This is a genomic window from Marinitoga lauensis (assembly GCF_004135675.1).
GTDB lineage: Bacteria > Thermotogota > Thermotogae > Petrotogales > Petrotogaceae > Marinitoga > Marinitoga lauensis.
The window spans coordinates 230685-325732 of the sequence record NZ_QHLX01000004.1; the positions used below are offsets into that span (position 1 = coordinate 230685).

Here is a 95048-nt window from a genome sequence, read left to right on the forward strand (position 1 = left end):
GAAAATTGCCAGAAAATGCAAAAAAAGGTGCAGAGTTAATGCTTGTATCGCTTGATGAAATGTTAGAAGATGCACGGCAAGAAAAGGAAAAAGACTGTCTTTTAAAAAGAATAGTTCCTGTAATAAATTGGGATTTATCTGTAATGCCATGTTGTAATTACATTTATAGAAATTTGGCAGATAACTATCTTGAGATATCCTTTGAAGAAATCCTTAAAGCAAGAGAAGAACATCCCTTATGTAAAACATGTCAAAAACATGCTTTACATAGATATTTCAACCCATTATATTATACAGAATTAGTAGAAAAAAAGATAAAAGAGCATATAAAAATAACAAAAGGTGAGAATAATGCATAAATGTCGAATTTGTGGAAGCAATACTATACCTTTATTAAAGATGCCAAATATGCCTTCTCGTTCTCAATTTTTCCCTACAGAAGAAACACTTAATCTGGATAAACCAACTACTTTAAATATAGTTCAATGTAGTGCATGCGGGCTCATTCAACTTAATAATGAGCCCGTTTCATACTATAAAGAGGTAATTAGAGCTACCTCCGTTTCAAAGGAAATGAGAAAATTTAGAATACATCAATTAAAAAAATTCATTGAAAAATACAGATTATCCAGAAAAAAGGGATAGAAATAGGCTGTGGAAACTGTGACTATTTGAATATATTAAATGAATTGGATATTGAAGCATATGGAATAGAATTTTCAGAAGAAAATATAAAAATATGCAAAGAAAAGAATTTAAAAGTTTTTAAAGGTTTTATAGAAAATGGAAATTATAAAATACCAGAAAATCCTTATGATATTTTTTTCATTTTTAACTATCTTGAACATATACCACAACCCACTACCTTTTTAAAAGGCATATGGAATAATCTCACAGAAAATGGAATGGGAATAGTGGAAGTCCCAAATTTTAATATGATTTTAAAAGAAAAGATGTTATCTGAATTCACTATCGATCATCTTTCATACTTTACAAAAGAAACATTAAAACTCACATTAAATTTAAGTGGGTTTGAGGTGCTTGAAATAAATGAAATCTGGAACGATTATATATTATCTGCCGTTGTAAAAAAAAGAAAGTTAATTGATATAGAAGATTTTAAAAACTTTGAAAACACTTTAAAAAAGAATATTTTTAATTTTATACAAAAAAATAACGATTTTGCAATCTGGGGTGCGGGACATCAATCCTTAGCTGTTATTGCCATGACTGATTTATATAAAAAATGTAAATTTATTATAGATTCTGCATCATTTAAACAAAACAAATATACTCCTGCTACACATATAAAAATAGTTTCACCTGAATATTTAAGGAAACATCCTGTTAAGTCGATATTAATTATTGCAGGGAGTTATTCGGATGAAATTGCTCAAATATTAAATAGAGATTTCCCAGAAATAAAAGTTTATATATTAAAACAAAATCAGGTGTATCACTGGCACAATTCGAAATAATTTCCTGATTATTAACCACTGGAGGTGCATTTATGGATAAAAAAATTGATTATAAGGTTCAGGAAACGGAAAGCTTAAAAAGAAATATTTTAAAAGAAACAAAACCATATGTATATGAAAAAATAATGAAATTCGAAGAGAAAGTAAAAAGAGGAGAAAGTATCGCCATAATACAATTTCAATATAATTACGCATGTAATTTTGATTGTGTTCATTGTGGTATTTCTCAGTTAAGAAAACCGGGAGCACGTAGTTTTACCCCAAAAGACGTTGAAGAACTTGCAAGGCAGGCAGATGAAATGGGACTCGCACATTTTGTAATTACCGGCGGTGAACCTCTTGTTTTTCCTGATTTAGATGATGTTATAAGAGCTATAGATCCGCAAAAATTTTACATCTCTCTTGACACAAATGGATGGTTTTTTGATGAAGAAAAAGCTTTCCATTTAAAAGAAATGGGCGTTGATAAAATTCAATTGAGTTTAGATAGTCTCGACGCAAAAGAGCATGACGAATTTAGAAGAAAAAAAGGGTCTCATGAAAGAGCTCTACGAGCTATAGATGCAGCAAAAAAAGCAGGGTTAAATATCATAGTTCAAACTGTCGTTACAAAACAAAGAGTTCATTCTGAAGAATTCGAAAACTTTTTAAAATTCTTAAATGCAAAGGATGTTGGCGTATTCGTCACCTATGCTAAACCTGTTGGAAATTGGGAAGGAAATTATGATGTATTAGTTACAAAAGAAGATATGGACTATGTAAGACAATTAGAAAAAAAATATAATGTATTTACACATTTAACTCCTGGTTATGGCCTTGATCTTGGGTGTATAGCTGTAAAAAGAATGATCTCCGTTACTCAATATGGTGATGTAATGCCATGCCCTTACATTCATACTTCTTTAGGAAATGTTTTTGAAGAACCGTTAAAGGATATTATAGAAAGAGGTTTAAACATAAAATGGTTTGGTAAATATGTTGATACCTGTCTTATTGCCGAAGATAAGCATTTTATTGAAGAATATGATTCAAAAAGAATTTATGGTAATAAACCTTTACCTGTACCATGGTTTAAAGTATTTGATGAAAATGATTATATAAAAAATGAGAAAGAATTAAAAGCAGAAAAAACAAAAAATGGTTATCTACGATGGAGGAAATAATTTATGAATAAACTCCCTTTATTAGAAGACCTTAAATTCATAATAAAAAAACTAAAAGATGATATATATAAATTAAAAAATGAAAATATATTTATTACTGGCGGTACTGGTTTTTTTGGCAAATGGTTTCTTGAAACATTATTATACGCTAATGAACAATTAAATCTTAATATACATATTGGTGTATTATCCAGAAATCCAGAAACCTTTAAAGAAAAATATCCATATTTCATCAATAAAAATATTACTTTTTATAAAGGAGATATAAGAGATTTCAGGTTTCCAAAAGAAAATTTTTCTTATATTATTCATGGCGCAAGTGCTTCTGCAGAAGGCTGGTTCCGTGGAGAAAGTCAAATATCCAGATTGAGCATAATAACTGACGGCACAAAAAGAATTCTGGATTTTGCTAAAGAACAAAAAGTTAAAAAATTTTTATACATGAGTTCCGGAAAGGTTTATGGAACTCATCCTCTTTTTTATGATAAAATCCCGAAGAATACTGCGGAAATTTATGTTTAAACGATCCCAACGCCGCACTTTCTATTGGAAAAAAAAGCGCGGAATTTTTAACCCTGCAATATTCCAAAGAATACCATTTTGATGTTGCTATAGCAAGAGGTTTTGCTTTTGTTGGACCTTATTTACAATTAAATCTTCATTATGCAATAGGTAATTTTATAAAAAATGCCATAAACAACGAACCTATTGTTATAAAAAGCGATGGTTCCCTATACGATCTTATCTATATGCTGGAGATGCTATTATATGGTTTTTAAAAATACTATTAAACTCAAAAAACATGAGTATATATAACGTTGGTTCAGAAAAACCTTATACAATAAAGGAAATTGCTGAGATTATTTCTCATTCAATTCCTACAAATGTCCCGGTAATAATAAAAGGACAGAAAAATGAGAATAAAATAGATAAATATATACCTTCCGTTGAGAAAATAAAATCAGAACTTAATGTGGATGAATATACTGATATATATACCGCAATAAAGAAAACTATTAGATTTTATAAGGAAAGAGGTTGATAAAATGAAAAAATTATCAGACTATGTATTTGATTTTATTGCAGACCTTGGTATAAAACATGTCTTTATGCTCCCAGGTGGAGGATGTATGCATCTTGTTGATTCCCTTGGTAGAAATAAGAGGTTAAAATATATAACAAACTTAAATGAACAGGCCGTATCTATAAGCGTTGAATCCTATGCAGAAGCTAATAATAATATTGCAGTAGGATTGGTTACAACTGGACCAGGTGGAACAAATGCAATTACTGGTGTAGCTGCAGGCTGGGTAGATTCCATTCCAATGTTAATAATATCCGGCCAGGTAAAAAGAGCTGATATGATCAAAGATTCTGGCGTAAGACAAAAAGGATTTCAAGAAATAGATATTATTTCCATTGTAAAACCTATTACAAAATATGCCGTTACCGTAATGAATCCAGAAGAAATTCGTTATCACCTTGAAAAAGCTGTTTATCTTGCAAAAAATAATCGTCCAGGACCTGTGTGGATAGATATACCTCTTGACGTTCAAGCAGCTATGATAGATGAAAAGAATCTAAAAGGATTCATTCCAGATAAAGAAAAAAAGATTGATAATAAACTTGAAGAAAAGGTTGATAAAGTTATTGATATGATAAAAAAATCTCAAAGACCAGTAATTTTAGCAGGTAATGGTATAAGACTTGGAAATGCTGAAATTTTATTTCAAAAAGCAATTAGAAAATTAAATATACCTGTATTATTGACATGGAAAGTTATTGATTTTTTAGATGAAAATGATCCTTTAAATTTCGGAAGACCTGGAGCTATTGCTTCAAGATATGCTAATTTTATTCAGCAAAAATCAGATCTATTTATTTCAATAGGGCAAGATTGGACACAGGCCAAACTGCATATAATCATAAAAATTTTGCTCCAAATGCTAAAAAATAATAGTTGATATTGATATAAATGAGATTAATAAATTGGATATGGATATAGAATTAAAAATACAGGCAAATGCTTATGATTTCTTAGAAATATTAAATAAAAAAATACAAAATATGCATTTTGAAAAAAAAGAAGAATGGCTTAACTTTTGTTCGTATTTAAAAAATAAATACCCTATTATATTAGAAGAATATTATAAAGAAAAGGATTATGTTAATCCATATGTTTTAATTGATGTTTTATCAAAAAAATTAACGGAAAATGATGCTATTATTCCAGGTAGTTCTGGTGTGTGTAGCGAAATAACTATGCAATCTTTCAAGATAAAAAAAGGGCAAAGAGTTTATAATAATGAAGGTTTTGGTTCCATGGGATTTGGATTACCTGCTTCCATAGCAGGAGCAATTGCTTTAAATAGAAGAACTGTATGTATAACAGGTGATGGTGGAATTCAAATGAATATCCAGGAACTGGAAACATTAAGAAGATTAAACTTAAACCTTAAATGTTTTGTACTTGATAATAATGGATATGGTTCTATTGTTAATACTCAAAATAATTATTTCAATGGCAATTATGTTGGTAGTAATGAAGAGAGCGGTTTAACATTACCTTCCATGGAAAAATTGGCAAACGCTTATGACCTAAAATTTTATGAATTAAAAACCAATGATGATTTAATTAAAAAAATTGACGAAATATTGGAATATAATGGACCTGTAATATGTAATGTAAAAATCCCTCAAACATTTACAACCATGCCAAGAACAAAATCAAAAGTAGAGAATGATAAAATTATTACCCTACCAATGGAAGATTTATGGCCATATTTAAATAGAGAAGAATTCAATAAAATAATGGAATTTTAAGGAGGAAAATATGTCTTATAAATATCTCTTTTTCGACATGGATGGAACACTTTTTGACACATCAGAAGGAATAATATATTCAATGAAAAAAGCCTATCAACTTAATCATCTAAAACCATTGGAAGAATCAGAAATTGTAAAATTAATAGGTCCCACACTTGATGAAATAATGAACATATTATTTAAAGACGATTCAGAAATAAAAACTAAAGTACGAAATGATTTTCGACAAATTTATGCCACCGAAGGTGTTTTTAAACTACAATTATTTCCAGATGTAATTAAAACACTGGAACAATTACTCAATAAAAATAAAGAAATGTATATTATAACCTCAAAACCACTTATTTTTGCAGAACAAATATTAGAAAAATTCAACATGTCAAAATTTTTCAAAGAAATTTCTGGTGTTCCACTTGAAGGAAAAATCCCACCCAAATCCGAAAGATTAAAGGATTTAATAAAAAAACACAATATCCCTATAAATGAAAGCATAATAATCGGAGATACTCAAAGCGATATAAATGCAGGAAAATATAATAACATCGATATTATATGCGTAGATTTTGGTTTTTGTAAAGATATAAATTATCTCAAAAAAAATTGTTCATATGTTATAAGCTCTTTCAGAGAGATTCTTAATATAGTAGGTGAATAAAATGAAAAAATTCTACAAAAACAAAAGAGTGTTAATAACAGGTCATACAGGTTTCAAAGGTTCGTGGTTAACATTATGGCTACTAAAAATGGGAGCTGAAGTAATAGGGTATGCTTTAGATCCCTACACAGAAAAAGATAACTTTGTTCTCTCAAAATTATCGGAGAAAATTATAGATATTAGAGGAGATATAAGAGATTATGATAATTTAAAAAGCGTATTCAATAAATATAAACCAGAAATAGTATTTCATCTGGCTGCACAACCACTGGTAAGATTATCATATGAAATTCCCAGAGAAACTCTTGAAACAAATATAATGGGAACAATAAATGTATTGGAAGCCTTTAGAAATGAAAGAGAGTCAAAAATATTAATTAATATAACCTCCGACAAATGCTATGAAAATCAGGAATGGATATGGGGATATAGAGAAAATGATCCAGTTGGAGGATATGATCCATACAGTGCAAGCAAAGGGGCAAGTGAAATCGTATCAAATGCATATTTAAAATCTTTTTTTAACCCAGAAAAACCCAACGAACAAAAAAAGCAATAGCAACTGTAAGGGCTGGAAACGTAATTGGTGGCGGAGATTGGGCTAAAGATAGAATAATACCTGATTGTATAAGAGCACTGGAAAAAGATATTCCAATAGAAATAAGAAGTCCTGATTCAGTAAGACCATGGCAACACGTATTAGAACCGTTAAGTGGGTATTTATTATTGGGTTCAAAAATACTGGAAAATCCAGAAAAATACAGTGGTCCATGGAACTTTGGACCTCATTTAAATTCAATAATAACTGTAAAAGAAATAGTAGAAAAAGTAATAAAAAATTATGGAAAAGGTAGTTGGAAAGATATATCAAACAAAAATCATCCACATGAAGCAAAATTATTAAATCTTGATATCAATAAAGCAAGATTTTATCTCAATTGGGAACCAACACTGAATATAGAAGAAACAATAAAATTAACTACCGATTGGTATAAAAATTATCAAAAGAAGATGTATATAATCTATGTATAAAACAAATAGAATATTATGAAAGTAAAATAAAGTGGCTGGAGGAATAAAAATGGAAGAGTTAAGAAAAGAAATAATAGAACTCACAAAAAATATGCAAAAAATAAAATAAAAAAAGAATTTATTCCCGGAAAAACAATGATACCCTTTGCAGGTAGAGTATTTGATGAAGAAGAATATATAAATCTGGTAGAAGCATCATTAGATGGATGGTTAACAACAGGAAGGTTTGCAGAAAAATTCGAATATGAGTTTGCTAAATTCTTCGGTATAAAAAGCGTTATTCTTGTAAATTCCGGATCATCTGCCAATCTTCTGGCATTAACCGCATTAACTTCAAAAAAATTAGGAGAAAGAAGAATAAAACCTGGAGATGAAGTAATAACAGTAGCTGCTGGCTTTCCAACAACAGTAAACCCTATAATACAAAATGGAGCAATACCAGTATTTATAGATGTAGATATACCAACATACAATATAAAGGCAGAAGAGATAGAAAAAGCAATAACAGAAAAAACAAAAGCAATAATGATAGCACACACATTAGGAAATCCATTTAATTTAGATATTGTAATGAATGTAGCAAAAAAATATAATCTCTGGGTAATAGAAGATGTATGTGATGCAGTTGGATCAACATATAATGGGAAACTTGTAGGAACATTTGGGATATAGCAACTGTAAGCTTTTATCCAGCACATCATATAACAATGGGTGAAGGAGGAGCGGTATTAACAAATAATTTAGAATTAGAAAGAATAATAAAATCATTTAGAGATTGGGGAAGAGATTGTTATTGCGAACCTGGAGTTAGTAATACATGTGGAATGCGTTTCAAACAACAATTTGGCACATTGCCATTTGGATATGATCATAAATATGTATATTCACACATAGGATACAATTTAAAATTAACGGATATGCAGGCTGCAGTTGGTGTAGCTCAATTAAAAAAATTACCGGAATTCATAGAAAAAAGAAAAAGGAATTTTAAACTATTAAAAGAAGGATTGAAACAATTTGAAGAATATCTAATATTACCCGAACCAACACCAAATAGTGACCCATCATGGTTTGGATTTCCAATAACAGTAAAAGATAACGACATATTTTCACGATGGGATATAGTAACATATCTTGAAAAAAATAAAATAATGACAAGGATGCTATTTGGCGGAAATCTTACAAGACAACCGGCATATGAAGATGTAAAATATAAAATTCATGGTAATTTAACAAATACAGATATAATAATGAATAATACATTCTTTATAGGGGTATATCCAGGAATAACCGATGAAATGATTGATTATATTATAGATACATTTAATAGTTTTTTTAACCAGTAATTCGCTTTGCGAATTACTGGTTTTTATGTTATAATTGAATGTACTAAAATAACGGGGTGAGATGGTGTTAAGTAAAGAATTAATTAACGAAATTATTGGAACCGTATTAAAATACGGGGGCGATTTTGCAGAAGTGTTTGTAGAAAAACGATATAGTAACTCATTTGAAATGAAAAATGGTAATTTAGAAAACGCTTCTTCTGGAAATACTTTTGGAATAGGTATAAGAGGTTTTTTAAACACTCAGGCAGTTTATGCGTATACAAATGATTTGAGCAGGGAAAGCTTATTAAACGTTGCAAAAAGAGTGGGAGAAGCTTTAGGTGAAATAAAAGCAAAAGATTTAACATTAAATCTTACTGAAAGAAAATTTGAAAATAAACATGTTGTTTTGTTATATCCAGAAGATATAACAAAAAAGAAAAAAGTTGATGTGATGAAAAGAGCATATGCAGCTGCAAAAAATTATTCAGATTTAATAAAACAGGTTGTTGTAAGATATTGGGAATATAATCAAAATGTATTAATTGCTAATTCTGAAGGTATTTTTGTTGAAGATAATAGAGTTAGAACTCGTTTAATGATTTCTGCTGTTGCAGAACACAATGGTGTTATGGAAACTGGATTCTATGGCCCTGGTGCCGGTATGGGCTTTGAGTTTTTTGATAGAATAGATGTTGAAGAAGCCGGAAAAGTAGCTGCAAGAACAGCTGCCAAAATGGTAAAAGCGGATCCTGCTCCTGCTGGAAAATTTCCGGTTGTTATTGCAAATGAATTTGGTGGAGTTATTTTCCATGAAGCTGTTGGTCATGCATTAGAAGCTACATCTGTAGCAAAAGGCGCTTCTGTTTTTGCAGGAAAATTGGGTCAAAAGGTTGCTGCAGAATGTGTATCGGCTGTTGATGATGGAACTATTCCAAATGCATGGGGTTCAACGAATGTAGACGATGAAGGGACTCCAACAAGAAGAAATCTTTTAATAGAAAAAGGTGTATTAAAAGGTTATATGATTGATAAATTAGGCGGAAGAAGAATGAATATGGAACCAACAGGTAGTGCAAGAAGACAAAATTATACATTTGCTCCAACATCAAGAATGACAAATACATTTATTTTACCTGGTGATAATTATCCAGAAGAAATAATTGCAAATACCGAATACGGTATATATGCTAAAAGAATGGGGGCGGTTCAGTAAATCCTTCAACAGGAGAGTTTAATTTCGCAATTAATGAGGGTTATTTAATAGAAAACGGAAAAATCACAAAACCTATTAGAGGCGCAACATTAATTGGAAAAGGTTATGAAATAATACAAAAAATAGATATGGTAGGAAACGATATAGCAAGAGGTCAGGGAATGTGTGGTTCAATTTCTGGTAGCATTCCTGCAGACGTAGGACAACCAACTATAAGGGTTTCTGAAATAATCGTTGGGGGCGAAACAAATGAAATATAATGAATTTAAAGATAAAATATTCAAATTAGCGAAAGAAAAAGGATTTGAAGCTCAAATTTTATATTCTAAAAATTATGAATTTTCATTAAGACTTGCTAATGGTCAAATGGATGAATATAAAGATGCAAATAGCAGTTCAATATCCTTAAAAGTATTAAAAGATGGAAAAGTTGGTTCTGCTTCAACCACTATTTTTGATAGTCCTGAGAAATTATTGGAAGAAGCTATAACAAACTATGAAATAATTGATTCCGAAGAGGAAAACCTCTTTTATGATGGTTCAGGAGAATATTTAGATATTAAGTCATATTATGGAGACTTCGAAAAATTAAGCGTAAAAGAAAAAATGGAAAAGCTGAATAAAATGTATGAAATTGCTTCATCTGATGAAAATATCATGATGGTTCCTATGACTGTTTTAGGTCATCAGGTAAGAGAAATATCTATGGCAAATACTCTTGGTTTGGATAAAACATATAAAGGTGATGGGGATATGCTTATCTTTCTGTTGTTGCTAAGGATAAATCACCACGTTCAGGATTCTGGTATGGCCTTACTACAAAACCAGAAAATTTAAATATTGAAGAGATTAGTACGAAAGCCGTAGAAGAAGCTAAAGCAAAGATAGGTGCAAAATCCGTAAAAAGCGGAAAATACAGAGTAATATTTAGAAAGGACGAATTTGCTTCATTGCTTTCTACAATGTTAATACCTATGATTTCTGCAGAAAATGCACAGAAAAACATGTCTCCTTTAAAAGGAAAAATAAGAGAAAAAATTGCAAGTGATATATTAAAAATAAAAGATGTGCCATTCTACGAAGGTTCATTATCAAATGCCGCTTTTGATAGTGAAGGAGTACCAACAAAAGAAAAAAATATTATAGGAAATGGCGAATTTAAAACATTTTTATATAATTTAAAAACAGCAAAAAAGGAAGGCAAAAAATCTACTGGCAATGCTTCAGGAGGAGGTATAGCTCCAATAAACTTATTGGTTGAACCAGGAGAGAAATCATTTGATGACTTATTAAAAGAATTGGATAATGGAATTATAATAACCTCTTTAGAAGGATTACATTCAGGTGCTAATCCGGTTTCTGGTGAATTTTCATTAGGAGCTCAGGGATTAAAGGTTGAAAATGGTAAAATTGTTGGTGGAGTAGAACAAATTACTGTTTCTGGTAATTTCCTTGATATTTTAAAGAAAGTAGAAGCTGTGGGAAATGATATGTGGATTTCCTTTGGTGGAACAATTTCACCTTCTGTCATCATCTCTGAAATAGATATCGCAGGTAATGAGTGATTTAAATAAAAGGATTGTAGTGGATAACCACTACAATCCTTTTATTGCATTTTTTATTCTATTACATGCTATTTCTATATTTTTCCTTGATGTTGCTATGTTCATTCTCATAAATCCTTCTCCACCTGGACCAAATGTACTTCCAGAATTCATCCCAACCTTAGCTTTCTTTTCTAATAATTCTTTTAATTCATTTTGAGATAATCCTAATTGTCTAAAATCAAGCCATACTAAAAAAGTCCCTTCAGACTTTGTAACTTTCACTTCTGGAATATTTTTCTCAAAGTATTCTTTTACATAATTATAATTGTCCTCGATATATTTCATAGTTTCTTTTAACCATTCTTTACCATATTTATATGCTGCGTTTGCTGCAATAATACCTGCTATATTGTGTAAATACAATCCAGAACGTTGTATCCAATTTTTAAAAATTCTTCTTAATTTATCGTTTTTTATAACCGTAAAAGCATAATGAAATCCAGCAATATTAAATGTTTTACTTGGAGCCATTAATGTAATGGTATTTTGTGCTATATCCTCTGAAATAGAAGCTATTGGTATGTGATTTACATTTTCAAATGTCAGGTCTGCATGTATTTCATCTGATATTATTAATACATCATGTTTCAAACATAATTCACCTATTCTTTCCAATTCTTCTTTGCTCCAAACCCTTCCAATTGGATTATGAGGACTACAAAGGATAAACATCTTTGATTCTTTCAATTTTTCTTCAAAATCGTCAAAGTCAATTTCATATCTATTATCTTTCAATACCAATTCGTTTATAACTAATTCTCTATTATTATTTTTAACGGAACTCATAAACGGAGGATAAACAGGGGTTTGGATTAATATTTTATCCCCGGATTCGTATACAATTGAATAGAAAAATTTAATGCCGGTATTACACCATGTGTAGATAATATCCAGTTTTTATCAACTTGCCAATTATGCTTGTATTCAAGCCAATTTATAATGTTCTCTTCTAATTCTGTTGGTTCATATGTATATCCATAAACACCATGATCTATTCTATTTTTTAAAACTTTTATAACTTCTTCAGGTGCTTCAAAATCCATATCTGCAACCCACATAGGTAATACATCTTTATCTAAAAATAAATTTTTATTCCACTCATACCAATCCCATTTAATAGAATATGTTCCTCTTCGATCTACATATTTCATCACTATCCCTCCCGAAAAATTATAGTCATAATATATAATATCACATTTTTACACAAATCATCCAATATGTTGCAAATTTGCACAAATAAAGGTTTTTGATAATTTACAACACAAAAAATAAGAGTATACTAAAATTACTTGAAGATTTTGGATGAAGGAGTGATAACATGGGCAGCTATCAATTAAAATATCATGCAAAAAAACCTGAAGGAATAGAAAACAAAAAAGCATATCTCGTTGGTTCAGGAATTGCAACATTAGCAGCAGCTTTTTTCTTAATAAGAGATGGCCATATGGATGGAAAAAATATCACCATATTTGAAAGGAAAAACGTAAATGGTGGAGCATTAGACGGTGCAGGAAACCTTGAAGATGGTTATATAATTCGTGGCGGTAGGGAAATGGAAGAACATTACGAATGTACATGGACTTATTTGGTGATATTCCAACATTAGAAGATCCAGAAAGAACTGTTTTAGATGATATGAAAGAAATCAATGATTGGGATCCCAATGTTTCAGCAAAAAGGGTAATTCAAAATAGAGGAGAAGAGGTTGATTCATCTACTTTAGGATTAAAAGATCATCACATAAAACAATTAACAAAACTATTTTTAGCAAAAGAAGAAGATTTAGGTGACTTAACTGTAGAACAATTCTTTACTCCAGATTATTTTGAAACAAATATGTGGTTATTATGGCGTTCTATGTTTGCTTTCCAAACATGGCATAGTGTTGTTGAAATGAAAAGATATATGGAAAGATTCATACATTTATTACCAGGAATGACAGAATTAAGAAATATATTATTCTCAAGATATAATCAATATGACTCATTTGTATTACCTTTAGTAAAATGGTTAGAGGATCATGGAGTAAAAATCGAAAATAATACATTAGTTACTGATTTAGATATTGAAATTTCTGGTAAAGAAAAAGTTGTAACTGGAATTCACTTAGTTCAAAATGGTGAAGAAAAACATATAAAAACTACGAGAAACGATTTGGTGTTTGTAATCAACGGTTCAATGACAGAAAATTCAACACTTGGAAGTATGGATAAAGCTCCAGAATTAAATAGAGAATTAGGACCTGTATGGAGTTTATGGAAGAACATTGCTGCAAAAGATCCATCATTTGGAAGACCTGAGGTATTTTATGAAAATATCGATAAAACAAAATGGGAGTCATTTACTGTAACCTTTAAAGATTCAAAAATAGCTGATATTATTAAAGACCTTACAAATAGAGATCCTTATTCTGGAAGAGTTGTAACTGGTGGAATAATTACAATAAAAGATTCAAATTGGGGAATGAGCTTTACATTAAGCAGACAGCCTCACTTTGCTAACCAACCAGATGATGTATTGGTATTATGGGCATATGGTTTATTTGCTGATAATGAAGGTGATTATATTAAAAAGAAAATGAGCGAATGTACTGGTGAAGAGTTATTAAGAGAATTATTATACCACATTGGTGTAGAAGGAGAATTAATGGAAGAAATTGTTGATAGTGCAATAGTTATTCCTGCAATGATGCCACATATTACAAGTCAATTTATGCCACGTGTTAAAGGAGACAGACCAGAAGTCGTTCCAGAAGGCAGTGTAAATCTGGCATTTCTTGGACAATTTGTTGAAATAGAAGGCGATTGTGTATTTACAGTAGAATATTCTGTTCGTTCTGCAATGATAGCGGTATATAAATTATTAAATCTTGATAAACAGGTTCCAGAAATTTATCCAAGTAAATACGATATTAGACATATTATCAATGCAACAAAAACATTATATGGAAATAAACCATTACCAGGAGAATTTTTTGTAAAAAAATTATTAAAGGATACCTCATTAGAAGGATTATTATAAATTCAAGGGCTCGCAAGAGCCCTTGAATTTATACGCAAATAAAATATTAAAAAAATAATCCTAAAATCCTTCACGAAGTGAAGTGTCTATGAGCCATTTTCAAACTTCTTTAATGATCTATATATATCGCCTTCTATTATTTTACTTAACTTTTGAGTTAAAGTTTCTGGATCTTCAATCATTTTATGTTTTATCCAATCTATTATTACACCGGTAAGTGCTATTTCATAAAATTTCACAACATCTTCTTTCGATCTTTCTGAAACATTTAAATCCTTAGAAATATCCTCTACAACATCATATATTAATTTCGCGACATAATCATAAAGATGGTCTTCAAGACGGTTCCTGTCTATAGAATTATATGCATTTAATACTACCCTTTTATTTTCCTTTAAATAATTTAAAATACTAACAAAGCCCTTTTGCCATGTATCATAGGTCTTGTTTTCACCAAGTATTTCTTTTACTTCTGTTATAAATGTCCATTCTAATAATTCATATATATCGTGAAAATAATAATATAATGTTCTTCTATTTACCCCACAATCATTAACCACATCATTCACCGTAATTTTCGATAAAGGTTTTTCTTTCATTAATTTTTTTAATGAATTTGCAAGTGCTCTTTTTGTTATTTCCGACATAATCCTACTCCTCGTTATTTATTATCACTTAAATTATATCACAACATTTTTATCATGTGATATATTAATTCATAGTTTAAAATTTGAAAATATATGGTAAATTTTTTTATTTGTATTGATTTTCACTTTTTTCTTTAATATAATATTATTTGGGATATATGAAAATCTAAATTATATTTCAAAAAAATTATCAGGAGGGATAGAATGGAATTCACTTTAACAAGCATTATTAATATTTTGAATTTAATCTTTTCAGTTGTTATTTTATTTGTAGTAATAAAATTATCCTATGTTGTAATGAAATACCCTTAAAAAATAAAAATGATAATTCTGGAAAAATACAAGATATTAATAAAAATGGTAAAAACTGAAAATACAATTTAATAAATATTGATTTAATGATCCATATTTCTGAGTAATAAATGCTTTTTTATAATTTTTAAAGGGAGAATTATGATGTTAATACTAAGTGATTTATTATTAGTAATATTTATTATCATGATTTTTATTTTAAAACAAAAATACAAAAAATTTTTTTACAGATATTATCCAATTTTATTATTAATATGGATAATACTTGGACTATATTTGAAATTTCATTTTCTTATATTATTAGGCCCTATTTTTATAACATGTTTCGAATACAAAAAAATTAATAATAATTATACAGGAATTTTACTAATCATTATAGGAATATTCTCTGGTTTTACTATATTTGAAATTGAGAAAAGTCTATCATTATACATAGTCTCTTTAATTTTAATAAGCTATTTTATTATTTCACTATATAAAAGTGTAATAGCTGTATCTCTTTTTTCTTTGAGCTTTATTTTTTTAAATTCCATTTTGAAATTTACCTCGATAGAAAATCAATATTTAGTATATGAAATATTCTTATTGTATTTATTAATAAGCTTATTCAGTTATATTTTTATGCTGATAACTCAAAGAATAAATCGAAAGAGTAAAGCATGAAATCATTAATAATTTTGTGTAAATAATAAAAACCTCTGCGATTTTGATATGATACCTCCAGAGTAGACAGTGTAATTAATTAAAAATACACTGAACTACGAGGAGGTATCATATCAGATTTTCGCAGAGGTTCTTATTAATCTTGCATTTCTTTTAATTTTTTAGCAATAAATGTTGCAACATGTGCTCCTTTTGTTCCTCTTCCAAATCCTGCATCCATTCCGTTTTCCTTTGCCATATCATCATTTAATTGAGTTCCGCCAACAATAATCATTAATTTATTCCTTACACCTTTTTCAATAGCCAATTGATGTAATTTCTTCATATTTTCCACATGAACATCATTATGTGTAACAATCATGGAAGCCAATATAGCCTGTGCTCCGTATTCTATAGCAGCATCTATCATTTTTTCTGGTGGAACACTGGTACCAAGGTATTCATATTTAATTCCATATTTTTCTATACCGCCGTGCTTAATATCTAATATTTCCCTTATACCAACATTATGTTCATCATTTCCTACTGTACCAGCTACTACCTTTACTTTATGTTTTGCAAAGAATTCAAATAATTCATCATCTGACATAACCTCTGGTTTTTGAGGTAATACCAATTCATCTTTCTTTATTGCAAATGGAACCTTAGCCTTTAATTCAACATATGTTGCTTCTGTTGGATGAAGAACTGTTTTTGAAATAACCTGTGCATCTTCAAGTCCCATTCTTTTACAAATTTCAAGTGCTGCAGCTTCTGCATATTCCTCTGATTCAGGAATTGTCATATCAAGTTGAATATAACCGTCATAGCTCCATTCAACCTCTGGTTTTATTAAATTATTTTCTCTATACTCTCTTATTTTATCCAATCTTTTATATACATTATCTTCATCATCTAATTCATCTATGTATTGAATTTTATCAGGGTTACATAATGTACATCCACCTATTAAATCACATGGTTTTTCTAAACCTTCTGGTAAATTATTATATCCAAAGTGATGACAAACCGGTGCCATATAATCCTTATCTCTTGGAACTACAGTTCCTGCTCCAATGCCGCCATCTTTCTTTCTTACTATACCATCGCCCATTCTTTCAGGATATTCTCCATTATCAACAAACATTCCATTTTCTACTGCCTCAAAGTATCCGCCCATTTCAACTATTTCTTCAAGCATTAATATAGCTCTCATTTTTAACTCTCTTACTTTTTCTCTTACATTATCCCAATTTACCTGAACCATTTCTTTTATTCCATCAAGTGCTATTAATGTATGTTTAGCAGTTTCTACCCCTCTAATAGAATTAATATGCCATGGAACATTTCTTCCTTCATCTGGAGTAATTGTTGATTGAATATCTGCTTTTGTTAATCTGGAAATTAATGTATCCAATACATGTATTCTTGTTGCGTCAAATAAGTCTGATTCAATATATCTTGTATTCATTTGAGCTCTGAATTTATAATCCTTAAATAATTCTCTTATTGTTAGAGCATATACAAAGTTTAATCTGAATTCTGGTGTTGGTGAAACTATTGGTGGAACTGTTGATAATGCTATATTTTCTTTTTTCATTCCTGCTTTAACTGAATACAATGAATTAATTGCATGTTGTACCAATAATTCCGGCATAACCTTCCATGCAAACTTTGCTGATGCATTTGCATTATGAGCACCATCTATTTGAAGCATGTCAACAGATGCCATGATTTTCTTTGCAACTGCAGCATCAACAAATGATCTAATCATGTTAATTCCTCTATATAATACATTATATTGAGGGTCCTGGTGAGCTCCGTTTACTCCTTCTTCTGCAAATAATACTGCAACTTCTGGACCTGCAACACCAGAAACATAGCTATGGAAATTAATAGGTCTTCCTACTTCTTCTTCTATTAAGTCTAAAGCCTTTCTTGAAGCTCTTAATTGTTTTCTTGTTATAGGAATTCCACCTATACCTTCTGGAGTTCCTTCAATTAAGCCATCCATATGACTTTGACCCAATGTTCTAATAACCATTATATGGTCCGCACCATGCCATGCAGCCATTCTCATTCTTCTAATATCTTCTTCAAATCTACCTGAAGCAATTTCTGATGTAATAACTTCCTGAGGTTGTGGATCTATATTTTTGAAATAATGTGCCGCTGGTAAAGCTACAAAATTCTTTAATGGTTTGCTTATTTCATAATATTCAAAATCACCAATTTTTGTCTTTGGAGGTAATTTTTCTCTCCATGTCCAGCCTTTTCTTTTTGGTCTGTATTTATCTAAATCCTTTAAAATTTCTTCTACATCTAATTTTTTATTAGGCTCAAGTTTCATTATTTATCGCCTCCATGAACAAAGATTCTTTCTACGTCATCCCAGTATTTACCCGCTATCAAGTCTCTTCCTGCCTGTATATAATCAATATTATGCTCTTTAGCTATTGTGTATACAATATTCCCTGCACCTTTTCCTAAGATATGTTTTTCAAAGAATTTATCAACTAAAGCTTTGGCTTCCATTGAATTAAAACCCATTCTTAAAAGTACAGATCTTTCTACAGAAGGTGATGTATGTGTTGAAGCTAAATCTATTAATGGATCTACAACTTTTTCCACTAAATCCCAGAAATATTTATCTAGTTCTTCATCTGTCATATTCATCAAATGTTTAGCTCTTTCTTCAAAATCTGATTTTCTTGGTTCCATTACAACATTACCTCCTTAATAAGTTTTTCAACTTCTTCTTTGGTTATTCTCAAATCTTCTGCTATAAATTCTTTTTCTTTTTCTGTGTATTCGGTTTTTCCATATCTTTTTTTAAGCTCTTTAATGTAAGACTTTCTTAATTTCTCTAATGGATATTTTATTACCCCAATTTTCGATGGATGATCTGGTAATACAATATTTTTTCCAGGAATATCTTCTTTAATTGGATCACCAAATTTAATTTCAATGCCGTTTTCTTTTGCAAATGTCAATTGTGCAGAAGGCAGCTTACCTGCTCCTGTATATTCAGTTTCATTTACAACTATTATCTGATCTTCATTCATTTCCATAGCTAAAGCAAATGCTGCAGCTAAAGATGTATTTCCAGCAGGTCCTCTTTGCATTCCTTCTATATTCGCAAGCATTTCTGTGATATAGAAAACTTCACCTTGAGTAACCAATACATATTCATCCATATATCTTAATGGCCTTGCAGCATTTCTTGGTACATCTGATCTATCAGGAAATGTAGCAAAAGGTATTCCAAAGCCGGTATGACCTGTTGTAAAAGATTTTTTATTAAAATCATTATCTGATGCCATATGTAATCCATGCAAATCCACACTGGCACCTATGATTTTGGTATCAGTTGCTCCTACCTTTTTAAGACCTCTTGCTGTTCCTGTTAAATTACCTCCACCTGCATGTGTAATTACCACAGCATCTGGATACTTTCCAAATTGCTTCATAGATTGTTCTGCAATTTCATATCCAAGAGTTTCAACTCCTGCAATTCCAAATGGAGTATATAATGATGCATTAAAGTATTCTGTTTCTTCGAGCAATACAAGAAAATAATAGAATAATTCTGGCCCACTGTTAATTGAACAACTTCTGCGCCATATGCTTCACATGCCTTGCCTTTTCAAGGATTTCTGGTTGTCCAATACCCTTACTATCATAACATTCCTGAACTATTATAGATTTTAATCCTCTTTTTGAAGCCTGTGATGCAACTGCTGCACCGTAATTGCCGCTGGTTGCAGCCATAACTCCCTTATATCCATTATTTTAGCTCTATATGCACTAACAGATGCTCTTCTATCTTTAAACGAACCTGATGGATTTGTTGCTTCGTCTTTCACAAAAATTCTTGCACCTTTTCCTTTTGGTGCAATTTTCTTAATTAGTTTATTTATATTTTTTAATTCTACAAGTGGTGTATTACCAACACCTGTTTCAAGCTGAATGTTTCTAATTTCATCGACACTATATCCAGCATCTTTCATCATTTCTTCATAATCAAAGGCTATACCTTCAACTTCATATTTTGTATAATCAACACCTACTGATTTTTTCATTATTTCATTTTTTCGTGCCATTACTGCATCATAACTCATATCTCTCATCTTTGATCACCTTCGATCATTTCTCTTAATTGTTTTCCTACCTGTAATAATTCTATTACTGGCTTTCCAAAATTATGTTTGTACTCTGGATAAATTTCTTCTAATTTACCTTCAACTTCTCTTCCAACAGGTGTTTCTATTTTTACACTATCTCCTATTTTAGCTTCATCATTTAATAAAAAACCCTTTATACGAATTTCCAGAGGGACACGTTTTGTGTCCTCTGGAAGATTATTTGCTCTTTGTTCCGGAGTTAATCCAACAAAGTATATTTGAACCCAGTCACCTTTTTTTGCGATCATATAATCATCTCCTATATTGTTAAATCACCTATTAATGCTCTTGGAACAGGTAAATCTGCCATTGATAATAATCCTGATTCTGCTTCAATAACTGAAGGAATCATATTAGTTGCTACAGCAATTGTACCTTTTCCTCCAGGAATTTCTGGTTTAATGGATAAATTAAGATTTGGATCTCCAATAATTTCAATGTAATCTCCTGTATCTACATTTTCTAGTTCTGGTCTAACCTGTTGTGGATGTTTTAATTCGATAACCAATTTTCCATTCATATATGCCCTTGCTATATGGTTACATCCTGCAACCATTCCAGGTTCAACTCTTACATACTTTGTTTCTCTTAAAACATTTGAAACTATTGGTTCCCTTGTTTGTTCAATTTTATCAATATTCCAACCTAAAGCATCTGCAATCATATATATTGATTGTTCAAACCCTATGTGTCCAACGATTTTTCCTGTTTTTAAACCTTCTTCAAACTCTTCTACTGTTGTTCCAACACCCTGTGTTTCCATAACTGTTGGACCAAATGGTGATAAATCATTGATTCTTGCTGCTTTAATTTGTTCTACGTTTAATGCAGCACCTGACAATGCTAAAATCAATGTATCTAATACAAATCCTGGATTAATACCTGTTCCTAAAACAGAAACACCATATCTTCTGGCAAGGTTATCCATTTCTTCGGCTTCATCTGGATGTGTATAAAATGGATATGCCATCTCTTCTGCAATTGTTATTACATTAATGTGTTTTTTTATAGCAATAACTATTTGCTCTTTTACAACTTCAACAAATGAATTTGTTGCTATTACAACTAAATCTGGATTGGTTTCATCTAACATTCTTTCTGGTGAATCATAAACCTTTAATCCAATTTCTCCTATTTCCAACAATTCTCCAACATCTTTTCCAACATATCTCGTATCATGAACTCCAACTAATTCCAATTCGTACTTTGATAAAATATTTCTTGCTATACCGCTACCCATTGCACCAAAACCCATAATGCTACTCTATACATAGTAACGCCTCCTTTAGGAAATATTAATATTATTTTTTTCTTACTTACGAAAATTTTAGAATTTTTTCACTTATGCTTTTTAAAAATGTAATTTTATACATTTTAATTTTATGAAATTTTTTTCATATAGTCAAATACGCATACTCAAACATACTAATACATGAACGAGTATACTCAATATGATTGGCCTTATATGATTATAATCCATAATTTTAACGATTTTTGGAAAAAAATAAAAGGTGATGCTTATGCATCACCTGATTCTTCTACTTTAATTAGCAAGATTGCTCCGATAATAAATAATATAGCAACACTTAATACTCCAAACCTGGAATTTCTTGTAATTTGCGAAAAAAAACCTACTAAGAAAGGGCCTATTATTGCTGCAAATTTTCCAAAAATATTATAAAATCCAAAAAATTCTGCTGATTTTTCTTTTGGAATTAGTTTACCATACAAAGATCTACTTAAAGCTTGAATTCCACCTTGAGATGTTGCAACAAGCATTGCAAGTATCCAGAAATCTACAGCCGTTTTAAGAAAATATCCATATATTGTAATAAATGTATAAACAGCTATACCAATAAACAACATACGCTTTACATTCCATTTTTGAGCTAACTTACCATATATTAACGCGAACGGAAAAGCTACAACCTGAGTTGCAAATAATGCCAGTAATAATTGAGTTGTTCCTATACCAACATCTTTACCATAAACTGTTGCCATTTTTATTATAGTTCCCACACCATCTATATAAAAGAAATACGCGAGCAAAAATAGAAAAATATTTTTGTAATTTTTTATTTCTTTAAATGTTTTTATAAGCCTTTCAAAACTATCTTTTATAGGCGTTTCGGATTTCTCAATATAATATTCTTGATGAACATTTTTAAGTAATGGGATTGTAAATATTGCCCACCATAACGCAGTTATAATAAAAGCTAAACGAGTTGATGTTAGAGTACTTGATAAACCTATAATTTGAGGTTTCATAATTATAGCCATACTTATAATAAATGGAATTGTACTGCCTATATATCCCCATGCAAAACCGCTGGCTGATATCCAATCCATTTTTTCATCTGTTGTAACATCAATAAGCATGGAATCATAAAAAATATTTGCACCAGCAAATCCAATTGCTGAAAAAATGTATATGATTAAACATTGAAGCCAATCTCCTTCACCAACTGTTGATAATAAGAAAGTTGAAATTATACCAACTAACCAAAAAAAGGTTAAAAATCTTTTTTTTACGTTTTTGTAATCAGCAATTGTTCCAAGAATAGGGGCTAATAGAGCAACAATTATTGTAGCTATTGTATTGCCATATCCCCAATATGCTGTGGAAAGATATCCTTCAATATTTTTTGCTGCAACTTCTTTAAAAAAGATTGGAAGAACTGCTGTTGTTACAATCAATGTATATGCTGAATTAGCCCAGTCATACATAACCCAACTTTTTTCTTTTTTTGTCATTTTACCCTCCTGAAATATAACAATTAAATATTCATATGTATAATAATTTTCTCGTTTTTAAATTCGAAATTTTTTAAAGCTATGTTTCTGGTAATGATATTTTCTGGAATATATATATAAATCTTATTCTTATCGATTTTCATATATTTTGGTATTTTTTTTGATCAATAAAGTTCAATGGTAAATTATGTTCAAACTCATATATTCCACATAACATTTCTGGAATTTTTGAAATCCTTATTATATATTTAAATAACAAAACTCGTATAACTATAGAATTATCTTTAAAGGATATTTTTGTAGACAGATTAAATATTTTTCTTATAAATTCTGATGATGAAAATTTTATTATTCTATTTAAAATATCTACAATAAAATCCCTATCTATACTTATTTCCAAAATATCTACTCCTCATATTTTAATGTTAAAAGAAATTCTTTATTTTTTACTTCAAAAGATTCTATATTTAATGCATTAAATAATGGGCTTATATTTTCGGGATACTTTATTTTTGAAAAATTAATACCAATTTCATTATCTTTTGATTCAAATCCATCTATAAATTTTGAAATAATAGAAAATATACCTTCCAGGATTTTTCTGACACCTTCATCACCAGATAAAATAAATTTTAAAGATCCATCTGCTAAAGATGATGGTTTTTCTTTTAATTCTATCAAAGAATCAAATAATGCATTTTTATTAAATATGTTCACTTCTATCTGAAAATGAATACCGTCTTCCCGCATTTCTACATTCAAATTTTTTAATCCTTTAATTGATGCATTTTCTTCAATTAGTTTGTCCACCAACCCATTTATAAAGCCTTCATCTAATTTAATACTCATTTCAGACATATTTTCACCTCACAGAGTTTCCAATTCTTCCATTAAAGAATTGTATTTCAATTGATCTTCCGAATAATAACCCGCCAGTATTTTTATAACGTTTTTAAATTTTTTTTCATATTTCATAGGATTTTCTAAGTATAATTCTTTATACACTTCATACGATTTTTCAAAATACTCCTTTGCTTTTTCATCATCCACTTTTTCACTATACAAACGTCCAAGATTAGATAAAATCATGGCTTTATCTTCTTTTGAAATTTTTAAGTTTCCCTGTATTTCATATGCTTCTTTTAAATATTTTTCTGCTTTTTCCAGATTTCCTGAATTCATTTCTAAACTCCCAAGATTATTTAAAGCGTAAAAAAGTTGTAAATCATATTTTCTATTTGCTTTTTCTTTTAATTTTTTTCTAATTTCTAAAGATGCTTCAAAATATTTTCTGGCAAGATCTTTTTTGCCAGTTTCTATATACATTGTTCCAAGATTATTTTGAATTACAGAAGCATTAAATTGCATATCAAGAGATTTACTATTTTCACAAATATTTAATGCTCGCAAATATGCTTTTTCTGCTTCACTAAATTTACCTATTTCTGCATTTAAATTACCCAAAATATAATAAATCGCATAATGATTTTCTTCAGAAATTTTTTCTTTTAATTTTTCTACTAAATTTATTAGCGAAATAAGAATACTTTCAGAAGAAGATACATATGATTTAATTTCTAGTATAGAATTTAATATTGAACTTGTATCTCCAAGGGCTATTGATATTAAATTTTTTAATAATACAACAATTCCTTCTTCTACCATTTTAATTTTTGAATCATAACGCTTTAATTCCTTTTTTAATGTTTTGTTTTGTTGCTTTAATTCTGTTATTTCTTTTTCATATTCTTCTAATTTCGTATTTAATCTTGACTCCAATGAATTCATTTTATTTTCCAAATTTAAATTTGATATTTCCAATTCTGGCATTATTATTTTTTCTTCTACTTTCTGATCAAGTTTTTCCAGATCTTCTACGTTCTCAATATCTATTTCTTCTGATACATAATCTTCTGAATTTTCTGAAAGTTCTTCTTCTATTTCTAACTCAGGGATTTCTTCGTTATTTTCTTTAGTTTCTGCCTCTTTATTATTCTCATTTTCTTCTTCTATGTCTAATTCTGGGATTTCTTCTTCTATTTCTAACTCAGGGATTTCTTCGTTATTTTCTTCAGTTTCTACCTCTTTATTATTCTCATTTTCTTTTTCTTCTTCTTCTTTTGCTTCTATGTCTAATTCTGGGATTTCTTCTGTTTCATCTTTACTTTCAACTTTCATGTATTCCACGGTTTCATCTAATTTTTGAGAATTCATTTCAGGAATTTCTTCTTCGATTATTGTTTCTTCATTTACCTTTTTTTCCAATTCTTCAGCTAATTTTTCAACATCTGCAACGTCTGGTTCTTCTGATTCAACCATTCCTAAATCGTCCAAATCCGTTATCTGTTCATTGAGCCCTTTTTCTTCAATACTTTCCGAACCAGCTTTTTCAGAAGCTTCAAGAGAATCCAAATCCATTAATTTATTAATCTCCTCTGCATCATTTAATAATTCCCCTAAATCTATTTCCTCTTGTTCACCCTGTTCTTTTTTTTCTTCTTCTGACATTTTTCTCCCCCAATCAATTAATTTCCCACTTTTTTAATTTTGAGAATAACGTCATTTTCGCTATACCTAATATATTAGCCGCTTGAGTTTTATTATTCTCTGTGAATTCCAGTGTTTTTAATATATATCTTTTTTCAATTTCTTCCAGAGTTAACCCAAGTGGTATTTTTATATATTCCAAACCTTCTGATTCTTTTATATTTTCAGGAATAATTGTTTTATCCAGAATATCTTTTGTTGCAATAGCCACCATTGAATAAATAACATTCTTTAATTCCCTCACATTTCCTGGCCAGCTATGTTTTAAAAGGAGTTCTAGAGCATCTGGATTTATTCCCTTTATATTTGTCCCAAATTCTTCATTAGCTTCATGAATAAAAAAATTAACAAGTTGTGGAATATCTTCTTTATGATTTCTTAAAGGTTCAACATTTATTTGAAAAACTGATAACCTAAAATAAAGGTCTTCTCTAAACTCTCCTTTTTCAACCATTTCTTTCAAATTCCTATTTGTAGCTGCAATTATTCTAACATTTATTTTTTTTGTTTTTGTTGCACCTATTCTCTCTACTTCTTTATTTTCTAATACTCTTAATAGTTTTACCTGCATATTTTTTGGCAACTCTCCTATTTCATCTAAAAATAAAGTGCCATTATTTGCCATTTCAAATTTTCCTGGTTTAGATTGTTCCGCTCCTGTAAAAGCACCTTTTTCATAACCAAATAATTCACTTTCAAATAATTCCGGTGGAATTGCCCCACAATTTACAGCAACAAATCTTTCTCTTCCGCTAATCTTATGAATAGACTGAGCTATAATATCTTTTCCGGTACCACTTTCTCCTGTTATTAAAACTGGTATATTTTTTTTTGCTATTAAATTTATTTTTTCTTTGATCTGTTCGATAAAACGTGATTTACCTATTATTTCAGGATATTCATTTAATTTTTCTCTTAACTTTCTTATTTCTTTTTTTAAATTAACTGTTTCAAGAACCCTGTTAACTTCATTAATCAATACTTTTAAGTCAACTGGCTTCTCAAGAAAATTGTAAACTCCTAATTTTGTAGCTTTTACTGCATCAGCGATATCGCCATGTGCTGTAATAATTATTATTTCACTGGTATAATTTTTTAATCTATCTATCAAATCCATTCCATTTACATCGGGTAATCTTAAATCCAAAATCACTACATCAGGGATTTCATCTTTTGCCAGATCCAATCCCTCTAATCCTCTCATTGCACAAATTGTATTATAATTAAATTTACTTAAAAAATCACACATTGTTTTGTTCAATACCTTATCATCTTCAATTACTAAAATCTTAGGCATTTTCCTCTCCTTTTGTTCTTTTTAAGTTTGAAAATATTCCTAAAATTAATCCAAGCACAAAACTCCATACAGCTGCAAGGGTAATTTGCCATTCTACAGGTAAAGAAAAAGTAACTGTATGTGCTGGAACCCAGAACCATAATAATGTAAACAACGCTCCTTTTAAACCTTCTGTTGGAACTTTTAATTTAGATATATTCTCCAGAAATCTATGAATAATAACTAACCATGGACCAAAAAAAGCATTGGTAAATAATGATTTGAAAAATGCCTGATATATTTTCCCGGAAGGTAAATAATGATGTTCAACTAATTCATTTACAAATCCATTAAAACCAGTAAATGCAAACTTTATAATGACCCCTAAAATTGCCCATACAAATGCTGAATAAATAATCTTAAATACAGATATTTTGCTTTTTGTTAGCAGTTTCGCTACTATTTCCCCTGCCGTTCCTAAAATAGCAAATTGAATCATTGCTGCAATTAATGGATTTTCCATGCTATAACCTCCTTTGTTTTTCTGTATTAATTATAACACTTTTTATTGTTCTATGGCAATTTATAAATTATTTTTATAATTTTATTGTCTATGATATAATAAAATTATATATTATATGCTGATAGGAGGGGGAAAATGGAAGAAACCATTGCTTCAACAATTTCAAATTTCATACAACAAAATCCAGAATCATTAAAAACATTATATTCATTTTCTGATTCATGGTATATTATTTTACCTATATCTATTATTTCTGTTTTATTTGCCAGAAAAGCTTCAAAAATTATTTTTTTCATTCTTGGTTTTTTAAGTAGTTATGTATTCATAATACCTTATTTGATTCAATTTGATTTTATAAAAGAACTCTTAAAGCAGGTAAAAAATTATCAAAATGTATCCTTTCTCATATTTTCTATTATAGTTGGAATATTAACTTATTCACTTTTTAAATCTTCCGCACAAATTGCTGGTTTCATATTAGGAGGAATCGTTGGTTTTGAAATTTCTGGCATTATATTAAAATTTTATCCTGAAATTTTTACTAAAATTGATTTTCTGAAAAATATTAATCAATCATATATTCCATGGATTTTTTCTATAATTATAGGTTTAATTATGTCTGTTATAATAACAAAGAGTTTTGATAATGTTGTAACCATTTTAACTATTTTAATTGCTTCAACAATATCTGCATTTTTCTCTGTTTTCGCTTTAGAAAATTCATTATCTCTAAAAATAGGGGAAAACACATTATTAAAACAAAACATTAATATTAGTAATGTTGAATTAACAACTATTGCTATTTTTTCTCTTATTTATATAATTCTTGGTTTTAAATTTAATTTTAAAAAATCTAATAAATAAGGAGTGTTATCAATGTATGTTATAGGAATTGCTGGTGGAACAGGTTCTGGAAAAACTACTGTAGCTTATAAAATACGAGAAATTCTTGGAACACAAAATTGCGAAATACTACCCATGGATAATTATTATAGAGATTTAAGTCATGAAACACTTGAAGAGAGAAAACAACATAATTACGATCATCCAGATATGATCGAAAATGAATTAATGTTTGAGCATCTTAAAGATTTATTGGCTGGAAAAAGTATAGATTTACCAGAATATGACTTTTCACAATTTACCAGAGTTGGTTCAACAAAATTCGAACCTAAACCTATTGTAATAGTTGAAGGTATATTCGCTTTATATTATGAGGAATTACGAAATCTATATGATTTAGCAATTTATGTAGACACTGAAAATGATATAAGATTTATTAGAAGGTTAGAAAGAGATATAAAAGAAAGAGGAAGAAATCTGGATTCAGTAATAAAACAATATACAAATACAGTAAAACCTATGCACGAAGCATATGTAGAACCAACTAAAAAATACGCAGATATCATTATACCAGAAGGCGGTTTTAATGAAAAAGCTATCCAGGTTGTTGTTAATTATATATTCAGAAAAATGCTGAAATAGCCTAAACTCTTCGCTTTTCGAAATTTTATTGTATTTTAATATCTAAACTCTTCGCTTCGCGTAAGTTTTGCTTCGCAAAAATTCTTCATATTGTGAAGTATTTTAATAATAAAATCTTTAAACCTTAAAACTTACGCTTCGCGTAAGCTTTGCTTCGCAAAAATTCTTCATATTGTGAAGTATTTTAATAATAAAATCTTTAAACCTTAAAACTTACGCTTCGCGTAAGCTTTGCTTCGCAAAAATTCTTCATATTGTGAAGTATTTTAATAATAAAATCTTTAAACCTTAAAACTTACGCTTCGCGTAAGCTTTGCTTCGCAAAAATTCTTCATATTGTGAAGTATTTTAATAATAAAATCTTTAAACCTTAAAACTTACGCTTCGCGTAAGTTTTGCTTCGCAAAAATTCTTCATATTGTGAAGTATTTTAATAATAAAATCTTTAAACCTTAAAACTTACGCTTCGCGTAAGTTTTGCTTCGCAAAAATTCTTTGCTTTGCGAAGAGATAAAAGAAGAAATAGCCTCTTAGAGGCTATTTCTTCTTTTTGGAAAGTGCTATACTCAATGCTGTAGTTAGTTTTAATATATTCTCATTAAGCCCTTCTATCCTATAACTTAGCGTTGTTGCTATTTCTTTCATTATTTTATAACCTATATCCGGTCTTTCTTCCGCAAGTTTTTCAAAATCTTCTTTTGAAATTTCATATAATTCACATTCGCTAAGAGCTTTAATAGTAGCAGAACGTGGCGAACCTGTTACTAAAGACATTTCACCAAAAAAACTAATCTTTTCCGCATCGAGTATTGCCATGGATTTTTCTCCTTCCTCCCAATGCTGAGAACCTATCTTAAGGGTTAATTGGTGAGTAATTTGAACCTTTCCACTCTTAAAAATATACATTGTATCCCCTTTTTCTCCTTCAACAATAATTGTTTCTCCTGCTTTATAATTTACAGGCTTTAAAATTTTCGAGATTTGTAATAACTGTTCATCATTTAAATTTTTAAATATAGATATATTTTTTAAAAATTCCTCCATAATTATCACCTACTTGATAATAAAAACATATGCATCATTTTCTGTAATAACATACTCATCTCCTGGATTTAAATTTAATTCGTAATTCTCTTTTTTTCCTTCTTCAAAAAAGTCTTCTTCGGCTTCTTCAAATTTTTGCCTTATGAAATTATCAATAGAATTATCCGAAGATAAAAAATCATTTATAGTGAATTCTTTTTTCATACTTACAAGCCCTATAGCAAGAGAATTTTCCTCTTTTTTTAAAAAGTCAAATAGCTCTTCAAAAGTTTTTCCTATATAATTTCTAGGTAGTGGTATTAATTTTACTCTCATATTTTCTAAGGAGGCTATCTCTCTTAATAACATATGATATGCTGGAGACAGTAAAGCAGCCGATAATAAAATAGAATTAAATTCATTTCCTAAAATAACATCATCTGCTCCTGCTCTCAAAATATATTTAGCCTTTTCTTCTTTAATAACTTCTGCAAATATTTTAGCATCATTGTTTAATGTTCTGATTAATAATATGCTGATTAATGTTCTTTCATCACATTCTTCAAGACTTCTGCCACCATATGTATCAGATAAAATTATTATATATTTTGCATGTGAAATATTCGCCCTTTTTAAAACATTTTCTTTTGTAAAATCACCATGAATGAATTTAATGTTTAATTCTGGAAATTTTGATTTGAAATTCTCATAATCCTCTTCTTCTGCTTGATTAACTAAAACTAAATTATAATCTTCAAGTTTTATAAACCGCCCCATTGCTTCCAGTGTTTTTTCAAGATGATTATTCCAGCCCAATATTACTAAATGATTTTTAAATTTCACTTTTCCTAACCCCTTTCGCTCTTTTATACGCCATTCAACCAAAAGAGATGCAATACTACCTGAAATAAGAGAAAATAATGTTACTCCTGAAATAATAATTATTATGCCTATAATTCGTCCTGCAAAAGTTTCCGGGACTATATCTCCATAACCAACTGTAGCTATTGTTACAATTAGCCACCAGAAAGCATCAAATAAACTTTGAATTTTCGGATTTTTTCCAAACTCTGCAATATATAACAATAACCCTATTAATATAATAAAAATCAATATAAATAATAAAAATCTATTTACAGGATCTCTAAAAATATTCTTAAGTTTTCTATTCATCACTTTCACCTTTTATTTTTTATTTGTTAATATTATTATAGCACACAATTAGTAATAGATTCTCTCAATAATACTAAAAAGTTCGGAATGAGAATTTTTGAGTAAATTATATTTGAAAATTAATATATCACGTGATATAATAATTAATAAGAAATTTAAAATGGAGGTAAGAGAATGAAACTTCAAGGAAAAATTGTTATTCTTTTTGTAACAATTCTTTTGATTGCATTAGCATCTTTTTTCACAATAAGTGTTTCAAATTCACAAACTTCGCTCAAAAACAGTTTTTTAGCGAAGCTAATTGTAGCAAGAAACCTAAAAATGGATTTTATAGATAATCTATTAAAGGAAGCAGATTCTGATTTAATGTATATTAAAAATTTTGAAAAAATAAAGGATGCATTCTTTACTTCTTCAAATTTATTAGAAGATTTTCAATCTTCTATGAGTATGGATACAATCCTTTCCACACTTAGAAGTATTTACATTGAAAACAACCCATATAAAGATAAATCAAAATTATATGATTACTATTATGATGAAAATTTCAAAAAAGATAATTTTGATGATAAAATCATGAGTACTTTCTATGATTATAGCGTATTACATTCTGAATTACAGGCTGATTTCAGGGATTTTATAAACATTAAGGGATACAAAGATATGTTGTTAATTTCTCCAAAGGGTATTGTGGTTTATTCTGTTAATAAATATAATGATTTTGCCACAAATTTAAATAATGAAAATACAGCTTTATCCAGGTTATATAAATTATTAAAAGAAAAAAATGATAATGATGTTCATTTTTCAAAGATAGAAAATTATTATGGAATTCCAGCCTTTTTTGCTGGTGTGAAAGTCGAAGATGAAGATTTCGGACTATATGGTTATTTAGTGTTCAGGATTTCATTAGAAAAAATGAATAAAATACTGCAGGATAAAAGTGGTATGGGAAAAACAGGTATTACGTATATTGTAGGTCCTGATAAACTAATGCGAAGTAATTTACAAGATGAAAATACAATACTTAAACAAAAGGTCGAAACAGATTATGTAGATAAAGCTTTAAACGGAAAATCTGGTTGGGAAATATCAACTAATTTCAGAGGTGAAAAAGTATTAGTTGCATATGCACCTTTTAAATATAAAGAATTAAATTGTGCACTTATATCTGAAATCTCAACAAAAGAAGCATTTCAATCATCGGAAAAAGTAAAAACAATATTGATGATAACCGCTTTTATTATATTAATTATATCTATAATAATCTCACTGCTGTTTGCAAAGAAAATATCAAAACCATTGATGGAATTAAGTAAGAAAGTAGATAAATTCGCAACAGGAGATTTTACAGTAAAGTTTGAATCAAAAGGGAAAGATGAAACAGCTATAATCGCGAACTCATTGAAAAACATGGCCAATAATCTAAGCGAAACAGTAAAATGGTTATTAGAAGCAGGTAAAAAAATAGAGAATTCATCAGAGATATTAACAACAGTATCAGAAAAGACAATGAGTGCAAATGATGATGTATTAGAAAAAGCAAGAGTAATAGAAGACAATGCAGAAAATGCAGCAGCAACGACAGAAGAATTAACCTCAGGTGTAAGTGAAGTATCAACAGCAGCACAAAATGTATCAGCAAATGCAGTGGAAATAGCGCAGGAAGTGAACGAGACAACACAGCTAACAGAAGAAGGAGAAAAATCAATAACAGAAATAACAAAAATAATAGATCAAGCAGTAGAAAAATCAAAAGAAACAGAAAAGACCGTAGAAGTATTGGCAGAAAAAGCCAAAAACATAGGAGAAATAGTAGAAACAATAACAAATATAACAGAACAAACAAATTTATTAGCATTAAATGCAGCAATAGAAGCAGCAAGAGCAGGAGAAGCAGGAAAAGGATTTGCAGTAGTAGCAGATGAAATAAGGAAGTTAGCAGAAGAAAGCAAAAAGGCAACAGAGCAAATAGCGCAAATATTAACAGAAATAAAAGAAGGGGCACAAAATGCAAACAAAGCAACAGAAGAGACAGTAAAAGTAATAAATGAAGTAGAAAACAATGCAGATAGTATAAAAGAAAAATTCCAGAAGATATTGGAAAGAGTAGAGAATATAAATCAAAGAATAGAAGGATTAACCGCCAGTGCGGAAGAACAAAGTGCATCAACAGAAGAGATGGCGGCAGCGAGTGATAAAACCGCACAAATGATTCTTGAAATATCCAATGAAATAACAGAAATAACAAAAGAAATAGAAGAAGAAAGTAAAGAAATTGGAAATGTGAATGAGAAAGCAGAAGAACTGGAAAAATTGGTGGATCAATTAAATGAAAAACTAAATCAATTTAAGATATAATGAAATCCCCTTCGGGGATTTCATTTTGACTTTTCTCTAACCACAAAATGGATAATTCTTTGCGTAGCAATGTATATGAATTTGACCATTTTATGTTATAATTATATTTAAAAGGGGTGATATAGATGAAAGTATGGGAAACTGAAATTTTTGGTAGAAAATTGATTATCGAACATGGAAAGATGGCAAAACAGGCACATGGTTCTGTTTTGTTAAAATATGGCAAATCAGCTATTTTAATAACAGCAACAGCTTCAAAGGAAGCAAAAGAAGGAATTGATTTTCTTCCGTTAACTGTTGAATTTCAAGAAAAATTTTATGCAGTTGGAAAAATACCTGGTGGCTTTTTAAAAAGAGAAGGAAGACCTAGCAGTGAAGCTATTTTATCCTCAAGACTTATCGATAGACCTATAAGGCCTTTATTCCCTAAAGATTTTCATAACGATATACAGGTTATTGTTACTGCATTTTCCATGGATAATGATGATAGTATCGAAACATGGGGAATTACTGGTGCTTCTTTTGCATTAAATTTATCACCTATTCCATTCGATGGAATGGTTGCAGGAGTAAGGCTGGGCTATGTTGATGGAGAATTTATTATATTCCCAACACAAGAAGAATTAAAAAAGAGCAAAATGGATATTGTTGTAGCTGGAACTAAAGAAGCTATTACTATGGTTGAAGGTGAATCTTTAGAGGTCTCAGAGGAAGAAATGGTCAAAGCCTTGCTATTTGCACACGATGCTATTAAACAGGTCATCGAATTTCAAGAAAAGGTTGTATCTGAGTTTGAAATAGAAAAGTGGGAAGTTACTCCGCCAGAAATCCCGAGGGTTTTGTCGAAGATTTTGAAAAATTAATCGATGATGAAGAATTAAAAAAGAGAATCCTGGTTAAAGGTAAAAAAGATAGAGATGATGCTATTGATTCATATAGAAAAGAATTGTTGGAAAAATTCCAGACTGAATACGTTGAAAAATGGATAACGAAACCTATGAAAAATATAAGAAATTTATTTTTGAATCCTTTGATAATAGAATTAAAAAATTGATGAGAAAAATGATTATTGAAGAAAATATCAGAGCTGACGGCAGAAAAATTGACGAAATAAGACCAATAACCTGTGAAATTGGCTTATTTGAAAAAACACATGGTTCTGCACTTTTTACAAGAGGAGAAACTCAAAGTTTGGGTGTAGTAACTCTTGGAGAACCTATGGATGTTCAAATTATTGATACAGTTTTTGAGGAAGGCGAAAGAAGATTTATGTTACACTATAACTTCCCACCATTCTCCACCGGTGAAGTTAAAGGATTGCGATTAAGCAGACGAGAAATTGGCCACGGTCATCTTGCTGAAAGGGCTTTAAAAAATCTAATCCCTTCCGAAGAAGAATTTCCATATATTATTAGAGTAGTTTCTGAAATTTTAGAATCAAATGGTTCATCTTCAATGGCCACAGTTTGTTCGGGCTCACTTGCTTTGATGGATGCTGGTGTTCCAATGCCAAAACATGTTGCTGGAGTGGCAATGGGTTTAATTTTTGAAGAAGATAAATTTGTTGTTCTAACTGATATATTAGGTATGGAAGATCATCTTGGAGACATGGACTTTAAAGTTACAGGCACAAGAGACGGAATTACTGCATTCCAGATGGATGTTAAGGTGGCTGGAGTAACAGAAGAAGTTCTAAGAGAAGCTTTAGAAAGAGCAAAAAAAGCAAGATTGCATATATTAAATTTAATGTATGATACAATTCCAGAACCAAGAAAAGAATTGTCACCATATGCTCCATTAATTAAAACAACTAAAATTCCTTTAGATAAAATTTCTGAAGTAATTGGACCCGGTGGCAGAATTATTAAAGGCATCCATAAAGATTATGATGTTGAAGTATCAATAGATGATGAAACAGGATTAACAAAAGTTAGTGGACATAATATCCATAATATTGATGAAGCTATAAATTATATACAAAACCTAATAAAAGAAGTTAAAAAGGGAGAAGTTTTTGATGGAAAGGTTTCAAGAATTGAAAATTACGGATTATTTGTCGAAATTCTCCCTGGAAAACTTGGTTTATTACATATGTCAAATTTAGGAAAAGATGCTAAAGATATATTAAAAAATATTAAAATCGGAGATATAATGAAAGTAGAAATAATTAGTATCGATGATAACGGAAGAATACAATTAAAAAAATTCGGTGAAAAAACAGCTCCACGAAGAAGCAATAGTAACAGGCATCACAGATCATCTGAAACTTCAAAAACGGAGGAAAAAAATGATTAAGAAAAGGTCGCTCTCTAACGGTCTGGATATCTTGCTTGTACCTCGAAATAACGTAAGAAGCGTATCCGTTATAGCTGCAGTTAGAGCGGGGTCATCTCATGAACCTGAGGATTTAATGGGAATATCACATTTAATAGAACATTCTGTTTTCAGAGGAACATATAACAGAAATATGGAAGAAATAAAAAGACCTATCGAAGAATTTGGTGGCTCATTAAATGCATTTACTGGAAAAAACTTAACGGCATATTATGCTAAAGTCCCATTAATCGCTGCAAAAATTGGCGTGGAAATTATAATGGATATAATATTTAATGCTAAATTTAATGAAGAGGATATAGAAAAAGAGAAAAAAATCGTTTTAGATGAAATTGCAATGTATGAAGATGAACCTGTAGAGAACACTTTTGAACAATTGCATAAAATAATGTTTTCCAATGAGTTTGCATTTCCTGTATTGGGAACCAAAGAAAGTGTTTCAAACTTAAATTCTTCAAAGCTAAAAAAATATTATTTAGAGAAATATACACCTGACAATATTGTTTTGACTCTTGTTGGTCCAGAAAAAACTTTAGAAAATCTTTTATTGGATATAGAAAAATTAATTCCTGAAAGAAAAGGAAAAAAATGCTCTTTTAAAAGTCCGATATTTAATAATAAAATCAGCAAAATAGAAAAGAGTAAAGAAGAGCTTTCTCAAATTTATGTTGCTTATTCTTTCAGGGCTCCTTCTAAATTGTCTGAAGATTTTTATAGTGTTGCTATTATGAAAACATTTTTAGGCAGTGGAATGAGTTCTCTTCTATTTACAAAAATTCGTGAAGAACAGGGTCTGGCTTATGAAATCACAGCTGATTATTCTGCATATAATAATAATGGTGTTTTTACAATATTTGCAGCAACTGTTCCAGAAAATTTTGAAAAATTAAATTCATCTATTTATGAAATTATAAGGAATATTAATAATAACAATGACTTAGAAAATTGGATAAACTATGGTAAAAAGAGGTTATCCGGAAGATATATGTTAGAAACTGAAAATGGCTTAAATTTTGGCTTTTTAGCCTTAGATTATTATCTTTCTTTTGATAAATTAATAGACATTGATGAAATAGTAAAAAAAATAAATTCGCAAGAAAATAAAAATATTATTAATGTTGCAAACAATATATTTGATAATGTACCTTATATATCCATTGTAAAACCTAAATAATAAAATACGGGGTTGGGATCTTGAAAACAAAAATAAAAAACTTACAACCTGGAATGATCGTAGGGGAAGATATTTACAATTTAAAAAATAATTTAAATTTAAAAAAAGGTCAAAAATTGGATAAAAATACAATTGACCTTATCCTTAAAAGTGATATTACTGAAATAGAAATTGTTGACTCAAGTCCTTCAATAGGATTTACTCAAAAAACATTTGAAGAATTGCCAAATATAGTAGATGAAATGGTTTATAACAAATGGATTAATTCAATAAGCGATTTATTCCACCATTTCACAAAAGAAGAAATATATGTTTCTTTAAACAACATTACAGAAGAAATATACAAATCACTAGATGTAAAAGAACATTTTATTTTAAATTTTATAAACTCATTTGGTAACGATAGTTTAACCTATCATTCTTTGAATACTGCTATTATTGTTTCAATTATTGCAAAAAAAATAGAAATACCATACATTATGTATAAGCAGACCGTAAAATTTTCTTTAATTCATGATATTGGCTATGCTATGTTAGATGACAGAGTTATTAACGACTTTGATAGTGAAGATAAAAATGCACTTATTCATAATATCGTTGCATATAAAAAATTACAAGATTTAAAGGCTACATTAAACCATGAAATATTAGAAAGTATCCTTTACCATCATGAGCGATATGATGGTAAAGGAAAATTTCATTTAAAAGGGGAAAAAATTCCTCCACTTGTTAGAATAACCCAGGTGGCAGATGCATATACGTCTTTAACAGAGCTTGGGTATACTCCATATCAGGCATTATCCTGGATATTAAAAAAGTGTGGCTTTATATTCGATCCGTATTACGTGGGACTTTTATATGAAATCACAGGATATTATCCTACCGGAACAAAGGTAAAATTAAGTGATGGTTCTATTGGTGTTGTATTAAAAAGAAATGAAATTGAATTTTTCCCTGAAGTCCTTGTAAATAATCAACCAATTAAAACTGGACCTGATTCAAACATATATATAAAAGAGGTGATCGAATGAAAATAATACCTCTAAATAAAGCAAAATATGGCATGATAATCGCTATGGATATTAGAGATACTACTGGTCGTGTTATCCTTAAAAAAGGTACTGAAATAAATGAATCTATCATATATTTATTAAAGAAAGCCGGAATATTTAACATTCCTGTAAATTCTGTTAAAGTCGTAAGCGATTTAAAAAAAGAAACGGAAAAACATGGCGTTATAAGTAAAGAAAATCTGGATTTAAACTATAATAAAGTAAAAGATTTGTTCAAAAATTTAGAAAAGGATGGCCATATTGATATAGATGCAGTAATAGATATTGCTTCATCAATAAAAGACGATCTGGAAAATAACTATTCTGATAAATTATTTGTACCATTAAAGAAATTAAAAGATTTTGATGAATACCTTTATTCCCATTCTTTAAATGTAATGATTATAAGTTCTTTACTAGCGATTGAAAATAAAATAATTGGTGATGAATTATTGAATATTTCTATTTCATCTCTTTTGCACGATATAGGCAAAACTAAAGTTCCTATAGAGATTATGAATGCACCAAGACCTTTAACAGGTGAAGAAATGAATATTATGAGAAACCATGTCTTATATGGAAAAGAACTAGCTTTAGAAAATAATATAAAGGAAAAAAATATTATTGGTGGTATATATGAACATCACGAAAGATATGATGGTAAAGGATATTTAGAAGGGAAAAAAGGGCCATACATAACCAAATTTGGAAGAATCATCGCTATTGCAGATGTTTATGATGCATTAACAAGTACAAGAAGCTATAAAGGGCCATGGACTCCTTATAAAACAATTTCTTTTATTTTAACAAATGTTGAAAAACAATTTGATGGAACATTTGCTCAAGGACTTATTAATGCTTTTGGGATTTACCCCAGTGGAACGAGAGTTCAACTTAGCAACGGACAATTTGGAACTGTGATTGCTTCAAATAGATCAAATAAAATACGCCCTTTGATAAAAATAGATCATGGAGACGTTGTGGATTTAAGTGAAGAAAAATCTTTAAGAATTACCAAAGTATTGGATTATATCTATATAGAATGAGGGGGAATTTTATGAAATTTTTTCCTTTAAATAAAATAAAATCTGGAATGATTGTTGCTATGGATATAAAAGATTTTAATGGCAATATACTTTTTAAAAAGGAACAATTCTAGATAATAATAAAATAAGTATAATTAAGGATAATGGTATTTTTAAAATCCCGTTAATGAAGGGGAAAAAAGAAAAATCCACAAGTGATGCTGCTCATGTACATAGTTTTATAAGCAAAGAACTCCTGGATATGAGTTTCAAAAAGGTTAAAGACATTTTTGAAGAATTGATGAATACTGGAAGAGTTAATATGACCAAAACAGAAGAAGTTGCATCAAATTTAACTAAAGAAATGCAAAAAATTTTTCTGATAAGTTATACGTACCTTTAAAAAAATTAAAAACATATGATGAATATTTATATTCACATTCATTAAATGTAATGATTCTTGGCTCTTTAATAGGTCTGGAAGAAGGACTTACAGGGATGAACTTACAGAATTAGCTCTAAGTGGTTTATTGCATGATATAGGTAAAGTTAAAATTCCTTTAGAAATCTTAAATGCTCCAAGAAAACTTTCCTCTGAGGAGTTTGAGTTAATTAAAAATCACGTATTATACGCAAAGGAACTTTTGGAAAATTCCGGTATAACAAATAAAAAAATTATTGACGGTGCATTAGAACATCATGAAAGATATGACGGCAGTGGATATATATTTAAGAAAAAAGGAAACGAAATCTCTTATTACGGAAGAGTTTTAGCACTTGCTGATGTATATGATGCTTTAACAAGTAAGCGAAGTTATAAAGATCCATGGACTCCTTATAAAACTTTATCGTATATATTAGCCCATGTAAATAAACATTTTGATCCAGTATTTACTCAAAATTTAGTAAATTCACTTGGACTTTTTCCACCAGGAATGAAAGTTATGCTTAACGATGGGTCAGAAGGAATTATCATAGCAACAAATAGAGCAAATAAAATGAAACCTATTATAAAAATAAATGATTATATTGTTGATTTACTTGAAGAAAAAAATTTAAGAATCACAAAAATAGTTGCCTATGAATATATTGAAGAACAAACTACTTAGAATACTCTTTTAACTCAATTTCTAAATATTTTTCTTTATCCCTAAACAATACCGTTTTATTATTTAACTCAATAATTATATTCTCATTAAATCTCGAAAATATAGATCTTAATTTTCGAGGGATATTTCTATTAAATATTTATGTTTAAATTTTAAACCTACTTTCCATGTAATTGTTGTATTTTTATCCTTTGCTAAAATATAAGAATCTTTTCCTAATATCAAATATATTCTTGTATTTGACGGCAAAGATGTATATATTTTATTCAATATTCTTTTTAATTCTTTTAAATTTATCTTTTGAAATTCCAGAACTTCTTTATTGAAATTTATTTTTATATCTACCGGATTTATAGAACTGCATATATTAATGTTAATTCCCTTTCCTTTAATTAATATAGCCTCCCCATTTAAATATAAATTTATCTCTTCATCTGCTATTAAAGAAAGAGATTTTATTATATGCCTGATAGTAACATATGGAATTCCTCGTGAAATATTTATCTTGGATTTTCCAAAATAAGTATATGTTCCCATATTATATCCGTGAAAATATCCCACAATTCATCTTTTCTATTGGAAAATATATTTATCAAATCACCTTCCATTGATGTAACACTGCAGAAATCAAGATTATTTATAAATTTTTTTAATTGTATTTTTGATAATAATGCAGGATTATTTATATTAAAAAAAGGTTTTTCTTCATTTTCACTTTCGATATTTAAAGACATATTTTCCAACTCAATTTTTAACCCTTCATCCAGAGCTAACATTCTAACAAATGGGCTTTCTTCTTCACGTAATCCTTTTAATAATCCTTTTAAATGTTGAATAGGTATTTTATAAACTTTTTTAAACGGAAAAAACTCCTTTGAAAAAAACATATCTGCTACTGCACATCCATCAGTCATGGATACCTTTAAAACTTTATCAAAATATAAATATATATACCTATGAATAGGTTCAACGTTGCCACAAAACTTATCTGCAAATTCCACAACTTTTTTTAATCTTTTAGTAGGTATCCAGCCTTCCATATTAACCCTCCGATTCAAATTCTTCTTTAGTTATAGGCGTTCCACCAATTAAATCAAAATTCAAAAGCCTGTATGCATTATCAAATTCTGCAATCAGCTGTATCCTATGTGAACATTTTGAACCTATATATTCTTTATTAATTATATAAGCTGCTTTGCCTTCATATGAATTTGAAAAATCATATCCTTTTCTCAAATAACTTCTAAACTTTTCACCACAATTATTGCATTTAAAATATATAATCAATGCATTTTGTTCATTATAAAATGGATTATTTATTATATCCTTTTCTTTTTTTCTCTTTTTAAACCAAAACATAAAATCACCCTTCCACAATATTATACCAAAAACACTTCGCTACGCGAAGGGTTTTTGGTTAAATCTATAATAAATAAAAACTTTTCATATGACCTTCCGCGAAGCGGAATGTCTCTTCGCTACGCGAAGAAGTTTTTGGTTTTTCATTTATAATAAAAATTTCTATTCCTAAAATACTTCACAAAGTGAAGTGTTTTCGCTTCGCGAAGGGGTTTTTGGTTAAATCTTATAATAAATAAAAATCTTTTCATTTGACCTTCCGCAAAGCGGAATGTCTCTTCGCTACGCGAAGAAGTTTTTGATTTTTCATTTATAATAAAAATTTCTATTCCTAAAACACTTCACGAATAAAAATTAACCCTTCTACAAAGTGGAAGGGTTAATTTTTCATAGGTGTTTATTACTCTTCTTTAGTTTTTATTTCACCTTTTCCAACTCTTATATTCAATTTTCCATCATCTAAATCAATGATTACTTTGCTTTTTGGTGGAATTTCACCAGCGATTATCTTATTAGCTAATTCCATTTCTATTTCTCTTTCTATAACTCTTTTTAATGGTCTTGCACCGAATATTCTATCATATCCTTTTTTAGCAATATATTCTTTTGCATCTTCTGTAATCATTAATTCCAAATCTTTTTCTTTTAATCTTTCTTCCAATCTTCTCATCATAATACCTACTATTTCTTTAACTTCTTCTATTGTTAATGGTTTGAATACTATAACCTCATCCAATCTATTTAAAATTCTGGTCTGAAATATTTCTTCAATTCTTCTCTAACAACCTTTTCTAAATCTCTTTCCTGACTTTTCTTTTCTTCATCGCTTATAAATCCTAATTTACCTCTATTTTCTAATTTATTTAATATATTTTCTGAACCTATATTACTTGTCATAATAATTATTGTATTTCTAAAATCTACCGTATTTCCTTTTCCATCTGTTAATCTTCCATCATCCAATACCTGCAATAATATATTGAATACATCTGGATGAGCTTTTTCTATTTCGTCAATAAGAATTACAGAATAAGGTTTTCTTCTTACTGCTTCTGTTAATTGCCCACCCTGTTCATAACCAACATATCCTGGAGGTGAACCAATTAATCTTGAAACCGCATGTTTTTCCATATATTCAGACATATCAATTCTTATTAATGCTTCTTCTGTATCAAATAATACTTCTGCTAAAGATTTTGCCAATTCTGTTTTACCAACACCTGTAGGTCCAAGAAGAGGAATGAACCAATTGGTCTTGTTGGGTCTTTTAAACCGGCTCTTGCTTTTCTTATATGCTGAGCAACCTTAACAATAGCTTCTTCCTGACCAACTACACGTTTATGTATTTCTTTTTCTAAATTAAGTAATTTTTCTCTTTCTTCTTCCAACATCTTCTTTGCTGGAATACCTGTCCATTTTTCTATAACTTCTGCAATTCTATCTTCATCAACTATTACTTCTTCATCTTCTTTACCTTTTTCCTCTTCATATTGCTTCTTCAATTCTTCAATTTGTTTTTCTAATTCAAATAAGTCTTTTTTCTTTAAAGCTGCCTCTTCGTATTCACCTTTTACAGTTAAATCATTTATTTCTTCTTCTAATTCCTTAGCCTCATATTCTAATTTCTTAATATTGGACAACTTTGAACTTTTTTCAAGTCTTGCTTTTGCTGAAGCCTCGTCTATTAAATCAATTGCCTTATCAGGTAAAAATCTATCGGTAATATATCTGTGAGATAATTTCACAGCTGCAACAACTGCACTATCATCTATTTTTACGTTATGATGTTTTTCAAATGTTTCTTTTAAACCCTTAAAATTGCAATCGCATCTTCCTCACTTGGCTCATCTACTTGAACTGGTTGGAACCTTCTGGCTAATGCTTTATCTTTTTCAATATATTGTCTGTATTCGTCAAGTGTTGTTGCACCAATAACCCTTAACTCTCCACGAGCTAAATCCGGTTTTAGCATATTAGCTGCATCCATGGAATTACCTTCTGCCTTACCTGCACCTATTATTGTATGTAATTCATCAATAAATAATATTATCTTATCTCCCTGTTTTTTCACTTCATCGATAACGTTCTTTAATCTCTCTTCAAATTCTCCTCTAAATTTAGCTCCTGCTAATAATCTTCCCATATCCAACTGAAGAATTTTTTTCTCAATTAATGCATCTGGTACTGCACCTTTTATAATCCTTTGTGCTAAACCTTCAACAATAGCCGTTTTACCAACACCTGGATCACCAACTAAAACAGGATTATTTTTTGTTTTTCTACTTAAAATTTCAATTGTTCTTTGAATTTCTAAATCCCTACCAATAACTGGCATTAATTTCTTTTCTTCTGCCATTTTTGTTAAATCAATAGTAAATTGGGCTAAAACATCTGCCACATTTTCCTCTGATCCTTCCTTGGTTACCTTTATATTTTTTAATTCTTCATATATTTCTTCTGTAGTTAACCCATACTTAGAAAACAATTTTGCAGAATATGACGTTCCTTCAAGCATTATAGCTAACAACAAATGTAATGTGGTAATTAATTTATGTTTTGTTTTTTTAGCTTCCGATTTTGCAATTTCAAAAATTCTTTCCAATGTCGGAGATATATAAATTCTATTATCTCTCACACCGCCAAATGAATATTGTACATTTTCCTCCAATTCACTTTCAATATTTTCACGAATTGCCTCAACATTAATCGTTTCAAATAATCGTTTTACATATTCATCATCACTATCTAAAATAGATAAGGTTATATGCTCTGGCGTTACCACATTAGTTCCATAACCATTAGCAAGTGTCCTTGCATTATCTATTATTTCCAGAGCCTTTTCTGTAAAGTTTTTTGGATTCATCATTTCCAACACCTCCTGATATATCTTAACTTTAATTTTAATTTTTATTTTTAGCATTTGTAATAAATAATTGCTAATTATAGTTTAAAAAAATATAATTGATTTTCACTTTGCAATTTTTTAGACTGTATTTTCATAAAAAAGTTCAAAAAATTTTTTAGTTTTTAGCACTCTTAATATTTATTTGCTAATACAACGTTATGATACTACCTTATTATTTCCGGTTGATTAACAAAATATGTCGATCTTAAAAATAATTTCAAATGGAATTTTTTCGATTTATAAATAAAAACATAAAAAAATAGGCAGGTTATAGCCTGCCTACTCAGACTGTCGACAAAACAAAATGAGAAAAATAATATGAGCGAATCCTGAGATTTCCGCGAAGCGGAAGATCTAAGGTTTAAAATTTATTATTAATATACTTTTCCTAAACCCTTCGCGAAGCGAAGAGTTTAAGAATTTTCACCGGATGAGCGAATATTATTTGATTATTTTATTTTGTACTTTGTCTACAAACTGAAAGCCCTATTATAGGGCTTTTAATTTATTGACAAAATATAATATTATTTAGATCTCAAAAATAAGATCATTTTTTGTACACATCTCATCGGTTTTAGGACCATAAGAAATATATGGAATTTCTACACCTGTTTTTTCCTCAATAAATGCCATATATTTCAAAAAGTTAATATGATTTGTATCAGGCCAACCTTTTAAAGTTTCATAAATTGGTTTAGCTACAAGAAAATCATAAGAAGATGCCGGAACCTCTCTTATTTCACCATTAATATCATATGCCACACATACTTTTATCTCATCAAAACCATTTAATACATCTGCTTTAGTAATAACAAACTTTGTTAATCCTGATCTTATCTTAGCATATCTTAAAGCAGGTAAATCAAGCCATCCCACTCTTCTTGGCCTTCCAGTTGTTGCTCCAAATTCATTTCCTTTTTCTTGAATGATTTTTCCACCATCTCCAAACTCTTCTGTTGGAAATGGACCTTCTCCAACTCTTGTTGTATAAGCCTTTATTACACCCAGAACCTCATCTAATTCAAAAGTAGAAAAACCAACAGAAGATACACCGTGCGCCATTGTTGCACCAGAAGTTACAAAAGGATATGTCCCAAAATCAAGGTCTAATAAAACCCTTGAGCGCCTTCAAATAAAACAGAAGTATTTCTAAAAACATCCGCCATATCTATTGCTGATGTAAAATTCACATTCATTTTTTCCAATTTTTTCTTTTGTTCCATTAAATAGTCAAATATTTCTTCCACTTTAAACTTAAATTTGTTTCCAAAAATATTCCTCTTTAAATATATAACCTCTTCTAATCTATTCTTTAACAATTTTTCATCAAATAAATGATATATCTTAAATCCTTCTCTTGAAACCTTATCAGTATAAGAAGGACCAATTCCTTTTTTAGTCGTTCCTATAGGGTTTTTTCTTAATTTTTCTAAAATTCCATCCTCCTCTTTATGATATGGTAAAACCATAAAAGCTTCTAAATCTATATAAACCTTGGAAGAAAAGCCTGGAAAATCTTTTTCTAAAATTTCCAATTCTTTTATTAACTGTTCAATATCTATTACCATCCCCGCACCAAGAAATGCCTTTGAATTACCTTCTGGAATCACAGAAGGTAATAAATGATTAACATATTTTTTTCCTTTATAGTAAATAGTATGTCCTGCATTCGCACCACCAGAAAATCTTACAATCCATTCATAATTTTTAGAAAAATAATTTACAACCTTACCTTTACCTTCGTCTCCCCATTGTGCTCCAACAATGGCAACCCTTTCCATATCTTCACCTCCAAAAAAGTAAAAAAGCCCCATTATAGGGCTTTTATTGTTATTATTAACTTTCGAAGAAAAAGATTATCTTTCATATTAATAACCTTCCTTATCTTTTTTACAGAGGTATTATATCATAATTCATATAAACATTCAAATTATATTTTATTTCTCATAAATAACAACATAAAATTCATCTTCTAATTTTTTGTCTTTTTTATCAAGAACAACATTAATATATTCATCTTTTATATTTTTATTATATTCCATAGTATTTGGATCATTATTAAGCAAATAATCTATCTTTTCTTTATCTAATTTCAACACTCTATTTTTTATATTTACATCAATATTCTTTTTTACAAAATCCTGATATTTTATATCATTCGTTCTACTATACACAAAATACTTTAATATAGATAAAAAAGTATCTTTTTCCACGAAACCAGGAAGTTGCGCCAGAGGTTCTCCTTTGCTATCGAAAAAGAAAAATGTAGGCGTTCCTCTTACTCCGAAAGCACCAAATAATTCTATATATGTTAACATCTTTCCTTTAAACATCGCCTTTTTATCTTTTTCTGCATAAATTTCTGCAAAAACAAATTCAGTTCTCAACCATTCCTGAACCTTATCATCGGTTAATACCTCACTTTTAAATTTTTTACAATAATAGCAGCTTTTAGACGAGAACATAACAATAACATTTTTATCTGTAATCTCTCCAAGTTTTAATGCGATATTGAAATCATCTACAACAAATCTTTCTAATTTTATAGCAGAATAGGTTATAATTGTAAGCATTAATATTAACAATACCATGAATTTTTTCATATTCTCACACTCCCTGCAATATATTAAATTGTCCTAATATGACTATTATACCAATAACTATCAATAAAACACTACCAGTTATCTTTAAATATTTTTCCCATTTTGGCGTTCCAAAAGAAATTTTTGAAATTAACTTACTTACAAAACCACTCAAAAATAAAAAGGAATAGATATTCCAAGAGAATATAAAAATAGCATAAAAGCACCTTTAAAAACATTTGATGTTGTGGAAGCAAATGTTAAAACAGCCGCCAAAACAGGACCAGAACATGGTATCCAGATAAAAGAAATTAAAACACCTATTAAAAAAGCACTGATAAATGACGTATTTTTATGTTTTAACATATTAATCTTCTGTCCTTTAAAAACAGATTTATCCATTAAATAAAAAATACCTAATAAAATAATAAAATACCTGCTATAATATTAAATATATATTGAAATTTTGATAAAAACGTTCCAACCAATCCCGCCAAAGCTCCTAAAATTGAGAAAAATAAGGAAAGTCCTATAAAAAATGCAATACCTCTTTTCAAAGTTAATGCGGTATTTTTTAAATCTGGCATTAAAATGCCAAAAAACAATGGAACAAGAGGTAACACACATGGACTAAAAAAGGAAAGAATTCCTCCAAAAAACGCACCAAAATAACCAATTGTTGGTTGAACAACAGTTCCAAGATTTTCCATATTCCCCTCCTTATTTCTATTTTTATAATTATAATTATAACAAATATTTTTATTATTAACAAAATAAAAAATATAGCCAGACTGTTGACAACGTATTAAAAAAATAATATGAGTGAAGGCTTGAATTTCCCCGAAAAAAATATGAGTGAAATTAGTCAATTTTGCATGGATGCAAAATTGAGCGAAACCGAACACGGATGTGAGTTTGAGCGGCTAATGGGAACGAATATTTTTTGAGGATATAGAAAATTCACCACCTGAACGAATATTATTTTTAAATACTTTATAGGTAAATAAGTTTGTCTACAATCTGGAATATAACTTTTTTATTTTATCTATAAATATTATCCATTTTTCAAAAATAAAATTTAGAGGTGAAATCATGATTCCAAATCTTTTTAATATATTAAAAACACTTGATGAATTAAAAAGTTCCATTTCTCCCGAAATATATAAAGAAGCAAAAACATTATATAAAAAGTTAGAGGACTTCTCAAATTATGGAAGCGCTCCAAATCTGACTTTTTCAGCTATAATTCCAGAAAATGGCAACAATTATAGACCAATATTCATGATTAATGTAGACTCATTAGAAACAAGGTATGTATGTACATGTCATTCTCTAAAGGAGCCGAGATTATGCAAACATACCCTTGCTTTAATCTTTGCAATTGAAGATTATTTAAAATCATTTGGTGATTTTAATGAAAATTATCATATAGAAAACAACTTTGAAGAATATCTTGGGATAATAGATTATGGCGAAAGCTATTATTTAATATATCCAGAACGTAGCTATACTATGATAAAAATAGGTTATAAAAAGGGAAATAAGATTTTATTAAGAAAAGACCTTGACTCATATGAAAAAATGTATCGATTTTTAAAAACAAAGGTTCCAGACGATGAAACACCCATAAAAAAATTAATAATACCCATTCAAACTTCAAGAAAACCAGGATATATATTAGCATTAAGTAACTTTGCAGATTTAAAAAGATAAAAAGCGAAAAAATCGTTCTATCAAATAAAAAAAATATTATATGGAATGATGATATTACACTAAAACTCTTTGTGACCGGTAATTTAGAAGAAAAAAGTGGAACCGTTGAATTATTACCCGATTTAGATAGAAAAAAAATCGTTCTTAGCACACATGATATGGCCTATTTTGAAGATAATACATTATCTCTCATTAAAGCAAAAACAAAAATAAGATTTCCATATTATGGAAAAATCAAAACAAATATAAAATTTAAGGATAAAGACTCCTTAAAAAGTTTATAAAAGACTATCTAATTAAATATGAAAGATATGGGTTTGAGATAGAAATAGGTGAAAAACTAAACATAAAAAAAGACATCTTTGTGCCAAAATTAAACCTTTATATAAACTTCTTTGACGATGTTTTTCATATAAAAGGAAAGTTCATGTACGGTTCAGAAATAAACTTTTACGATGATTATAAATACAGAAACATCGAAGAAGAAGAACGATTGATAAATTCATTAAAAAAATATGGTATTGAACTTGACGAAAAGGGTAAAACAACATTAGACATCGATACATTCTTTAATTTTATAGAAAACGATATCAAAAAGTTAGATAAAAATATAATTATCAAAATGAATAAAAACATAAAAAAGCAGGAAATAGAAAATATTCAAATGAAATTAAATCTAAAAAATAACTGGTTTGACGTTGAAGGAGAAATCATATTAAAAGACAATAAAAAAATTGATTTATCAAACATAAGAAATAGAAAAAATAATTTTATCGTTTTAAAAGATGACACGTTTATAAAAATTCCGCCTAAAATTATGGAAAAACTCGAAGATTTAAAAATAAAAAAGAATAAAATTGAAATAGAAAGTTATAACATTTATTCCATCTTAAATAATAAAGAAATTAAAATAGAAACATTAGATGAAAACACAAAACAATTTATAGAAAATCTTAAAAAATTTGAAACCATAAAAGAATATGAAGTTCCAGAATTAAAAATCCTATGAGGGATTATCAAATAAAAGGATATTATTTTCTCAGATACTTGCATGAATACAAATTTAACGGCATTTTAGCCGATGATATGGGATTGGGTAAAACCGTACAAACAATAGCATTAATATTATCTTTAAAAAAGAAAAGTAGAAAATTCCTGATTATAACCCTCGTTCTGTTGTGTATAATTGGGCCTATGAAATAGAAAAATTTTCATCAAACCTTAACTATTATATTTATCATAATAATCAAAAAGATATACCAGAAAATACAGATATTATATTAACAACATATGGAACAATAAGAAATTCTATTGATAACTTTAAAGATAAAAATTTTTATTACATTATACTCGATGAAGCACAATATATAAAAAACAATGAAACCAAACTATATAGATCAATAAAAAAGCTAAAGTCCTATTACAAACTCGCTTTAACAGGAACACCATTAGAAAACTCTTTAAACGATTTATACAATATCTTTGATTTTCTAATGCCAGGGTTCTTCGGAAAAAGAGAAGAATTTAATAGAAAGTATAATTATGCAAATAAAGAAAGTATAAAAAAACTAAACGAAAAGATTTATCCTTTTATATTAAGAAGAAAAAAAGAAGAAGTTTTAAAGGAATTGCCTCCAAAAACCGAAGAGTATATATTCAATGAAATGACACAACATCAAATGAAGATATATCAACAAATTCTACAGGAATACAAACAAAAAATTGCAATGTCACAGGGCACATTAAATTTCAGTGTATTAGAAGGATTACTTCGCTTAAGACAGGTAGTAAATCACCCCAAATTGCTTGGAATTAATATAGAATCGTCAAAATTCAACGAATTCAAAAAATTTATAACAGAAGTATTGGAAGAAAAGCATAAGATTGTGGTATTTTCACAATTTGTAAAAATGATTAAAATAATGGAAGAATGGTTAAAAACGGAAAATATACAATATCAAAAAATTACAGGCCAGACAAAAAAACGAGTGGAATTTATAAATGAATTTAATAACAATGAAAAAATAAAAATACTTCTTGTAAGTTTAAAAGCTGGTGGGACAGGGTTAAATATTACAGGAGCAGATTATGTTGTGCATTATGATCCCTGGTGGAACCCGCAGTAGAAAATCAGGCTACAGATAGAGTGTATAGAATTGGACAAACAAAACCAGTATTTGTATATAAATTCATAACCAAAAATTCCATTGAAGAAAAAATATTAAAATTAAAAGACGCAAAATTGGACTTATATAATTTAGCCATAACCGAAGAAAATCATTATTAAAAAAACTTTCTAAAGAAGATATTATGAAATTATTTGAATAAAGATGAAGCAATGAGATGCTTCATCTTTATTTATAGATCTATTTATTAATAATAGATTACCTTAATCTTTAACTTAACTCTTATGAAACTTGAAATAATTAAAAAATTATTGTATAATATAACGTTAAATGTATTAATAATAAAAATTAAACTGTTAGTTAAACGAACTCATATCAAAAAAAGGGGGCAAAGGATGAAAGTTGGAAAATCTCTGTATTTATTGATTCTCAGTGTAGTGTTATTATTAGCTTTGACTTCTTGTATCACAAAACAACCTGTTCCATTAACCGTATCTGTTACAAAAGCAGTTACAGGAATTAACGGTGTAGTTCCTGTGAAAACGCCAGTATCCATTCAATGGTCAGTAGGAGGAGTAGATAAATTTACTGCAAAAATCGTAGTAAGTAAAGATGGAAATGCTATTTTTGAAAAAAGCGGAGCAAATTTAACAGAGGCTACGGTACCAGAATATAAATTATTAGATCTTGGAGATTATTCTTATTATGTTGAGGTTACTGCAGGAGAGCAAACTGTAAAAACAAAGGACTTAACTTTTAAAGTAGTTCCAAGCGTAAAAGGAGTTAAAGTATTATCACAAGATAATACTTCTATATTAAAAGATACTTCTAAAGTGATAAATTGGGAAGTATTATCCTTTGTTGATGATAGAAATTATGAATTTAAAGTGATGTTAAAAAAACCTGGAGATACTGATTTTTCCTTGGCTGGAACAACTACTTCAAAATCTTTTGTCTTTGATAATTTATCCAAAATTGGGAATTATAATTTCAAAGTCGTTGCTGTTGAATTAGGGTATATTGAAGTTGAAAGTCCTGTATTTTCTTTCCAAGTAGCAAATGAATCATATACAGGTGAAAATCACTTCCCTGAAATAGGCAATCCAATGCCTGAAAATAATATGTCAAATGTATCGTGGGATTATTCAACATTTGATAATGGTGCTGTAGTTAAACTATCATGGTTAGCTACAGATGTTGATAACGATAATTTAGAATTTGATGTATATGTTGAAAATACTTTTGTTGCTTCAACTACATCTACAAATTTATCTATATCTGGATTCTCTCCAGAAAATGTTGTTAATTGGCATGTTGTCGCAAGAGATTCTAAAGGTTTTGAAACTACAAGCCCTGATTGGACATTTACGCTAAAATCTAATACTTCGCCTGTATTTGAAGGTGATGTTTCTTCAACAATAGTTAATGATACTGTTGTTAAATTCATGTGGAATGCTAATGATGGTGATAATGATGAATTAAAATACACAATTTACTCTGGAACTCCTTCTGCTTCTACTATGTTAGAAACGAGATATGCAAATTTCTTTAACACAGAAAACAAAAATGGAAACTTTATTGTTGTTGCAAAAGATCCATTTGGTGGATTAGCAGAAAAAGAATTCACATATAGCGCACCAACTTCAAATATTATAGAATCAGCTACCGTTGTAGTTTATGTAACAGATGCAAAATCTGGCCCTGCTGTAGCTGATGCGAAAGTTACAATTAACGGAGTAACTGCTACAACAGATGATAATGGAATGGCAATATTTACATTATCATCTGTTAATAATGAAACAACATTAACCATTGAAGCAACAAAAACAGGTCATGCTTTAACCAAGGTTGAAGGTTTGAATATAAAAGCAGGAGAAAACAAAAAAGTTTATCTTACTTTAAGAAAAGCTACATTAAACCCAGATCCTGATACACAGGAATATCCAGAAGTAGAATTCCATGTATACGATTATTATTCATATATCGGAGGAGTTTTAGATGAAATAAGTTTAAATTCCTCAGTTGTTACTAGGCCAATAGTTGTTACTGTCGCTGCAGCTCCAAAATCTAATGATCATATTAATATAATTTATACGTCACTTGGAAAAACTCCGGGTTCTGGTTTCATGACAGGAGATAGAGGCTATACATCAGGAGCTACTAAAGTTTCTTTTGCATTTAATACACTTGATTATAACGGATTAACCGATTTACACGTTACTGTATACGATTCAAATGATAACCAAATAGAAATAGTAAAATATTTGAATATTTTGAATAACAAAGATACTTTAATGGATTATAACCCAATTAAATTATCACTTTATAATGTAAAAGATTTGATTTCTTATACAAGAAGACAAGAAATTGGCTTTTATAGTCATAATGACAAAATAGAAAATAATAATTTAATTCCTTCAATTACAAAGAAGTTTGATGATATTAATTTAGAATCTGCCCCAGAAAATTCGAATTTATGGATCGATGTTAGATGGATGCCAATAGATTATTATGATAAAGCACATCTTTACTCATGGCCAAATGGTTATAATATTTATAGATCTTTTGATGGTTCAAACTGGGAAAAAGCAGGATATGTATCTCAAGATTACATCTCCTATTTACATGAAGCAAAAAAATTAACTGCTTATTTAGCTGTCTTTAGAGACTATTCTCCAGAATTAGAGCCTGGAAAATCTGTATATTATAAGATTACATCTGTATATGATAACGGAGAAACTTCTGGTATTGTTTTAGGACCTATTTCTCCACTTGGTATGTTTGATGTTGAATTAACATATCCATCAATGTTAGCAACAAACGTTGCAAGAGAACCTATTTTTGAATTTAAACCAACTAACTATGATGATTCTTTAAAAGATGCTTATTTTGAATATGCTTTATGGATATATGATTTAATTCAAAACGAACAACATCTTGTACCTATCTATTTTGATGAAGATGGTAAGGTTAATCAACAACTTTATGATGCATATGGACCTTATCCTTTATCTGTAAATTATGCTAATCAACAATGGATGTTAATTAACAGCAATGGAAATTTCTTATATAATGAACCACTTCAACCAAACAGAACATATTCATGGGCTGTTGATTTAGCATATGCTTATAAATTTACTGATACAACATTATCTTTATCAATTTCAATTGATCAAGGATATGGAGCTGATCCATTTGGTGGAGTCGATGCTGATGCATTTAATACATTTACAACCTCAACTGAATTATATGATTATTACTCAATACCTGAAGCCCAAGAAAAATATTATGATACATATTTATTTGGAACAAATATAAAAGGACATGTTGTTAGCGCATATAGTAACTATATTTATTTAGAAGACTCAGATACAGGAAAAGCTATTAAATTAAAATTCAACTCTTCTAGTGAAATATCCAATGTAAATATTGGAGATGTCTTAATTGTAAAAGGAGATATGTATGAAGATACATACGGAAAAAGTTTCGCTGTAAAAAATGTTAATATTTTATCTCAAGAAAGTGATAATGAATTATCTCCTATGAATTTAACACCTGATTTATTGGCAGAAGATATTTATGGATTAAACCCATATGCTGGTGCTTTAGTCAGCACAACTGGAACTGTTACCAATATAGACAAATACGGCTTAGACCTTGTCTATGATACAGATAGTGGAACTGCTTCAATTTATGTATATAAAGGTGGATCTAATAATATAACAAGCGACGCTACAATTGGAGATTATTTAAATGTAAAAGGTATTTTGAAATATTATTATAAATGGGAAATCAGTTTAAGAAGCAACGATGATTGGTCAAAACAATAATAAGGAGGGGAGAATATGAAAAATTTAAAATATATTTTAATTGCATTATTATCTGTTCTATTTCTTTTTGCAAGTTGTCAATCTTCTATATTGAACACAGATGAAAAAACAAAAACCTCATCTTCAAACGATGTAGTATTTGGAGAATTCAACAATGAAGAAATCTTTGAAGGTAGAATACTTGTAGGATACAAGGATAAAAACGCTATAGAAAAAATAAAAAATACTTTAAATGGTGAAGTTTATATAGAAATTCCAGAAATTAATGTTGTTGGTATAAAATTCAATGGAACAGTAAAAGATGCCTATTTGAAATTAAAAACTTTAAAATTAGATGGTATAAAATACGTTGAACCAAGTTTCAAAAGAGAGTTAATTGATCCAAAACCAGAAATCGTTGATGATTCTATTACTAAAGATATTGATGGAGTTAAAGAAGATAGTTTATGGGGTATGGTTAAAATTGGTGCAGAAGATGCATGGAAGGTTGCAACAGGAACAAATATTATAGTTGGAGTGGTTGATACACCTATAGACGCTCAACATCCAGATTTAGCTGGGCAATTTGTGACTGGTTTTGATCCGGTGACTGGAAATTTAATAATGCCAGATGAAGATTATGACGCAGTTCTTGGAGGTCCTGGTGATACAGGTGATGATCATGGAACACATGTTGCAGGAACAATTGCTGCTAAAAAAGATGGAAAAGGTGTTGTAGGATTAGCATATGGTGCAAAGATTATGTCCATACCTATATTCCAACCAGATTATGTTGGTGATGCATATGTAGCAAGAGGAATAATATGGGCTGTTGATCATGGTGCTCAGGTATTATCAAATAGCTGGGGTGGTGGAGGTTACTCTAAAACATTAAAAGCTGCTATTGATTATGCGTTATATTACAACGTTGTTTTTGTAGCAGCAGCTGGAAATTCACATACAGATCAACACTGGCATTATCCATCATCATATCCAGGAGTTATTGCAGTTGCAGCATCAAATGCCCGAGATGAAGTTACTGATTTTTCAAATCATAGTGATACTATATCTGTAGCGGCACCTGGTGCAAAGATATTATCCACAATTCCAAGACATTCAGCACCTATTTATGGTCTTTACAATGAACCTTATGATTATTGGGATGGAACATCCATGGCAACACCACATGTTTCAGCTTTAGCTGCATTATTAAAACAATTACATCCAGATGCAACACCATATCAAATCAAAAAATGATAGAAAATACTGCTGATGATATAGATGAAAGTGGTTGGGATCATGCTTCAGGATATGGAAGAATAGATGCTAAAAATGCTGTAGAAATCTATCCATCAACTGCAACATTACCTGCAACTGGTAATACTGTTATAATTCAATGTGTTGATACTACCATGTATCAAAGTTATCCAAATGTATACATATCTTTAGTGAAAAAAGATGGAAAAGGCAGTAATTATTATATAAAAACTCAAGATTATTATGGATTTGTTGCTGGCGTTCTTCCACATATTGAACCAGGAGATTATGAAATGTATATATATGGTCCAGATCCTATGGATTTTGATTCTCCAAACTTCAGAGAAGAAGAAACATTTACCATAGCAACAGATGTTTCATTAAATCCATCTCAAGATAACTATATGATACCAATAGTCTTTGATTCAACCTTTAAACTCGATTTAGATTTAGATGCAGCCATTACAGGAGGAGCTACATTGATTGCTGAAGATATAAATAATTTATCATTACCTTCTTATATGGCTACATCTACATATAATTATTCTATCGGAGAAGAAGCAACACATGTATCTTTCGACCTTTCAAATCTAAGCGGACAATTTAGATTAATGGTATATAGAGACGTGGTAAAAGACTCCTCTCCAATTACAATTAGTGGTACAGCAACCATCAATGGACATGATGTCCCTGTTGTTGGAGTAATACCAGAAGGACAATCTAAAGGTTTTGTTGAAGATGTTAGATTTATAGAATATGTTGACCCAGGATTAATTCCATGGACAATATTCTAATATAAAAATATCCCCCTGAAAAATTCAGGGGATATTTTTATATTTACATCATTATCAAAATCTTATTAAAATCACCATTCCTAGTAATGCAAAAGGATATGTTGCTCCATAACCAACTGCAACCTCTTCTGAATCATTTGCATCTATTGCTGCTCCTAATCCTGGAGTGCTTGTCATACCTCCACAAATTGCTCCTGATAATATTATCCAGTTTATTTTTAATATATATTTACCAAAAATAAAACCAAGTATAATTGCTATTATTGCTATAATAAATGAATAAAGCATAAGATACATTGTTGTTTGATTTAAATTGTTTAAGGTGTTATATCCTGATTTTAACCCCACAGATGATAGGAACATTAACAATCCTAATTCCTGCAAAACCTTTAATATTCTTTTATCCATTTTAAAATTTAAAAATCCAATCTTACCAATTGTCCCTAAAAAAAGAGAAGATAATAAAATTCCTCCTGTCATTCCTAATTTAAAAATAATAATACCAAAATTTAAATTAAAATTCCCTATCAATATTCCAAAAATAATTACAAGAGAATAGGCTAAAAAATCAAATCCTTCATTTTTATTTTCATCAAACTCCATTTCCTGCAATAACTTTTTCTTTTCTTCTGAAATATCTATTTTAAATATCCTCGGTAATAAGTACATAGAAAATATAACTGCTAATACACCAGGTATATAACCAAAAGAATACCCTGATATAATCTCTTTCTCAAAATCAGGTGCTGTTTCTAAAGCCGTTGCCAATCCGGGAGAACTCGTCAAAGCTCCAGAAAACAAACCAACAAACTCATACTTATTTCCTGTTTTCGATAATATATAGGTTATTAAAAAACCAGAGATAGTAATAAAAAATGCCATAATTAAAAATTTAAATCCATATTTTTTATAATATATTTCAAATCCTTTGATGCTATCAATCCAACAGAGGAAATAAATAATATCAAAGAAAATAAGAAAAATTGTTTAAAATCCGTATTCATTCGACTTATAACAGCTGATTCGTTTAAAATATGGCTGGTAGCGTACCAGCCAAGAAATAATCCACTAAATAAGGCTCCAGAATTCCCCAACCTAAAATTTCCTATTTTTATTTTACCTATCAATATTCCAAGAAAAATTGATAAAAACAATAATAAATACGAATTCATAATATCCTCCTTATTTTCATATTAGTTCTGGAATATTTTTTATTACTTTAACTCCTAATTCTTTTAATTTTTTCTCTTTGTATTCAATACTACCTTCATAACCCTCCAAAATAGCACCAGCATGTCCCATTCTTTTACCCTTTGGAGCTGTCCTTCCTGCAAAAAATACCTTTATATCACCTTTATATCCTTTTTCCAATGCACTTTCAACGCCTTTTATTTCATCATTACCACCAATTTCACCGATTATAACAACTTTTTTATTTTTTCTTTCATTATATAATCCATAGCTTCTGCAACAGAAGTACCTATAATTGGATCTCCACCAAGCCCTATACCTATTTTAATACCAGTAGAGTATTTAGATAAATAGTCAGAAATTTCATACATCAACGTTCCACTTCTTGAAATAATTGCAATATCCCAGGTTTAAAGGCTCTTTCTGGCATAATTCCTATTTTTGAAACACCTGGTAATATTACACCTGGACAATTTGGCCCTATTATCCTTACATCATTATCTTTGGCAATATGATATATATCAAGCATATCCTGTTGTGGTATGTGCTCTGTTATTATTATTATCTTTTTATTCCAGCATTAATTGCCTCAAAAACTGCTTCTTTAGCAAATTTAGCAGGAACAAATACAACTGATGTATCAACCTTATACTTCATTACAGCATCATACATATTATTTAATACTTCTACACCATGTAATTTTTTTATTACATTATTTTTGAAACACCACATAATATTCTTGCACCATAATTCAACATCTTTTCTGTATGTATTCTACCATATTTTCCAGTAATTCCTGAACACATATTCTTTCTTTTCCATTAATCATTTATTCTCACCATCCTTACCGCATCTGGTATCATTGAATACATATCTTCATAATAACCTATATTATTTTCTTTTAATATTTTTTTGCCAGGTCTTCATTTGTTCCTGTTAATCTAACATATAATTGTATTTCTGGATTTTCACTCTTAAATTCCACAAGGCCATGAGCTATTTCATCACATTTTGTTATACCACCAAATATATTCAATATTATTCTATTTATTCCATATTCTTTTAATAAATTTAATGCCTGTATAGTAATGTCTTTTTCGGCACCTCCCCAAGATCTAAAAAGTCCGCAGGTTCTCCACCGGCTAATTTTACTGCATCCATTGTTGCCATAACAATACCTGCACCACATCCTATTATTCCAATATCTCCATCTAATTTAACAAAGTGAAATGGATATTTCTCTTCTACAAAGTCCTGTGTCCACTCCTGTCTGAATATTGCATTATCATCAAGATGCATTACACTATCAAGTGCATATATTTCGCCATTTATCCTTCAACTAATGGATTTATTTCTAACAGAGTTAAATCTTTTTCTCTGAACAACTTTCTCAAATTCGGTATAATTTTTTTTATATTTTCCGGTAGTATATTTTCATAGTTTTCAAAATTAGTTTTTACTATACTATTTTTGTTTTCTTCTATGTTGACACCACCATTTTGCGAATACAATATAATAATATCTTTTTCTTCTCTATCGAGAATAAGTGAAATATAATGTTCTTTTTCAAAGGGGATCATTTCTTCCACAAGAACACCATACGGTTTTTCACCTTTTATTTCCTTAAATAATAACTCACGAATATTTACTATAAACTCTTTTCTGGTATTGGCAAATAACACACCACCTGCCTTCATACGACCTCCAACCAGCACCTGGGATTTTAATACTGCAGGAAGAAATTTAATTTCTATATCTTTTTCTTCCTTTATTAAATAAGATGTCGGTACTTTAACACCATACTCTTTTAAAAAACTTTTCCCTAAAAATTCATGCACTTTCATAAGGCCACCTCCTATAAAAATAAAAATTCTATCCCACTTGCCCTCGCAAACGGATTGCTCTGGAATTAAAGGCAGGTCTCCCGACTTCTGGATCATCCTACTTCCAGCGCCTTCCGGTTCCCAGTGGCATTTTGCTGGTTTCGTCCCAGTTACGGTGGCGGGCCGTGACGGATTTTCACCGTCTTCCCTTTTAAGATTTCTCACCTTTAATTCCGGAGGTATTAACTTTTTGATTTTACACTTTATTCTATCATATAGATAAGCATTTTATCAATCTTTATTTTTTATATATATTCACCTATTATATTCAATGGAATTTTAATTATCTCTTCTAATCTCTCAAAATCTTCTCTTTTTAATGTAATTAAAGCACATGTTGCTGGACCAGCACTTTTATTTAAATCTATCTCTATATTATCTTTCATTTTTAAAGATAATTTATTGGTTTTTTCTATTTCTTTTAATTCATAAAATATACCTTTTGAACCAACTGGAATTATTTCATGAATATATTTTGTTTTCTGATATTATTTAATATTTTTAAATTAATAATTTCGTTGCTTTCTAAAACTTCATTTCCTAATTTTGGTAAACCTGCTAAAACAACTATATCATTTTTTTGAGTTTTATAATTAATAAATTTCTCTTTTCTCCGATAACTGTAATTCCCATTCCTGTTTGAACAACTGGAAAATTTTCTTCTGTACTACCTGTAATGATTTTATTTTCATTTATTCCTAATTGTTCCAAAGCCTTTTTTATTCCTTTTATTATCTCTTTTCCCGTGTCATTCAATTCAACAGATAAGGTATCTATTACAGCAATTGGAAAAGCACCATATGAAATTATTTCTGCTAAGGCCACATGTGCTGTAAAATATCCAACTATATCTGGTGGAACCTTTATTATATCCATTTGTTTATTACCAATACCGCCAGATGAATCACATGCAATAGCTAATTCTTTATTGTCACAAACATTAATTATTGTCAAATCTCTTACTTTCTTTATTTTTATATTAGCACCTCCATTTCAATTATTCCACCAGGTCTTATATAACCTGTTTTTCCATTGTTGAATATATCATTTATCACACTTATAACTGCACCATGAGTTATTATTAAATATTTTTTATCTTTATCAATTGTATATATAAACTTTTTTATTCTTTCATAGAAAGCTTTATAACATTCTCCATCAGGAAAACAATAATTTTTATAATCCCCAATCCATTTTTTATATTCTTCAGGATATTCTTTTTTATCTCTTCTATATTTTTACCTTCAAATTTTCCAAAGTTTATTTCTCTTATCTTATCATTTGTTATAACCGTTTTATTCAATACTTTTGATATTTCAATAGCTGTATAATATGCTCTTTTTAATGGGCTTGAAATAATAATATCTATATTGATAGATTTTAATTGTTTTTTTAACTCTTTAATCTGTTCTCTCCCATGTTTTGTTATTGGATAATCGAGTTTTCCGCTAAAAATTTTTTTCTTATTTGCCTCTGTTTCAACATGACGTACTAATATTATTTTCATAATACCCTCTAAACATGTAAATAAACATCAAAAAAAATAATTGTGAAAATTCTATAATAAGTCCTATTGTATCTCCTGTCATACCATCTATCTTTTTCTTTATCTGCTGAGTAATAAATACTGTACCTAAATATGTTAGCAAAATGGGAAAAATAATAAATGGTTTATAAAACAATAATATAGGAGATATAATTAGAAACGAAATAAAAAACGTTTTTAAATTACAATTATCTATGAAGAGATTACCAAGGCCATTTTTTCGAGAATATTCACTTATAGCTGCTGCTAAAATCCCGGAACTTCTTCCAACTGCTGGCATTAATATCATATATATATAATCAGTATAATAACTAAATATAATATCAGAAAATAACACCATAATCAATCCTAAAACTCCAAATGTACCAATTCTACTATCTTTCATAATTTTTAATATTTCTTCTTTACTTCTATTGCTAAATAAACCATCAAAGGTATCTGCAACGCCATCAAGATGAAGTCCGCCTGTAATCCATATATAGAAAATCCAGCTCAATAAAACATATATTATTTTGTCAACAGGTAGGAATGAAAATAAATACATTAAAAAACCGATAAACAATCCCAAAGCAGGTAAATATATAAATCCTTTAATAAATTCATTTTCATCATATTCAATATTTACTTTAATGGGTATTCTTGTAAAAAAAGTTATTAATAATATCAATGATTTCATGATTTCATCCTTTCAATTTTAAAGGTATTCCAGAAATAGTAATATATACTTCATCAGAATTTCGTGCCAGATATTGATTGATTCTTCCTGCAATATCTCTAAAAATATTCCCTAATTTATATGCAGGCACTATTCCCATTCCTACCTCATTTGTAACTATTATTGTATTTTTATTATTTTTCTTAATCACTGATATAAACTTTCTAACTTCATTAAATATAGTATTTTCTATTTCATCAATTTTATTATAATTTTCATTTTCAATATCATATTCCAGAAGTAAATTTGAAACCATTAATGTCATACATTCAAATATAATAGTGTCGCTAGAATGAAATAACGGGTCTTTTTCTAACAAATCAAAATCTTTATATCTTTCAATTAATTCCCACTCCTTGGGTCTTGCCTCTTTATGTTTATTTATTCTTATTTTCATACCCTCATCAAATGGGATTGCTGTAGCTATGTATAATATGTTCTTTCCTATCTTTTTAGCATATTCCTGTGCATAGGTGCTTTTTCCACTTCGAGCACCTCCGGTAATTAAAATAATCAAAATATCCCCTCGCTTTCTTTTAATATATTTTATCAAAAATAGAATAAAAATAAAAAATAATATAAGCGAGTATTATTTTGTTTTACGAAAGTTTTTTGTCATACATTTTAAAGAAAATTTTGATATAATATGAAAAAATAGGATTGGAGGTGCTTATGTGTATAATCCAGAATTAATCAGAAATATAAGTATTATTGCACATATAGACCATGGAAAAACTACACTTGTTGATAGAATTCTTGAATTAACAAAAACTGTGGAAAAAAGAAAGATGCATGATCAATATCTTGATATGATGGATATTGAACAGGAAAGAGGTATAACTATTAAATCACAACCTGTAAAAATAATGTATGAAGCTGAAGATGGCAATACATATGAAATAAATATAATTGACACTCCTGGTCATGTTGACTTTACATATGAAGTGTCAAGGAGCTTAGCAGCATGTGAAGGAGCCGTATTATTAGTAGACGCTTCTCAGGGCGTAGAGGCACAAACTGTGGCGAATACTTATCTGGCTTTAGAAAATGATCTCGAAATAATCCCTGCAGTAAATAAAATTGATCTTCCAAATGCTAATGTTGATGAAACTCTTGAAGAGATTGAAGATTTAATAGGTATACCATCCGAAGATGCTTTAAGAATATCCGGGAAAACCGGTGAGGGTGTAAAAGAATTACTCGAAGAAATAATTAAAAGAATTCCTGCTCCTACTTCTAAAGGTAAGGCAGAAGATAAATTAAAAGCATTAATATTCGATGCAAAATACGATAAATATAGAGGGGTTATTGTTTATACAAGATTATACAGTGGCTCTGTAAAACGTGGAGATAAAATCAAAACAATGTCAAACAATGAGGTTTATGAAGTTGTTGAAGTTGGCGTATTCCATCCAGAAATGCAGGAAACAGACTCTTTATCCGCTGGCGAGGTTGGATATATTATTGCAGGTATAAAAGATGTTGAACTTGCACGTGTTGGTGATACAATAACCAGCGCTTCTGACCCTGTTGAAGAACCTCTTCCAGGTTATAAAGAGGTTAAACCTATGGTATATGCCGGAATATATCCTGGTGTACCGGATTATTATGAAGAATTAAGAAAAGCTCTGGAAAAACTTAAATTAAATGATGCTGCACTAACCTTTACACCAGAACATTCACCTGCTTTAGGATTTGGCTTTAGATGTGGATTTTTAGGATTATTACATATGGATGTTGTTAGAGAAAGAATAGAAAGAGAATTTGATCTTGCTATTATTTTAACCGCTCCTAATGTTGTATATAAAGCTAAATTAAAAAATGGTGAAGAAATAGAAATACATGATCCAACACAATTCCCAGACCAGGATCTTTTAGATGAAGTTTATGAACCATATGCTAAATTGGATATTATCACTCCTCCAGATTATATGGGAGGATTAATGGGTGTAGTTCAAAACGAAAAAAGAGGAGAATTCTTATCTGTATCAAATGCCGGTAAAAATAGAGTTGTCCTTCATTTTGAGGTTCCGTTAGGAGAAATAATATTTGACTTTTTTGATAGAATGAAAGCTATTAGTAGAGGATATGCATCAATGGATTATGAAATTGTTGAGTTTAGAAAATCTGATCTATTAAAAGTAACTATACTGGTTAATAAAGAACCTGTTGAAGCTTTATCTTTTATAACCCATAGAAGTAAAGTATATGAAATGTCAAAGAAAATGGTTGAAAAGTTAAAAGATTTAATTCCAAAACATCAATTTGAAATACCAATACAGGCTAAAGCAGATGGCAGAATTGTTGCAAGATCAACAATAAAGGCATTGAGAAAAGATGTATTGGCAAAATGTTATGGTGGAGATATTACCAGAAAAATGAAATTACTTGAAAAACAAAAAGCCGGTAAAAAGAGAATGAGACAAATTGGTTCTGTAAGTATCCCACAAAATGCATTTTTGGCTATTTTAAAAATTAATGAAAATGAAAAATAATCTGGAGGAATAATATGCCTATTGATGGATTGCTTTTAAATAAATTGATTAGAGAAGCAAAAAGCTTTAAAGGACAAAAGATAAGGAATATATATCAACCTGTACATGATGAGGTTTTGCTTCAACTTCAAAATGGATTTTTGTTATTTGTCCTTAAAAATCCATCATATTTAATAAGTTTAGATACAAAACCAAACATGCCAGATACACCACAAAACTTTTCCATGTTTTTACGAAAAAGGATTAAAAATGCAAAAATAGTGAAAATCGAACAACTTGGTCTTGATAGAGTGGGTTATATAGAATTATCAGTAATAGACGAAACATTTGATTTAAGAAATTACAGATTATACTTTGAATTAATGGGAAGGAATTCAAATATTTTACTTGTAGATGAAAATAATAAGATACTGGATGCTTTAAAAAAAGGAATAACCCTCAAAGGAGTATAATGCCAGGAGCGGAATATATCCCTTTCTTTAAAGAAGAATATGTTAATATATTAAAACATGAAACGTTTGATTTTGATATTGAACAACAATTAATGGGATTTTCTAAATTGAGCAAGAAATTATTTTATGAATATATTGAAAAATATGATTATATGTCTTTTATTTCTGAGTTTATGGATAACATAAATGTATATACTTTTGATTATGATGGAAAAAAGGAGATTTTAGCCTTTAGACCGGTAAATTATGAAAGTATTATGTTTGAATCTCCATCTAAGGGATTACTTAATTTTTTTGAAACTCAAAGTATTAATTCCCGTTTCTCTGAATTAAAAAAGAAACTTGAGAAAATTGTAATAAAAGAGATTGAAAAGTATGAAAAACTATATAAAAAACTAAAGTCCGAAGAAAAAGAGATTAAAAAAATTCCTGAGTTGGAAAAGCAGGGACGTTTATTACAGGCATATCTATATCAATTTCAAAACAAAACAGATTCCGTAACTGTTGATGACTGGGAAACCGGAAAAAAGGTTACTATAAAATTAAACCCATTAAAAACACCAAATGAAAATCTACAAATGATATTTAAAAAAGTGCATAAACTTAAATCAAAGGAAGAACATCTAAAAAAACGTCTTAAAATCACAAAGGAAATGATAGATTATCTTTATCAATTATGGCAGAGTATAGATTTAGTAGAAGATATCGAAACACTCACAGAAATCAAAGAAGAAATGATAGAAGAGAAGATTATTCATGATAATCAAAAAAAGAAAAAGAGAAAAAAGATACTCTCAAAACCCTATGAATTTAATTATAAGGATTATAAGATACTTGTTGGCAAGAATAATATACAAAATGACAAAATTACAAGAGAAGCAGATAGAGAAGATATATGGTTGCACGCTCAGGGAATTCCCGGGGCACATGTTATTATTAAAACCAATAAGCAGGAAATTCCTGAAGATGTGTTAATATTTGCTGCTTCATTGGCTGCCAAGTATTCTAAAGGAAGATATTCTTCAAAGGTATCTGTGGATTATACACAAAAAAAACATGTATGGAAACCAAAAGGAGCAAAACCGGGTATGGTATTATACAACAATTTTAAAACCTTATATGTTGAACCAACAAAATAGCCCTCAAAAGAGGGCTTTTTATTTTAAGGATTTTGCTACTATTTAATCGAAAAATTAAATAGATTGATAAGTGTGGTGATTTGATGAAAAGATTCTGTTTTTTTATTTTTATAATACTTTTTTATATAAATTTATTTTCAAATATTACTATTCCAGCAACTTTGATTTCATATGATAAAATCTTCTCTTTAAAAGATATATTTCCAGATATAAAAAACGACAGAACTTTGGCATTTTTTACAGGAAATCATTTAACATATGACTCATCTACTTTAAAAAATATAATATTATCCACAACAAACTTTGATGATATCACTTTTGAATCAACAACAATTACAATTACTTATAAACCATCTGGTGCAAATTTAACTAAAAATCCTTCAAATTCTAATACTGAAGCTTATTTAGAAAAATACTTTGAAAATACTCTGTTGGAAGATACCCGAAAAGCTACTATAAATACATTTGAAATAAGTAAATATATGAAAGATACAGAAATTTCCACCATTTTAAACCTGGATTATAGACGTTCAATGAACAATGTTTATGGTAATTTTCTGGTATTAGACGATAAAAATTTGAGAAAATATATATCCTTTAAAGCAAATGTGTCTAATTTTGACTATGTTTATGTAGCAAAAGAAAATATACCTTATAAAACACCATTAAATAATAATTTATTAGAAAAAAAATTAGTTGATATTTACTCTTTAAATATGGAAACTTTAAAAACAGAAGAACAAAATTTATTAAAATTCATGGCAAACCGAACAATACGAAAAGGAGAAATAATATATAATAATGCAGTAAAAAAAATACCTGATGTAAAAGCAGGACAGGTTATTCCTGTTGAAGTTTACTACGACGGTGTAAAAATCTTATCCTGGGTAAAAGTTTTAAATGACGCCATTATTGGTGAAATTATTATGGCAAAAAATAAAAAAACTGGTGTTTTGATAAATGGAAAATTATTTCCCGGACCGAAAATGATAATAAACATAGGAGGTACAGTAAAATGAAAAGGATTTCTATTTTTTTTATAGTTTTACTATTCCTGACTATTGGGTATAGCGATTCTTTATGGAAAAAAGCTAAAACAAAAAATCTTCTTTCTGCTCCAGAAAAACATTATTCAATTGGAGATATTATTACAGTATCCGTTTCGGAAAATCCTTCTTTGAGTTTATCCGATAATAATCCAGATCCTTTTTCTGGAGTAATGGGAACAGTCGGTGCAATCTTCAACACTATAGGAAATATAGATTTAATGAAATTTTTTCCATTAGGTGCAAATAAACCAGAAAATATTAAAGTTTCTAACAAAAAATCTTCTTCACAAAGTAAAGCCAATGTAAATCTTTATGTATCTGCCAGAGTTATTAAAGTTCTAGAAAATGGTATAATAAAAATTCATGGTGAAAAGGAATTTAAGGTTGATTCACAGAAAAAAATAATGATAATAGAAGGATATGCCAGTCCTTCTAATATTAAAAATGGAATTATTGATTCAAAAAATTTAGCAGAAGCTAAAATATGGTATCAGGGTAATACGGATTTACAAAAGGATCCAAATAATAAAACATGGCTTGCATGGTTATTATCCGGAATTTCCAATATATTTTTCTAAGGAGTGGTTAATGTGAAAAAGGGATTTTTATTGTTTTTATTAATTGTTTTTACTATATCTGCCTTTTCTGCAGTTAGACTTAAAGATATTGCATATTTTAGAGGTGCGAGAGATAACCAATTATTTGGAATAGGTGTCGTTACCGGTTTAAACGGCACAGGCGATTCCGGAAAAGTAACTTCTGAACTTTTAACAAATATGATGAAAAATCTTAATATAAATTTACAAAATTCTTTTTCAACAAAAAATTCTGCTGTTGTTTTTGTTTTTGCTGACATTCCTGCATTTTATAAAGAAGGTATGAAACTGGACGTAGTTGTTACTGCTGCGGGTGACTCAAAAAGTTTAGAAGGTGGGTTTTTAATTCAAACTCCATTATACGGCGCCGATGGACAGGTATACGCTGTAGCTCAGGGAAGCGTTTTAACTGGTGGTGCTGAAGTTAGTACAACAGCTAATCTTCAGAAAAGAAATAAGGTTTCTGGAGTTATTCCACAGGGAGCTATTGTAGAAAATGAAATTCATTCTTCCATTGTTTCTAATAATACGGTTACTGTATTACTTAGAAATCCTGACATTACTACAGCTGCAAGGACTGCATTATCTATAAATGCTCAGTTTGGTCAAAAACTTGCTAAAGCTGTAGATCCATCATCAATAAGAATAAAAATACCTGATGTATTTTCAGATGATTTAATTTCATTCCTTGCACTCATAGAAGAGGTTGAAATTGATCCTGATTCAAAAGCAAAAATAGTAATAAATGAAAAAACTGGAACAATTGTTTTTGGTGGAAAGGTGAAGGTTGCTGATTTTACTATTAATTATGGAAATTTTGTTATTTCGGTTGATAATGGAAAAGTTGGAGACAATGAAGCTACAATTTATAATTTAGTCAATGCATTAAAGGCTGCTGGTGCAACGCCACAGGATGTTATAGCTATTATTCAAAATCTTTCAGCTGCTGGATATTTATATGCTGACCTGGTGGTGATGTAAATGATTTCTTCTGTTTCATTTTATGGTGCTCCTAAAAACTATAATAATATAAAAAAAGAAGAAGTCGCTGCTGAATTAGTTGGTTCTGTTTTTTCAAAAGTATTCAAAGATATGTATAACTCAGATGTTTTTAAAAGTGATTTATTGCCAAAATCAAAGACAGAAAAGTGGTTTAAAGAAATGCTCATTGATCAATACTCGATAACCATAGCCAAAAATAATCTGAAACCACTTATAAATGAAATTTTAAAAGCTTATAATCAAAAATAAGTTTCCAATTATTTTATAAGTCATCTAGACCATTCAGTGTTTTGCTGAATGGTTTTTATTTTTAATTAATTTATGATGCGATATAATTATTAAATTTATGATATAATAATTATGAAAAATTTTATCTGGAGGTGTATTATGAAAAAAGGATTATTGTTATTACTTTTGATTTTAGTATTATCATTATCAGCTTTCGCAAATATCTATGAGGTAATTCCTCAAAATTCGAAAGCTGTAATAGTTTTAAATAATGCAAAAACAGTATATAATGATCTAAAAACTGTCCCAGCATTTGGAAAGATTTTAGATGATCCAACCTATGCTGAAACATTAATTACAGGATTAATCGATGCATATATTCAATCTTTAGATATGAAAAGTGAGGAAGTTTATTCCGGTTTTGAAAAAAATATCGGGATATTCATTATCGAACCAAAAGACAATGAATATGATTTCGGAATTATTCTTGGTCCATTAAACGATGGTAATAAATACATAGAAATTATTAGTAAAGTTATTAACACACTAATCCCTGAAGAAGAGACAAATATCAAATTTAGTTATATCGTTAAAAAAAGTGATTTACAGGATTATTTAGTAATAACCACAAATAAAGAAGCCTATGAAAAATCTAAATTAAATTTCATTCCACAAAAAAGATATAATGAAATTGGAATTTATGAAGAAATAAATACCAGCACATTAAAAGGATATGGTTTCTCACATATTAAAGATGGATATCTATACAGTAAATTTAATTTATTAGTTGATAATGAAATAAAGCCTGCTAAAATTGATATTAATAATGCAAAATTCTTTGGTTTATATTATTCAAAAACAAATTATATACCTAAAAACTTTTCTATTGATTTGAGTAAATTTGGAATTGATTTACCTGCAAACCTGATAACTTCAATATTGGAAAAATCTGAATGGGCAGAACAGACGGAACAGTGCTTTTATCTACAGATGAAGAAACTGGAGATATTAAATCTGATGCGGCAATGAGATTAAAAATAAAAACTAAAAGTTCTTTAGACGAAATAGAAAAACTATTTCCAGAAAATATAAAAAAGGAAAAATTAGGAAAAGATTATATAAAAATATCTGATACTATAAAGGACAAAACAGTTTCATTATATTTCTGGAAAATTTCTGATATATTGTACATTTCAAATTTTGATAAAAATAAATTAGATGAATATGTAAAATCATCAAAAAATTTATCCGAAAATTTATTATATAACGAACTAAAATCCAAAATACCAGAACCTAATGCTGGCATATTCTTCTTTGATTTGAAACCTATTATTTCGTTTTTAAAAGATTATTTTGGAGTAGAAGGATTGGAAGGAGAATTTGGTGGTTTGGCCAGCGCTGTTTCATCAAAAACACCTGAAGGTAAAAACATTATAGAGTTTAACTTTATAATGAAATAGAATATAAATAATACTCACTTAACATGCAACACATATGCTATCATAAACAAAAAAAGCAGCCAAAAAGGCTGCTTTTTTTCCTGAGTTTGACACTATTATTATCAACAAAATTCTAAAAAGTAGAATTATTCAAAAAAATAGCTATTGTTAACTTTTTATAAAAGAGAAATTAGCCACACACCTCCTCCTTTTTGGCTTTTCATGCGTGTTTTAGGAGATTATTTTTTTAAATTCATCTAATTCCATCATTTTTTTCGGTTTTTCTATTTTTAATGTTTTTAATATGGCTTTTTGAAAATCGTTTAAATTGGCTCTTAATGCAAATAATTTGTCTTTTAATCTTATTTCAGAGTATTCCATTTTTTTTATAGCTTCTCTTATTTTTTCATGAGAGTATTCAATATTATTTTTTTCCAGTTCTAATTCTAATGTTCTTTGAATTATGTAAGATATGAAACTCATTACAATATGTCCTTTTATTCTTTTCGGTGTCCAATGAAATACCGGTCTTGTTTCAAGATAATTTTTTAATGTTCTGAATGTTTCTTCTACTTTCCATAATGTATGATATTGTTCTAATATTTCTTTTGGAGATAGTTTTGTGTTTGTTATTATTCCATAGTATCCATCGTATTTTTCATCATTTTCTATTTTTTCTATGTCCAATATATAATTTTGTTTGTTCTGTTCTTTTAAATATTTTTTCGCTCCTCTTTTACTTTTTGAATCTATATTTCCTTCTTCTAACATTTTTTTCGCTTTTTCTATTAATCGTAGTCTATCTGCTCTGTCTTTTTTGGCTCTTTCTTCTGAATATATTATGAGTAATCTTTTATTTTCATATTCTACTTCTCTATATTTTATTCCTTTTGCTATTTCTATGAATTCTCCTTCAAATATATTTACTTTTTTAACTGTTTTATTGATTTTCCTACTATGAATTCATAATTAGAATTTTCTACTACTTCTATATTTTTTTACTCATCATTCCTCTATCTGCTACTACTATTACTTTTCCTAATTGATATTCTTTTTTCATTTTTTCTATTGAATCTTTAAATGTATGCCCTTCAAATGTATTTCCTGCATATATATCAAAACTAACTGGCATTCTATCCTGATCTATTGACATCCCTAATACTACTTGCGACTCATTAAATTTCTTATCCTTTGAATATCCATTTGTAATATTTCATTTGTTTGTTGTGTTTCAAACGCTAATGTTGTTACATCGTAAAATACTAAATCTACCGTTGTATTAAACAAACTTATCCTTTGATTATACATATGTTTTTCTATCGACTCTTTATTATCTGCTAATATATCCAATGTTCTGTATAACCAGTGCAACATTACATCTTTTTCTTCCAGGTCTTTTTCTTTTTAACTTCCACTTTGTTATATCCAAAATACTCTAAATTATTAAATATTCCCAATTTACTCTTCGGTTCTACTATTCTATTCATCACCATTATTTTTAACATTTCTTCTGCATTGTATTTTATTTCTTTATCCAGTCTTTCAAAATATCTTTTCATCTCATATCTTTCAAATATCTTATTTACTATTACTTTGGCTCCGTAATTTCTTCTTGCTATTTCTTCCATTAAATCATCTTCTATTTTTCATATTCATCTATTTCAAATATTTTAAAAAGACTATCTACAAGTTTTGTTATATCTTTTTTACTATACTTATCTATATTTCCAAAATTTATTACTGTATGCTGTTTCACTTTTCCATTTTCTCTTTTGCTTTCCATTATCCTTAAATATCTTTTTCCTTTCACTTTTGATATTTTAGGATACATTTTAAAACATCTCCTTTCAGTGGTTGTCATATATATTATACCACCAAAAGGACTAATATATTACTAATTATAGTTAATTCTCTGTAACAAAAGTTAGCCACACAATTTTTCGACTTCCTGAAAAATACACGCCTCAAACCCGCATTCTACCGTTCCATTTCCCTTAAAATCGCCAAATTGCTGTCAAAGGCAGGAGGAGAATTTGGTGGTTTGGCCAGCGCTGTTTCATCAAAAACACCTGAAGGTAAAAACATTATAGAGTTTAACTTTATAATGAAATAGAATATAAATAATACTCACTTAACATGCAACACATATGCTATCATAAACAAAAAAAGCAGCCAAAAAGGCTGCTTTTTTTAATTATGAAATAATTAATAAATTTTTTTATATTATTATCTTTTATCCTCTTGCTGCTCGCAGAGCTGTCTCTGCTCGTAGAGCTGTTTTTGCTCGCAAAGGGTTTAGGAAAAGTATTTTAATAATAAAATAAAAAAAAAACTTTAAACCTTTCGCTCAGCGAAAGGTTTAAGATAATTAATAAATATAATGAAGGAAATAAATTATAAATGGAATAAAAAAATTAGCATAAAATAAAAACCCCCAGTCAAAAATGACTGGGGGAATAAAAAGAGGGGCGCTACCTACTCTCGCATGGATTTCCCATACTACCATCGGCCCAGATATGCTTAACGGTCGGGTTCGGCATGGATCCGCGTGTTTCCATATCTGGTATCTGCACCCCTCAAACTCATTCACATGTGCATAGTTACTTAATAAGGTCAAGGCCTCGGGCTATTAGTACCGGTCGGCTCAATACATCACTGTACTTACACCTCCGGCCTATCTACGTCCTAGTCTCGAACTGCCCTTACCTCCTAAGAGTGGGAAACCTCATCTCGGGGCCCGTTTCCCGCTTAGATGCTTTCAGCGGTTATCGGTCAGGTACATAGCTACTCAGCTCCTGCTCCTGGCGGAACAGCTGATTCACTAGCGGTACCCTCACACCGGTCCTCTCGTACTAGGTGTGACCCCCTCAAGTTTCCTACGCCCGCAGCAGATAGGGACCGAACTGTCTCACGACGTTCTGAACCCAACTCACGTACCGCTTTAATGGGCGAACAGCCCAACCCTTGGGACCTACTTCAGCCCCAGGATGCGATGAGTCGACATCGAGGTGCCAATCCGCGCCGTCGATATGAACTCTTGAGCGCGATAAGCCTGTTATCCCCGGGGTAACTTTTATCCGTTGATCGACGGCCCTTCCACTCGGATCCGCCGGGTCACTAAGACCGTGTTTCCACCCTGCTCGACCTGTCAGTCTCGCAGTCAGGCAGGCTTTTGCCTTTACACTCTCCTGTGGATTTCCAACCCACATGAGCCTACCTTCGCGCACCTCCGTTACTCTTTAGGAGGCGACCGCCCCAGTCAAACTGCCCACCTAACACTGTCCCATCATTGCTCTTCACAATCAATGGTTAGTAACCCATCATGCTGAGGGTGGTATCCCACCGTCGGCTCCACCTACCCTTGCGAGCAGGTTTCTCCGCCTCCCACCTATCCTGTACACAACATGACAAGTTACAATGTCAGGCTACAGTAAAACTCCACGGGGTCTTTCCGTCTAACTGCGGGTACTGGGCATCTTCACCCAGTCTGTAATTTCACCAGGCCCTCCGCTGAGACAGTGTCCAAATCGTTACGCCATTCATGCAGGTCGGAACTTACCCGACAAGGAATTTCGCTACCTTAGGACCGTTATAGTTACGGCCGCCGTTTACCGGGCTTCGGTTCGTACCTCTCAGCACTCCCCTTAACCTTCCGGCACTGGGCAGGCGTCAGACCCTATACGTCCTCTTTTCGAGTTCGCAGAGTCCTGTGTTTTTGGTAAACAGTCGCCTGGACCTTGTCACTGCGACTCCCCAATGCAGTATTAACCACACCAGAGAGCACCCCTTCTCCGAAGTTACGGGCTATTTTGCCGAGTTCCTTAGCGGAGGTTAGCCTGCTCCCCTTAGCCTTCTCAGCTCGCCCACCTGTGTCGGTTTTCGGAACGGGCATATCTATACCGATAAGCGAGGTTTTTCTTGGCAGCATGGCTGTGACCTCGTTGGACCTACGTCCTCCCCATCACGCTTCAGCCTCCACCGGCGGATTTACCTACCAGCTTCTTCGACCTTTGCGCTTGGATGAGCGTGCCACTTGCTCACGAGGCTTCACCTTCTGCGTCACCCCTCTTATCATAGCAGTATAGATATGGCACAGGATTCTTTACCTGTTTTCCATCGGTTACTCCTTTCGGATTCACCTTAGGTCCCGGCTTACCCTGGGCGGACGACCCTTCCCAGGTACCCTTGGGCTTTCGGGGGAAGGATTCTCACCTTCCTCTCGTTACTCATGCCCACATCCGCTCTTGTGCTTCGTCCAGTAAACCTCACGATTTACCTTCTCCCTACTGCACAATGCTCCCCTACCAATCCGCAGATTCCGCAGCTTCGGAGTATAGCTTCAGCCTCCTTACATTTTCGGCGCAGTCCGCCTCAACCGGTGAGCTGTTACGCACTCTTTTAATGATGGCTGCTTCTAAGCCAACATCCCGGCTGTCTCTGGCAGTCCACTACCTTTCACACTTAGCTATCCCTTCGAGCCCTTAGCTGGCGGTCTGGGCTGTTTCCCTCTCGACCATGGAGCTTTTCCCCACAGTCTGTCTCCCAACCTTTTACTTACGGTATTCGGAGTTTGACAAGTTTCGGAGGTTACCCCCTACGCCTATCAGTGCTCTACCCCGTAAGTAATAGTTGAGGCCGTGCCTACACACGTTTCGGGGAGATCCAGCTATCACCAGGTTCGGTTGGCTTTTCACCCCTATCCACAGGTCATCCGAATGCGTTTCACTGCATACCGGTTCGGGCCTCCATTGCGTTTCACCGCAACTTCACCCTGCCATGGATAGCTCACCTGGCTTCGGGTCTGCATACATTGACTATCCGCCCTCTTCAGGCTCGCTTTCACTTCGGATCCACCTCTCCCGGCTTATCCTCGCCAATGCATGCAATTCGTGGGCACATTAATCAAAAGGCACGCGGTCACTCCTCTCAGAGCTCCCACTTCTTGTAGGCTTACGGTTTCAGGTTCTCTTTCACTCCCTCCCGGGTCCTTTTCACCTTTCCCTCACGGTACTTTTCCGCTATCGGTCGACGGGTAGTATTTAGCCTTGGATGGTGGTCCACCCTGATTCACGCAGGATTCCTCGTGTCCCACGCTACTTGGGATAGTAATCCAGGACTTAGTTTGTATTTCGCCTACGGGACTTTCACCCTCTCCGGTTTGACTTCCCAGTCAATTCGGCTATACAAACTTCCATCCCGAGCCTCGTGCTGTCGGCTCCGATTACTTCCCTCTACCCCAGTTAGGCAACGGCAGCACCCTTTTACACCTAACTGGTTTGGGCTCCTCCCCTTTCGCTCGCCACTACTCAGGGAATCTCTCTTGATTTCTTTTCCTCCGGGTACTAAGATGTTTCCCTTCCCGGGTTCGCCCCAGCTTTCGCTGGCCTTCGGGTTCCCCATTCGGATATCCACGGATCTACGCTCGCTTGCAGCTCCCGTGGCTTTTCGCAGCTTGCCACGTCCTTCTTCGCCTCCCGTCGCCTAGGCATCCTCCGTAAGCCCTTTTTACCTTGACCTTATCTTTCACTATGCACTTGTCAATGAGCTGGTGGGCCCGGGTGGACTCGAACCACCGACCTCACGCTTATCAGGCGTGCGCTCTGACCACCTGAGCTACGAGCCCAACTCCTTCACTACTGAACAGAGACACCCATTTCTTCTCCTTAGAAAGGAGGTGATCCAGGCGCACCTTCCGGTACACCTACCTTGTTACGACTTAGCCCCCTCGCTGACTCCACCCTCAATAACCGGCCTCCTTTCGGTTAGCCTAGCCATCTTCGGGCGTTTCCAACTCGGGTGGCTTGACGGGCGGTGTGTACAAGACCCGGAACGTATTCACCGCAGTGTGGCTGACCTGCGATTACTAGCGATTCCGGCTTCATGTAGTCGGGTTTCAGACTACAATCTGAACTGGGGTAGGGTTTCTGGGATTCGCTCCACCTTTCGGCCTCGCTGCCCTCTGTCCCTACCATTGTAGCGCGTGTGTCGCCCAGGACATAAGGGGCACGATTACCTGACGTCATCCCTCCTTCCTCCGCCTCGTCGGCGGCTGTCCCGTTAGGGTTCCCACCTTTACGTGCTGGCAACTAACGGCAAGGGTTGCGCTCGTTGCGGGACTTAACCCAACACCTCACGGCACGAGCTGACGACGGCCGTGCACCACCTGTATAGGCTCCCCAAACCGAAGTTCAGGGTCCCTACTATCTCTAGTAGGTACCACCTATATGTCAAGCCCTGGTAAGGTCCTTCGCTTAGCTTCGAATTAAACCACACGCTCCACCGCTTGTGCGGGTCCCGTCAATTCCTTTGAGTTTCATCCTTGCGGACGTACTCCCCAGGCGGCCCACTTATCGCCTTAGCTTCAGCACGAACGGTACTACCGCTCACACCTAGTGGGCATCGTTTACGGCTAGGACTACCCGGGTATCTAATCCGGTTTGCTCCCCTAGCTTTCGGCCTCAGCGTCAGGTTTACCCCAGGAGACCGTCTTCACCACCGGCCTTCTTACCTGTATCTACGCATTTCACCGCTACACAGGTAATTCCGTCTCCCTCTAGTAACCTCAAGTCAATCAGTTTCAGACGCATTCCCTGGTTGAGCCAGGACCTTTTACATCTGACTTAATTGACCGCCTACACCCCTTTACGCCCAGTGATTCCGGGCAACGCTCGCCCCTACGTATTACCGCGGCTGCTGGCACGTAGTTAGCCGGGGCTTTTCCTTATCTACCCTCATCAGTCAGCCATTCCCTGCTCACCTTATTGTTCGATAAGTTCAGGAGTTTACGTCCCGAAGGACTTCATCCTCCACGCGGCGTCGCTGGATCAGGGTTTCCCCATTGTCCAATATTCCCACTGCTGCCTCCCGTAGGAGTGGGGCCGTGTCTCAGTCCCCTGTGGCCGGCCACGCTCTCACGCCGGCTACCCGTCGTCGGCTTGGTAGGCTCTTACCCTACCAACTACCTGATGGGTCGCAGGCAGCTCCTCCAGCCATGCCTTGGCACGCTTTCACCTCTCGGTCTCATCCGGTATTAGCCACCGTTTCCAGTGGTTGTCCCGGTCTGGAGGACACTTTCCTACGCGTTACTCACCCGTTCGCCACTAGTACTACTCCCGAAGAGAGCCTCCTCGTTCGACTTGCATGTGTTAAGCACGCCGCCAGCGTTCGCCCTGAGCCAGGATCAAACCCTCCATCCAAGATTTCGAGTTCGATCTCTTCACTCTCGTTTTACTTCCGCTGGGTGTCTCTGTTCACTTGTCAAGGAGCTTCATCCTTCCTTACTCTTCTTTTTCCTCCCGCAGACCTCTTCGTCCGCGTCCGAGTATATATATTACCACCTTTCTTCCTCTTTGTCAACTTACAATACTGTTAATTTCGTTAATCGTTTGTGAATTCATAGCAAATTGGCTAATATTAATGTTTTTAAATTTGCGCCATTATAACAAATCTTCTTAATTTTTCAATATCTTCCTGATCACCTATTACCATTAGTGAATCTTTTGCTTTTATTTTAAAGTTTGATTTAGGATTATATTTTGCTTTTCCATTACGCCTGATTGCCATAACGATAACATCCAGAGTTTTAGATATTTCCAATTCTCCAAATTCCTTTCCAACCATCCAGCTATTTTCCGGAATTCTTATTTCCGCAAAGCCAAATGTTTCTCCAAAATCTACCTGAGTACTTTCTATAAAAGAAAGAACATTTGGTTTAGAAACCATTAATGCCATCCTTTTTCCTGTAATCTCTGGTGGAAGCAGCACATTGTCTACACCAGCATATAATAATTTTCTTACTTCCTCCGAACTTGTTGCACTGGAAACTATATAAAGAGATGGATTTAACGTTTTAGCGGTTAACGATATATAGAGATTATCAACATCACTTGGCAATGTTAATAATACTCCTTTAGCATCATATATTTTTGCTTTTAACAGAATATCCTCCTCTTTAGCATCTCCTATTATATAATTTATATGCTTATATTCTTCTTTTTCCAATAATTTGTTAATCTTTCCTTCATCTTTTTCTATAACTATATATGGTATTTTTGTTCTAATAAATTCGTCAATTATATATTTCCCTGTTTTCCCTCCACCCACTACAATATAATGATTTGTAATTTCTTCAATTCTTTTCATCATTTTAAGAATTCCCCCAATCTTTTTAAAATCACCTTCAACAAATAATGCAGTTAAAGAAGAAATTAAATATAAAACCACAGATATCCCGGAAAATATAAGAATAGCATCAAATATTATTGTAGCATTGGAAATATTTTCAGGCATTCCATAGCCAACAGTAGATAAAGTTATTGCAGTAATATAGAAAGCTTTAAAAAAATCCCATCCTTCAAGGATCATAAAACCTACAATACCTATAAAGAATATCATTATAATTATCAGAACCGAAAAAGTTACCTGTTTAAATATTCGTTTATATTCCTCCATAATATCCTCCCCTAAAAATATGGAACCGTTTTTTTATAATAATTCATCTGATTTTTTAAAAATTTAGTTTTTAAATACTTTTCTAATGGTATTTTTAAATATTTTATTATGGATTCTTCTGTTACTCCAATTTCTGACAATCCATTTTGTACTTTAATATAATCTCCTTTATTTTTTAAGTATTCTTCATTTATAGCTAAAAATATTATTTCTTTTACTCTATAATTATTTTTCAAAATGATATTATCCTTAACACTATTAAAAACAGATAACGGATTTACATGTTTTTTCAGAGAAACTCTCTCGATAGCATTATCATATTCTCCTCTGCTTTTTTATAGTAAATATCATAAAAATCGTTTATGCTAATGTTATTAGAATCCATTTTTATATAACTTAAAAACCTATATATTTCTTTTTCTATCTTTTCTATTGTATATTCATTTATATTGAATTCTTTTAAATATTCTTTTTTAAAAACTCTTTTAATGTTGGCAGCTCTTCAAAAATACTTGTATTCATCCAACCTGATGGTATTCCTTCACTTTTGTATATATCTTTTATTGTCTTCTTTTTAACCCATATATTTGAAATATTATCTTTTCTACCAGCGCTTCAAGCATTAACATATATGTATCCAATAGATCCTTTGTATATATTATATGTTGCAATCTTTCTCCAACTTCACCTTCTTTAATTTGATGTAGTGGGGAACCTTTATAATGAAACTCCAACGGAGATGTGTCTGTATTTTGCTTTTTTATAATTAGAATTAATTTTATAATGTCTATTAATAGCTGTCTTTTTTATTATTTGCTGTTAATCTAGTTGCAATAGGAATTTGCTTTAAATCTCCAACTTCCAGGTCAACACTTCCGGCAACAAATTTATATAAATAAAATGCTAACTTACTATTAAGAAAGCCTAATAATGCATATTTAAAATTTTCATCTTCTGTAAATATACTGCTTCCTTTACAATCAAAAAGAAAATTTTCTGGAAGCAGTCTGAATGTTGGACCTTTTGATGTTGTCATAGAGTAGGTAATTCCGGGTTTAAAATAATATTGTTTGTTTGGCAAACGATTTCCCATATTTTTTAAAAGGTTATAATTATCTTCGTCAAAAGCTATAACCCACCATAAATTACCAAACCATTTATTATAAGGTCCTCCTTTTGCATAAGGAACCCATTTTTTATTGTCTATTTTATGGTTAAAACTTATTTCTTCTCTTGGTACCTGCCAATGATATCTTAAAAATCGTTTATTATCACCCGTTGCTATTCCCTGTCTTACATCTGCATACTTTATCAATTTATCATATTCAAATATTCGTTTCACATCATCGTTTATCCAATAAACAAAAGGAACTCTTGGTATCTTTTTAAATTCATTCTGTTCTTCTTCAAAAACTTTTTCCGAATATTCGTTTTTATACAATTTTTTTATAATTTTTTTCAATTCATATTTTTTACTTTCATATGAAACATCATTAAGATCTATGTATATCCCTTCTGTTTTATATCTTTTGATTTTCTTAAAACATACATGGCTGTATCTACAAGTGCATCTTCAAAAACCCCGCCTAACCCAAAATGAACGAGATTTTCAATATGCATATTTTTAATAATAAATTTCCTTAACTCCTCATAACTGCTTATAAACATGAATGTTTGGGGAGTAATCATTCCAAGTAATCCATCTTCCACTAAAAAGTCATAATTTCTTTTAATAAAACATGCATATAGATTTTTTCTATAATTAAAATATTTTTTGCGTATATGTTTTTTGAGATTTGGTGTATAATCATGTGAATCTGTGTATGGTGGATTGGATATAACAATATCATAATTTAACACCAAAATTTTAAAGAATTTTTTTAATTTATCTATATAGTATTTTTCAAGACGTGTTTTTTCTTCAAATAAGGGAATTATATTCCTTTTCTGGAGATTTAATATCATTTCTCTGGATTTTTTACTTAAAATAATCAAACTACCAAGCTCTTCATATCCTTCAAGTTCTTTTTTTACATTTTCATATACTTTTTTCATTTCTTTATCTTCTATATCCTCTGGTTTTACCATCTCAAAATTTGTAGAAACCAGATTAAAATTCAAATCTTTACTATATCCATCTATCAATGCTTTTATCTTTAAGATAATCTTGGCTATTTCCACAGCTCTTTCATCTATATCCATTCCATATATGTTTTTCTCAATTATATATTTTATATACTGTTCTTTATCGTAACCCTGTTTTTCATAGAATTCTTTTAATCTATCATATACTTTTATTAAAAAATGTCCACTTCCACATGTGGGATCCAAAACTTTTATATCCTCAAGTTTTTTGGTTATATCTTTTTTCTGATATTTTATTTTGTATTTTTCGGCTATTTCAGCATCATCATAAATTTCACAATAATATTTCGTAAGCGTATTATCTACGAGATACTCTACAACCCATTCAGGTGTATAAAATTGCGACTGTTCAAAAAGTTTTGGTCTTTCTTCATTTATATTATAATATTGATACGCCCAACCTAAAATATCTTCTTTATTCCAATCTTTAACTTTTTCAATTTCATTCGTTATTTTATAAAAATCTTTTTCATCTAATTCTATTTCATAGATTTCATCGAAAAGTTCTGGAATATATTTTCTTAATTCAATAAAATCATTATATCCTTTTAAAATCGATTTTTCATTTAACATTTTTAATGCTATTACCTTATTTACATAGTTAAACGTATAATTTTCAATATATTTTTCTCTTTGAATTTCATAATTTTCTGAAAACATTTCTTTTAACATCTCAAAAATCTTTTTATCCACTACATTTTTATTCATAGTTAAAATAGTTTTTTTTGAAAAAATCCAATTTGCTCTAGCTTAAAATCAATAGCATTTCTTATTATTTTTTTACTCTTTGAATTGTATTTTTAAGGTTTTCATACATAATTATCCCCAATTACTTTTCCAGTAAAAATATCCTTAAAATATAATTTTTTTCTTCCCTATTTTCTTCTTCAGCATTCACCATATAATATTCTACAAAATTAGATGTATCCTGATTTTTTACAAATAAATACATATAATCAGAAAGCCTGTATATTTTTTCTATATTATCCAGAAAAAATTTCGTATATTTTGAATTTACTATAATGCTATTTTTTCCTTTAATATTATTTTTAAATTTTTCTGGAATATCCGAAAGTTCAACTCCTTTAATATTTCCAAGAAGAAAATCTGCAAAATATGTATCGTATTCATCATTTAAATCCGTTGGAACTTTATAAAATTCATATACTTTCCCCTGATCTGTAATCATAATATTTTTAATACCTCTTATATAAAAAGATGGAAAGGATATTAATATTGCATTATCTTTTTCTCTTACATTAAAATATCTAAACGCTCTTTCATTAAACACTTTATCCTTATACTTTATAATAAAGTTTGTTTCATCTACTTTTTCTATTTCTACATTTCCCATTTTTGTCTCTACTACTTTATCTTTAGAATATATATTAGTCCATTTTGCCTTTTCAATTTGCAATGTCGGTAATATTTTAAATTCATTTAATACCTTTTCATACTGGTTCCATGCAAGCCATATTACCACATATATACTGAACATTATTGCAAAAATAACCAGAAGAGATTTTGCACCCTTTTTTCTTTCTTCTCTACTCAAAAAATCATTATTCCCCATTTTATTACCTCCAGATTTTATAGCCGTTTGTAATAGGCATTCTTCTATCTTTTCCAAATGCTCTTTGAGTTATCTTTATACCTGGAGCTCCCTGACGTCTTTTATATTCATTTAAATCAACCAATTTTATAACATATTTTACTGTTTCTAAATCATAACCATCTTCTATTATTTCATCTATGCTCATTTCATATTCTATATATCTTTCTAAAATTGCATCTAATATATCATATGGCGGTAATTTGTCCTGATCTGTTTGATCTGGCCTTAATTCGGCTGATGGAGCTTTGGTAAAGATATTTTCAGGAATTATCCACCTTCCTTTAAAATCATTGAAGTATTCAGCTAATTTATATACCTCTGTTTTATAAACATCTTTTATTGGCGACAATCCTCCTGCCATATCCCCATATAATGTAGCATATCCTGTTGCAACCTCACTTTTATTACCTGTTGCAAGAGCAATATAACCAAATTTATTGGAAAATGCCATAACTATTGTTCCTCTAATTCTTGCCTGAATATTTTCTTCTGCTACATTTACAGGCAGGTCTTTAAAAGCAACATTTAGTTCTTTTAATAAACTTTCAAAAGTTCTTCTAATAGGAATTGTTTCTGTTTTTATTCCAAGATGTTTAGCAAGCAATATGGAATCTTCTATACTCCCTCTTGATGAATATTGTGAAGGCATTAATATACCTAAAACATTCTCACTACCAAAGGTATCTGCTGCCAATGCTGCAACAAAGGCAGAATCCATACCGCCGCTTAATCCAAGAACAACCTTTAAAAAACCATTTTTATGTATATAATCTCTAAGTCCTAATTTTAAAGCATTATATATCTCTTCATATTTATCCAGTAATAATACTTTTTTATTTGGTTTTAAAATATCGCTCTTTTTTTCTATTATTTTATCTATCTTTTTTATTTCAACACTATGTGTATCATATATGAGATGTCTTCTTTTACCCTCTCTTAAATTGGCCCTTGTTGAAGATATTGGATCTATATCGATAAACTCTATCTTCTCTTCAAACAATGGCAATGAATGCACTACCTCGCCAAATGGATTAATAACCACACTTCCGCCATCAAATACAATTTCATCCTGTCCTCCTACATGATTTACATATACCAGCCATGTTGATAATTCTGAGGCTCTGGTTTTTAACATTTCCAACCTGCTTTTTGGTTTTTCTTTTGAATATGGAGATGCTGATATATTTATTATTATATGAGCTCCCATTTCAGCTAAATCCACAGCAGGTCCATTGGGTACCCATATATCTTCACAAACGGTAATACCTATTTTTAAACCATTTTTCATTTCAATCAACAATGGATTTTTCCCCGGTGAAAAATATCTTTTTTCGTCAAATACTGAGTAATTTGGTAAATATATTTTATGATATTTTGCTTCTTCCTTTCCATTATATATTACATATGCAGCATTATATGCATCAACCTCAAAATCGAGGTTTCCCATAACGGAAATTGTATTTTTATTCTTTGAATACTCTATATAATCATTCAAATATTCTCTTGAGTCACTTAAAAAACCCGTTTTTAAAACAAGGTCTTCTGGCGGATATCCAGTTAGGAATAATTCTGGAAATACCAATATATCAGCTTTTTCTTTTTCTGATATATCCAGTGCTTTTTTTGCCTTTTCGAGATTTCCCTTTAAATTACCAACGTGTGCATTTAACTGTGCCAATCCTATTCTCAATCGCATTTTCATCACTCCATTTTTTTATTTTTGTTATTTTTATTATAGCATAATTTAACTTTAAATGAAAAATCCCCGTTTCCGGGGACAAATTATTATTCGCTGTATATTCCACCAATATTTATTACATCATTACCATAACTACCTACTTCTTTTTCTCCAGATTCGTCAAGAACTCTTAATCCACCACTTTTTGCGGCAACATATATATATTTATCATTTACAAAAACATCCGTTGGGTCTCCAGAGCCTACTGAAATAAACCTTTCCTCATACATATTTTCTGGATAAACCGCATTTATTACGGAGATACCTTTACTATTTGAACTATTATTTGCTACATATAGTTTATTATTGTACCAATAAATTGCAACCGCATTTGTATCATCGTCTTTATACTTTAATCTACTTATATATGCTGGATTTTCCGGATTCGAAATATCCATTACAACCACACCACTGGCACCACAGGTTATAAAAGCGTAACTATCATTAACTACAATATCTGTAGGATTCATAATCTCATTTGTATATGACGCTGCTAAAGTTGGGCTATTGTTATTTGATATATCATATACTACCAGACCGTTTGTTTTATCCACAATATATGCATAATTACCTTCTACATCTATCGCTTTTACTTCTGCACTTAAATCTGTTGCTACTGTAGCAGCTAGTGTAATACTTTGTGGATCGGATACATCATAAATTATCAATCTACTTGCATCTTTACTTAAAGCATATACATAATTTCCTTCTTTATCAAGATTTACTAAATTTTTTGCTATTGTTGCATTATTGCTTATTTCGCTTAAATTTGTTGGTGATGCATCATAGATATAAAAACCTTCATCCCTTGCAATATATGCATATGTTCCATCAATAATTATCGTAGCATTAGAAGTTATATTTTTTGAATTTATCTCTTCTGGATCCTCTTTATCGCTTATATCCACACTATATATATTATCCGAACTACCACTTACAATCAATGGAAGTTGTGTTACAAATGTATAGATATCACTGGTGGTACTTGCTCCATAAGTATCCTCGGCTACAACTTTCCAATAATATGTTTTTCCATATTTCAATGCTGATTTTGTGAGTATAGTAGAATTACTTGTAGTTGTTCCTAAAAGAGAAAGGTTATCTTCACTATCCCTTTATAAATATAATAGGTTAAAGTATCATTATCATAATCTCTTCCATTCCATTTTAGAGTAAGATCTTCTTCTGGAGCTATTTTTAACTTACCATTTTCTGGATTTAAATTATATGGCTTTAGTGGTGCTCTGTTTCCTCCTGTATGCATGGAATTTTTCTGGAATACTGGCCATTTTCCTGAATATATTCCACTGTTCTCAGAATCATAAATTATATACAAATTACCATCTGTTGAGCCAGCATATATTGAACCATCTTTTGCAATTTCTATATTGCCTCTTATTGGTTCATCTGAAGATGTACTAAATATCCATCTTACATTCCCCGATGAATCTAAAGCATAAACTTTACCTAATACAGGAACATATATTAATTCATTACCAACATTATCTTCTCCAATAGCTGGAACACCTGAGATCTCTATACCAAAATTCTTTATTAATTCATTTCTTTTATACAATTTACCTGTAGTTGTTACAAAATATACATTTTCACCAATAAGTGGAGAAATTCTTATATATTCTTCTGTATCCAATAATTCTGTTTTTGTTCCATCTGTAAGATCTACTTCATATATTTTTCCACTCAATGTTGCAAAATACAATTTCTTATTTTCATTATCTATAGCAGGACTTGTAACGATCTTTTCATTATCTACACTAATTGGAAAGCCTGTTAAATCCTCCAGTGTACTATTGTTCCACTTTAATCCATAGAGGTTGCCATCATATGAACCAAAATATATATTACCGCTATTATCAATTGCTACACTTGATTTTATTTTTTTATCCTTAGTTACATATGTTGTTATTTCTTCACCATTTTCTTTATCTATTACATGTAATATTCCATCATTATCGCCAATATATAATCTACCCTGCCCATCAATTGCTGGTGATGTATAAACAGGAACACCTACAATAAATTCCCATTTTTCCTCCAGATTCTCTCCATCAAACTCATAAGCATAAACCTTACCTTCCAATGTGGCAAAATACACTGTATTATTATTATCGAGCGTTGGAATAGTTGTTACTGGTGAATCAATAATAACCTCTGCAATTGCAGATTCACCTGGATTAGTTGCATTATAAACATATAATTTTCCTTCATTCTCTCCATAATCAGAGGTAAAGAATAAATACCCATCTTCAGAAATAACTAATCCTTTTCTTATTGGATTATTTACACTAATTTTATCTTTTTGCCCTCCGTCTCTAAATCCTTTTGTTGTAAATGACCAAATCTCAGAGGCTACTTCATCATTTCCATCACTTACTTTTACTTTCCAATAATATGTTGTACCTTCCTCCAGTGTACCTTTATAAGTATAACTTTTATCTCCATCTGGTTTAACCCCATCTAAAATATCAAATGAGTTCTGGTTGGTACCTAGATAAAAAGAATAAGTCATATCATCATTATCAAGATCTGTTGCTTCCCAGGAAAATTTAACTCCTGTAGTATCTTCCGATTTCTTGCCATTAGTTGGTGTAGTTAATTCAATTTCTGGTGCTCTATTCTTATTTAGCACTTTAATTGTAAAGGTTAATTGTGTTGGATTATTAATATGTTCTTCATCCCATGCTTCAATTACAACATTAAATGTTTTTGAACCTTCTGCAGTTGTAACTGTATCATAATCTGCATAATAAATAAATGTTGAACCTTCTGTTATTCCACCTATTTCATTATTTTCCCCTAAACTAAAGGTTATAGAATCACCTTCTGGATCAGTAATATAGTCTGGAAGATATATAGAAAATGTTGAGCCTTCTGTTATTTCTTGTGTCTCTATTTGCGTTACAACCGGTTTAAGATTTGATACACCTTCTGTTGTAAATGAAAATAAATCACTTAAAGATGTTGCTCCTCGACTATCTGTTACTAAAATTTGCCAATAATATGTTTTAGTTTTATCCAACTTATCATAAACCTGACTTAAATCATATGAATATTCAAAATCTGATTTATTTAAAAATTCTGTTGTTGCAATTGGAGATAAAGATGATGTTGTTTCACCAAAATAAAGGATATAAGATAATTTATCTCCATCTTTATCATTTGAATACCATTTTAATATCGGTTGAATAGAAACTTCTGTATCTCCACTTTTTGGGTCAACTGCTATAGGACTTAATGGAACATTGTTCGGTACTGATTTACCAAAATTAGCTGATAATGTTGTAAAATCTTTTAAATCTATCTTTTGTATTTCTTCTTCATAAGACGTATCTATAATGTCTTCCCAACCATCTTTTTTGAAAAGGTTATAAGATGGTGCAATATCATAAGATTCTTTATATTCAGCATCCCTTCTTCCAACCCATTATATTGAGAAAACAGTACTACATCATCTAAATCGACTATTCCATCTTCATTGAAATCTCCTAATAATTTTGGTTCTTTTAATTTTATCTGACCATCATAAAATTTAACATTTACATTTTCACCAGAGGCATTTAAAATTTTGCTTTTTTCTTCACCAGCTTCATCTTTAATAAAATAAATATCTGATATTCCTTTATTCCCTTTACCTTTAACATATATTTTTATTATATCTTCATCATTAATACTTACTTCTTCATCTGTCATCACATTAATTAAAAGTGTCCCTTTATCATTATTCGGAGTAATTGATATATTTTTTGCTCCATTAATACTATTCAAAAGAACTACACCATTATTCCTCTATCAATATCAATTTCAAAAACATCTTTGTTAAATCCAATTTCCAAATATAGTGTTTTTATATTATTCACATCTTTGGCATGTATAATTATTTCATCATATCCATCTTTATTCATTATATTATCCATTATGGATACTCCAGATTGTATTTTACCCTCAGCTACCCTAGTTATTTCCTCTTTATCTATATCTATAACTTTAAATGAAGAAAAATTCGTATTATTATATGCATAAAGAATTTCATTACTTTCAAACCCTTTTTTACCCTTTTTAGCAATCATTAATCTTTTTTTTCCATCTTTTTCATAAAACAAATGCAAAGTATTATTTGAAAATTTGAAATTGCCTTCATTTATGTTTTTTTCAAATTCAAATTCGATACCGTTAATTTCACTTTGTGTTTTAACCACCATACCATTTTCATTTTTTTCTGTTTTGATATATTTGGATAAATCAATTGTTGCGGTATCAGTTTTTAAATTATTCACTATCTTATTTTCTTTTGTTAAACAACCGTTTAGCAATAATATTATAGTGACAAGCAAAAATATGATTATAAACTTTTTACTTTTCATCAAATAGCCTCCTTTCAATTTATTATTACTTTACCAGTATCGGTATAATCAAATTTTATAGTTTCTGTTTCATCCTCACCTATTAACCTCACCCCTCAGCACTTTTAAAGAAAATTATACTGGTACCTATTTTTTTTGCTTTAAAATACAATTTAATAATATCTCCTTCTAAAATTGTTACATTAGCTCCTTTAGAAAATGCTATATTAATCACTATTGATTTTTTATCCGGAGAATATTCTTTTACTTCAACATCTTCAAAAAAAACTGGTATATTCTTTCTCAAAAAATCGACGCCTGAACTTGCCTGTGTTTCATCTATTTCTATATATTGAGGATTATATACTATTTCAATATTTTTTAATCCATTTACAGAATATAAATCTTTTGTAGAAATTGTTGCTACTCCAGTTTCACCATTTTTTAATTCCAAATCACTTATTTCTATAATAGCAGGTTTTTCTTCAGTGGTAAAGCTTACTATATCGCTTATTGATGTAGCTCCAAAGCTATCTTTAGCCTCTACCTTTATATAATATGTTGTTAAATAATCTAAAGTACTTTCTAATGTATAATTATTTTGTTTATAATTTTCAATTATTAAAGCATCTTCAGAATTATTTTCTACCTTTTCCTTAGAAGGTGAAAGATAAATTGAGTATGTAATATCTTCATCATTATCTAAATCTATACATTCCCATTCAAACTTGAGGTTAGAAATCGGTATATTTTTACTATTATTATAAGGATATTTTATTGTTGGTTTCTCTGGTGGGCGATTTTTGTTGAGCACTGTAATAGTAAATGTTGAATCTGCTTTTTCAAGTCCATCCGTCACTCTTATGGTTACATCATATTCTCCTGCTGAATCATAATCTGCATAATATTGATATATTGTCGCATCTTCTGTTGTAACAACTATTGTTCCAGGACCTGATATTAACATAAAGGATAATTCATCATTATCCTTATCTGTCGCTAATTCGTTAAGATTTATTGTTAATGTTGAATCTTCTGATATTTCCTGATCATCTATATTTAATTCTGGTTTGTTGTTATCTATTGATTTTGTTTTAAATTGGAAAATATCTGATTCTGTTGAATCATTATATTCATCTGTTGCTATTACCTTCCAGTAATATGTTGTGTTGATATATAATGTTGAGTTATATTCATCTTCCTCTGAATGACTTAATACCTTTACGCTTTCATCTTTATTTTCAACCTTTGTTTTATCATCACTAATATATAGATCATAATAAATATTATCCCATCAATATCATAGGCTTTCCAACTAAGTTTAATATCTAATTCAACATCTGTAGCATTATTAGACGGAGAAAAGGATGTAAAAACTGGCTCATTATTAATAGTGGTTTCAGGTTTTACCTCTGAATAATTTGAAACAGCTATAATGTCATCATTTTCCTCCTGTATTGCTCTGATTTTGTATGAATATGTAGTTTTTCTTTTTAATTTCGTATCGATATATGATAATTCTTCTACTGTTTTTAAGAGGCTAAAATCATCTTCTGTTTCTTCTTTTCTATATATTTCATAAGATGTGGCGTTTTTTATTTCTGACCAATTTAATTGTATTGTATCTGTTGATACATTTGATATGTTAAGCTCAGGTGTATCGAGTAATATATCTGGATCAGTTGTATAAAAGGTTATTTCTTCGCCTTTTGTTGTGTCATATCCATCGCTTACATCTATCCTCAATTTATATGTTTTGGAATGTTTTAAATCTATATTATACTCTGTATCTGTGCTTTTTTCAGAATATAATAATACATCGTTTTTATCTTTTATAAATATTGTATATTCAAGCTCATCATTATCCTTGTCTATCGATTTATTCCATATTATTTTTAAATTTTTTGGTTTTACTGTACTATTATTTTCAGGTGAAATAATCGTAACTGGAGAAGGTAGCCTATTTGGTATTTCTATAGTTTTTTCTACAGGATCTGAAATAAAATTATTTTTATAATATATAATCTGATATATATAAGTTTGATGCGGATCAAAATCATAATCCGCATATTTAGTAGTCTCATTAGAATTTATAATTTTTAATAATTTATAATTTTCATCATTTTTATTTCTTTTATATATTTCATATTTTTCAGCCGAAGTGATTTTATTCCATGATAATTCTATAAAATCATTTTTAAAACTAATTTTTAAATCTACTTTTTCATTAGTTGATTGAAAAACACACGACGTAAAAATTACTGTTAATGCGAAAATTATCAATATTAATTTTTTCATATTTTTATATCACCTCCAAATTCTCCACTTTATTTTATCGCCTCTTTTTTAAACTTTCTTTAATAAAACGGTTAATTTTTTTATTTACAAAAAAAATTTTAAACGTATTAGTTTTTAAGAATATTTTAAGCTTTTGTAGTATAATAAGTTTGAACATTCTCTCTTTTAAAATGTCTAAAGAAGAGAAAATCAATGGAGGTGGTAGATAGATGTTCTTTTATCCATTCTGGTTTGATCCAACATTCATTATACTATTACCAGGTTTAATTCTTTCTTTAATTGCTCAGATGTCGGTTCAAAGTACTTTCTCAAAATATTCGAAGGTTATATCCTCTACTGGAGAAACCGGTGCGGAATTTGCCAGAAGAATGTTGAGCTCTCTGGGTTATATGATGTAAGGGTTGAAGCGGTTTCTGGATTTTTAACTGATCATTATGATCCAAGAAATAAGGTTTTACGATTATCCGCTGCTACCTACTCAAGCAGATCAGTTGCAGCATTAGGTGTAGTAGCTCATGAAGTCGGCCATGCCATGCAACATCAGGAAAAGTATTTACCTCTGGTTTTAAGGAACTTTTCTGTCCCATTTGCATCAATTGGTTCTAATTTATCGTGGATAATATTTATAATCGGATTTTTATTTTATAGTCAAGCCTTAATTCAATTGGGAATTTTATTATTCTCTTTTGCTGTTTTGTTTACATTAATTACACTTCCAGTTGAGTTTAATGCCAGTGCAAGAGCTATAAAAACATTGCCTTTAATGGGAATGCCAACATCCGAAGTTGTTCACGTAAAAAAGGTTTTAGGAGCTGCCGCTATGACATATGTAGCCTCTGCAGCTATGGCAATATTACAACTTTTGAGAATGATAATGATTGCCGGTATGTTTGGCGATAGAGATTAAAAAAGTCCCACCCGGGACTTTTTTAATTTATATTTTCTATTTCTTTTTGAGCTTTATTTAAAGCTTCTTCAGGAGTTAATAATCCTTTTAATGCCATAGTTATATATCTTCTCATTACTTCAGAAAACTTATTATATTCTATTAATGATGGTCTGTTAATAACGTTTTCTAATTCAATTAGTTTATATTTATTATCAATTTTGTTACTATACTCTTTATGCATACTTTTATAAATAGGTATTTCATTATCAAATTGATAAAAAAATTCTTTTCTCGTTAAAATTTTTAAAGCCTTTATTGCTTCACCAATGTTTTTGTATTTCTTAAAATTGCTAATCCCTGAAAACCGCTTACTGACACAGTTTTTCTTTTTTTAGATATTTCATTGGACACCGGTATTAGTTCCAAACTTCCTTTGTTAACTATTTTGGAATATCTTGGATCATTCATATATCTTGATTGATATGTCCAATTAGTTGTAAATGCAGCATCTCCATTGATAAATATATTTAAAACATCATCTTCTTTAAATTCCAAAGATAATGGATTCATTAATCCTTCATCTAAAAGACTTTCATATACTTTAATGCTTTTAATGATTCTTTGCTATTTACATTTAAACGTCCATTATTGTAGTATCCCCCGCAAAAGCACCTAATATCCATGTGAATTCACACATTAGTACTTCTTCATTGGTCCATGAATCGACTATAGGATAGTCAAGAATCCCTTTCTCTTTAATAATTTTGCTTGATATTTCATTTCTTCTAAAGTTTTGGTGGTTCTTTAAAACCTGCTTTTTCAATATTTCATTATTTACAAAAAAATGTTGTATATTAACCAGATACGGAAATGCATATATTTTCCGTTATATTTAAATTGATTCAATATATAATCGGGTATATCCTCAAAGATTGTTTTATCTATTAAATCATCTAAAGGCAATATCATATTATTACTGCCAATTCTGGTATCCAGATCAAATCAACTAAAGCTATATCATAAAAGGATCTTTAGAATTAACTGAAACACTGATATTTCATACATGTCTTCATAAAATTTAAATGTAACGAATATATTTTTGCTTTTTGTGAATTAATATAATTAATTAGATCTTCAGGTTGATAACCAGCTTGATACATATAGGAAATTAACCCTAATAATATATTTGTAATTAAAATAATTATCACTAAAATAATATGCTTTTTTATTATTTGATTTTTCATAATTCCCCCTGAGACTTTTATATTTTTTAATTTATATTGTAATGTTCTTAATCCTATTCCTAATGCTTTAGCAGTCTTAGTTTTGTTCCCTGAATATTTTTCTAAGGTTTAAATATTAACTCTCTTCCATTTCTTCTAAAGTCATAGTAGGAATAAAATCATTGTCAGACCTATGATTTTCAACATTTTCAATAATATTTCTATATCAGATTTTTATTTCTTTTTGAGTGTCAATATAATAAATAATCTTTCAACAAAGTTTCTAATTTCTCTAATATTCCGGGCCAATCATACAACATCAATGTATTATATGCATCCCTTGAAAAATTTATCTTAGGCTTATTATATTTTACTGAGTATCTTTGTTAAAAATTCTATAAATATTGGTATGTCTTCTCTTCTTTCTCTAATTGGCGGAATATTGATATTAATAACATTAAGTCTATAAAATAAGTCCATTCTAAAATTACCTTTTTAACCTCTTCCTCTAAATTCCTGTTTGTAGCTGCAATAACTCTTACATCTACATTAATTTCTTTGTTCCCCTACTCTTCTATTGTTCCATTCTCTAAACTCTCATAATTTACTTTGTATTTCTAAAGGTAATTCACCAACTTCATCGAGAAAATAGTTCCATTATCGCCAATTCAAATTTACCAGGTTTGATTTCTCCGCACCAGTAAATGCTCCTTTTTCATATCCAAATAATTCGGATTCAACTAATCCTTTGGTATAGCGGCACAATTTACTATTATAACGGATTATCCTTTCTTTTACTAATCTTTGAATATATCTGGTAAAAACCTCTTTCCAACACTGTTTCTCCTGTTATCAAAATATTTGCATCTGTTCTATAACCTTATTAACTATATATATATGTTTTCATAATTTCAGATTGCCTATTACAAAATCTTCCTTATATTTCTTGAACTATATACTTCAGCCTTTCGTTTTCTTTTCCAATTTATTTCTTCATAGGCCTTTTCTATATAACATCAATCTCTTTAAATCTATGGTTTTTAATGAAATCAAATGCTCCGCTTTTCATAGAATAAACTGCGTCTTGAACATCTCCAAACTGTCATTATATTACCTTTAAATAAGGATTGATTTTAATATATTCGCTGATTTTTCTGTCCTTTACCATCTGGAAGTATCATATCGAGCAATGCTATATCGTATTGATTAGTTCTTTAACACTTTTAAATCATATACCATATCAACATCATATTTTTCTTTTCCAAAATTTTTAATATATATGCACTATTTTTATCATTTCAACTATTAATATTTTTCCCATATTACTCCTTCCTTAAATTCCAATATTACTTTGTACCTTCTTTTGAACTTTCTATTTTATATCCCCGTTTAATTCTTTTACTATAATGAACAATAAAAAAACCTATGCCATTTCCATATTTTTCGTTGTAAAAGCTTAACAAAAAGATTATCTTTATATTCTTCAGGAATACCCTTACCATTATCCGATATAATAACAACAATATTTTATCTTTCTTAATACATCTATTTTAATTTTTTATTCCCTCTTATTTTCCAATTCTTCTACTGCATTATTGATTATATTGTAGAACAATTGATTCAATCTTTGAGAATTAACTCTTAATAGTATATTTTCCTTCGAATCAAAATCCACTTCAATAGAATTTCCAATATTTTATACTTAATAGATTTATATCTGAGAAATAACGCTATATATTAATCTCTTACTTCCGATTCGATAATTGCCGTGAGAAAGTCATCAACTATAGTATCTATTGTTTAATTGTTCATATCAAATCACTAATTTCCTCTATCTTTTATTATCTCCAAATCCATTTTTAATATTGTAATTCAGATACATGAATTTAAAGGATTCGTATTATGTGCTGCTATACGACAAACTTTCCTTTCACTAATTTTCATTAATGAATATAATCATTCATTCTTTTTCCAGCGAAATATCTATATTAATTAATAATGCTTTGTCCAGGAATTTACTATCTCAATAAGCTTCTGCTCACCATTATATTAAAGAATATATTTATTTTAGAATTTTTAATTCCTCTTCACCTATTTCATC

Annotated in this window: 93 protein-coding genes, 1 tRNA gene, 3 rRNA genes, 12 pseudogenes and 1 riboswitch (1 of these 110 only partly in view); of the genes and pseudogenes, 44 read left to right on the plus strand and 65 right to left on the minus strand. The window is 30.2% G+C overall.

Features of this window, described 5'->3' with window-relative positions; genetic code table 11:
* From DJ007_RS08465 to DJ007_RS15945, 15 genes and pseudogenes are all read left to right on the plus strand, one after another.
* Window positions 1–359: the 3' portion of a radical SAM protein gene (locus DJ007_RS08465; protein WP_129409207.1), read on the plus strand. 964 nt of this gene lie to the left of the window's left edge; only the last 359 of its 1323 coding nucleotides appear in the window; its start codon lies beyond the left edge, outside the window; the stop codon is at window positions 357–359.
* Window positions 352–645: a hypothetical protein gene (locus DJ007_RS08470; RefSeq protein WP_129409208.1), complete on the plus strand. Its 294-nt coding sequence runs from the start codon at window positions 352–354 to the stop codon at window positions 643–645. The genes DJ007_RS08465 and DJ007_RS08470 overlap by 8 nt, the downstream gene beginning before the upstream one ends.
* A gap of 2 nt (window positions 646–647) precedes the next feature.
* The gene (locus DJ007_RS08475; protein WP_276318726.1) at window positions 648–1478 is read left to right on the plus strand and encodes a methyltransferase domain-containing protein; all 831 of its coding nucleotides are present in this window, start codon (window positions 648–650) and stop codon (window positions 1476–1478) included.
* Window positions 1479–1510: 32 nt separating this feature from the next.
* Complete coding sequence (locus DJ007_RS08480; protein WP_129409210.1) at window positions 1511–2641, plus strand: radical SAM/SPASM domain-containing protein; 1131 nt, start codon at window positions 1511–1513, stop codon at window positions 2639–2641.
* 3 nt (window positions 2642–2644) lie between these two features.
* Window positions 2645–3163, plus strand: a complete 519-nt coding sequence (locus DJ007_RS08485) for an NAD-dependent epimerase/dehydratase family protein (protein ID WP_129409211.1) — start codon at window positions 2645–2647, stop codon at window positions 3161–3163.
* A 23-nt stretch (window positions 3164–3186) separates the two neighbouring features.
* A complete protein-coding gene (locus DJ007_RS20200) occupies window positions 3187–3420 on the plus strand; it encodes a hypothetical protein (RefSeq protein WP_368359675.1) in 234 nt (77 codons plus the stop codon).
* Between the two features lie 23 nt (window positions 3421–3443).
* Complete coding sequence (locus DJ007_RS08495) at window positions 3444–3683, plus strand: NAD-dependent epimerase/dehydratase family protein (protein WP_129409212.1); 240 nt, start codon at window positions 3444–3446, stop codon at window positions 3681–3683.
* 4 nt (window positions 3684–3687) lie between these two features.
* Complete coding sequence (locus DJ007_RS15920) at window positions 3688–4605, plus strand: thiamine pyrophosphate-binding protein (protein ID WP_206076248.1); 918 nt, start codon at window positions 3688–3690, stop codon at window positions 4603–4605.
* A 31-nt stretch (window positions 4606–4636) separates the two neighbouring features.
* Complete coding sequence (locus tag DJ007_RS15925) at window positions 4637–5464, plus strand: thiamine pyrophosphate-dependent enzyme (RefSeq protein WP_206076249.1); 828 nt, start codon at window positions 4637–4639, stop codon at window positions 5462–5464.
* 10 nt (window positions 5465–5474) lie between these two features.
* Window positions 5475–6122 carry an HAD family hydrolase gene (locus tag DJ007_RS08505; RefSeq protein ID WP_129409213.1) on the plus strand — a complete coding sequence of 216 codons (648 nt, stop codon included), beginning with the start codon at window positions 5475–5477 and terminating at the stop codon, window positions 6120–6122.
* 1 nt (window position 6123) lies between these two features.
* Window positions 6124–7201, plus strand: a pseudogene (gene rfbG, locus DJ007_RS20205) (CDP-glucose 4,6-dehydratase).
* A gap of 2 nt (window positions 7202–7203) precedes the next feature.
* Window positions 7204–8500, plus strand: a pseudogene (gene rfbH / locus DJ007_RS08515) (lipopolysaccharide biosynthesis protein RfbH).
* Window positions 8501–8561: 61 nt separating this feature from the next.
* Window positions 8562–9958 (plus strand): annotated as a pseudogene (locus DJ007_RS08520) (TldD/PmbA family protein).
* Window positions 9948–10535, plus strand: coding sequence for a PmbA/TldA family metallopeptidase (locus tag DJ007_RS15940; RefSeq protein WP_206076253.1), 588 nt, complete (start codon window positions 9948–9950; stop codon window positions 10533–10535). Before DJ007_RS08520 ends, DJ007_RS15940 begins: the two are co-directional and overlap by 11 nt.
* A gap of 125 nt (window positions 10536–10660) precedes the next feature.
* The gene (locus DJ007_RS15945; protein WP_240739410.1) at window positions 10661–11263 is read left to right on the plus strand and encodes a metallopeptidase TldD-related protein; all 603 of its coding nucleotides are present in this window, start codon (window positions 10661–10663) and stop codon (window positions 11261–11263) included.
* Window positions 11264–11293: 30 nt separating this feature from the next.
* Here DJ007_RS15945 and DJ007_RS08530 read toward each other — a convergent pair whose 3' ends face one another.
* Together DJ007_RS08530 and DJ007_RS15950 are read right to left on the minus strand one after the other, a co-directional pair.
* Window positions 11294–12091, minus strand: coding sequence for a MalY/PatB family protein (locus DJ007_RS08530; protein WP_240739411.1), 798 nt, complete (start codon window positions 12089–12091; stop codon window positions 11294–11296).
* Between the two features lie 26 nt (window positions 12092–12117).
* Window positions 12118–12456 (minus strand): beta C-S lyase family protein, encoded by a 339-nt coding sequence (locus DJ007_RS15950; RefSeq protein WP_206076254.1) that lies wholly within the window; start codon window positions 12454–12456, stop codon window positions 12118–12120.
* Between the two features lie 167 nt (window positions 12457–12623).
* Here DJ007_RS15950 and DJ007_RS08535 point away from each other — a divergent pair.
* Window positions 12624–14326, plus strand: a pseudogene (locus DJ007_RS08535) (oleate hydratase).
* 86 nt (window positions 14327–14412) lie between these two features.
* Here the strand turns inward: DJ007_RS08535 and DJ007_RS08540 are convergent.
* The 12 genes and pseudogenes from DJ007_RS08540 to DJ007_RS08595 form a co-directional block, all read right to left on the minus strand.
* On the minus strand, window positions 14413–14973 hold the full coding sequence (locus DJ007_RS08540; protein ID WP_129409214.1) for a TetR/AcrR family transcriptional regulator C-terminal domain-containing protein: 561 nt from the start codon (window positions 14971–14973) through the stop codon (window positions 14413–14415).
* 1111 nt (window positions 14974–16084) lie between these two features.
* Window positions 16085–18277 (minus strand): D-ornithine 4,5-aminomutase subunit OraE, encoded by a 2193-nt coding sequence (gene oraE, locus DJ007_RS08545; RefSeq protein ID WP_129409215.1) that lies wholly within the window; start codon window positions 18275–18277, stop codon window positions 16085–16087.
* On the minus strand, window positions 18277–18648 hold the full coding sequence (locus tag DJ007_RS08550; RefSeq protein WP_129409216.1) for an ornithine aminomutase subunit alpha: 372 nt from the start codon (window positions 18646–18648) through the stop codon (window positions 18277–18279). Before DJ007_RS08550 ends, oraE begins: the two co-directional genes overlap by 1 nt.
* Window positions 18648–20057, minus strand: a pseudogene (gene ortB / locus DJ007_RS20210) (2-amino-4-oxopentanoate thiolase subunit OrtB). Before ortB ends, DJ007_RS08550 begins: the two are co-directional and overlap by 1 nt.
* Complete coding sequence (ortA, locus tag DJ007_RS08560; RefSeq protein WP_129409217.1) at window positions 20054–20359, minus strand: 2-amino-4-oxopentanoate thiolase subunit OrtA; 306 nt, start codon at window positions 20357–20359, stop codon at window positions 20054–20056. Before ortA ends, ortB begins: the two are co-directional and overlap by 4 nt.
* A gap of 11 nt (window positions 20360–20370) precedes the next feature.
* Window positions 20371–21366 carry a 2,4-diaminopentanoate dehydrogenase gene (gene ord / locus DJ007_RS08565; protein WP_129409218.1) on the minus strand — a complete coding sequence of 332 codons (996 nt, stop codon included), beginning with the start codon at window positions 21364–21366 and terminating at the stop codon, window positions 20371–20373.
* Between the two features lie 263 nt (window positions 21367–21629).
* Window positions 21630–22865, minus strand: coding sequence for an MFS transporter (locus DJ007_RS08570; protein ID WP_129409219.1), 1236 nt, complete (start codon window positions 22863–22865; stop codon window positions 21630–21632).
* 139 nt (window positions 22866–23004) lie between these two features.
* Window positions 23005–23265, minus strand: coding sequence for a hypothetical protein (locus DJ007_RS08575; RefSeq protein WP_129409220.1), 261 nt, complete (start codon window positions 23263–23265; stop codon window positions 23005–23007).
* A gap of 5 nt (window positions 23266–23270) precedes the next feature.
* Window positions 23271–23723, minus strand: a complete 453-nt coding sequence (locus DJ007_RS08580) for a hypothetical protein (protein WP_129409221.1) — start codon at window positions 23721–23723, stop codon at window positions 23271–23273.
* A 9-nt stretch (window positions 23724–23732) separates the two neighbouring features.
* A complete protein-coding gene (locus DJ007_RS08585) occupies window positions 23733–25373 on the minus strand; it encodes a tetratricopeptide repeat protein (RefSeq protein WP_129409222.1) in 1641 nt (546 codons plus the stop codon).
* Between the two features lie 13 nt (window positions 25374–25386).
* Window positions 25387–26709, minus strand: a complete 1323-nt coding sequence (locus DJ007_RS08590; RefSeq protein ID WP_129409223.1) for a sigma-54-dependent transcriptional regulator — start codon at window positions 26707–26709, stop codon at window positions 25387–25389.
* Window positions 26702–27211, minus strand: a complete 510-nt coding sequence (locus DJ007_RS08595; protein ID WP_129409224.1) for a hypothetical protein — start codon at window positions 27209–27211, stop codon at window positions 26702–26704. The genes DJ007_RS08590 and DJ007_RS08595 overlap by 8 nt, the downstream gene beginning before the upstream one ends.
* 135 nt (window positions 27212–27346) lie before the next feature.
* On the opposite strand from DJ007_RS08595, the gene DJ007_RS08600 reads away from it, so the two are divergent.
* Both DJ007_RS08600 and udk read left to right on the plus strand, forming a co-directional pair.
* Complete coding sequence (locus tag DJ007_RS08600; protein ID WP_129409225.1) at window positions 27347–28075, plus strand: hypothetical protein; 729 nt, start codon at window positions 27347–27349, stop codon at window positions 28073–28075.
* Window positions 28076–28087: 12 nt separating this feature from the next.
* Complete coding sequence (udk, locus tag DJ007_RS08605) at window positions 28088–28696, plus strand: uridine kinase (RefSeq protein WP_129409226.1); 609 nt, start codon at window positions 28088–28090, stop codon at window positions 28694–28696.
* Window positions 28697–29233: 537 nt separating this feature from the next.
* On the opposite strand, the gene DJ007_RS08610 is transcribed toward udk, so the two are convergent.
* On the minus strand, window positions 29234–29740 hold the full coding sequence (locus DJ007_RS08610; RefSeq protein ID WP_129409227.1) for a cyclic nucleotide-binding domain-containing protein: 507 nt from the start codon (window positions 29738–29740) through the stop codon (window positions 29234–29236).
* A gap of 9 nt (window positions 29741–29749) precedes the next feature.
* Window positions 29750–30892, minus strand: a complete 1143-nt coding sequence (locus tag DJ007_RS08615; RefSeq protein ID WP_129409228.1) for a potassium channel family protein — start codon at window positions 30890–30892, stop codon at window positions 29750–29752.
* 174 nt (window positions 30893–31066) lie between these two features.
* On the opposite strand from DJ007_RS08615, the gene DJ007_RS08620 reads away from it, so the two are divergent.
* The 7 genes and pseudogenes from DJ007_RS08620 to DJ007_RS17700 all read left to right on the plus strand — a co-directional run bounded on the left by DJ007_RS08620 (window position 31067) and on the right by DJ007_RS17700 (window position 39947).
* On the plus strand, window positions 31067–33253 hold the full coding sequence (locus DJ007_RS08620) for a methyl-accepting chemotaxis protein (RefSeq protein ID WP_129409229.1): 2187 nt from the start codon (window positions 31067–31069) through the stop codon (window positions 33251–33253).
* A 125-nt stretch (window positions 33254–33378) separates the two neighbouring features.
* Window positions 33379–35548: pseudogene (gene pnp, locus DJ007_RS20215) on the plus strand (polyribonucleotide nucleotidyltransferase).
* A complete protein-coding gene (locus DJ007_RS08630) occupies window positions 35541–36761 on the plus strand; it encodes a M16 family metallopeptidase (protein ID WP_129409230.1) in 1221 nt (406 codons plus the stop codon). Before pnp ends, DJ007_RS08630 begins: the two are co-directional and overlap by 8 nt.
* A gap of 20 nt (window positions 36762–36781) precedes the next feature.
* Window positions 36782–37792, plus strand: a complete 1011-nt coding sequence (locus DJ007_RS08635) for an HD-GYP domain-containing protein (RefSeq protein ID WP_129409231.1) — start codon at window positions 36782–36784, stop codon at window positions 37790–37792.
* Window positions 37789–38859: an HD-GYP domain-containing protein gene (locus DJ007_RS08640; RefSeq protein ID WP_129409232.1), complete on the plus strand. Its 1071-nt coding sequence runs from the start codon at window positions 37789–37791 to the stop codon at window positions 38857–38859. Before DJ007_RS08635 ends, DJ007_RS08640 begins: the two co-directional genes overlap by 4 nt.
* A gap of 166 nt (window positions 38860–39025) precedes the next feature.
* On the plus strand, window positions 39026–39241 hold the full coding sequence (locus tag DJ007_RS17695; protein ID WP_240739417.1) for a hypothetical protein: 216 nt from the start codon (window positions 39026–39028) through the stop codon (window positions 39239–39241).
* A 40-nt stretch (window positions 39242–39281) separates the two neighbouring features.
* Window positions 39282–39947, plus strand: a complete 666-nt coding sequence (locus tag DJ007_RS17700; protein ID WP_276318728.1) for an HD-GYP domain-containing protein — start codon at window positions 39282–39284, stop codon at window positions 39945–39947.
* 108 nt (window positions 39948–40055) lie between these two features.
* Here DJ007_RS17700 and DJ007_RS08650 read toward each other — a convergent pair whose 3' ends face one another.
* The 12 genes and pseudogenes from DJ007_RS08650 to DJ007_RS20805 all read right to left on the minus strand — a co-directional run bounded on the left by DJ007_RS08650 (window position 40056) and on the right by DJ007_RS20805 (window position 47503).
* Complete coding sequence (locus DJ007_RS08650; protein ID WP_129409233.1) at window positions 40056–40484, minus strand: hypothetical protein; 429 nt, start codon at window positions 40482–40484, stop codon at window positions 40056–40058.
* The gene (locus tag DJ007_RS08655) at window positions 40448–40987 is read right to left on the minus strand and encodes a hypothetical protein (protein WP_129409234.1); all 540 of its coding nucleotides are present in this window, start codon (window positions 40985–40987) and stop codon (window positions 40448–40450) included. The genes DJ007_RS08650 and DJ007_RS08655 overlap by 37 nt, the downstream gene beginning before the upstream one ends.
* A 1-nt stretch (window position 40988) precedes the next feature.
* Window positions 40989–41306, minus strand: coding sequence for a hypothetical protein (locus DJ007_RS08660; RefSeq protein WP_129409235.1), 318 nt, complete (start codon window positions 41304–41306; stop codon window positions 40989–40991).
* A 400-nt stretch (window positions 41307–41706) separates the two neighbouring features.
* Window positions 41707–42042, minus strand: coding sequence for a ClpB D2-like domain containing protein (locus DJ007_RS21045; protein ID WP_240739419.1), 336 nt, complete (start codon window positions 42040–42042; stop codon window positions 41707–41709).
* A 5-nt stretch (window positions 42043–42047) separates the two neighbouring features.
* A complete protein-coding gene (locus DJ007_RS21050; RefSeq protein WP_240739446.1) occupies window positions 42048–42548 on the minus strand; it encodes an AAA family ATPase in 501 nt (166 codons plus the stop codon).
* Window positions 42494–43078, minus strand: a complete 585-nt coding sequence (locus DJ007_RS21055) for a hypothetical protein (protein WP_240739447.1) — start codon at window positions 43076–43078, stop codon at window positions 42494–42496. The genes DJ007_RS21050 and DJ007_RS21055 overlap by 55 nt, the downstream gene beginning before the upstream one ends.
* Before the next feature lie 32 nt (window positions 43079–43110).
* Window positions 43111–44172: a Clp protease N-terminal domain-containing protein gene (locus DJ007_RS21060; RefSeq protein WP_240739420.1), complete on the minus strand. Its 1062-nt coding sequence runs from the start codon at window positions 44170–44172 to the stop codon at window positions 43111–43113.
* A 567-nt stretch (window positions 44173–44739) separates the two neighbouring features.
* A pseudogene (locus DJ007_RS20225) lies at window positions 44740–46025 on the minus strand (adenylosuccinate synthase).
* 123 nt (window positions 46026–46148) lie between these two features.
* Window positions 46149–46814 (minus strand): thioredoxin family protein, encoded by a 666-nt coding sequence (locus DJ007_RS08675; protein WP_129409236.1) that lies wholly within the window; start codon window positions 46812–46814, stop codon window positions 46149–46151.
* Between the two features lie 4 nt (window positions 46815–46818).
* On the minus strand, window positions 46819–46968 hold the full coding sequence (locus tag DJ007_RS17735; protein ID WP_240739423.1) for a hypothetical protein: 150 nt from the start codon (window positions 46966–46968) through the stop codon (window positions 46819–46821).
* Window positions 46965–47195 carry a cytochrome c biogenesis CcdA family protein gene (locus DJ007_RS20800; RefSeq protein ID WP_240739424.1) on the minus strand — a complete coding sequence of 77 codons (231 nt, stop codon included), beginning with the start codon at window positions 47193–47195 and terminating at the stop codon, window positions 46965–46967. Before DJ007_RS20800 ends, DJ007_RS17735 begins: the two co-directional genes overlap by 4 nt.
* Window positions 47196–47209: 14 nt before the next feature.
* Window positions 47210–47503 carry a cytochrome c biogenesis CcdA family protein gene (locus tag DJ007_RS20805; protein WP_240739425.1) on the minus strand — a complete coding sequence of 98 codons (294 nt, stop codon included), beginning with the start codon at window positions 47501–47503 and terminating at the stop codon, window positions 47210–47212.
* A 382-nt stretch (window positions 47504–47885) separates the two neighbouring features.
* Here DJ007_RS20805 and DJ007_RS08685 point away from each other — a divergent pair, with 382 nt between their 5' ends.
* The 9 genes from DJ007_RS08685 to DJ007_RS08725 all read left to right on the plus strand — a co-directional run bounded on the left by DJ007_RS08685 (window position 47886) and on the right by DJ007_RS08725 (window position 56492).
* Entirely contained in the window at window positions 47886–48506 is a 621-nt protein-coding gene (locus tag DJ007_RS08685) for a hypothetical protein (RefSeq protein ID WP_129409237.1), read from the plus strand.
* 71 nt (window positions 48507–48577) lie between these two features.
* Window positions 48578–48790, plus strand: a complete 213-nt coding sequence (locus DJ007_RS08690) for a hypothetical protein (protein WP_129409238.1) — start codon at window positions 48578–48580, stop codon at window positions 48788–48790.
* Window positions 48791–48834: 44 nt separating this feature from the next.
* The gene (locus tag DJ007_RS08695; RefSeq protein ID WP_240739448.1) at window positions 48835–49515 is read left to right on the plus strand and encodes an SNF2 helicase associated domain-containing protein; all 681 of its coding nucleotides are present in this window, start codon (window positions 48835–48837) and stop codon (window positions 49513–49515) included.
* Window positions 49512–49709, plus strand: coding sequence for an SNF2-related protein (locus DJ007_RS20235; RefSeq protein WP_129409240.1), 198 nt, complete (start codon window positions 49512–49514; stop codon window positions 49707–49709). Before DJ007_RS08695 ends, DJ007_RS20235 begins: the two co-directional genes overlap by 4 nt.
* Entirely contained in the window at window positions 49685–50632 is a 948-nt protein-coding gene (locus DJ007_RS20240) for a DEAD/DEAH box helicase (protein WP_129409241.1), read from the plus strand. The genes DJ007_RS20235 and DJ007_RS20240 overlap by 25 nt, the downstream gene beginning before the upstream one ends.
* On the plus strand, window positions 50617–50793 hold the full coding sequence (locus DJ007_RS08710; protein WP_129409242.1) for a DEAD/DEAH box helicase: 177 nt from the start codon (window positions 50617–50619) through the stop codon (window positions 50791–50793). The genes DJ007_RS20240 and DJ007_RS08710 overlap by 16 nt, the downstream gene beginning before the upstream one ends.
* 234 nt (window positions 50794–51027) lie before the next feature.
* The gene (locus DJ007_RS08715) at window positions 51028–54462 is read left to right on the plus strand and encodes an Ig-like domain-containing protein (protein ID WP_129409243.1); all 3435 of its coding nucleotides are present in this window, start codon (window positions 51028–51030) and stop codon (window positions 54460–54462) included.
* A 15-nt stretch (window positions 54463–54477) separates the two neighbouring features.
* A complete protein-coding gene (locus DJ007_RS08720) occupies window positions 54478–55698 on the plus strand; it encodes a S8 family serine peptidase (RefSeq protein WP_129409244.1) in 1221 nt (406 codons plus the stop codon).
* Window positions 55695–56492: a hypothetical protein gene (locus DJ007_RS08725; protein ID WP_129409245.1), complete on the plus strand. Its 798-nt coding sequence runs from the start codon at window positions 55695–55697 to the stop codon at window positions 56490–56492. Before DJ007_RS08720 ends, DJ007_RS08725 begins: the two co-directional genes overlap by 4 nt.
* A gap of 54 nt (window positions 56493–56546) precedes the next feature.
* Here the strand turns inward: DJ007_RS08725 and DJ007_RS08730 are convergent, their stop codons facing one another.
* The 14 genes and pseudogenes from DJ007_RS08730 to cobU all read right to left on the minus strand — a co-directional run bounded on the left by DJ007_RS08730 (window position 56547) and on the right by cobU (window position 62344).
* Window positions 56547–57161 carry an aspartate-alanine antiporter-like transporter gene (locus DJ007_RS08730; RefSeq protein WP_368359678.1) on the minus strand — a complete coding sequence of 205 codons (615 nt, stop codon included), beginning with the start codon at window positions 57159–57161 and terminating at the stop codon, window positions 56547–56549.
* Between the two features lie 48 nt (window positions 57162–57209).
* Window positions 57210–57664 (minus strand): annotated as a pseudogene (locus DJ007_RS20245) (aspartate-alanine antiporter-like transporter); the annotation flags it as partial.
* A 16-nt stretch (window positions 57665–57680) separates the two neighbouring features.
* Entirely contained in the window at window positions 57681–57863 is a 183-nt protein-coding gene (locus tag DJ007_RS15955) for a hypothetical protein (RefSeq protein ID WP_206076255.1), read from the minus strand.
* 47 nt (window positions 57864–57910) lie between these two features.
* On the minus strand, window positions 57911–58054 hold the full coding sequence (locus DJ007_RS15960; RefSeq protein WP_206076256.1) for a hypothetical protein: 144 nt from the start codon (window positions 58052–58054) through the stop codon (window positions 57911–57913).
* Window positions 58054–58212: a hypothetical protein gene (locus tag DJ007_RS15965; RefSeq protein ID WP_206076257.1), complete on the minus strand. Its 159-nt coding sequence runs from the start codon at window positions 58210–58212 to the stop codon at window positions 58054–58056. Before DJ007_RS15965 ends, DJ007_RS15960 begins: the two co-directional genes overlap by 1 nt.
* Window positions 58213–58244: 32 nt before the next feature.
* A complete protein-coding gene (locus DJ007_RS15970) occupies window positions 58245–58415 on the minus strand; it encodes a hypothetical protein (RefSeq protein WP_206076258.1) in 171 nt (56 codons plus the stop codon).
* Between the two features lie 169 nt (window positions 58416–58584).
* A complete protein-coding gene (locus DJ007_RS19195; RefSeq protein ID WP_276318717.1) occupies window positions 58585–58719 on the minus strand; it encodes a hypothetical protein in 135 nt (44 codons plus the stop codon).
* 35 nt (window positions 58720–58754) lie between these two features.
* A complete protein-coding gene (locus DJ007_RS15975; RefSeq protein ID WP_206076259.1) occupies window positions 58755–58982 on the minus strand; it encodes a hypothetical protein in 228 nt (75 codons plus the stop codon).
* Between the two features lie 29 nt (window positions 58983–59011).
* Window positions 59012–59527 carry an ATP-grasp domain-containing protein gene (locus tag DJ007_RS15980; RefSeq protein WP_206076260.1) on the minus strand — a complete coding sequence of 172 codons (516 nt, stop codon included), beginning with the start codon at window positions 59525–59527 and terminating at the stop codon, window positions 59012–59014.
* Between the two features lie 53 nt (window positions 59528–59580).
* Window positions 59581–59750, minus strand: a riboswitch (cobalamin riboswitch).
* Window positions 59751–59811: 61 nt separating this feature from the next.
* A complete protein-coding gene (locus tag DJ007_RS14755) occupies window positions 59812–59952 on the minus strand; it encodes a hypothetical protein (protein ID WP_165974085.1) in 141 nt (46 codons plus the stop codon).
* Window positions 59953–60133: 181 nt separating this feature from the next.
* Window positions 60134–60520 (minus strand): AIR synthase related protein, encoded by a 387-nt coding sequence (locus DJ007_RS08745; protein ID WP_129409246.1) that lies wholly within the window; start codon window positions 60518–60520, stop codon window positions 60134–60136.
* 20 nt (window positions 60521–60540) lie between these two features.
* Window positions 60541–61073, minus strand: a pseudogene (locus DJ007_RS08755) (histidine phosphatase family protein).
* Window positions 61045–61788, minus strand: coding sequence for an adenosylcobinamide-GDP ribazoletransferase (gene cobS, locus DJ007_RS08760; protein ID WP_129409248.1), 744 nt, complete (start codon window positions 61786–61788; stop codon window positions 61045–61047). Before cobS ends, DJ007_RS08755 begins: the two are co-directional and overlap by 29 nt.
* Before the next feature lie 4 nt (window positions 61789–61792).
* Window positions 61793–62344, minus strand: a complete 552-nt coding sequence (gene cobU, locus DJ007_RS08765; protein ID WP_240739428.1) for a bifunctional adenosylcobinamide kinase/adenosylcobinamide-phosphate guanylyltransferase — start codon at window positions 62342–62344, stop codon at window positions 61793–61795.
* A gap of 157 nt (window positions 62345–62501) precedes the next feature.
* Here cobU and lepA point away from each other — a divergent pair, with 157 nt between their 5' ends.
* The 9 genes from lepA to DJ007_RS08810 all read left to right on the plus strand — a co-directional run bounded on the left by lepA (window position 62502) and on the right by DJ007_RS08810 (window position 70248).
* Window positions 62502–64322 carry a translation elongation factor 4 gene (gene lepA, locus DJ007_RS08770; RefSeq protein WP_129409249.1) on the plus strand — a complete coding sequence of 607 codons (1821 nt, stop codon included), beginning with the start codon at window positions 62502–62504 and terminating at the stop codon, window positions 64320–64322.
* Window positions 64323–64336: 14 nt separating this feature from the next.
* Window positions 64337–64774: an NFACT family protein gene (locus DJ007_RS08775; protein ID WP_129409250.1), complete on the plus strand. Its 438-nt coding sequence runs from the start codon at window positions 64337–64339 to the stop codon at window positions 64772–64774.
* The gene (locus DJ007_RS08780; RefSeq protein WP_129409251.1) at window positions 64774–65913 is read left to right on the plus strand and encodes an Rqc2 family fibronectin-binding protein; all 1140 of its coding nucleotides are present in this window, start codon (window positions 64774–64776) and stop codon (window positions 65911–65913) included. The genes DJ007_RS08775 and DJ007_RS08780 overlap by 1 nt, the downstream gene beginning before the upstream one ends.
* An 83-nt stretch (window positions 65914–65996) precedes the next feature.
* A complete protein-coding gene (flgA, locus tag DJ007_RS08785) occupies window positions 65997–66932 on the plus strand; it encodes a flagellar basal body P-ring formation chaperone FlgA (protein ID WP_129409252.1) in 936 nt (311 codons plus the stop codon).
* A complete protein-coding gene (locus DJ007_RS08790) occupies window positions 66929–67540 on the plus strand; it encodes a flagellar basal body L-ring protein FlgH (RefSeq protein WP_129409253.1) in 612 nt (203 codons plus the stop codon). The genes flgA and DJ007_RS08790 overlap by 4 nt, the downstream gene beginning before the upstream one ends.
* A gap of 12 nt (window positions 67541–67552) precedes the next feature.
* The gene (locus tag DJ007_RS08795) at window positions 67553–68539 is read left to right on the plus strand and encodes a flagellar basal body P-ring protein FlgI (RefSeq protein WP_129409254.1); all 987 of its coding nucleotides are present in this window, start codon (window positions 67553–67555) and stop codon (window positions 68537–68539) included.
* On the plus strand, window positions 68540–68809 hold the full coding sequence (locus DJ007_RS08800; protein WP_129409255.1) for a rod-binding protein: 270 nt from the start codon (window positions 68540–68542) through the stop codon (window positions 68807–68809).
* 138 nt (window positions 68810–68947) lie between these two features.
* Window positions 68948–69817, plus strand: coding sequence for a hypothetical protein (locus DJ007_RS08805; RefSeq protein WP_129409256.1), 870 nt, complete (start codon window positions 68948–68950; stop codon window positions 69815–69817).
* Window positions 69814–70248 carry a hypothetical protein gene (locus DJ007_RS08810; RefSeq protein WP_206076261.1) on the plus strand — a complete coding sequence of 145 codons (435 nt, stop codon included), beginning with the start codon at window positions 69814–69816 and terminating at the stop codon, window positions 70246–70248. The genes DJ007_RS08805 and DJ007_RS08810 overlap by 4 nt, the downstream gene beginning before the upstream one ends.
* A 210-nt stretch (window positions 70249–70458) precedes the next feature.
* Here the strand turns inward: DJ007_RS08810 and DJ007_RS20810 are convergent.
* From DJ007_RS20810 to DJ007_RS08910, 19 genes and pseudogenes are all read right to left on the minus strand, one after another.
* Window positions 70459–71840: pseudogene (locus DJ007_RS20810) on the minus strand (IS1634 family transposase); the annotation flags it as partial.
* Window positions 71841–71866: 26 nt separating this feature from the next.
* Complete coding sequence (locus DJ007_RS08830) at window positions 71867–72088, minus strand: IS1634 family transposase N-terminal domain-related protein (RefSeq protein WP_129409028.1); 222 nt, start codon at window positions 72086–72088, stop codon at window positions 71867–71869.
* A 602-nt stretch (window positions 72089–72690) separates the two neighbouring features.
* Window positions 72691–72804: ribosomal RNA gene (gene rrf / locus DJ007_RS08835) — 5S ribosomal RNA — on the minus strand.
* Between the two features lie 32 nt (window positions 72805–72836).
* Window positions 72837–75743 (minus strand): 23S ribosomal RNA (locus tag DJ007_RS08840).
* 30 nt (window positions 75744–75773) lie between these two features.
* Window positions 75774–75850, minus strand: a tRNA-Ile gene (locus tag DJ007_RS08845).
* 44 nt (window positions 75851–75894) lie between these two features.
* Window positions 75895–77423, minus strand: a 16S ribosomal RNA gene (locus DJ007_RS08850).
* The 16S, 23S and 5S rRNA genes sit together here with 1 tRNA gene alongside, the layout of an rRNA operon.
* A 226-nt stretch (window positions 77424–77649) precedes the next feature.
* On the minus strand, window positions 77650–78678 hold the full coding sequence (locus DJ007_RS08855; protein ID WP_129409261.1) for a potassium channel family protein: 1029 nt from the start codon (window positions 78676–78678) through the stop codon (window positions 77650–77652).
* 11 nt (window positions 78679–78689) lie between these two features.
* Window positions 78690–78914 carry a hypothetical protein gene (locus tag DJ007_RS08860; protein WP_129409262.1) on the minus strand — a complete coding sequence of 75 codons (225 nt, stop codon included), beginning with the start codon at window positions 78912–78914 and terminating at the stop codon, window positions 78690–78692.
* Between the two features lie 324 nt (window positions 78915–79238).
* Window positions 79239–79412 (minus strand): hypothetical protein, encoded by a 174-nt coding sequence (locus tag DJ007_RS14765; RefSeq protein ID WP_165974088.1) that lies wholly within the window; start codon window positions 79410–79412, stop codon window positions 79239–79241.
* Between the two features lie 56 nt (window positions 79413–79468).
* Window positions 79469–80140, minus strand: a complete 672-nt coding sequence (locus DJ007_RS08865; RefSeq protein ID WP_129409263.1) for a hypothetical protein — start codon at window positions 80138–80140, stop codon at window positions 79469–79471.
* A 38-nt stretch (window positions 80141–80178) separates the two neighbouring features.
* The gene (locus DJ007_RS08870; RefSeq protein ID WP_129409264.1) at window positions 80179–81531 is read right to left on the minus strand and encodes an Eco57I restriction-modification methylase domain-containing protein; all 1353 of its coding nucleotides are present in this window, start codon (window positions 81529–81531) and stop codon (window positions 80179–80181) included.
* Between the two features lie 121 nt (window positions 81532–81652).
* Window positions 81653–82396, minus strand: coding sequence for a hypothetical protein (locus tag DJ007_RS08875; protein WP_129409265.1), 744 nt, complete (start codon window positions 82394–82396; stop codon window positions 81653–81655).
* 4 nt (window positions 82397–82400) lie between these two features.
* A complete protein-coding gene (locus DJ007_RS08880; RefSeq protein ID WP_129409266.1) occupies window positions 82401–84134 on the minus strand; it encodes an NAD+ synthase in 1734 nt (577 codons plus the stop codon).
* A gap of 89 nt (window positions 84135–84223) precedes the next feature.
* Window positions 84224–85219 carry an LVIVD repeat-containing protein gene (locus DJ007_RS08885; RefSeq protein ID WP_129409267.1) on the minus strand — a complete coding sequence of 332 codons (996 nt, stop codon included), beginning with the start codon at window positions 85217–85219 and terminating at the stop codon, window positions 84224–84226.
* A gap of 41 nt (window positions 85220–85260) precedes the next feature.
* Window positions 85261–87216 (minus strand): outer membrane protein assembly factor BamB family protein, encoded by a 1956-nt coding sequence (locus DJ007_RS08890; RefSeq protein WP_129409268.1) that lies wholly within the window; start codon window positions 87214–87216, stop codon window positions 85261–85263.
* A gap of 311 nt (window positions 87217–87527) precedes the next feature.
* Entirely contained in the window at window positions 87528–87962 is a 435-nt protein-coding gene (locus DJ007_RS08895; protein WP_129409269.1) for a hypothetical protein, read from the minus strand.
* Window positions 87963–87967: 5 nt separating this feature from the next.
* Window positions 87968–88558, minus strand: a complete 591-nt coding sequence (locus tag DJ007_RS08900; RefSeq protein WP_129409270.1) for a hypothetical protein — start codon at window positions 88556–88558, stop codon at window positions 87968–87970.
* An 88-nt stretch (window positions 88559–88646) separates the two neighbouring features.
* Window positions 88647–89822 (minus strand): Ig-like domain-containing protein, encoded by a 1176-nt coding sequence (locus DJ007_RS08905; protein ID WP_368359680.1) that lies wholly within the window; start codon window positions 89820–89822, stop codon window positions 88647–88649.
* Complete coding sequence (locus DJ007_RS08910; RefSeq protein ID WP_129409272.1) at window positions 89759–90835, minus strand: fibronectin type III domain-containing protein; 1077 nt, start codon at window positions 90833–90835, stop codon at window positions 89759–89761. The genes DJ007_RS08905 and DJ007_RS08910 overlap by 64 nt, the downstream gene beginning before the upstream one ends.
* A gap of 209 nt (window positions 90836–91044) precedes the next feature.
* Here DJ007_RS08910 and DJ007_RS08915 point away from each other — a divergent pair.
* Window positions 91045–91742: pseudogene (locus tag DJ007_RS08915) on the plus strand (zinc metallopeptidase).
* Between the two features lie 22 nt (window positions 91743–91764).
* Here DJ007_RS08915 and DJ007_RS08920 read toward each other — a convergent pair.
* From DJ007_RS08920 to DJ007_RS20255, 4 genes and pseudogenes are all read right to left on the minus strand, one after another.
* Window positions 91765–91965 carry a hypothetical protein gene (locus DJ007_RS08920; protein WP_129409273.1) on the minus strand — a complete coding sequence of 67 codons (201 nt, stop codon included), beginning with the start codon at window positions 91963–91965 and terminating at the stop codon, window positions 91765–91767.
* Between the two features lie 71 nt (window positions 91966–92036).
* Complete coding sequence (locus DJ007_RS08925; RefSeq protein ID WP_129409274.1) at window positions 92037–92294, minus strand: hypothetical protein; 258 nt, start codon at window positions 92292–92294, stop codon at window positions 92037–92039.
* Between the two features lie 467 nt (window positions 92295–92761).
* Window positions 92762–93064: pseudogene (locus DJ007_RS20250) on the minus strand (helix-turn-helix domain-containing protein); the annotation flags it as partial.
* A gap of 540 nt (window positions 93065–93604) precedes the next feature.
* Window positions 93605–93757, minus strand: a complete 153-nt coding sequence (locus DJ007_RS20255; RefSeq protein ID WP_438268388.1) for a sigma 54-interacting transcriptional regulator — start codon at window positions 93755–93757, stop codon at window positions 93605–93607.
* Window positions 93758–95048: the final 1291 nt, after the last annotated feature.

Bases quoted from the DNA above. Each gene is read 5' to 3' on its own strand.
- DJ007_RS08470 (WP_129409208.1), top strand. From the start codon at position 352: ATGCATAAATGTCGAATTTGTGGAAGCAATACTATACCTTTATTAAAG.
- DJ007_RS08480 (WP_129409210.1), top strand. From the start codon at position 1,511: ATGGATAAAAAAATTGATTATAAGGTTCAGGAAACGGAAAGCTTAAAA.
- DJ007_RS08485 (WP_129409211.1), top strand. From the start codon at position 2,645: ATGAATAAACTCCCTTTATTAGAAGACCTTAAATTCATAATAAAAAAA.
- DJ007_RS08495 (WP_129409212.1), top strand. From the start codon at position 3,444: ATGAGTATATATAACGTTGGTTCAGAAAAACCTTATACAATAAAGGAA.
- DJ007_RS15920 (WP_206076248.1), top strand. From the start codon at position 3,688: ATGAAAAAATTATCAGACTATGTATTTGATTTTATTGCAGACCTTGGT.
- DJ007_RS15925 (WP_206076249.1), top strand. From the start codon at position 4,637: ATGGATATAGAATTAAAAATACAGGCAAATGCTTATGATTTCTTAGAA.
- DJ007_RS08505 (WP_129409213.1), top strand. From the start codon at position 5,475: ATGTCTTATAAATATCTCTTTTTCGACATGGATGGAACACTTTTTGAC.
- DJ007_RS15940 (WP_206076253.1), top strand. From the start codon at position 9,948: ATGAAATATAATGAATTTAAAGATAAAATATTCAAATTAGCGAAAGAA.
- DJ007_RS15945 (WP_240739410.1), top strand. From the start codon at position 10,661: ATGTTAATACCTATGATTTCTGCAGAAAATGCACAGAAAAACATGTCT.
- DJ007_RS08530 (WP_240739411.1), bottom strand. From the start codon at position 12,091: ATGAGTTCCGTTAAAAATAATAATAGAGAATTAGTTATAAACGAATTG.
- DJ007_RS15950 (WP_206076254.1), bottom strand. From the start codon at position 12,456: ATGAAATATGTAGATCGAAGAGGAACATATTCTATTAAATGGGATTGG.
- DJ007_RS08540 (WP_129409214.1), bottom strand. From the start codon at position 14,973: ATGTCGGAAATAACAAAAAGAGCACTTGCAAATTCATTAAAAAAATTA.
- oraE (WP_129409215.1), bottom strand. From the start codon at position 18,277: ATGAAACTTGAGCCTAATAAAAAATTAGATGTAGAAGAAATTTTAAAG.
- DJ007_RS08550 (WP_129409216.1), bottom strand. From the start codon at position 18,648: ATGGAACCAAGAAAATCAGATTTTGAAGAAAGAGCTAAACATTTGATG.
- ortA (WP_129409217.1), bottom strand. From the start codon at position 20,359: ATGATCGCAAAAAAAGGTGACTGGGTTCAAATATACTTTGTTGGATTA.
- ord (WP_129409218.1), bottom strand. From the start codon at position 21,366: ATGGGTTTTGGTGCAATGGGTAGCGGTATAGCAAGAAATATTTTATCA.
- DJ007_RS08570 (WP_129409219.1), bottom strand. From the start codon at position 22,865: ATGACAAAAAAAGAAAAAAGTTGGGTTATGTATGACTGGGCTAATTCA.
- DJ007_RS08580 (WP_129409221.1), bottom strand. From the start codon at position 23,723: ATGTCTGAAATGAGTATTAAATTAGATGAAGGCTTTATAAATGGGTTG.
- DJ007_RS08585 (WP_129409222.1), bottom strand. From the start codon at position 25,373: ATGTCAGAAGAAGAAAAAAAAGAACAGGGTGAACAAGAGGAAATAGAT.
- DJ007_RS08590 (WP_129409223.1), bottom strand. From the start codon at position 26,709: ATGCCTAAGATTTTAGTAATTGAAGATGATAAGGTATTGAACAAAACA.
- DJ007_RS08595 (WP_129409224.1), bottom strand. From the start codon at position 27,211: ATGGAAAATCCATTAATTGCAGCAATGATTCAATTTGCTATTTTAGGA.
- DJ007_RS08600 (WP_129409225.1), top strand. From the start codon at position 27,347: ATGGAAGAAACCATTGCTTCAACAATTTCAAATTTCATACAACAAAAT.
- udk (WP_129409226.1), top strand. From the start codon at position 28,088: ATGTATGTTATAGGAATTGCTGGTGGAACAGGTTCTGGAAAAACTACT.
- DJ007_RS08610 (WP_129409227.1), bottom strand. From the start codon at position 29,740: ATGGAGGAATTTTTAAAAAATATATCTATATTTAAAAATTTAAATGAT.
- DJ007_RS08615 (WP_129409228.1), bottom strand. From the start codon at position 30,892: ATGAATAGAAAACTTAAGAATATTTTTAGAGATCCTGTAAATAGATTT.
- DJ007_RS08620 (WP_129409229.1), top strand. From the start codon at position 31,067: ATGAAACTTCAAGGAAAAATTGTTATTCTTTTTGTAACAATTCTTTTG.
- DJ007_RS08630 (WP_129409230.1), top strand. From the start codon at position 35,541: ATGATTAAGAAAAGGTCGCTCTCTAACGGTCTGGATATCTTGCTTGTA.
- DJ007_RS08640 (WP_129409232.1), top strand. From the start codon at position 37,789: ATGAAAATAATACCTCTAAATAAAGCAAAATATGGCATGATAATCGCT.
- DJ007_RS17695 (WP_240739417.1), top strand. From the start codon at position 39,026: ATGAAGGGGAAAAAAGAAAAATCCACAAGTGATGCTGCTCATGTACAT.
- DJ007_RS08650 (WP_129409233.1), bottom strand. From the start codon at position 40,484: ATGGGAACATATACTTATTTTGGAAAATCCAAGATAAATATTTCACGA.
- DJ007_RS08655 (WP_129409234.1), bottom strand. From the start codon at position 40,987: ATGGAAGGCTGGATACCTACTAAAAGATTAAAAAAAGTTGTGGAATTT.
- DJ007_RS08660 (WP_129409235.1), bottom strand. From the start codon at position 41,306: ATGTTTTGGTTTAAAAAGAGAAAAAAAGAAAAGGATATAATAAATAAT.
- DJ007_RS21060 (WP_240739420.1), bottom strand. From the start codon at position 44,172: ATGATGAATCCAAAAAACTTTACAGAAAAGGCTCTGGAAATAATAGAT.
- DJ007_RS08675 (WP_129409236.1), bottom strand. From the start codon at position 46,814: ATGAAAAAATTCATGGTATTGTTAATATTAATGCTTACAATTATAACC.
- DJ007_RS20800 (WP_240739424.1), bottom strand. From the start codon at position 47,195: ATGGATAAATCTGTTTTTAAAGGACAGAAGATTAATATGTTAAAACAT.
- DJ007_RS20805 (WP_240739425.1), bottom strand. From the start codon at position 47,503: ATGGAAAATCTTGGAACTGTTGTTCAACCAACAATTGGTTATTTTGGT.
- DJ007_RS08685 (WP_129409237.1), top strand. From the start codon at position 47,886: ATGATTCCAAATCTTTTTAATATATTAAAAACACTTGATGAATTAAAA.
- DJ007_RS20235 (WP_129409240.1), top strand. From the start codon at position 49,512: ATGAGGGATTATCAAATAAAAGGATATTATTTTCTCAGATACTTGCAT.
- DJ007_RS08715 (WP_129409243.1), top strand. From the start codon at position 51,028: ATGAAAGTTGGAAAATCTCTGTATTTATTGATTCTCAGTGTAGTGTTA.
- DJ007_RS08720 (WP_129409244.1), top strand. From the start codon at position 54,478: ATGAAAAATTTAAAATATATTTTAATTGCATTATTATCTGTTCTATTT.
- DJ007_RS08725 (WP_129409245.1), top strand. From the start codon at position 55,695: ATGATAGAAAATACTGCTGATGATATAGATGAAAGTGGTTGGGATCAT.
- DJ007_RS08730 (WP_368359678.1), bottom strand. From the start codon at position 57,161: ATGTACTTATTACCGAGGATATTTAAAATAGATATTTCAGAAGAAAAG.
- DJ007_RS15960 (WP_206076256.1), bottom strand. From the start codon at position 58,054: ATGTATGAAATTTCTGACTATTTATCTAAATACTCTACTGGTATTAAA.
- DJ007_RS15965 (WP_206076257.1), bottom strand. From the start codon at position 58,212: ATGCTTGATATATATCATATTGCCAAAGATAATGATGTAAGGATAATA.
- DJ007_RS15970 (WP_206076258.1), bottom strand. From the start codon at position 58,415: ATGTGGTGTTTCAAAAATAATGTAATAAAAAAATTACATGGTGTAGAA.
- DJ007_RS15975 (WP_206076259.1), bottom strand. From the start codon at position 58,982: ATGCATCTTGATGATAATGCAATATTCAGACAGGAGTGGACACAGGAC.
- DJ007_RS15980 (WP_206076260.1), bottom strand. From the start codon at position 59,527: ATGAAAGTGCATGAATTTTTAGGGAAAAGTTTTTTAAAAGAGTATGGT.
- DJ007_RS14755 (WP_165974085.1), bottom strand. From the start codon at position 59,952: ATGAAAGATAATATAGAGATAGATTTAAATAAAAGTGCTGGTCCAGCA.
- cobS (WP_129409248.1), bottom strand. From the start codon at position 61,788: ATGAAATCATTGATATTATTAATAACTTTTTTTACAAGAATACCCATT.
- DJ007_RS08775 (WP_129409250.1), top strand. From the start codon at position 64,337: ATGCCTATTGATGGATTGCTTTTAAATAAATTGATTAGAGAAGCAAAA.
- DJ007_RS08780 (WP_129409251.1), top strand. From the start codon at position 64,774: ATGCCAGGAGCGGAATATATCCCTTTCTTTAAAGAAGAATATGTTAAT.
- flgA (WP_129409252.1), top strand. From the start codon at position 65,997: ATGAAAAGATTCTGTTTTTTTATTTTTATAATACTTTTTTATATAAAT.
- DJ007_RS08790 (WP_129409253.1), top strand. From the start codon at position 66,929: ATGAAAAGGATTTCTATTTTTTTTATAGTTTTACTATTCCTGACTATT.
- DJ007_RS08800 (WP_129409255.1), top strand. From the start codon at position 68,540: ATGATTTCTTCTGTTTCATTTTATGGTGCTCCTAAAAACTATAATAAT.
- DJ007_RS08805 (WP_129409256.1), top strand. From the start codon at position 68,948: ATGAAAAAAGGATTATTGTTATTACTTTTGATTTTAGTATTATCATTA.
- DJ007_RS08810 (WP_206076261.1), top strand. From the start codon at position 69,814: ATGAGATTAAAAATAAAAACTAAAAGTTCTTTAGACGAAATAGAAAAA.
- DJ007_RS08830 (WP_129409028.1), bottom strand. From the start codon at position 72,088: ATGACAACCACTGAAAGGAGATGTTTTAAAATGTATCCTAAAATATCA.
- DJ007_RS08855 (WP_129409261.1), bottom strand. From the start codon at position 78,678: ATGGAGGAATATAAACGAATATTTAAACAGGTAACTTTTTCGGTTCTG.
- DJ007_RS08870 (WP_129409264.1), bottom strand. From the start codon at position 81,531: ATGAATAAAAATGTAGTGGATAAAAAGATTTTTGAGATGTTAAAAGAA.
- DJ007_RS08875 (WP_129409265.1), bottom strand. From the start codon at position 82,396: ATGGGGAATAATGATTTTTTGAGTAGAGAAGAAAGAAAAAAGGGTGCA.
- DJ007_RS08880 (WP_129409266.1), bottom strand. From the start codon at position 84,134: ATGCGATTGAGAATAGGATTGGCACAGTTAAATGCACACGTTGGTAAT.
- DJ007_RS08900 (WP_129409270.1), bottom strand. From the start codon at position 88,558: ATGAAAAGTAAAAAGTTTATAATCATATTTTTGCTTGTCACTATAATA.
- DJ007_RS08910 (WP_129409272.1), bottom strand. From the start codon at position 90,835: ATGAAAAAATTAATATTGATAATTTTCGCATTAACAGTAATTTTTACG.
- DJ007_RS08920 (WP_129409273.1), bottom strand. From the start codon at position 91,965: ATGCATAAAGAGTATAGTAACAAAATTGATAATAAATATAAACTAATT.
- DJ007_RS08925 (WP_129409274.1), bottom strand. From the start codon at position 92,294: ATGAATCCATTATCTTTGGAATTTAAAGAAGATGATGTTTTAAATATA.